Raw genomic sequence first — 112,798 nt, 5'->3', positions numbered from 1 at the left:
AAGCTCTTTTACACCGTTCTTAACGATCGGCAAACATTTTGATGAATACCAGCGGACTCATTTAAGCATGAAGAAATCTCAGAGAATAGAGAACACACAACAGGCTCTCCTATCTGTCGGCCTCGCAGCCGAGCTTTCGACCCGTTACCCCTTCCAGTTGAGCGGTGGACAGCTCCAGCGTGCGGCGATTGCGCTCGCTTTGCTGATGAAGCCTGATTTGGTGATTGCCGATGAGCCGACCACGGCTTTGGACAGCATTTCCTCTTTTCGCATACTGCAATTGCTGGCAAAGTTAAAAGAAGAATCAGGCTGTGCCATTCTGTACATAACACACGATCTTCGTCATGCTGCCAACTATGCGGACAACATTCTGGTGATGAAAGAAGGACACATTGTTGAACAAGGAGAACAAGCGCAAATTTTGGCATGCCCTGAACACACGTATACCCGATCGCTGATTGAAGCGGTTCCGATTCTTAAGCAAACGTCAAACTTATAGTATGGGAGATAAATAATGGAATTAATGAAAATCAGCCATGTAGATAAAACCTATTCAAATGGTTTAAAGGTACTCGATAATGTGTCGTTTTCTCTCGAAAAAGGTGAATGTCTTGGCATTATTGGTGAAAGTGGCTGCGGAAAAAGCACGCTGGCCAGATGTTTGCTTCAATTGGAACCTATAGATGCCGGGGAAATTTCAATTAATGGTGAACCGGTTCAAAATTTAACGAAAAAAAACTTCAAACCTTTCAGGAAGCAGATGCAAGCCGTTTTCCAGAATCCATCTGCTTCTTTGAATCCTAAACTGAAAATACGGGATTCTTTGATGGATCCTTATTTGCAGTTTGGCGGCCAAAAAGAGCTGCAGCATTTCAGTTACACGAGCAAAGAAAACTATGTTGGGCAGCTGTTGGAAGCAGTTGAACTTCCAGCTTGCCTAGGAGATCGGTATCCGCATGAACTGAGCGGGGGGCAGCAGCAGCGAGTCACCATCAGCCGTGCCATTAGCATCGAACCCGAAATCATGATACTGGATGAACCCACTTCGAGCCTCGACGTGCTATCCCAAGCTTCGATTTTAAAATTGCTGGACAATCTTCGCCAGCAATTCTCACTTTCCTACATTTTCATTTCCCACGACTTAGCGGCTGTTGCTTCACTAAGTCAACAGCTGCTTGTTATGAAGGATGGGCGCATGGTGGATGGTTTTGGCAGTGCGGAAATCTTTTCGCACGATCGCCATCCATATACAAAGGAATTGGTGTCCATGTTCTAATTATAGAAACTTTGAATGGTAAGCAGTTCATTATAAAATTAGATTAAAATCATCTATATAAGTTAAACCCATGATTTGCGCCTGCTGATATCCTGCAAATCAAATCCACTCTCAGCAAGCAGGATGTCAGGCGCACTTTGCCAGGCTTTTTGCGGGAGACCTGCCCAAAACGGACAGAGCGATGGGTAAAAACTGGATTCTTGAGTTCAAAATATAGCAAGGTTAGGAGCTTCCCGATGAATCATCGTACATACCTGGCCTTGGCCATTCCCTTGACCATTTCTACTGTAACGACTCCTTTACTGGGGGCTGTAGATACAGCAGTCGTAGGGCAATTGCCGAATCCTGCTTATATTGGCGGTGTGGCAATCGGCACGGTCATCTTTAATACACTTTACTGGCTGTTTGGCTTCCTGCGCATTGGCACGTCAGGTTTTACAGCGCAGGCTCATGGCGCAAATGACCAGTTGCTTGGGACACTTGCATTCATCCGCCCGCTGATCATCGCGCTCGCTGTGGGAATTGGTTTTTGGGTGTTGCAAAAACCGATTGAATACGCGGCGTTAAGTTTGCTTAACCCTGCCGAAGACGTCGCTGCGCTGGCTTCCGATTATTTTGGCATCCGTATTTGGGGTGTGCCGTTTACATTGGTCAACTATGTCATTATGGGCTGGCTGATCGGCATGTCCCGCATTAAAATTTCCGTGATGATCCAAGTATTGATGAACCTGCTGAATATCGGGCTGGATGTGCTTTTTGTTTTTGGATTTGGATGGGGAGTTTCTGGAGTTGCATCCGCCACGCTGATAGCTGAAGTGGCAGCCTGCCTGATCGGCTTGCTGATTGTCTGGCGCGGCACAGCTTACCGCTTCCAGCTGCCTTCACTCAAGATGGTTGCCGACGGTTCATCTGTCCGTAAAATGATGGCTGTCAATCAGGATTTGTTTATCCGCACCATCTGCCTGCTTGCTGTCTTTAATTTGTTCACCTATAAAAGTGCGGCTTTTGGAACGGAGACCTTGGCGGCGAATGCAGTACTGCTGCAAATTCACTACTTGATGGCCTATTTTTATGACGGCCTTTCCAACGCTTCCAGCATTCTTTCCGGCAAGGCGATCGGTTCAAAAAATCCCGTACTTTTCAAAAAAAATCTAAAGTTGTCTTTTCAATGGGCTTTCTTTTCGTCACTGATCCTGACTGCACTTTATTGGCTTTTCAACACTAAGATCTTTTCCTTTTTTACGGCTATTCCTGAAGTCATTGAACTGGGCGGACTCTATGGGGACTGGCTGTTGCTGTTTCCTTTAGTTTCAAGTTTCGGCATCGTTTTGTATGGCGTATTTACGGGGGCAACTGAAACGGCGCCGATCCGGAATTCAATGCTATTGGCGTTAGGTGTTTTTTTGCTTGCGCTTTGGGCGGGGGTGCCGCTTCTGCAAAACCACGGAGTTTGGCTGGCGTTCATCCTGTTCAGTTTGGGCAGGTCTGTTTTTCTGATTTTATATATACCGAGGCTGAAAAGGCTTATAAAAAAAACGGAGACTGGATTTTGACAAAGCAGCCATGCTATTAAAGTAACTTTGGGCTTTGACATCCTTTGTAAAATAAAGTACATTATCATATGGACGAACAATTAATAAGATATATAGATATATCATTCGTGTATAGGGGTGTAATTTATGGAAAATGTATTTGATTACGAAGATATTCAGTTGGTTCCTGCAAAAGCGGTGGTAGACAGCCGTTCAGAATGTGATACGTCGATTGAGTTTGGCGGACGGAAATTTCAATTGCCAGTTGTACCTGCAAATATGCAGACCATCGTAGATGAGAAAATTGCCAAATTTCTGGCTGAAAATAATTATTTTTATATTATGCATCGCTTCGAACCCCAAAAACGATTGGCGTTTGCAAAAGACATGCAGCAGCGGGGCCTTTATGCGTCCATCAGCGTCGGCGTAAAACCGGAAGAATACGAATTTGTCCAGCTATTGGCTGATGAAAAAATCACGCCGGAATACATCACGATCGATGTGGCTCATGGCCATTCCAATGCGGTGATCAACATGATACAGCATATCAAGAAATTGCTTCCGAACAGTTTCCTGATTGCCGGAAATGTCGGTACGCCCGAAGCAGTACGGGAATTGGAGCACGCTGGAGCGGATGCCACAAAAGTAGGCATTGGACCAGGGAAAGTGTGCATCACCAAAATAAAGACCGGCTTTGGCACAGGAGGCTGGCAATTGGCGGCACTGCGCTGGTGTGCAAAAGCGGCAAGCAAGCCGATCATTGCAGACGGCGGCATTCGCACACATGGCGATATTGCCAAGTCGGTTCGTTTCGGGGCATCAATGGTCATGATAGGTTCTCTTTTTGCTGGACACGAAGAATCACCGGGCCAAACCATCAATCAGGATGGCAAATTGCTGAAAGAATATTTTGGTTCAGCATCGGAATTCCAAAAAGGCGAGAAGAAAAACGTTGAAGGCAAGAAAATGTTCGTGGAATACAAAGGGTCGTTAAAAGACACTTTGGGGGAAATGGAACAAGATCTTCAATCCGCGATTTCCTATGCTGGAGGAGACAAGCTGCTTGCAATCCGCAACGTGGATTACGTTATCGTTAAAAATTCGATCTTTAATGGCGACAAAGTTTATTGAAAAACGCAAAACCCCTCAATCTGTCGATGGAGGGGTTTTGTGCTGTTTGGAATTCTTTAGGCGATCCAATTGCCAAATGGCTATGGAAACAATAAAAACGGCAGCAAATAGAAGATATTGGACGTTTGTCGGGACCACTTGCGTAATTCCATAAACGGCAGCGAGCTCTAAAATCACTGCAGGAACTTTGCCGATTGTGCTGGCGAGCCAGAACAGTTTGGCGTTTATCTTTGTGAGTGCCGCACCTGCCGTAACAAAACCGGATGGCATAAAGGGAAGCAGCCGAAAAAGGATTACCAGGCTGAACACGCGTTTATTCGATTGATGCTGGAACTTTTGCCAAAACGGGTGGCGCAGCCATTTCGGATTGGCTTTGGAAAATCCAAAGCGATACAAATAAAATCCCAGTAAGGCGCCAAAAATTTCACCGGTAAATGTTAATACTGCACCGCCTTGGAGGCCAAACGACTGGATATTGACTGCGGTCACCAAGACACTCGGAATAAAGCCGGCAGCTCCAACTGCTAAGTTGACGATAAGAAGAACGATAAATTCCATCCAAACAGGTAAATATTCGATAACAACTGCCCCCTTTAAATGGTTGGATATTACAAATGGGCTAATGCATGGATCAACCGGCATTTCTGACAGAATGAGTGTTCAGTTATATTTTATCACGGATGCAAAATGGTGTTTAAGAAAAATCGGATGTCTGACGTTTTTATTGCTGCTGGAGAGAAACCACAAAATCCGGGAATTTAATGTTCGTTGATTTTTAAAAAGCAGACGTTTTATTTTTTAATGAAATGGATAAGGAATAGTAAAAGAAAAGAAGAAAGGAGGTTCAGTAGAGGGGAACTGACAAATCTCTCCAGTCAATGGAAGGAACCATTTGGTGAGCAAAAGCTGAAAATATCCAGAGGAGGAACGATTCATGAAAATTACAGACATCATGACTACCGATGTAACGACCTGTAAGCCGGATATCACTATTCGGGAGCTGGCATCCAAGATGATGGAACTTGATGTTGGATCCATTCCAATCAGCGACGGCGAGCGGTTGCTTGGAATTGTTACAGACCGCGACATCGTCATCCGGGGAATCGCTGCTCAAGTTTCATTGGATCGACCTGTGTCTCAGATTCTAACGTCACACTTAGTTACCGGAACAACTGATATGTCCATTAAAGACGCTGCTGAGATAATGTCCAAACATCAAATTCGGCGACTTCCGATTGTGCAAAATGATCAGTTGATTGGCATCGTTTCGTTGGGTGATATTGCCGTAAGAGACCGTACAGACGACAATGCCAGCATGATCTTAGAGGAAGTATCCGAATCTGATAACACGAGACTGCAATAACGAGAAAGGTTATGTATGGGCTGTCTCCTTCAGTAAACTAAGTCAAACCATTTTTAAAGACCGCTAATTCTTTCATGAGTTAACGGTCTTTAAAAATGGAGGAATTAAAAAGTGTGACGGCATTTTTTCAGCGTTTGGATAGAACTTTTTATGCCCACCAGACCCTAACTGAAGATTATTAATCGAAACTTACGCGGGATTAAAACGTAAAGAACTAAACATGCCCGGGAGTATCCTTAGCGCCAATGCGTCCAAAGCAGCCGAAGCGGTTAGTAAAATGATATTTCAAAAATTCAATGTATATAGTATAAATGAAAGGAGAGTTTTGATGGCATCCTGCACGAATTGCCATTCTAAATGGTCAACCAAGGATGTATGGAAACTGGGGTTTTCTAAATATGGAAAACAATGTGCCAACTGCCATACAAAACAATATGTTTCTTTTAAAAATGGAGGATTTTTAATGGCTTTAGGCTATGTGAGCGGGATTATTGGCTTGTTGCTTATTATTTTCTTCCCGTTTTATATTACATTGAGTGATCGGGATGAAGCAGTGATGTAGAACAACCAAATTCTGTGCTCCGTTCTATTTGAGCGTAACCGCAGGGCTGGATAAGATGATTCGAACTCTGCAGGGGTTCACTGTCAGCGAGTTTTTTGCATTCTGTTTACATAACTATAAAAAAAGAGGTGAGAGTTTGCACAATCAAAAACGAATTCGGGATTATGGCGTGAAAGTTGGCAGCATAGAGCCGGGATCCTTAAACGCCATAACAGATGTAGCAGGCGTTACGGTAGGCCATGTTACATTGAGTGATGGCCATATGCAGACTGGGGTGACAGCCATTTTGCCGCATCAGGGGGATGTCTTTCACGACAAACTGATTGCTTCGAGCCACGTCATCAACGGTTTTGGGAAAACGATGGGAACCATACAATTGGCGGAACTTGGTACGCTGGAAACCCCGATAGTTCTAACAAACACATTGAACGTCGGAACCGCTGCCAATGCCGTCATTGACTATATGCTGGAGAAAAATTCCGATATCGGCAACACGACCGGCACAGTAAACCCGATCGTCGGTGAATGCAACGACATGTTTCTGAACGATGTTCGCCGCCGCTTTGTTAAAGAAGAACATGTACGCCATGCGCTGGACCATACCAGTGTGGAGTTTGAAGAAGGTGCAGTTGGAGCGGGAACGGGAATGCTGTGCTATTCGCTAAAAGGCGGAATCGGCTCTGCTTCTCGCCTTGTGGAGCTCGGGCACGGCACATATACAGTCGGTGTGCTGGTGCTGTCGAATTTCGGAATGCTCAGCGATTTAATGGTCAGCGGCAATCCAATCGGCAAAGTGTTGAAAAAACACATTCAGCAATCTCATAAGGAAGAAGACAAAGGTTCTGTCATGGTCATTTTAGCCACGGATCTTCCGTTGTCCGAGCGGCAATTGCACCGTATATTGAAACGGGCAGTCACAGGTCTTTCCCGGACTGGCTCTATAATCACCAATGGCAGCGGTGAAATTGTTCTCGGTTTTACAACGGCCAATAAAATCCCGCATGCCAAACCGCCAAAATGCCTGACAATTGAAACCATCCACGAAGAAGATATGGACGAGGCTTTCCGTGCTGCAGGGGAAGCTGTGGAAGAAGCCGTGTTAAATTCATTGATCACTGCAAAATCCATAGTCGGACGTGTTGGAAATGAACGCCCGGCATTTAAAGACTTGCTTGAAAAGCTCAACATATCGCTTAAGAATCCGTAAAGGGTTCTTTTTTTTTGAAAGAAAAGATTAACAAAAAATAACGGCAACATGGCCGGGACTTATTGTTTTATGTGAATAATTATATATTTAGAGATCGGCTGCTTAATCGCCAATTTTGTTATCTGTATAAACATTCTTTAAAAATATACTTTTAACAAAAGGTATATAAAGATAGAAGAAAGTTGCGAAAACACATATATTTTGACTCGAACAAACATTTAAAATGCAAAAAATTTAATAAATAAATATATATCTATTTACAAGTTGTATAATAAAAGGTAGTCTTATAGTGTTACTTAAAGTGCGTAATTTCAATTTAAAAGTAATAAAAATAGGTTTTAAGACTTTTTATTCACTAAAAACAATCATTTTAGAATTTTCAGGTATGATAATATTTTGTTTTTTTGTCTGATAAGGATTTTTGAAGGGATGAAGAAAATGATTATAGCAGATCCGATAAAAGAGACGGCAGCGATTCTGGAAAAAGCGCTGGAGGCAGAAGTAAAAGCAACTGGAAATCTCTTGTTGGTAAAAAAGCTTCGAAAGCTGACCATCCAAACCGATGAAACCAAATTTATGTTCAAGATGGATTGCGATATCACATTCCAAGCAATGCAACAGCCAGGTCTAATGATTAACAAAGCAGAAATTTTGCTGTTGCCGTCTGAGCTGCCTGTCTTTTTATCTACTTTGCTCAATCACCCCCAAGCGTTGCCCACCAATTATATGCAGCGTCTTGTGATGGATCCCAATGTCTATTGTTTATACTTGGAAACCCGTGAACTTCCTGGAGCCTTTGCCAACCGCATTGCAGCAGCTTTAAAGGCGGTTGATTGTTAGAGTTGCAGCATTATTGGACTGCCTTTCTGTTTGAATGTCACCGATTGCGCCAAAGAACAGGATAAGGTGGTGTACTTATGTATAAGAAATGTTTTGCATGCATCTCGGCAGGGCTCCTGCTGTTGACCATGCTGCCGTTGACTTTGGCAGCCATTCATTGGTTCCACACACCACTCGAGCTGTTATTGAGTTTTCATCTTCACTTTCCCTGTTTTCTGAGCGGAGCAGGAATTGTGGCCGCATTGATTGGCGCAAAAGGTGATCTGAAGTTTAACCTTGTGCTGTTCAACGTGCTGACATTGAGCTTATACTTGATATTTTCCACTAATCTACACTCTCTGTAAGTCCGCTAAAGCAAATAAAAAGATGGGGAGCTGCACATGGTGCAGCTCCCCATCTTTTTTATATTAGCCGCCAATGATTGGGCGAATCCATAACTTCGAAAAGTCGACATAGCCAAAATGGCTAATGGAGATATTCATCAAATCCACGGAAAAAGGAATTTGCCGTTTTTCATAATACAGCGGAATCATAAGAGACGACTCAATAAGCTGCCGTTCAATTTTCAAATTTAGTGCTGTCCACTGTTCAAAAGGCATATCTGAATACTGCTGCATGTAATTGCTGAACATGGCCTGGGATTTCATGATGGGGGCTAGTGGCGAATAGCCATTTGAAAGAAAGTAAAAAAATGAAAAGTTCTGGTTCATTTCAAACACTTCACCGTGAACAAAAAGGTCGGCTGTCTGATCATCTTTTGTGTCGAGCATTTTGTCCCGAAAAGATAGCCAGACGATCTCGACAGGAATTCCTTCACTTTCGAGAGCTTTTTTCAGCCAACGGGTTGAACCATTTGTGTAATTTGCCGCTTTGATAATCAAAGGCTTTTTGAGAACAGGTTTTTTGGTAAATGGCAGTGAGTATGCCTGTTCCTGACCGATCAGGCAGCTTTGGTGGTTGGGCATTGCCCGCGGATGAAACTGGCCGATTGTATGGCGATGTTTGGCAATCGCGTAATGGACATAATCACGTACTTCTTTTTGGTTTATGGGAGAGTCGCGAAATGCATTCATAATAACTACGCCAAAACCGGAATCGCTTTCGACTTGAAAGGTATCTTCGCTCCTATCATTTGCCGAAGTTCGATATGCAAAGTCAAAGTCTTCAGGCACTTGGATAAACTGCACGGAGTCAAGCAATGGCCGCTCCTGAAAATAATCCTCAAAAGCCATTAATGTGGTTTTCAATTCGTGGTTTTCCTCGACAAAAAAACTGCCGGAACCAATAGGATCTAAAGCAGTTCCCTTGTAGATGCTGGCATTGATCATGCCAAGCATTTGCAGGCAATAGCTGCAGCCGCCGGGAAAAGAGATTTCAAGGGCATACGGGGAAATGGCTTTAATGGCGGTGATTGGCTTCCATAAATCCACATATGAAGCATCCGTCCGCAGCCGTTCCAGACAGTCCACCACATCTTCCACAGCCAGAAATGATCCATCGTGAAAATGAACTCTTTTCCGAAGATAGAGGCGAAGGCAGGTGGGAGTCAAATCCCAACTATGCGCCAATTCAGGAGAAACGTGGCCGCGTTCATCGACCGACACTAACCGGTTATAAACTGTTGCAACCATATTGGCGCTATGGACATCTGCTGCATGGAGCGGATGAAGGGTCAATAACGGATACTTTCTGGGAATAATCAATTTGTCGCCGTCACTTGTGCCGTTTTGGATATAGCCGAAATTAGACCTGAATTTATGCATCAAACGCTGCTTAATTTCGGGCGACCAGTCGAACAAAAGATATTTTCCGGCGGTTTCAATCGACTGTTCTTCAATCAGTTGAGAGAGCTGCTGTTCGTATGCCTCTTCCACATTTTTAAGCCAATTTAGATGAGAAGGATTACCTCTGCCGCGGCCCGACGTGAAAGTGAACCAGCCTTCGTTAGCCCATTTGCGCAAAAGGCGTGTCGTCTGCTTGCTGCTCAGATCAAGCAGATCTGCCAGTTGAGTTTGTTTGACATAGCCGGATGGCACAGCTTGCCACAAGGCCAAAAGAGTATTTTCCATGCAGTCTCCTCCTAAAAGTGGACAAGAATATATAAAATGTCTATTTTTAGCATCTTTCGTCTAGTTTAATATACATAAGACAAGGGGGGCTGACAAGATGAAATGGAAAGACTATCCACAGAATATTAAAGTGCGTTTAATCACTTCTTTCTTTAACCGAGCTGTTACTTCAGCTGTCATGCCGTTCATGGCTCTGTTTTTTGCACAGGAAATGAGTAAAGTATGGGCAGGGTCCTTTTTGATCATTACGGTCTTTATCGGTTTTTTTGTCAACTTGATTGGCGGGTATATTTCCGATCGCTTCCCGCGTAAAAAGGTGCTGGTTTTGACTTCGTCACTCAGCGCAGTCATGTTCCTCTTGATGGCGCTCAGCTTGCTGCCGGATGACAAATGGATCGGCCTCTTTGCAGCTGCTTATGTCATCTTTATCGTTACCAGCAGCCTTGGCCGGCCTGCGATGCATGCCATCATCATCGATTCAACGACACCTGAAAACCGCAAAGCGATATACGCCATCGATTACTGGATGATCAATTTGTCGATGGCAATCGGTGCAGCGCTGGGTGGATTACTGTATCTTAATCATCAGATCGAGCTGTTTGTGCTTTTGACTGCAACATCTGCCAGTCTGCCGATTGCCTACCAGATCTGGCTCAAGGATGAACGCGTCCAAAGCTTGAAAAAACAGCATAACAACGTGTTGATTGATTTGCTGCAAAATTATAAAGTTGCTTTCCAGGATCGCCCATTTGTTAAAGTGGTGATCGGCTCCATGTTCATCTTTTCAGCTGAATTTTCATTAAACAGCTATATCGGAGTCAGGCTGGCCGAAAGCTTTGAAACTTTCACGATCGCTGATTTCGACGTTGCAGGAGTTCGGATGTTGAGCTTGTTGAATATCCAAAACATGCTGCTGGTCGTTTGTTTGACATTTGTGGTCAACAAATTTACGGACCGCTTTTCCAAGCAGCACGTTCTGCTGACTGGATTGTTGCTTTATAGTGTAGGCTATATTACCATTACGTCAGCGAACAGCTGGTACGTATTGATCTTGTTTAATTTTATCGGTACCATCGGTGAATTAGTTTATTCACCGGTCCGTAATGCAGAAATGGCAAATATGATTCCGGAAGATAAACGCGGCTCGTATTCCGCGTTCTCCAACTTTTCATTTAGCGGAGCGGATCTGCTGGCGCGTTCGACCATTATTATTGGCGCCTTTCTAATACCTACAATGATGTCCGTTTATATCGGCGTGCTACTGATGATAGGGACGCTTATGGTCTACACGGGATTGTTTGTCAGAAAATCCGGGAAAGAGGGAACAGCCAGACCGGAAATTGTCTAATAAATATAAAGAACTCAGGAGGATGGCCATGATCATCAGAAAAGCAGTTCCAGCGGATGCCGAACAATTGGCTGAGCTTATGAAACATGTGGAAGAATCGAACTATATGCTGTTTGAGCCAGGCGAACGAAAAACTACGTCCGAGCAGCTGCAAAAACGGCTTGTTGCGATGGATCAAAAATCAATTGTTATAGTCGCGGAAGAAGAGATGGAGTTAAAAGGCTATCTGTTCGCGATAAATGAAGAAATCAATCGGAAACAGCATTCCGTCTATGTCGCTGTGGGCATCCGGCAGGGAGTACGCGGAAAAGGAATAGGAACCAAGCTTTTTATGGCTTTAGAAAAATGGGCAACAGAGAAGAAACTTCACCGCATTGAATTGACTGTACTGGAGCACAATGAAGCCGCGATTGCCCTTTATATAAAAATGGGATTTGAAGTGGAGGGAATAAAGCGGGATTCCCTATTGATAGACGGTAAGTATGTCAACGAGTTGTATATGTCGAAATTGATGTGAAGGATGAAAAAATAAAGAAAATATTCGAGGCGAACGGAAGTGGTGGCTGGTTCAAGTGTTTTATTAAAGTATTAAATACTAAAAAATGGTTAATACTGTAGTTTATCTGTATTTTTAGTCATGAAAAATGTAAACTAAGAAAGGAAGTTTTTTTTAGGAGATGTATCAATGAATTCATTACTTTTTTTCTTTCTTGAAAACATGGCTTTGATCATTGCTTTATTGTATTTAGCTTTAAAGACAAAAGAAGTGCTGTTTCCTGATCTGGCTGAATCAAAGCTGTTGTTGGGGTTAAGTATATTGTTTATCAGTTTTTTGACCTTTTCCGTTATGTATAATCCTTATTTCTATCAAGGAATGAGGCTGGATCTCCGTGAAGTTCCATTGTATTTCATTTCCTATATTGGAGGGTGGCGTGTAGGGATCTTGTCTGCGATTTTTCCTTCGTTTTACCGCTTTTCTTTCGGCGGGCCAACCGTTATTGAGGGAATACTGCAGTCAGTGGTGTTGCCGGTCATTATCGGCAGTTTGTTCCGGGATAAAAAAACAGTCAATAAGTTTTTCGCCATCTTAAATATTAGAAGAATGATGGTGGGCTTGCTGGTTTTTGAACTATTGAAGTCTATCTGGATGTGGGCTACTACCCCTGCAACGTTTGTAATCATCTTCTCCATGATGGTCTTTGCAGGAATTGCCGTTTTGGCAATGGGGTTGATCGCTAATGGCGAAAATCATCACATATTGGTTCGAAAAGAATTGGAATTTTTCTCGAATCAGGATCATTTGACGCAACTGCCCAATATGCGCTATTTCAGAAGCAAGGTCCAGACTTTGGTTGCGCAGCAAGTACCCGTGGCCATCGTCATGCTCGATGTGGATTATTTTAAATCCTATAACGATACCCACGGACATCAAAAAGGAGATGCAGTTCTTCGGTCAATCGGCCAATTGCTGCGTGACAATACCCGCAATAAAGATTACGTGGCGCGTTATGGCGGTGAGGAGTTTATTTTCTGTATTACGGATCCTTTTGATGATCATGAAGCGCTGGCGATTGCTGAAAAAGTGCGCATTGGAATCGAGCAGCACCATTTTGATGGGGAGCAACTTCAGCCTGGCGGTAAACTGACCGTATCAATGGGAATCAGCTTGGACTCGTACCACAAACCACTCGAGCAGCTGATTGGCGAAGCGGACCAGTCTTTATACCATTCCAAACGAAACGGAAAAAATCGAGTTTCGGCTTTTGGAATTGCAGGTGCACGCGAATCCATTGAAGCATGATTTTAAAAAAATTACTACAGTAAGACATCCGCTTTTCATTAAAGTGGATGTTTTTTTTTGAAATTTAAAGTTATACATGGCATTTAGCTTAATTGGGTACAGAATAAGAAAAGGGTGGGCAGTGAAGACGGCGGATTCAGAGAAAGGGGGAAATTCAAATGGAGCATTATTTGCAATCAGAAATAGCAAGCCTGGAGGCAGTTGCTGTCATTTCACTTTTTCTTGCCTTTCTTTTATATCCGCTGGCTGCAGCATTAACGAGCCTGCGGTTTAAAGCATGGCCGCTGCATCGTCTCTTTTTATGGAGCCTCGGTCTATTCACTATCGCAATAAGCGTCACAGGGCCATTGGCCGATTTCGCCCGGACAAGCTTCGTCGGCCATATGTGGACGCATTTGCTATTGGGCATGCTGACACCGTTGCTCCTGCTGTTCGCGATGCCTATGACGTTGCTGTTGAGATCGCTGCCAGTTTCAGCAGCGAGAAAAATTTCATCCCTGTTAAAGAGCCGGACCATCCGAATTTTAAGCAATCCAGTGGCTGCATTTATTCTCAACATCGGTGGGATGTACATGCTGTATCTGACCAATTTGTTTGAATGGATGCATCAGTCATTGATCGTTTACGGCATCGTCCATATCCATATATTTTTAGCGGGCTATCTGTTTACCGCATCAATTATTTATGTTGATATTACTGCTCACCGCCTGAGCTATCTCTTTCGTTCGATTGTTCTCGTTCTGTCTGTATCAGCGCATAAAATCCTCTCAAAAATCATCTATGCCAATCCGCCTGCAGGTGTTTCCCGCAAAGAGGCGGAAACAGGAGGCATGGTCATGTATTATGGAGGCGATCTGATTGAGTTAAGTGTCATCATTATCCTTTGTTATCACTGGTATAAGGCAACAGCGCCGAGAAAAGCAGAGCGGCTTGAGGAGGTATGATGCTGCCGCCGCTTTTCTTTATGTCTAGACTCACTCCAGCGCCCAGCTCTTTGGATCATAAGCCAACCCAGCTGTGCGGCTGAAAACACGCCACTTCGCTAGTCTGTCTTATGCCCGTCAGAGCTACACGGGCGCTTGCGCTTTTCTTTTTCCCCGGCAAAAGTTTTTGCTTTGGGTTAAACTAAGGATAAACGTTTAAATTCGAATAATCTGCTCTACTACATAAGATCGAATGGATTTGAGCATCACCATTACTAGGAGGCAAGTCATGAATAGTTTTATTGTTATGCAAGGAGAGACCTATCAGGAAGAACGAAATGCCGGGGTTCTTTGGACGCCACAAATCGACAAGTCAGGCATGGTGCCGCATTCGTGGAACCGGATGCAGGAACTGAAAAAAGGCGACATTGTATTTCATTACGTTAAAGGGTATGTTGTAGCCATTAGCCGAGTGCGGAAAGATTGCACCAAAGGAACGAAACCAAAAAGTGCAGATGAGCAGTCTCAAGAAAGCGAGGATGCCTATATTGCGCGCACTGAATACCGGGAGCTTGAAAATCCGTTGTCAGTCAAAGAGTATTTTAATGATATCCAGCCGCTTTTGCCGGTAAAGTACGCAGCCTTCCAGGAAGATGCCAGCGGCAATTCAGGATATTTGTATCCATGTAACGAAGAACTGGCGATGAAAATTTTGGAACTCATCAGCTCGCTGAATATTTTCACCTTGGAAATGGAACAGCTCGAGCTGGCAATGGAAGTTATCAAAAAAACCGAACACAATCCGCTGCTTGGATTGATTGCCGAAGCTGAATTGGAAATCAAAACAAAAATACGCAGAGGTAAAGAGCAATTTCGCGAAAGTTTAATGCCTTTGTGGAACAATGAGTGTCCGCTTTGTGGAATTGCGATCAGCGACGTATTAAAAGCAAGCTACGCCAAACCGTGGAAAGACAGTTCAGATACCGAAAGGCTGGATCCTTTTAACGGAGTTTTGCTTTGTGCCAATCACGCAGCGCTTTATTCAGCAGGATTGATCGCCTTTACGGGCGGCGGGCGGCTGCATATTTCCAGCCGGATCATGGAAGAAGACTATCCGGAATACAGACTGCGGAAAAATATGAAAGTGCCGGTATCGCCAGAGCACGCGCCTTATCTGAGATGGCATAAACGAATCGTTTTTGCCGAACCAAGAAAAGTGAAGCTGTTGACAAATCAGGAATAGGCCAACACAGCTTTTTTATAAAAGGAAAATTCTACGCTAATAGTTTAGGTTGCGTATGTCTTTTGTCGCTGGGAATATGCTACACTGAAAATAAGTGAATAATCATGCAGAAAAAAGGTGCTGATCGATCAGCATAACAGGGAACCCGGTTAAATTCCGGGGCTGTTTCCGCAACTGTAAGTGCGTATGAAATAAGAAAATGCCACTGTCGAGATGATCTTAATGATCTGGACGGGAAGGTTCTTAGAGTAAAGCGATGCACAAGCCAGGAGACCTACCTTTTTTTTGAACGTATTTTTACTCTTCGGAAGATAAGGGGATCATACGGCACAATGTCTATTTTTGACTGCTGGAGTATGTCTCTGAATAGCTATGGCGCCGCCCTTTTTTGAGGGCGGCTTTTTGCTGTTTTGCGGGAGCGTTCAATGCAGCGGTGTTCACCAAACAGAAGTGAGGTGAAAAGATGAAAAAAGACATGCGTTTTCTGTGTTATCCATTCATGCGTGAATCAGCTTCAACAGTGGATTTTGAAATCAGGACCGATTCTTTGACGACCCGTATTGGAGAGGCGCTGTCATTGACTACAGATGTAAAAGCAGTCCAGCGGGATTTGCAGATTCTCCAGCCTATGGCCTACCACTTGAATGGATCGGTACGCGGCAAGCTTGCCATCAGAGAAGAAGATTTACTCGTATTAAGTGACATGTATGATTATTATGTAAATTTTACCAAAGACAAGATTGGCAATTTTGTCTTGCCGCAAGGTACACAAGCCGCCTGTGTGCTGCATGTATGCCGGAGCGAAGCGAAAAAATCCGTGCGCGCCTTGCACAAAGTCAGCCTGGAGCGGGAAGTGCCCGAGCTTCTTTTTGACTATGCCAACCTTTTAGCGAATGTGCTGTTCACAATGGCGGTATATGTCAACCAGTATCACGGCGTGGAAGAAATCCCTTTTGTCAGCAAGTCCTATCCAACAAGACCTAAACAGAAAGAAGTGGCCAACAACGAATGAAAACTAACCTATTTAAGTTCCTATCCATCGGTACAATGGCTTTAGCTCTAGGAGCCTGCCAGTCCGACACAGCCGAAACACCCGAATCTGAAACGGCAGCAGAGCCTAAGGAACAAACAGAATATACAGTAACCGATGACTTGGATAAAGAACTGACTTTCGAAGAAGTACCGGAAACGATCGTGTCTTTGATTCCGAGCAATACCGAGATTTTGTATGAAATTGGGGCAGGAGATAAACTGGTCGGTGTTACGGACTACGATAATTACCCGGCTGAAGCAGCGGACGTAGAGCGTGTCTCCGATTCTGTGGCGTTTAATGCAGAACGCATTATCGAATTGGATCCGGATGTTGTTATCGGCTATTCGACTGGAGGGCCAACCGGTTTTGAAGATCTTGAAGCGGCAGGAATCCAAGTGTTTGTTATTGAGTCAGCCGAATCATTTGAAGATGTCTATGGCGATATTGAGCAAATCTCTACGGTAATGGGCCTTGAAGATAAAGGCGATGAGCTGATCCGTTCGATTCAGCAGCAAATTGAAGAAGTGCAGGAAAAAGTGGCATCGGTTGAAGAGAAAAAAGAGCTGTACTTTGAAATTAGCCCTTCCCCGGAAATCTATACCACTGGCAAGAATACTTTCCAGCAGGAAATCCTGGATCATGCCCAAGTTGAAAACCTTTTCGGCGATCTTGAAGGATGGCCGCAGATTTCTGAGGAAGAAGTCATCGAGCGGAATCCGAAAATCATTGCCACAACCGTTTCCTATGTTGAAGATCCAATTGATGAAATTAAGGCTCGTGAAGGCTGGAATGATATTGATGCTATCCAGAACGATCAGATCTTTTTCCTGGATTCGGATATTACTTCACGGCCGGGACCGAGAATCGGAGATGCTGTTGAATTAGTGGCTGAAACTGTTTATCCGGAAGCTTTCGAATAAAATTAATTAAGCCCCCTCGTTTTTCGAAAGCGAGGGGGCTTAGTAATGACTGGATTTCAAGTTAGTGCATCTGTTCTTCGAGTGCATCTTGATCGATGCCAAATTCATCTTTCAGTACTTGTTTCTTTTCTTCCGCAGACAGTTCCGTTTTTTCTTTGTGGCCATTTTCCGAGCGCGTCAGCTGGCTGCCGGAAAGGGTAATGCGGCCTTGTGCCGTTGCCCGTGTCACCAAATCATCATGAGTAAAAGGAGAGTCTTTTGATACCTGGTTAAAAATGCAGCCTTCATGGAAATCGGCGAGCTGCTTTTCTTCAGTTGAAAACCGGTACAGCACTTTCTCTGTTTCATCATTTTCTCTGATCAAGTCATAATAAACGTCGTCGACTTGTTGAACGCGGTAAGTGCCGCTGTGGTCTGTATGGCGTTCGCCTCCAACTGGTATCGGGCTGATGGTAGAATCGCCAAACCCCGCATCGACGAGATAAAGGGTATCCAGCTCTACTAGGATTGCGGCGTGGGTATCGGATTTGGACCAGGTGCCGTCCGGTTTTTGAACCGTGGCAGAAATCAGTTTTGCTTCAAATCCCAGCTCGTCCAACAGCCAGTGGAACAAGCCATTCAATTCATAGCAATAACCGCCGCGTTGCTGATTAACGATTTTTTCGTAGATACTTTCAAGGTTCAAATAAATTGGTGTTTTGCGAATAACATCCAGGTTCTCGAAGGGGATATTCTGCATATGCAAAGACTGGAGTTCGGCTAAATTTTGCAGATAATTTTCCTGAATTGTACTCGCTTTAAATCTTTGAAGATACGATTCTTTATTCATGAATAATATTCACTCCTTCTATTTTTCAACAATCGCTATTCAATATTAAAATATATTTTTTATTATCGTGTTTTAATGTGTAGATAAGAGGCGGTCGTGGTATAGTGAATAAGTGAATGAATTTAAAATGAATTATCAATATGAATGGTTCCCGGAAGGTGAACAAACTACTATGAGAGCAGGGTGATGGATATGGTTTCAACAACTGACGTAGCAAAGCATGCAGGTGTTTCACAGACGACCGTTTCTCGCGTTCTGAATAAGCCTGACCAGGTAAAGAAAGATACGTACGACAAAGTGATGGCCGCAGTCAATGAATTAAACTATTCAGCAACGACTCCTGAAGATGCGGTTCGAGAAGCCAGAACCACAAACACAATCAGTTTGATTGCAGGACCTTTAGACGATCCAATCTTCATTGGCTCTGCTCCATCGATCATCAGTATGGCGAAAGAACAGGGGTATCAAGTCAATGTCCATTTTGTAACGAAGGAAAACGAACTTGAAACATATGACACGGTGATTGCTAGTAAAGCGGATGGGTTGATTTTGACTTCCATTGGGCTAGATGAAGCGGCTTACAAAAAGTTAAGTCAGTCAAAAATTCCATTCATTTTGTTGAATTCCAATTATCCAGACAGCCAGCATTCAATTGGTCTGAATAATGTGGAAGCGGGTTATCTGGCGGCAAGCCACTTATTGGGCAGCAAGCACCAAGAGATCGCCTGGATTGGCGGACCCTTGAATAACCCAACTTATAAAGAGCGTTTCCAGGGATTTATTTATGCACTCCAGGAAGCGAAAAGCAAAATCCGCAAAAAGCGTTTAGTGATTGCAGATAGAGATAAAGCGTCTCTATATAATGCATTTGAAGATTTACAAGCTTTGAAGAAAAAGCCGACAGCCATTGTAGCGGCCACCGATGAAATCGCCATTCAGCTTTTGGATTTCTATCGGGAAGCCGGCTACCAGATTCCCGGAGAGCTTAGCATTATCGGCATCGGCAACTCGGAAATTGGCCAGCATTCAGCACTCGGATTAACATCCGTCGGAACAGCTGACAGCCTTGCAAATCTTGGCCAGGAAGCCATAAACAGATTACTTGATATGTTAACTCTTGAACAGAATGAGGCATTTACTGTAAGTAGGGAAGTGCAATTGTACGAGCGGGGAACAACCGCTCCATTATCAAAAAAATAAATAGCCGTCAGATTTATTAGAACTGTGATCGCCATTATAGCCTTACCCATGCTTAGCGTATCTGTAAACCCAAAAGAGCCGTACCGGATGAAATTTCGGTACGGCTCTTTTCCAGTTTATTATTTCATTTCTTTATGGTTAAAAGGACATTTCCCCGTGATCGGTTCACTGTCGTCTCCGATGAAAAATTGTTTCCACTCATTATGTTCCGGATCACCGAAGTGGCTGATGTCAGGATGTGTCGGCAGGTGGTCCCATGCTTCTACTCGCTGGCGGACTTTGTCGCGCGACATAACGCCGCCTTTCTCCGTCCCTTTCAAACCTTCAAAAATTCGGCGCGGCTGAAAGCCGAGAACCATGGCATTGCCAAGATCACGCGTTTTCCGCTGTTTGTAGGCAGGCGTGTTGCCAAAAATGAAAATCGGCTCACCTTGGAAAGTAAAGTCCCATAAATAGTGGTCCGGATCACGCGGAGCGTCTTTTGGCCACTCCATTTCATCTTCATCGTGCAGGTATTGAAGAATGTCCCAGAATTGCTGGCGGTAAGCTTCCAAAGAGCCTTCTTCTTTGAAAGGTTCTACAAAGACGAACAGCCCATGTCGCTTGTGCTTCGGATCATCGAACAAGGTCAGGAACGATTCGACGGCTGCCGGCAAATTGGTCCAGTCATCCTGTGTGATATAAGCATAGCGCAATTCTCCTTTTAACTCGCCGCTCATGCCGAAATAGCAAGGGAAGGTTTTATCTGTTACGGTATCATGAAAAGTCTTGTATTCCGACAGCAGCCATTCGGGCAGGTCAGTTCGTACTGAAAAATCTTCTTTCGTCAATAAAGGTGCGTTTGTTGTAATCATTAATATTTCCTCCATATACAAAAAATAACATCTTCCTTATTCTTCCCTAAGAAGCAGCAGATAAAACAAAAACGGCTGAGAAGAATCTCAGCCGTTACTAATGTATTGATTAAAAAGCGCCCGATCCGCCACCGCCGCCTCCAACACCTCCGCCGGAAGAAACAGAGCCTGTTCCACTGGCCGAAGCGGTGGTACTGGAATTGGCAGCAACGAAAATGCCTGTCAGCAGGACTGGGTTATAAAAAACGCCGAAGTCTGCAAATGCAGATTCACTGTAGGCATTGGTAAAGCTTTGGGTACTGTGGTTTTTGGATTTTTCATCTGCACCTAAAACATAGGCGAAAGCACGCATTTTTTCGTCCTGCGTCAACCGGTTCCATTCCGCTTCGTCCAAATTTTCCATCGCAGCGCGCAGCTGTTTCCATTCTGCGCGGATCACGTGGCCGTCGTAAGTGGTCGGCGAGTAGAAGCAAAATGCAACAAAGCAGATGCCAAGCAGCATCGAGAAGAACATCAATGGAAGCAAGTCCATGATTCCGAAAAAGACAGCTGAGGCAAATAACGCCAGTCCGATAAATCCGACTGTCCAGCGAAGCAGGGGATGCCTGCCATACAACTCATGCTGCTTCACTTCTGCCGCAACATCCTGCTGCCATGCGGTTATGGATTCGTTATAGGACGCATGGTTCAATTCATTTTTCGTATAATTTTCAAGATCTTTTGTTTCAAAAAATTCACCGTCACCAGCTTTGTCGAAAAGCAGTTCGATCAAAGCAGCTTCATGATCAAATTCAGTTTTGCGGTCAATCAGCCGGAATTTCTCTTCTGACAGCTGTTCGATCCTCTTTTTGCGCACCAGTTCCATCAAAGCGGCTGCCGTAACAGCTGGAGTCAGGATGGAAGACTTGGTGAAATACAAGGTAGCTGGAATGCTCATCTTCTGTTTAGGGACGAAGAAGGCACCGTCAGCCGGTTTTGCCTGTTGCTTGGTCTTTCGTGCGCGGTTCCATGCCCAAGCAGTCATGGCAAGCAGGAGGGCCCCAGCCGCTGGAATGAGTCCGTTGCCGATGGAACTGCCTGTATCCTGTCTTGCTGCGAAAGCGATCGCTTCATTATCCAGCCGGTCCTTTTCGCCAGCCAGCTCTTCCCGGATAGTTCCGTCTTGTTGAGTTAGGGCAGGGAAAAGGTCTGCGTCAAAAACGACGCGGATATCTCCGTTTGTGCCTTCAGGTACTAAGCCCATTTCGAACAGGACCGTACCATCGTTTTGAACAGTGCCTGTTTTATAAGCTTCATCATAGCCGACAAAGTCCGTCTCCTCGGATAGAGCGGGAGGACTCACGGATATTGTCATGTCTTCATACTCACTTTCATTGCGGTCATCAAAGAATGGCCAATAAAACTCGGCCCCGTCTTCGAACTTTTCGACGGCATCCAGGATTTCATAGCGCAATTCGATCGTGATGGTTTCATCGTCGCCTCCACGGAAAATCTGGTACAAGTCGCCATCACGCTCGACTTCCAGTTCTGAATCATTTTCAAAGCCTGTGAAATTTTGGATCGATGTGCCTTCTTTTGGAACGATTTCCCGTGTGATTCCGTTAAAATCATCTTCAAATTCGTAGGTGTGATTTTCTCTGACTTCCACGGTTCCATCTGCATTTACCTGAGCATCGATCGTCACTTCGGAAATCGAATAGTCAACGGCCAAAGCATGGACAGGAAACAAAATGAACACCAGCATCATCATTCCTATTATAGAAAATCTTTTCTTGTGCATTTCCATCACCTCTTTCTTTATGTACGGAAATTGCATGCAAAAGTTTCATAAATATTGTTTATCGGATCACCGCATGCGGCAAAATTGCATGGACGCCTTTGACATCATTGACCACTTGCGTGACATGCAGATCGACTGCAACACTCGATAAAGCCGTTGCTTCTGTCCGGGAGATGCCATACAGCTGCTCCATGAATGACACCATCTCAGAGAGCGCGACAGCTGCTGCCTCGTTAAGGTCCCGATCAAATCCGAACGTGATCCATCCTGCTGGGGTATTGGCCCGCGGCATGGATAGTTTCATGTCTTCATGGAGAATCAAAGTGATGTCGGCCAAGTCCATCGGGCATTCAATTGCAGTACCCGAACTTTCCCCGTCTCCCTGAAGAGCATGGCCATCGCCCAGTGAAAATAGTGCACCATCTACAGAAATAGGCAAGAACAAGCTGCTGCCGGGCACCAATTCCTTGCAGTCGATGTTGCCGCCGAAATAACCAGGAGGCTTTGTAGGAAAACTTCCAGCTTCCGCTGGCGCCACGGCCATTAAGCCAAGAAAAGGGGATAGACCTACGTTGAATTGCTGGCCGCCAAGTTCACAGCTGCCAGTCATTTTATTGGCATCCAATTTCCATTCCACTTGCAGCCGTTCACTGTCAGTAATGCCGAGCTTGCCATTTTGCCAAGCTGGCAGCCCGCCCGCCCAATTGCGTCCATACCAGCCGGGAATCAGCTTATTGGTGCGCACTTCCAGCACCATGCCGGGCTTGGCTCCTTGGACTGCAATCGGACCGATTATCGGGTGCGCGAGCTTTTCTTCGTTTTCGCGGGACGTAAAGATTTCCCGTTCTTCGGCTTCGGATGCGGAGTAGCCCCATTGGATGTCGAGTGTTTTCAATTGAATGGTGTCTCCCGAAGCAACGGTCAGAATAGGTGAGTAGTCCCGATTAAAAGAAGAGTGAAGCTGATTTGAATTGAGTGGAATGGAATGGATCACAAAAATTCCCCTTTCGACTGATTAGATTTTCTTATTCTTCTGATTATACCAATTAAGCTTGCTGAACGGATAAAATGATTTTCAGCAACGGCCGAGAAACGTCGTTTATAATGAAAGTAAGTCTTTTTAATTCGTATTCCAAATAGACGTTAGAAAGGGGCTGTAGCAAATGGAAATTGAAAAGTTGCTTGGCAGTCAGACAAGGCAGGAGTTCAGAGAGTGGCTTGAAATATATTCAACTACTGAAAAGTTTTGTTGGCTATTGGTCAGTGTGAAAGAAAAACCGCATGTTATTCAGTATCTCGATGCCGTTGAGGAAGCCCTATGTTTCGGATGGATCGACGGCATCATGAAGAAAAAATCCGATACGGAACTGGCCCAAAGGTTTTCGCCCAGAAAGAAAAAGAGCAATTGGACAGAGTTGAACAAAGAACGCGTAAGAAGGTTGGAAAAACTGGGGATGATGAAAGCGGAAGGTTTGAAAATTCTCCCCGATATGCGCCCAGAATCTTTTATGGTAGATCCGGAAATTGAGAAACGAATGAAAGCAGACGAACAAGTATACGAAAATTTTTTGAACTTTCCTGAACTGTATCGGAGAATCCGTATTGATAACATACAAGCTTATAAAAATGACCCTGAAATCTTCAACAAAAGATTAGACAAGTTTATTGAAAATACGAGATTGAACAAGATGTATGGCCAGTGGAATGATAATGGCCGGCTGATCGATTATTAAAAAAATGCCCGGTGTTTAAGAATGTTTGCGACTTAACGCCAAAATTAAAACACCAGCAAAATGCTGATGTCTTTTGCCCTTGTTTAAAAACAATGCCATTCTTTTAAAACGTCGCCGATTTGCCGGTTGTTGATGACCAAATCGGCAAAGCCGTCGAACGGTGTTGCTTCCTGGTTAACGATGACCAGTTTTGCGCCATGCTCTTTTGCAATGAGCGGGAACTGGTTGGCAGGCGTTACAGACAGCGAAGAACCGAGAACAATGAACAAGTCGGCGCGGCTTGCTTCGTCTAATGCCATCTCGAAAGGCTGTTTCGGCAGCATTTCCCCGAACAGTACGACGGAGGGGCGGAAGATGCCGCCGCATTCGCAGCGGTACGATCCCTCGAGAAAAGCTTGGCTGTTATGGGAAGTTCCGCACAGCTGGCAATGGATCTTTTGCAAACTGCCATGCAGTTCGGCGACTTTTTGGCTTCCCGCCAATTGGTGGAAGCCGTCGACGTTTTGGGTGATGATGGATTTGAGTCGTCCGACGTTTTCCCATTCTGCTAAAATGCGATGGCCATTATGCGGTTCAAACTCCTTTACACCCAAAACGCGTTTTCGGTAAAAATCGATAAATTCATCAACGTTTGTATTCAGCGCTTCGACGCTGGCTACCTGGCTGGGGTCCTTTTGTTGCCACAGACCCTTGTTCGTCGAGCGGAAGTCGGGCAACCCGCTTTCAGTAGACATCCCGGCACCAGTAAATACAACTGCATGTTTGGCATTCACTAACCAGTCTTTAATCATCCAGCTCACTCCTTTGTGGTGTATCTTTCTAAACGTCCGCTTCACAACGATGCATCACTTTTGAAGAATGGCATACCGAAAGCAAACTTCTCCTATAATAATAAGCGGTTCGGCCAGTAATGTATAAGGTGATGACGTCCGAAAAGAGCGTTTCGCACTGGAAATAAGCTGAAATATGATAAAATAACAGAGAAAAACAGCAAGAAGGGACGTGCAGCAGATTGATCAATATCCGATCCGGTGCCCTTTTTGGAAGAGCACCTTTTCTCGCTACCAAAAAAAATGAAACAGCGCTTCATATAGAGAATATCGTCATTTTAGGCGACTCAGTAGCTTATGGCTACGGAACCAAAGGTGGCATCGCCAATTACTTGAAAGAAACCTTCCCGGCAAGCCGCATCACCAATCTAGGCATTAATGGATTGACCAGCAGCGGGCTTGTCCAGAAAATGCGGACTGATTCCTGGCATGCACCGCTGCAAAAAGCGGATCTTGTTCTGTTGAACATCGGGGGCAATGATTTGCTTCACGGATTCCGAAATGGCGGGGCTAAGGGACTGATTCGGCAATTTGCCATTTTAAAACGCACCTATCGCCAAAACCTGCTTGAGATCTATTCCATGATTCGGCGAGCCAATCATGGCGTCATCATCGTTCAGAATAACCTGTACAATTCCATGAAAAAGGAAGAGCAATATTTCGGTTTTACGAACCTGCTGTTTCGCCTATGGAACTCAGCCATCGGCGAAAAAGGCGTCATTGTATCGAAAACAGGTGCGATGAGTAAAAATCCATCTATTTGGTTGGATTCTATTCACCCCAACGACGAAGGCTATAAGCTGATGCATGAATTATTGATCCATACTTTATCTACGACTGGCTTCACTATCCATCCAACAAAAAAATAACAAGTTTTATTGGTTAATAATAGGCGGAAAAGTACAGGGGAGTGTTCCTGTGCTTTTTTCATTGGAGAAAATAATTGATGAATAGTTTAGGATTTTAGATAATTATGAGAACTATATATGTTGAACTAAAGAATCTAGCGTTTATCCAACGCTTCGGACGCTTTGGGCATAGCTCCCGCAAGAAGCCAGGCAAAGAGCGCCAGCCTTTGCCCGATAGACAAAGTGCTGATGGAGCATGTACCGCTCACCGAAAGTCCGATGAAAGGGTATTTGTCATTTTTAAGCTGATTGTTTTACGCCTTTCGCAGCTGGAAGGCTTTTTTTGCATGTATTGGAATATTCCATTTAAAAAAGGGTCTCGTATAACTTTCTTGTATTTTCCAAAAAAAGATTGACTATATAAAATTAAAATAATACGATAACTTATGTTTCAGATTTTTAAATGAAAATTTCACTTTAATATACTGTAGAGCAGTACATATAAGGGAAAGGAGAATAAAACGAGCAACAGAAATTCCATTTTTAAAAGTAGCAAGTTTTTTCACTATAGTAAGAAAGCGTTTTCATCAAAAGAACAGGGGTGTCCAATGTTTACTTTTCTAATTTCCATCGTTATTTTAGTGGTGGCATACTTTACATACGGAAAATTTATCGAAAAATTATTTGATCCGGTGGAAGCGAGAAAAACACCGGCTTATGCAAATGCGGACGGCGTGGATTTTGTGCCGATGAACAAACACAAAAATGCACTGATCCAGTTGTTGAATATTGCCGGAACCGGACCGATTTTCGGTCCAATCATGGGAGCGCTTTATGGGCCTGTCGCTTTTTTATGGATCGTTATCGGCTCGATATTTGCAGGAGCGGTTCATGATTATTTGACCGGAATGATTTCCATCCGCAACAAAGGTGCTCACATTCCGGAACTTGCCGGCAAGTTTTTGGGGGCGGCATCGCGGCATATCGTCAATTTGTTCGCTTTGTTGCTGCTGTTATTGGTCGGGACCGTATTTGTCACAACGCCGGCATCGTTGCTATCAATCTTAATGGATGGCAAAGTTGCCGTGGGCATCATAATTGTCTTTATTTTCATTTATTATTTCCTATCGACCATTTTGCCGATTGACAAAATCATAGGGCGGCTTTATCCGTACTTTGGAGCTGTGCTATTGGTCGGTACCCTTGGCGTTGGATTTGCGCTATTGTTTTCCGATTACAAAATACCGGAATTGAACTTTACAAACATGCATCCAGCCGACTTGCCAATTTTCCCAATCTTGTTCTTTACCATTACTTGCGGAGCGCTGTCCGGTTTTCATGCCACACAGTCGCCAATCATTTCGCGGACGGTTGAAAAAGAATCCCAGGGCCGCTATATCTTTTATGGCATGATGATTGCTGAAGCTATTATCGCCATGATCTGGGCTGCTGCAGCCATGAGCATTTTTGACGGCCAGACATTGAGCGGCCTGATCAACTCAGGGACGCCTTCAGCGGTTGTCAATGAAGTATCCATGACCTTGCTTGGCGCGGTAGGCGGTACAATCGCCGTTCTTGGTGCCATCGTCTTGCCGATCACTTCGGGCGATACAGCATTCCGTGCTGCACGCTCCATCATTGCCGATTACATCAAAGTAGATCAAACCAAGCTGGTAAAACGGCTGGCTATCGCTGTTCCCCTGTTTATCATCTCAGCGGTGTTGACGCAGATTGACTTTAATCTGCTGTGGCGCTACTTTTCGTGGGCCAATCAGGCGACTGCGGCAATTGCTTTGTGGATCGCCACGATGTATCTCTATATCCAGGGTAAAAATTACCTGGTATCGCTTGCGCCGGCCATCTTTATTACGTATATGGTTTTTGTCTATATACTCAACCAGAAAATCGGCTTTAATTTGGATCTGAATGTTTCATTTGTTATCGGTCTCATTCTGACGGGCATCGTTATTGTCCTGTTTTATGGCAAGGCCCGAAAGAACCGAAAAGAAGACGTGCAGACTGTTGCTGCGGTCGAATAAAAAAGAGCAGGCTTACACAGCCTGCTCTTTTTCTATGCATTTAAAGGGGACGGAATTTTGTTGTCAGTGATAGTAAAATAAAAACTCTTTATTTTTCCTGTTTTTTTGATACAATAAGAAGCTGAGATGATTAGAAGCTTTCGCAGATGGAGCCGGTCGCTCGTAAAAAGGGGGAAAAGTCAATTTCTAATAATTGGTTATGGTTGCCGATATTGATTTTTTCGATGAATTGCATCCGCTATGCAGAAATTATGATGCACCGCGGCCTGGTTTCATACCAGGTTATTTTGTTTTCATTGAGCATCATCGGCATACTTTATTTGCTGTGGGTCATTTACAAAGGAAAACTAGTTCGCAATAAACCAACCGGTAAACAGCATTTCAAGATTTGAATACCGGTATAAAAACGGCTTATCCCATTTAAATGGGATAAGCCGTTTGTGTGGTTTCGATTTTTACAGCGGGTAGTGTTCGTCTTTCAATAGATTTCTTAATGCCTGTATTTCCAGCTGGATTTCATTTGGTGTGCGAACGCCTTTGCGGCGGATCAAAGACAGCGGCGGGCACCATCCTTGCAGCGTGTACTGAAGCATAAAGGCACTGGCGGTTCCGCTTAACAGCGCCCATTTCTGATTTGTTGTCAGCGCCAGGAGGGAGGAAGACAGCGCAATGCCAGCCAACGCGGCTTTTAGAACTTTCCCGGTATCCCATTCGCGTTCCAGTTCGTCGATGCGTGCGTGGATCGCTTGGGAATTTTGGCGTTTAAAATGATTGATGCGGGCTTCGGTATCCCGTTCTATTTGTTGATTAATGTGGTCGGGGCCTGCTTCGGCAACTTTTGTCTGTGTGGCAGGCAATGCCTGAATTTGTGTGTCCATGATTGATTCCTCGCTTTCACTGTATGTTGTTAGTATTCCGCATTAAGCACCCGTTAAACCCTTTTGCGTTGATAAATTAAAAAGCCTGCAATGCCCGAAAATAGCGGCTGGTGCTATAATAATCAGATAAAGTATGCAAAGAACGCACATTAAAAATTGGAAAGGAGGGCAATTCATGATCCGTGTCTTGTTTGTTTGCCTTGGGAATATTTGCCGTTCACCGATGGCGGAAGCTGTATTGCGGGAGCAATTGGATAAAGCAGGCTTGTCCAAAAAAGTGGAAGTGGACTCGGCGGGAACAGGAAGCTGGCATGTCGGCAAAGACCCGCATCCCGGAACATTGAAAATATTGAATGATTACAGCATCACGGCCCATGGTTTAAAAGGGCGCCAGCTGCAAAAGGGGGATTTCGATAAATTCGATTTTATTATCGGCATGGACCAGTCAAATATTGATGATATCCGCTGGATGCTGGGCCAGCCAGACCACCCGAAAATCCTTCGGTTCCTGGATTTGACTGATCATTCAAAGGACGTTCCCGATCCGTACTTTACTGGCAATTTTGAGGAAACCTACCAACTGGTTGTTGACGGCTGTAAAGCTCTGTTATTGAAAATAAAAGAGGATGGCAATTTCGAATAAAAGAAATAGTGAAAACCGGCGGTGAATAGTACCGGCCGGTTTTCAACTGGATTTATTTTTCAAATCGCGCCCAGACTTCTGGAAGCAATCCGGTCAATTCATGGGCCAGCAGCGTGTGGGGAGAGTGCTGCTTTACCCACTCATCTGCGCAGGCTCCGTGAAGGTGAACTGCATTCAACACCGCGTGCTTCCAATTATCATGGCAGCACAGCATGCCAAGCATCATCCCGGTCAAAGTATCGCCTGTTCCGCCTTTGGCGAGTGCGCTGTTGCCGGATGGATTTGCCCAAATTTCCCCATCCGGAAATGCCGTGATGGTTTTTTGGCCTTTCAATACTATAGTTACACCTAATCTTTTCGCCCAGTCAGCGGCATAATGAGCCCGGTTTTCCTGAAGGGCATCGACAGCTACTCCGCAAATGCGGGAAAACTCGGCAGGGTGCGGCGTCAGGATGATGGGAGCTTGCCGTTCACTATATGTCCGGCGGCTTAACGCGCCGGCGTCCAGAATAACCGGCATTGCGCTTCCGAGCAGAACGTGCACGGCATCTTCCGTCAAACCGGAGGGATTGGTTCCGGGACCGATGGCTGCTGCACGGTAAGAATCGACCGAGGCCTGGTGCTGTGCAATTTGCTGCAGTCCATCCTGCAGATATGTAGCTTCCGGCAGCTGTGGAACAATCATGCCCACTGCACCGGCTTCTGTCGCAATGACCAGCTTGCCAACTCCGCTTCTCATGGCACCAAGCCCTGCCAGCAAAGCAGCGCCAGGCATTTCTTTCGTGCCTGCAATCAGCAAAGCGGTTCCGTAGCTTCCTTTGTGGCTTTCTTGCTCTCTGTGTGGCAGTGTTGCTTTCACTTGTGCTTCTGTCCATAGGCGTGGCGTTTCCATTGATGGGTTCATTTTTCATTCCTCCTATTCACTCAGTTGTTAAAGAAGCAAAGTCGCAATGCTCCATGAAGGGCATCCAATCAACTAGACTGCTTCCAAAAACTATTTTTTTATTTTTGTCGGCTATTGCCTTAAAGGTACTTAACTTTTGTACCGATTGCAAAAAAAACACCAAAGACCCTGTTAATTCTGATAATATAAATTTATGTCGCTTCTATCAAAACAGGGGCAATAAATGAATTGATGGATGAGGGAGATGGAAGATGAAGACGATTAATGTACTGGTAACCGGAATAGGTGGGCCGACAGCACAAGGTCTGCTGCGCGGTTTTCAGGGAAAAGACGACGTACATACCATCGGCGCAGACCGCCGCACGCTGACGTCGGGCAATCAATTTTGCGACAAAACCTATCAAATCCCTCGGTATACCGATGAAAAATTATATAAGCAGGCAATTTTAAAGATTGTGGAAGAGGAAAAAATCGATGTAATATTCCCTTCCCTACACGAAGAAATTGCCTTATACCATGAGTTCCGAAGTGAGTTGGATGTTCTTGTGGCATTGCCTGAGAGCAGGAACTTTGAGGTGCTGAATGATAAAGAAAAAACGTATGAGTTTCTCTTGGAACATGGCTTGTCCCAATACATACCTAAATACGTCGGTTTTACAGGAACACAACACATACATAGGATACTGAAAGAATCATTCCCAGGGGAACCATACGTCGTAGTAAAAGAAGTGACAGGCTACGGGTCCATGGGATTCTCTATTGTCACCAACCGGGAAAATTATTTATCGGCTTTGCGGGCTGGCAAAAATAAATTCGTCAATGCAGACGATTATTGTGACCTGGATCCCAGCAACCGGCGAATTGCAATGGAGTATCTTTCCGGCAAGGAGTACAGCGTTGACGTGCTGATCCATGACGGGAAAGTGGTGACTGCTGTTCCACGGGAGCGGACAGGTGTTTCAAGCGGAATTGTGCTGGACGGAAAAGTGGTTTATAACGAAGCCTTGATCCGTGCAGCCACTCTAATAACAGAGGAGCTGGCGGACAAAGGGTTTTTGAATCTGCAATTCTTCAAAACCGATGATGGCTATAAATTGACGGACGTCAATGCTCGATTTTGCGGCAGCCAAGTGATGAGCCTTGGAGCGGATGTCAACTTTCCGTACCTGTATCTTCAGTACAATTTGCTGAACGAACGTGCAGAAGTCCAGCCACGGTGGAATACACGCATGATCCGTTTCCGGGATCACTTCTTTATCCACGAAGATTAACTGGCAGCTTTCGGATAACAAAGCTGCCAACTAAACTATAGACGTTCGAATTGGGGTTCCTATGAAAAAAGCAGTCATACTCATCATGGTGTTAACGATTTTCTCTAAGTTCATCGGTTTTTTCAGGGACATCACACTGTCGTATTTTTATGGCGCCTCCGGGGTCAGTGATGCCTACTTAATTTCATTGACGATTCCGACCGTCATCTTTGGCTTTGTCGCTACCGGGATATCAACCGGCTATATTCCGATGTACAGCCGAATAGAAGAGAAAGACGGCAAGCGCGCCAGCAAAGACTATACGAACAATCTGCTGAATATCCTCTTCGCCTTGGCGACTGTTGTTGTCATTGCCGGGTTGGTTTTCACAGAAACATTGGTTAAGCTTTTCGCCAGCGGCTTTACGGGCGATATTCTCGAATTGGCAACTACGTTCACGCGCATCAGCATCGTGGGAATTTACTTCACGATGGCCATCCGCATTTTGAGCGCCTATCTTAATATGAAGAAGTATTACGTGGTGCCGACACTGATCGGGTTGCCGCTCAATATTGTCCTCATTGCATCGATAGTCCTCAGCGACCGGTATGACTTTATCCTGCTGTTGGCGATCGGCAATGTAGTCGCCATTATCGTCCAGTTTGTGATTTTGCTTTATTTTGCCTACCGGAAAGGGTTCCGTTATCAATTCATTTTCAATTTAAAGGATCAGCACATCAAAAACATGCTGTTTCTTGCGATACCGGTCATTATCGGTTCTTCGGTCAACCAAATCAATAAACTGATCGACCGCACCCTGGCATCGCAAATATCCGTTGGGGGCATTTCTGCATTGAATTACGCCAATACGCTTAATTTATTTGTTCAGGGAGTGTTTGTCGTTTCCATTTCGACGGTCATGTATCCGTTGATCTCAAAAATGGCTTCCAAAGGCAATTTGGATGGCTTGAAAAAAGCGCTGGCACAAGCGATCACAGGCATCAATCTATTGGTCATTCCCGCGACAGTGGGCTCTTTGTTCTTTGCAGAACCGATTGTCACTTTGCTGTTTGGCCGGGGTGCCTTTGACGAGCAGGCTATTGCCATGACTTCTGCTGCCTTTTTCTTTTATTCGATCGGCATGATCGGCTATGGCTTGCGGGAAGTGCTGTCACGGGCGTTCTACTCCATGCAGGATACACGGACCCCCATGATCAATGCGGCGATAGCTATGCTGCTGAACATTGTGCTGAATTTTATCTTATCCAAATACTTGGGAATCGGCGGACTGGCGTTAGCCACCAGCATCGCGGCCATTTTCGGAACCTTCCTGCTGTATATCAGCCTAAGGAAAAAAATCGGTCCGCTGGATATGAAGAATATCTCCATGCCTTTTGTGAAAATTTCATTGGCTTCACTGGCAATGGGCGGATCCGCGAAACTTCTCTATGAATTTCTATTGCCGGCAGCCGGACTGAACTTGTCGCTTATCACAGCAATCCTGTTTGCTGGTGCGATTTACTTTGTGCTTGTCTCTCTGATGAAAATAGAGGATGTCGACGATTTGATGGCCGGATTGCGCAGAAAGATTTTGAAACGGTAAAATTGAGTTTTTTGTAAACATTTAAAGCCTCCTTTCTGAAAAGAAAAGAGGCTTTTTTCACATGCAATTAAACCGACTCTCTCTGTAGAAGCCCGAATCCTTATTCGTATTGCGAAAACGCCCATCCAAGCGCATACTTAATAACGGAATAACTGATTAGGAGATTGATGATATGCTGCATAATTTATAGTCTGAAAAGCCTGTAACCCGGAACTGGATTTTACAAAAAAAACGTCTAACTTGTAAATCTGGGGGTAAACTACTCCAATCTGGCCAATGGGCTCAGCACTGTCTTTGGCTGGTCAAAATGCAAAGGGGATGAAAAGAATGGAAGACAAACAACCGATTCGCTTGACTGAACGCCTGCACGTAATTGACGGGTTTGATTTGGGGCTGCCCGAACGGACCGGCACCTATGTTATTGCTGAAGAAAAACTGACACTTGTTGACACTGGCGCGAGTCCTTCCGTGCCGCATGTCAAAAAAGGTTTGGCTGCTTTGGGGTACGCGCTTGAAGACGTCAAATACATAATCGTCACACATGTCCATTTGGACCATTCCGGTGGGGCTGGCCTGTTGCTTCTGGATTGTCCGAACGCTATCGTAGTGGCCCATCCAAAAGGCGCCCGCCACCTGTCCGATCCGAGCCGGCTGGCAGCAGGAGCGCGGCAAGTTTACGGCGATCAGTTTGATGAATTGTTTGACCCCATCGTCGCCATTCCGGACGAACGTTTATTGATAAAAGCAGAGGGGGACCAGCTCCAAATCGGACCTGACTGCACGCTGGAATTTTGGGATACCCCAGGGCACGCAAACCACCATTTCAGCATTTACGATCCAGTCAGCAATGGCATGTTCGCCGGGGATACGGTTGGCATACGCTATGACCAATTGGCAAGAGAAGGCATTGAACTGTATTTGCCGTCAACGTCGCCTAACCAATTCAATCCTGAAGCCATGAAACAAGCCATGGAACGCATGGCAGCGGCTCAATTTGATGCCATCTACTTTGGACATTTCGGCAAAACCGATCAGCCTGAGCGGGCACTGCACCAGTCAGCGGAGTGGCTGGACGTGTTCGTGGAAGAAGGAAAAAAGGCATTCGCAGCCGAGCTGGATCCTCAACAATTGGCAGACCGCTTGTTTGAGCGGGTCCAGGCTCATTTGAGAACCAAGGGTATACCGGATGGGCACGAAGTTTATCCGTATATCCGTCTGGATATGCAAGTCAGTTCCATGGGCATATTGGATAGGCTGTCAAAGCAAAAATGAAGAGCTGTCTCATAGCTACACAATATAAAACCGGCAAAGAAAAGCAATCCTTTTCTTTGCCGGTTTTTAAACGGGCTGACGGGAATGGAAGCGGTGCAAGCCCACGGAAAGCGTCCGCTGTAATGTACGCCAGCCCCTCCATTTTTGTGCAACCGAAAGTATTGTGATGGGGATTAAAGAAAATCACAGCGGGTATTCTATGGTTAACGACAAGTTAAGGAGTGGACAAAAATTATGAATAACGATAAAAAGAACGATGCGAAAGAAGAAGAGCACGAAGAATTTACGGGCAGTCCTGAGCAGCAGTTTCCGGATTTTGAAGCTGAAGGCCAACGGGATCAGCAAAAAGAACAGAATGAAAAAGAAAAACTTATCGAAAAACAAAAACCTTCCGATGTATGAATAATTTAAATTTATGCATTCGTATAATGAATGTTTGAATATTTTATTATTCATCAAAAGAATGGATTGTATGATGAGTGATTTAAGTTGAAGCTGTTTATCTATCCACCCCTTAAGGGTAAAGAAAAAACGTACAGTTGAATAAAACTGCATTTTTCACCCACATCTGAAATTTGCGGGCGTTTAATGAATGGAAGTTATCAGTGAGAGGTGGAATTTTTAATTATGCAATTATTAACGGAAAAGACTGCATTTATAACAGGTGCAGGAAAAGGCATCGGAAGGGCTACGGCGATAGCTTTGGTGAACGAAGGCGTCAACGTCGGGCTGATCGCACGGACAGAAGCAGATTTAATAAAACTTGCAAATGAAATTAAATCGCTGCGTGGCCGCGTAGCATATGCAGTAGCGGATGTTTCCGACTTAGAGCAAGTAGAAGCGGCTGTTGAAAAATTAACCGCTGAACTTGGAACCGCTGATATTTTAATCAACAATGCGGGAATCGGCAAGTACGGTCCATTTTTGGAGTTGGAGCCGGAAGACTGGAAGCGGGTCATTGATGTCAACTTAATGGGCATGTATTATGTGACCCGTACTGTGCTGCCGCAAATGATCAAGAAAAACGGGGGAGACATCATCAACATTTCCTCGAGTTCCGGTCTGCGAGGGTCAGAAGGTTCGAGTGCTTACAGTGCATCGAAGTTCGGGGTGCTGGGCATGACAGAATCGCTGTCGCAGGAAGTCCGCAAAAACAACATCCGGGTCTTTGCCTTGACGCCAAGCCGGGTTGTTACAGACTTAACGTTCAAAGAAGGCGAAACCGAGAAAGAAAAAGAAAAGTTCATGCAGCCGGAAGATATAGCGGAATACATGGTGGCTCAGTTGAAGCTGCATCCACGAATCTTTATTCCGACTTCCAGCCAGTGGGCGACCAATCCATTTTAAATCATAGAAAAAACGAGCCGAGGAAAAATTTCCCCGGCTCGTTTTTTTTATTTAATTGAAAGCTTCGTTACGTAGTCTTCAACTTCCTGTGAATTGCTCAGTGCCAGAATGCGGTCTGTATGCTGAGCCATTTCAGCTTTGGACAGTTTGCTGATCTGCGAACGGGCTTTAAGAATTGACGAGGCACTCATCGAGAACTCATCCAGGCCAAGGCCGAGAAGGATCGGGATCGCAATTTCGTCTCCCGCCATTTCTCCGCACATGCCAGTCCATTTGCCTTCACGGTGCGAGGCATCGATGACCATCTTCACCAGGCGCAAGATGGCCGGGTTGAATGGCTGATACAAATACGACACGCTTTCATTCATGCGGTCTGCGGCCATCGTGTACTGGATCAGGTCATTTGTACCAATTGAGAAGAAATCAACTTCTTTGGCAAAGGTATCTGCCATGACAGCCGTCGATGGAATTTCGACCATGATGCCGACTTCGATCGAATCACTGACTTCTACGCCTTCTGTCTGCAGCTTCGCTTTTTCTTCCAACAGAAGGGCTTTGGCCTCGCGGAATTCATCAAGTGTCGCAATCATCGGGAACATGATTTTCAAGTTGCCGTGTACGCTGGCACGCAGCAATGCACGCAGCTGCGTCCGGAACATATCCGGCATCTCCAGGCATAGGCGAATTGCGCGCAAGCCGAGGAATGGATTCAGTTCTTTCGGCAGATCCAGGTAGGACAGCTCTTTGTCGCCGCCAATGTCCAGTGTGCGGACAACGGTCGGTTTGCCTTGCATGCCTTTTAAGACAGATGCGTAGGCTTCGACTTGCTCGTCTTCGGTCGGGAATTGGTCACGCCCCATGTAAAGGAACTCCGTGCGGTACAAGCCGATTGCTTCGCCGCCGTTATCGACAACACCTGCAATGTCTTTTGGTGTACCGATGTTAGCGCCGATTTCAACGGCCTGGCCGTCAGCGGAAACGGTTGCTTCGTTTTTCAAGACGGCCCATTCCGCTTTTTGCTCGTCATAGGCTGCTTGTTTGTTTTTGTATTCTTCAATGACACTGTCTTCAGGCGCGATTATAATCGTACCATCCAAACCGTCCACGATGACAATCGTGCCATTTTGGATGTCCGCCATTGCTGTTTTAGCGCCGACCACGGCCGGAATTTCCAGTGTGCGCGCGAGAATTGCTGAGTGGGAAGTGCGCCCGCCGATATCGGTGATAAAGCCTTTTACAAATTGGGCATTTAACTGAACCGTATCAGATGGCGTCAAATCTTCTGCAATAATAATAACTTCATCCGAAATCATGCTTGGGCTTTGGATAGTGACACCGAGCAGATGGGCCAATACACGTTTTCTGACGTCGCGGATATCTGCGGCGCGTTCTTTCATGTATTCATTGTCCATTGCTTCAAACATGGAGATGAACATATCTGTCGTTTCCTGCAGCGCAAATTCTGCATTGACTTTGTCTGTCGTGATTCGTTCCGTAATCGGACCGACCAGTTCAGGGTCGCTCAGGACCAGCAGGTGAGCGCCAAAAATCGCTGCTTCCTTATCGCTGATCGTCTCGGCTGTTTTCTTTTGGATCACTTCAAGTTCAGCAATTGATTTTTCCAAAGACGACGTCAATCGCTCCAACTCACCGTCGACATCCGAAATTGTCCGCTTATCCACATTCAATTCCGGATTCTCTAAGCGAAAAGCTTTAGCGATGGCTATTCCATTCGATGCGGCTATTCCGGACATTGTTTGTGTCATTGGTTTGAAATCCCTTCAGTCTTCATAACTTCCGCTGCTCTTTCGACAGCTTCGTTTTCGTCTTCGCCATCAGCTGCAATTGTTACTACTGAACCGCTAGGAATGCCCAAAGACATGACACCTAAAATGGATTTCAAGTTTACTTTTTTGCCGTTGTGTTCAATTGTAATGTCTGACTTGAATTTTGATACTGCTCCAACTAATGCTGATGCCGGACGTGCGTGCATACCTGCTTCGTCTGTGATTGTAAATTGTTTTTCTACCATGATTAATTTCCTCCTTTAGTGGGTGCAATCATTTTTGTTCATCCGCTGACCGAATATGACGGCTTTTGAGTGAATGAAAATAAAAAATGACGTTTTTTGATTGCTTATGAACGATTATGATTGATTGTGGAAGCGATTTCAAGTATTATCTATTTAACAGAACTTTTACTCTATTAAAGAGAAGGTGATAACTTGCTGACCAACGAACGGCATGCCTATATTTTGGGGCTGCTGGAAGAAAAGCAGACAGTCAAAATACAGGAACTGGTGGAATCGACAGGTGCATCGGAATCCACGATCCGAAGGGATTTGACCGATCTCGAGCAATCGCAAAAACTCGAGCGTGTTTTCGGCGGCGCTATCCTGCCAGGAAGAAATCTGATGGAACCCAGCATTTCGGATAAATCCACCCGGTTTCTGAAAGAAAAAATCAGGATAGCGGAATATGCCTCCTCGCTCGTTCAACAAGGAGACAGTGTCTTCCTGGATGCCGGCACCACGACCTTTCAACTGATTCCGTTTCTAAAAGACAAGGATCTGGTGGTCGTGACCAACGGGCTGACACTCGTTGAAGCTCTTAACGAGCAAGGCATCACCACCTATTTGACCGGTGGATTGATGAAGCCGCGAACGGGCGCATTTGTCGGTTCCCATACGATCCAGGCTTTGCAGAATTATCGGTTTGACGTCTGCTTCCTAGGCATCAACGGTTTTCATCCGGACTATGGCTACACGACGCCGGACCCCGAAGAAGCAGCGGTCAAACAGCTGGCCAGTCTCTTAGCGCGCAAGACCTATGCGCTCGCTGATCATTCCAAAGCCAATAAAATCAGTTTCGCCAAGATTATGGATTTGGACCGCGCCACTTTAATTGTAGATGAAATTACCAAAGAAGCCAATGCTGGGCTCCAAAAAAAGACAATAGTAAAGGTCGTGACACCATGATATACACCTGCACAATTACGCCTTCCATCGATTACACAGTATATGTACCCGAATTTGAAAGCGGGAAACTGAACCGTTCTGAAGAGGTTTACTACTACCCCGGAGGAAAAGGCATCAATGTATCCCGCGTCCTGAAGCGGCTGGGCATCTCCAACAAAGCGCTTGGCTATGCCGGCGGCTTTACCGGCAACTATATAGAAGAATTTCTAAAAAATGAAGGGGTCGCTGCGGATTTTATCCAGACAGCCCAAATTACCCGCATCAATGTCAAAATAAAATCGGATAAGGAAACCGAGCTGAATGGCCCGGGCCCAGAACTGGACGCGGCGCAACTGGCGGCATTGACCCAAAAAGTACAGGCAATGAACGAGAATGACTGGTTCGTTTTGGCCGGCAGTCTGCCAGGCTCTATCCCTGCCGATTACTTTGTAGAGCTGGCGACCATCTGCCAGGCGAACGGAGTCCGGTTTGTGCTTGATACGTCCGGCCCGGCACTGGAAAGCCTGGTGGCTACACCGGTTTTCCTGATAAAGCCGAACCAGCAGGAACTGGGTGAGTTGTTTGGCGTGGAGATCACGAGCCTCCGGGATGCCTACTTTTATGCCAGCAAGCTAGTGGCACAGGGAACTGAACATGTTGTCGTTTCCATGGGCGGAGACGGGGCGCTGCTCGTAACCAAAGACACAGCCCTGATGGCGAAAGCGCCGCAAGGGACTGTCGTCAACACCGTCGGTTCCGGCGATTCGCTGGTATCCGGCTTTATCGCTTCCTATGCGACAGACCAAGATCCTGCGCTGGCATTCCGCTATGGTGTTGCAAGCGGCAGTGCAACCGCTTTCCGATCGGATTTATGCCGCAAGGAAGACGTTGAAAAATTGCTCGCGGAAGTAGAGATTTACCCATATGAAGAAAAGGATGTGACGAAATGAAAATCACTCAGCTTTTAACTGAAGAAACCATTGTCCTGAACCTTTCCGCCACCACAAAACAAGAGGTGCTGGAAGAACTGGCGTCTCAATTGGACCGCGCCGGCAAATTATCGGACAAACGTGCATTCACGGCCGCTATTTTGGAACGCGAAAGCCAAAGCACCACCGGCATTGGGGACGGCATCGCCATTCCGCACGCCAAGTCATCTGCGGTAAAATCGCCAGCCATCGCATTTGGTCGTGCAACTGATGGACTTGATTTTAAGTCGCTGGATGGCCAGCCGGCTAACCTGTTCTTTATGATCGCTGCAAGCGAAGGCGCAAATGATGATCATTTGGAGGCGCTGTCACGCCTCGCTACGTTCCTGATGGATGACAAATTCCGCACGAACATCCTGGCAGCCCAGTCAAAGCAGGAAGTGCTCGATGTAGTCTCTGCTAAAGAGGCATCGGTTGATCAACCTGAAACAGCAGCGGAAAATATTCCGGCTGACAGCACCCAACAGAAAATTTTAGCGGTTACCGCTTGTCCGACCGGTATTGCGCATACGTATATGGCGGCTGAGAAACTGAATGAACGCGCCAAAGAACTGGGCATCGCGTTGAAAGTGGAAACCAACGGCTCGAGCGGCGTGAAAAACCGGTTGACCGCTGAAGACATTGCCGGAGCGGATGCCATTATTGTAGCGGCAGACACGAAAGTCGAAATGAGCCGTTTTGACGGCAAACCGGTAATCCAAACGGGCGTCGGCAAAGCGATCTACGAAACGGACAATTTGTTGAACCGTGCCGTAACAGGTGATGCACCGACCTACAAGCACGACAAATCAAAAGACGAAGCCGATACGGGTGAAACCAAAGGCGGATTTTATAAGCACTTGATGAACGGCGTATCCAATATGCTGCCGTTTGTGGTCGGTGGCGGTATCCTCATTGCCATCTCATTTTTCTGGGGCATCAACGCTTCAAATCCTGACAGCCCTGAATACAATGAATTTGCTGCTATGCTCAATACCATCGGCGGCGGCAATGCCTTCTTCTTAATGGTTCCAGTACTTGCCGGCTTTATCGCCATGAGTATTGCTGATCGTCCCGGATTTGCACCAGGTATGATCGGTGGTTTGATTGCCATTACGGTTACCGGTGTTGAAGAAGCAAACGGTGGTTCCGGATTCCTTGGCGGATTGATCGCTGGTTTCCTTGCCGGTTATGTGACGCTGTTGGTCAAAAAAGTGTTTTCCGGTTTGCCGAATTCCTTGGAAGGCCTGAAACCGGTCTTATTCTATCCAGTCTTTGCAATCGCCATTACCGGTATCGTCATGATGCTTGTGAATCCACAGCTGACGAAAGTCTACACTGCTATTTCTTCTTTCCTTGAAAGCTTAGGCGGCACGAACTTGGTGCTTGTCGGATTGCTGCTTGGCGGCATGATGGCGATCGATATGGGTGGTCCCATCAACAAAGCAGCTTACACATTCGGCATTGCGATGCTGGATGCGCAAAACTTCAACTTTATGGCAACGGTCATGGCGGCCGGAATGGTTCCTCCGCTTGGTTTGGCACTTGCTACGACGCTATTCAAAAATAAATTCACGAAACCGGAACGTGAAGCCGGCAAAACGGCATACGTGCTCGGTGCCTGCTTTATCACAGAAGGCGTGATTCCGTTTGCCGCAGCCGATCCGGCTCGTGTCATCCCAGCTACAGTAGCGGGAGCATCCGTCACTGGAGCATTGGTGATGCTGTTTGATATCGGGCTGCGCGCTCCTCATGGCGGCGTCTTTGTTGTCGGTCTGGTTGACGGCGGCGTTGGCAGCATCTTGATGTATGCTGTAGCCATTATAGCCGGTGCGGTCGTAACTGCACTTGTTGCTGGTACATTGAAAAAACGTGTGGCAGTAGCCGCATAATCTCCAACCGTTTCAGGACTGACATCCTGAAGCGGTTTTTTGTTGTAGAAAATGCAAAAAAATCTCTCGGAAAAGGGGAATCACGACTGATTTTAATAGAATTTGGGTATTGAATAAATACAGTTGGAGCCGCAGATGGAGCCGTTTAAGGATAAATGAGGGGGAAGAGGTGAAAAGTTCGATTACAGTGTTTTTAGGGGATCTCGTGGGAGCAGTTGGTATTTGATCGTCCTTAAACTTGACCATTATAAGAGTGCAATGAATTTACAAACAGCAGGCAATGCTGGGTATCGGTTACACAAGAGAAAGGAATAACACGACCGGAAGGAGCGGCTGGCAATGACAGCAGTAAAAAACACTGATTTTTTCTGCCATTTCAATAGTGCTTTCTTTCACGGAGACCGGCAATTTATTGAAGATCATATTTCGGAGGATGTTGTGTGGACCATTATCGGTTCAGAGCCAATCATTGGGAAACCGGCATTTTTGGATGCAGCATTTGGATTAGAGGACGGCTATCAAGACGTGGATTTTGTTATTGACTTTTCTGTCGCTTCAAATGGGGAAGCTGCCGTAAAAGGCACCATGAAAAAGAAAGGGAATGCCGGCCAACCGAAAATTTATGCCTACTGCGATTTCTACGTCATGGACGGCAAAAAAGTTAAAGAACTGACGACTTTTGTCATCGAAATAAAAGAATGAATAGTTGGAAGTTGTTCCCCTATGAAGGTGTAGGGGTTTTTTACTGCATAAATTTGGTTTTGAAAGATGGGTAATGGGTTTTCGGTTATAAATGTAGTTACTTACATAAGGGTTTATAAAATCAATTCAAATACAGCCACTAAGTAAAAAAATAGGGTATACAAGACCCAAATCTAAAATTCTAAAAAGGGGTGTCTGCATGAACATCAGTCGATTGGATCATTTGGTTTTGACCGTTGCATCCATTGAGAAAAGTTGTGCATTTTATGAAGAAGTACTGGGTATGGGGATTGTCCGTTTCGGGGAAGGGAGGACTGCGCTAACGTTCGGCCAACAGAAAATCAATCTTCACGAAGCAGGCAATGAATTTATACCCAAAGCGGCTCGACCGACAGCGGGAAGCGGTGATCTGTGTTTTATCACTGAGACAGCGCTGCCTGCTGTGATGGATCATTTAGAGGCGTCGGGTATATCGGTTGAAGAAGGGCCGGTTAAACGGACAGGCGCACAGGGAGAAATTAACTCTCTTTATATACGGGATCCCGATGGCAACCTGATTGAATTGTCGAACTACTGATATGGATCCTTTAACCCCTCTACGCCAAGCTTTTCGGGTGAGCAGAATGCCGTTTTGTGTTACTATGGAGGAATATTAACAATTAATCGAGGGGTGACTAAATATGACCATTGTTTGCCTGATTCGCCATGGTGAAACCGACTGGAATGCCCAGGGAAAAATTCAGGGGAAAACGGATATCCCGTTGAATGCAACCGGTACACAGCAGGCCGTGCAATGCGGGGCGTATTTAGCTGCCTCTGACTGGGACCTCATCATCACAAGTCCGCTCCAGCGCGCACGGCGCACCGCTGAAATTATCAATAAAACCCTGGAATTGCCGCTTGTCGAAATGGAAGAGTTTGCAGAAAAGCATTTTGGCGACGCGGAAGGTTTAACCTTTGAAGAGCGCGCCCTTACTTTTCCTGACCGGCTTTATCCGAACCAGGAAGATAATAGTTTGTTTAGTGAGCGTTTAGCTACGGGCTTGAAAATTATCAATGACCGTTATCCGGACAAGCGGGTTTTGCTCGTTTCCCACGGCGGCGTCATCAATGCCTTGCTTGGCAAATTGTCTGATGGCGAAATCGGATCTGGCAAAACACGCCTGTTGAATGCCTGCCTGAGCCATATTCATTTTGACCAGAACAATTGGGTGATCCAAAACTACAACCAGGTTAGCCATTTGGAGCCTTCCATGAGCGAGCGGTAAGTTTTAACTTTTAACAAGCAGCATCAAAGAACCACCCCCGCACCCGGCATTAAACCTGGTACGTGGGTGGTTCTTTATTTTAAAGAGTCATTTGGTTTTTAATTGGAAAAAGGTTACACTGAAAATGACGGAACATTCGGGCTTCTTAAACCTGTTGGGGGGGGTAGATATGAATTGGATCATTATATTTTTCATCACAATTGGGATAACAGGACTTTTAATGCTGTTTAATGGCGTTAAGAATAGGTCACTGGGTTTATTGCTTTTTGGTGGTGGTGCATTGGTGGCTCCGTTCCTTTTCTTTGGCAATTTAAGCTTCCTGCTGCCGATGATCCCGCCGACTGTGATGGGAATTCTCTACCTGACCCAGAAAACACAGGATAAGGCGTAACTTTAACTTATCAAGGATTCAACTTTTAGATGAAAGGAATGAACGTGATGCCATCCTGCCAAAACTGCAACTGCCAATGGAGTTGGATTGAGACGCTTAAACTGAGTTTTAAGGGCAACAAGCTATGTTCGAATTGCAGCAAAAGACAATATGTTTCAGTAAAATCGAGAACAGGACCTTATTTCTTTTATATGATTCCTGTAGTTATCCTGGTGGCATCAGGTTCATTATTCGATTGGGTTCAGGTTTTTTATATTTTGTCAGGAATTTTGCTGGTTCTGTTCTTGCTGGTTATTCTTCCCTTTACGATCAAACTGTCAAACAAGCAGGAACCGCTTTGGTAGAAATCGAGCCAACACCCCGAGTCGAGAGAAACTCTGGCATTCCAGGGCGCTTCCCAAATCGGGGTGTTGGCTTTTGTCATTTTTTCTCTGCCGCTCTTTTGTCTTTGTCCATGCGCGAAACGTATACAGCCAGCGCTCCCATGAATAGGGCTGAATTGAACCAAAATACCAAGTCAGCCAGCATGCCGTTAAAAACCAGTGTGTTCACTGCAGTAATGGCATGCATCACAATAATGAGCAGGATCAGGATGGTTGCCGTCTTCATTCGATCACTCCGTTCCTGTTTTCATTATAGACATGCTGGTGATAAATTCAAGCTGTTGTTTCCAAACAGACTGTCGTGAACAGCGATCACACGAGCCAATCTCTATAACAAGAAGACGACGCGTGAATATCGGCCCTGCTCATGGGATAATGTCTGAGAGACAGTCAAAACTGGAGGAGATATAAATATGGTGAAATGGAAAGAAGAAATGACTATTGATGCTTCGATTGAAAATGTCTGGAGCTTGTTCCAAGATGAAAATATCCAAAAACTCATGCCGAAAGTGGAAGAGCATATCCTGCTGGAAAACAGCCCTGATCAGCTTGGGGCCAAACATGCCCAAAGCTACCACGAAGGCAATCAACTGCAGACCTATATTGTTGAAACGGTGGGCTACGAAGACCTGCCGGAAAAGAAGCTCAAGCAAACCCAATTTGACATGGGACAAAGCTTTCAAGTGTTTTATTCATTTACGCTTTTGAAAGAAGGGGAAAACAAGACAAGGTTCATTTACGAGGGGACCAATAAGGGCAAAGGGCTGATGGGCAAGGCCATGCTGCTGTCCGGCAGCAAGAAGACCCGCCAGCAGACCGTAACGGCATTTATGGAGCGCGTGCGGGACGAAGCTTTGAAATTGTAGACAGGGGGGATCTGGATGGTCCAGTGGAGTGAACAACGTATAATCGATGCGCCCATAGACAAAGTATGGGATTTGTTTTCAGATGAACAGCTGCAGCTGATTATGCCGCAGCTGGAAAAGCATCAATTGGTTGAAGGGCCGCCCAATCAAGTCGGTTCCAAATACGCACAGCAAAACCGGATGGGCCAACGTGTGGTGAGCTATGTCATGGAAATCACCGCATACGAGGACTCCCCGCAGCAAAAGCGAAAAGACATCGGTTTTGTCGCGGCTGGATTATTCCAAATTTCTCTAAGTTTTGCGCTGTCCCGAATAGACGAAGAAAAGACCCTTTTTGTGTACAGTGGATCGAATACAGGGGCCAACCTGGTCGGACGGACCTTGCTGAAGCTTGACAAGCAAAACAGCAGCCAGCAGGAAGTGGAAGAACTGATGGTGCGGGTGGCAGAGGCGGCGGAATCATGAAAATTTACATCATCGGTTCTGTAGGGAGCGGAAAAACCACGTTGGCTCGTCAATTATCATGCCAATTGAATATTCCACATTTTGAAACAGACAATTTTGTTTGGCAGCGGCAGGAAGGGGGAGACATCCGCAACTCCGAATCTGTGAGAGATCTGGAGTTTATTTTTGCAGTTGAACAGGCTGACTGGATCATTGAAGGGGTCCATATCGGCTGGACAGAAAGGGCTCTCCAGGAGGCTGACGCCGTCGTTTTTCTGGATATACCATATCACACGAGAACGTTTCGTTTCATTAGCCGGTATCTGAAGCAGAAGGCCGGGAAAGAGCAGTCCAATTACAGACCAAGTCTAGCCATGCTCAGAAAAATGTATGGATGGAACCGTTATTTTGAAAAGGTCATGAAACCGGAATTCATGCAGCAGCTGAAATTCTTCCCTGAAAAAACGGCAGTTCTGACAAACCAACAGGAAATTGTAGAGTTCAAGGAAAAATTTGGTCGCAACTAATTTAATTGCTTTTTCTCGTTACCCATGTAGCAATCTACATAAGGAATATATACTAAAATCAAAAACGGTAACAACAAAAAAATAACATCATCAACTTACATAAAAATCACAATAAAAGAGACCAATAAAATCACGGTCAAAACTGCACTATTTTGAAAAGCTATAGATGACAATAGTCTGTAAAATTTTGTATCATGAAGAAAAAGTGCAGGGATATATAAATTCAAGCATAGGGGGGAACATAGCATGATTAAAGTATATGAAAAAGATCAGGTGCTGTGCGTGGAAGGAATTCTTGATAAAACCCGCAGCAAAGTATTTGTCTATTTGGTTGATGGCATGCTGATTGATACGGGTGCTGAAAAGCTGCAGGAAGAGTTGAAGGATTTTTTCAAGAATTATTCATTTGATCAAGTGGTGTTGACGCATCATCACGAAGACCATACCGGTAATGCAGCGTGGCTGCAGGAGAATAGAGGCATTCCGCTCTTTATCCATCCGCTCGGTATAGAGAGGTTGGAAGTGGACGGAGAATACCCGAACTACCGCAAGATTACGTGGGGCAATCGCAAAGCGTTTCGAGCACAGCCACTTGGCAACCAAATCCGCTCCCGTACACTCGAGTGGCAAGTCATCCATACACCGGGTCACGCAGACGACCACGTTGCTTTGTTTCACGAAGCAACCGGACGCCTGTTCACCGGGGACTTGTTTGTGTCTCCGAAAACACGGGTCATGATGAAAAGCGAGTCGGTCCCGCTCATATTGGCATCACTCCGGACGTTATTGGCGTTGCCATTCCAATCTGTGTTCTGCAGCCATGCGGGATTTTTGGAAAATGGCCGCGCTTTGCTCGAACAAAAATTGAAGCATCTGGAAACTCTCCAGCAAACCATCACCGGGCTCTATGCAGAAGGCATGCACCCAAGCGACATCGATCGCCAGCTTTTTCAGAAAACGTATCCGATTGTCGAGTTTTCAAATAGGGAATGGGACACCTGCCATATCGTTTCATCTGTCGTCGCAGATTATGATATTAAAAAGAACCGGCATTTGCGTCCGCGTGCAAACACGTTGGGAATTTTGAAAAGAGGGGATAAAATCCTTTTGGAACAGCAATTTGTGGCTCATTCAGGCAGGGACGGCCCTTTTTACCGGCCGCTGGGTGGCACGATCGAACTTGGTGAACCTTCCGCTGATGCGTTGAAGAGAGAATTTCAGGAAGAAATCGGTGCCGACGTCCGTATTGTACGCTATATGGATGTCCTGGAAAACATATATACGCTGAAACAACAGGTTTTTCATGAAATCACGCTTGTTTATGAAGTCGAATTTGAAAATGACCACCTATGGGATTTTGAATCTTTTGCGGTTACTGAAGGGAGCAAACAGACGACTGCGAAATGGGTCAGTTTGGAAGAGCTGTCTCTTGATGAGACAACCCTTTATCCGGTCGGCTTGCTGGACCTGATCCAGAAGTTGCCGGAGCCTGTTCAGCCAAAACCGTGATGGAAAAGAATATTTGGCAAAGTTTTGGTATACTGAAGAAATTAAACCGGCCTGTTGCTGGTGAGGATTGGTGTTGAGATAGAAATGCCCTCCATGAACTTTTTCATTATGTTACTGGAACTGCTGGCAGTGGCTCTATTCATTTATTACGTAAGCGGCCGTTTGATGGGTTCAAAGGTCAATTTCACGAAACGAATCCTTTCGGTCCTGTTGGGGGTCAGTTTAACAACCTTTGTGTATTGGTACTCTTATTTGCGCTATACGGATTTTTTAAGCGAAAACATTGTTTTTGCCGTTATGGACGCCAGCTCCATCATTTGGATCGGCAGCATGCTGCTGATTTCGATGCTGTTTTACCTTTTCTTTGAGCTTTTCGATCCCATCGAACTCGGGGAACGGGGAGAACGCATCACCGGCCAGAAATTCATCTACCACCGGCTGCGGCACCGCTGGATGCGCCAGAAACGCCTCAGCCAGGTGCTCGAAATTGCTGTCAGAAACGGCTTTTCCCGGACGATCCGCTATGCGCGCCACCGGGAAAGCAACCGGGATTTTGCCATTGCTTTCCGCGATACGCTGGAACAAAGCGGCGGAATCTTCATCAAGTTCGGGCAAGTGCTGTCTACACGCACTGAGCTGTTTTCTCCGGTCTTTATCGAAGAACTGGAGACACTGCAGCAGGATGTCAAACCGCTGACCAGTGAGCAAGTGACAATGATTTTAAAGAACTCTTTATCGGCAAGTGTCGAAGATGTTTTTTCGGAGTTTGACATGGAGCCACTGGCTGCCGGTTCAATTGGCCAGGTGCACCGGGCTGTCTTGAGGCAGACGCAGGAAAATGTGGTTATCAAATTGCTGCGCCCTGAAGTAAAAGGCATTATGCGCAACGATTTGGACATTTTGGTTGAATTTGCTGATTGGGTGGCCAGCAAATCAAAATGGGCCGAGAATATCGGCTTCCGGGAACTGGCTGTTGGTTTTGCAAACGGGCTGCGGGAAGAAATCAATTTTGAAATTGAAACCCGCAACACCATCCAAGTCGCCAATGCCTTGAAGAAAAGCGATTACCCGGTTAAAATTCCTCATGTTTACCGGGAGTTCAGCAACGACAACCTGATTGTCATGCAGTATTTTAATGGAAAAAGCATTTCCAGAGGGGAAGCCGTATTCGATCAGTTTGATGTGGACCAAAAAGAATTCGGCCGCACCGTGTTGTTTTCCTTTTTCGAACAAATGCTGTTTTCCGGAATTTTTCACGCCGATCCGCATCCCGGCAACATTTTCATCGATCAACAAGACGGCAAGCCCATCCTATTGGATTTTGGTGCTGTCGGACGGCTGGCCGCTCCACAGCAGGACGGGCTGAATTTATTCATCATCGGGGTCCAGCAAAATGATGCAGAAGTCATTTGTGACGCCATCAACGTGTTAGTGGAAGACAATAGCCAGATTGACCGCCAAAAACTGGAACAGTCGGTTGGCCAACTGCTGCTGAAAATCGCTTACGTCGATAAAATTCAGACGGAAGAACTAATTCATGCCATGTTCGATATTGTACGCGAGTTCGGTTTGGCATTTTATCCCTCTGTGGGAATGGCACTCCGGTCTTTGATTAGCTTAGACAGCACGCTGCACACTATTGACCCGAAATTCGATATGTTTACAGAAGCAAAAGTGTTTGCGAAAAAATACAAAACTGCAGTTTTGAAAAAGCCGTTTACTGAACCGCGTGAAACGAAACAACGTCTTGAAGAGGAACTGGCATTGCTGATTCCGGAAATGATGAAATTGCCCAAGCGCGCTGATCAGTTGATTCAACGCATCGAAGGCGGGAAAATCATCCTGCATCACGACGTCTTTTCTGACAAACACAATGCCAATTTCGTCCTGCAACTTTTCTCCCGGTTTGTGCTTTTGATGTCAGGCATCACGTTCGGACTGGTTTCAGCGGCCTTATTGGCCATAGCACAGTTTATCAATACGGAGTATGCTGTCTATCTAAACACCGCCGCATATACGGGACTGTTCCTGTGTGTGATCCTGCTGGTCAGGTTGTCCATTCAGGCGATACGCGATATGAAACGAAGCACTACATGAAAAAGCTGCATCCTAAATTAGGGTGCAGCTTTTTCTATTGGCTGTTTGCATTAAGATTCATTTACGATTACCACACTTAAATTACAAGAATGCTAAAAAAATGAGGGTGAGTACAAAACTAATGACGAGTGATGCCAGCCATTGAAACTCACCATCTGTGCCTAACAGTTTATTAACGATTATGCTAATCAGAAATATGGCTAAAAACACAACTGCAAAAGCCAGTAAAAAATAAATCAGCAAAGCGTTCCCAACCTTTCATGGTGACTTATGCAAAAAGACTATACAGTGACCACTGCTCAAAGGGAGGCAGCAGCTGATATAGATATAACGATGAAAACAATCAGATATAGATAACCGATTTTCTTCATGCCATATCGGATTTTTTCTACACCAAAAGATAAGAAAGCTATCGCAATTAATGCAAACATCAGGGGTGGAGAAATGGCAAGGCGATCACTGAAGAGTCCGAGCAATGCTGCCAACAGAACCAGAAATGCCAAGCCTAGATTGAATTTCCCTAGCACAATCGTTCACATTCTTTCTCATACGCTTTCATATTTTTACCTTATCATACTTTTAAAGCCAATTGCATCGGTATCTTCTATATTAACTTTTTCTAGCAGTGGGTAAGGAAAGAGGATTTTGATTTGAAGCTTAGTTTATTGACATATCGAACCATCTCGATATACAATCCGGGTATGGATAATTTAAATGAGTTGGATGTATTTAAAGCTTTGTCGAATAAGACCCGTCTGGATATACTGAAATGGTTAAGAGAGCCTGAAAAGAACTTTCCGAAACAGCAAGCGCATTTGCCGAAGGAGGTAAGCATCGAAGGTGGCGTCTGTGTCGGAGATATTCAGGACAAGGTAAATTTGTCCCAATCGACGGTTTCCCATTACTTGTCCATCATGCAAAAGGCAGGATTGCTGGAAGCCGTACGTTACGGGCAGTGGACGTATTACAGACGGAACGAAGAGACCTTGGCTAAAATTGCAGAATTCGTGAAACAGGAGATTTGATTCCTTTTGGAAAGCAAATCTCTGTGTACTTTTCATATCGATTATTCTAGATATATCTATATTTATAGTTTGCAGCCTTTTTGAAAAGGGCAGGGAACACGAACCACAAATAAACTACGAAGTTGGAGTGACCGTTTTATGGCAGCACGTGCAAAAGAAGATTTATTAAACACCAAGCAAAAAGTATTGGCTTTTACATTAACCTTATTGACCTTTGTCATGGGGACAAGTGAATTTGTCATTGTGGGACTGTTGACAGAGGTTTCAAGTGATTTGAATATCACATTGGCTACCGCCGGAACATTGATTTCAGGATTTGCGATAGCCTATGCAATCGGCACACCATTATTGACCGCCTATGTCAGCCGATTTCCTAAATACCCGTTAATGCTTTTATTCATTTCCATTTTTATCGTCGGCAACGTTATCAGTGCATTGTCAGGATCTTATGAACTGTTGATTGTTTCACGAGTGGTTACGGCTGTAGTCAGCGGTGTGCTGATTGCGATATCGATGAGCATTGCGAGCGACACGATGCCCGAAGCCAAGAAAGCATCGGTTATAGCCCTGGTTTTTGCCGGATTTACCATCGCCAATGTTCTCGGTGTGCCTTTAGGGACATTTATTGGGCAGCTCGGCAACTGGCAATTGACGTTTTGGTTTACCGCACTGTTGGGTGTCGTCAGTCTAGCCATCAGCATCTTTGTTATTCCAAAACATTTGCCGGTTGAAAAAGCATCTGCTAAAGAGCAATTGAAATTATTGACGAATCCAAGAATGGTGCTGGCATTCTTTATTCCAACATTCGCCATTGCAGGTACTTACACGGTTTATACGTATATTACGCCGATTTTAGAAGAAGGGCTGGGAATCCCGACAAGTTACATCAGTGTCATTTTGTTGGCTTATGGTGCATTTTCTATCCTCAGCAATGTATTGGCAGGGAAAATTGCCAGCCATAACGGCATCAGCAAGCTGCGGTTTGTGTTTATCGCTCAAGCCATTATCCTGGGATCGCTGTTCTTTACCATGCAATCGACCATTGCTGGACTCATCAGCATCATGTTGATGGCGGTGATGATCTACGTGATGAACGCCACGATTCAGCTGTATTTGATGAATTTGGCAGCTGTGTATTTTCCAGCCGCAAAAGACTTTGCATCATCATTGACCCCAGTAGCCGTTAACATCGGCATAGCGCTTGGAGCGACACTTGGAGGCTATGTAGTAGCCAACGCCAGCTTGATTCACTTGTCGTGGGTCGGCGGACTGTGTGCGCTAATCGCATCCGGACTGGCATTCATCAGCTACCGGTTGGATCAAAAAGAACAAACAGTAAGCAAACCTGCATACCAAGGTTCAGGATTATAAGGAAAATTGACACTCAGCATGGGGCTGGGTGTTTTTTTGTGTTATTAAACCAGTAAGTAAAGTTGATTGAGACAAGAAAGAATATGTATACATAAATAATGGTGATGATCTGAAGTGGTTTGGCGGAAATTTTGCTGCTGATGTCGACGAGCATGCTTAGCAGTGGAATAAATAGCAAAATGTGAGACAAACTTGGATTTTGCAGTTAGCACCAGCGGTACAAAGAAGCAGCAATTGAATCAAGAAAGTAAATCAAAATAGAAATGGCAACTAGATTAGAAATTGTTAAGTAAGAACATGAATAAGCTTAATTGATTTTTACTTTGGTTGGGATGCTCATTATGGATCATATGGAAAAAAAGTTCCTGCGAATGATAGATGATGCGTGATAAATTTAAAACTGAATTTACAGGTGGATGAATGAAGAACAGGATTAAGCGCAGTATATATTCAGGCTGGTTGTTAAACGAGTTTAGAAGATTAGGTAAGAGGAGAGTTGATGGAACTTAGCCAATTTCTTTGAATTTCAATTTAAGTTTACATAATATAAATTATCGGAAGTAACGTTTCATTCAATAAGTATACTCATGACAGTGAGACGAAACCGTTTTTCCGGCCATTTCGGGCCATTTTTACGAATTTCCCGTTATACGCTGTTTGCTGTGTATTTCTATATACTGTTACAAATTTTATAGCTGGATCCAGTAGCTGAGAAATTTAAATGTCACCGGAAAATCCCTCAGCAACTTATAGCTGTCAGATCCAGTTTTAAAAAACATTTGCAGTGTTGAGCTTATTCATAAATGATAATTCACTTTATGCACATTAACTTTCAATTGCTTCATAATCTACATCACCAGCAAATTCCATCGGTGTCCGTCCAAATCTGCAAATCCTGCGCCATACAATCCGTCTCGTTCTGTCGGCTCGCCAAATACGAATCCGCCTGCTTGTTTGACGTTTCCAATAATCTCCTCAAGTTCTTCTTTTGTGTCGACTGAAATCGAAAATAACGCCTCTGTTGACTGATCGGTATCCGTCAGCGCGTTGTGCGTAAAGCTTTTGAATCGCTCATCTTGCACTAGCATGACATGCACCTGATGAGTGCCGACGACCATTCCGACCATTTGAGTGTTGCCTTCGCCTCCATCCATGATTTCCATGCCGATATCGCTGAAAAACGTTCGTGATTTGCTTAAATCCTTTACCGGTAGATTGATCCACAATTCTTTCACGATTTTTCACCTCCTTATTCGTTTCTTCCATTCGATTTTATGCCAATTATCAGAATATTCATAGTGGAAATACACTTTTAACGCATAATATTCGCCATGATTACCGGCTCTTTTATAATATTCTTATTAATTCTTGCACATCCATCTGTTTTTAATTTAAAAATATGCCGATATTATACAGAATTTCTTATTGATTCTTGTTAGAATATAAGAAAAACAGAAATGAGCGATCACTTTGCCCCTTGTCTCGGACGTCTCACCCCAACCTTTCATTTTTCATTCCATCCATTCCTTTACCATACCAAAAGGACACTCACAGCGCCAAGCCCTTCACCGTCATCCAGAAACGGTGGAAATGCTGCTGGTATTAGAAGGGCAAATCGAATGCCAGCTTGACCATAAACCCTATGCAGTGCCAACTGGCGCAGCTTTGCTCATCTGTCCAGATACCTGGCACGAATTGGAGTTTGCCGCTTCAGAACAGCAAAGCGGGTACTCCCTTTCCTTTATTCGAAACCGTTCGTCTTCACAGGTTCCTGAGACCGACTTGCCGCCCGTTGTCCCGGTCAGCGATCTGAACGGATTAAGAACGCTATTGGCCCAACTGCAAATGGAATCCGCTCAACCCCAATTAAATTCCGGACAAATGGCCTGTCACCTAATTGAGTTGATCTTGCTGCTACTTAGCCGCTCTGTAAATCCCAATAATGCCATCTCTTTGTCAAATCTCGCCATCATTCAGGAAATCCGGCATTTCATGGAAGAAAACCATTGCCGCTCCCTGTCGCTTGATGGACTTGGCCATCGGTTTGGCCTAACCAAATACCAGCTGGCTCGCCTCTTTAAACAGCAGACTGGCATGAGCCCCCTTCAGTACATCATTTCATGCCGCATAGACACCGCTAAACAGCTGTTAATTTCCACGAAGAGTCCTATAGCAGTCATTGCCCGCGACACTGGCTATAAAAGTACAACCCAGTTCCAAGCCGCGTTTAAGAAAGCGGTCGGCATGACGCCCAGACACTACCGCTTGGAATCATCCGCTAAAGGTTGATTTACAAGAATGCTGGCTATTTTGTTAAATTAAAATATAAATGGCATTAGTTTGAAAAATACTTTATCATTCATATAAAGAAAGCATATTGTTGCAACGAACAACAGGTATTTGCAAGACTTCAATTTTAACTGCTTCAGTTTAGATTAACAGGAGGCCACACTAATGAAAAACGACAAAAACAACTTAAAAACCTCCGTAATTAATAGCTTATCCGTGTCGCAAGACCATCTATACGAGGAGTTATTTGATGGGATGATCCATCAGGCACCCGTCAGCATGTATATTGTCACAGGACGGACCTACTCTTATGTGAATAAACATTTCTGTGAGTTAGTGGGCTACAGTGAAGAAGATTTGTTGAGCGGCCGCATTAATCCGGAAAATTTAATTCATCCCGAAGATTTGGCGGTCATTCAAACACGTATGCTGGCCGATTATGAGGCTCAGGATGCATATGCACGCTATCGTGTCAGAGCATACAGGAGTGACGGGCAGGTACGCCATGTCGAAATCCATTCGACGAAAAAGAAATGGCAAGGCAAAAATGTCCTGTTTGGAACCGCTATTGATATTACGGCAGAAGTGACGGCCAATCTGCAGTTAATAGAAAATAAAGAACGGCTGAATTCCCTTTTTGCCTACAATCCGGATGCTATCTTCACGTTCGACATCGAAGGGAAGTTTAAAACAGCTAATCCAGGATGTGAGACGCTGTCCGGCTACTCCATCGAAGAAATTCTTCAACTTACTTTTGCGCCTTTGCTTGTTTCAGAAGATCTCCCTATCGCCCTTCTTCATTTCAACGATGCCCTGAACGGCATTACCAGTACGTATGACGTTACCATTATCCGGAAAGATGGGGAGAAGCGGAATCTGCTGATAACCAACTTTCCGATGAAAGCAGGCGGAAACATCATCGGCGCCTACGGCATTGCCAAAGATATCACCAATGAAATCAACTACAAAAAACTGATGGAAGGATTAGTATTCTTCGATCCGCTGACTCGTCTGCCGAACCGCAAATTATTTGAAGACCGGCTAAAGACAGCGATCAAAACGACCGGTCGCGAAAAACCTCAACCCGCCGTGCTGTCGCTGAATTTGGATCGATTTAAATTCATCAATGATTCATTCGGCCATGAGTTTGGCGATGCGTTCTTAAAGGATATTGCACAACGGCTGCTGGACAGTGTAAGCGAGAGCGATACGGTGGGACGCTTTGCGGGAGATGAATTTGCGGTGCTGTTGCCGAACCTCGAACAGGAACAGGTTTTCCGCTTAGCGGAACAGCTTCACGAAGCCTTGACGAAACCGTTTGAAGCGCTCGGCCACTCCTTTTCCATCTCAGCAAGCGTTGGCATCGCCTTCAGCATAGGACCGGAAGAAACCGTGGATGCCCTGATCAAAAAAGCGGATGCCGCCATGTACTACACGAAAAAATACAAGACCAATCAATACACAGTGTATTCCGAAGAACTGGATCAACAATCGGCAGATCGACTGGTAATTGAAAGAGAATTAAAATCGGCCATTACGAAACAGGAAATGGTGCTCTATTACCAGCCCATCACCGATTTGAAAAGTGGACAGCTGAGTGCCATGGAAGCTTTGATTCGCTGGAACCACCCGGAACTGGGTTTGGTGCCGCCCGACCGCTTTATTCCAGTGTCTGAGGAAACCGGGCAAATTGTTTCCATTGGCCGCTGGGTCCTGCATACCGCCTGTACACAAAATAAAGCCTGGCAGGACCAAGGCTACCCGCCAATTAAAATCTGTGTTAACATCTCGACCATTCAGCTGCAGCAACTCAATTTTGTCCAGACCGTCAAGGCCATCCTGGAAGAAACCGGACTGAACGCCAAGTGGCTGGAATTGGAAGTGACCGAAAGCATTTTGTTGGTGGACACGGATTTGCTGAAATGCAGTTTGCAAAGCTTGAAAGAATTGGGTGTCTCGATGTCAATTGACGATTTTGGCACCGGCTACACGTCCCTCAGCTATTTGCGGCAATTCTCGTTTGACCGCGTCAAAATCGACCGCAGTTTTGTCGAAGACATCAGCACAGATTTGAACGGCAAAGCCATCACGGCCAGCATCATTTCACTGGCGCATCAACTCAACATGACGGTCGTGGCAGAAGGCATTGAAGATATTGCCCAATTGACGTTCCTGCAATGCCAACAATGCGACGAAGGCCAAGGCTATTATTTTGGCCGTCCCCTGCCTGCTGAACTGCATGACCTAAACACGCGATTTAAGAAATGACCCACATAAAAAAGTCGACCGAATTTTTCCGGTCGACTTTTTTCATTTTTTATTAAGAAGGTGGTGCACTGTCTTCCACATAAGCATCAATGACCACCGGTTTCCGGCTGACTTTGGCTTTTGCCAGCACGTCTCTCAGCTCGCTGCGGGTTTTCGCAGTATAGCCTTCTCCGCCGCAGGCATGCGCAAACGCTGCAAAGTCAATATTGGCCAGCTCGGTTTCGGTTGCTTTGTGGCCCATTTCCTCCTGCTCGTGTTCAATGAGCTGGATTTTTTGGTTATTGAACACCACCAGGATCATCGGCAAGTCGTATTTGACGGCCGTGACATAATCCTGCATACCCATGGAAAAGCCGCCGTCGCCGAGCAGCGACACAACCTGTTTGTCCGGATATGCCAGTTTCCCGGCAATGGCACCTGGCAAACCGCAGCCCATCGTGCCAAGCCATGCCGACACGACAAGCTGCTGCTGAGTCAGCTGCAGGTAACGCGCCGCCCACAAGGTCACACTGCCGACATCGAGTGACACGACCGCATCACGCTCCAAAATGGTCTGCACTTCGGCGATGACGTGCTGCGGCTGCAGACGTTCGGTTTCTTTGGTCATGTCACTTTGCAGCGTGTCGTGCCACTCTTTGCGCTTCTCCTGATACTTCAACAGGAAAGTATCTTCCTTGTCGCCTAAATTGGCGGTCAGCCATGCTGCAGCTGGCGCCAGTTCACCGACCAGGCCGACCAAGACCGGGTAATACTTGCCGATTGCTTTCGGGTCGACATCAATTTGAATAGCCGGCACGTCGTCAGGCAAATAGTCGCGGTAGGGAAATGCCGTCCCTGCCAAGATCAACAGATCCGTTTCTTTCATCGCTTGTTCTGCAGGATCGGTGCCGAGCTGGCCCAATTGTCCGAGGTTGTGCGGGTGGTCATCGGGAATCAGTCCTTTCGCCGGGAAGGAAGCGATCAGCGGCGCTTTCAGTTTTTCGGCAAATGCCAGCACTTGTGCCGTTCCGCCAGCCGCCCCTTTGCCGGCTAAAATCACCGGTTTTTTCGCAGCCTGCAGCAGTTTTAACGCCGACTGCAAGTCATCTTCTCCTGCCCGGATGTTCGGTTTGGCGTAAGCAGGTGAAGTCAATGCTTTGTCCCGCTTAATTTTGGTCCCGAATAGATCATCGGAGACAATTAGTACCGCTGGACCGGATTCGGCATACGCTGTCCGAATTGCCTGATTGAGCATGTCCGGCAGCTGTTCCGCCTTTTGGACCCGCCGGTTGTAGACCGTCGCTTCCTCAAACAGCGACTCCATTTTCAGTTCCTGGAAACTGTCGGTGCCGACCAAATCGCTGCTGACCTGGCCGATAATGGCGAGCATCGGTGTTTTGTCTTTTTTGGCGTCATACAAGCCGTTCTGCAGATGAACCGCTCCGGGACCTGCAATAGACAAGCAAACCCCAATCTTGCCGGTCAGTTTGGAATAGGCAGACGCCGCTAGTGCTCCTATTTCTTCATGGCGAATTTGGATAAACCGGATCTGCTCTTCTTTTCGCAGCTCTTCCATTAATTCGTTAATGGAGTCTCCCGGCATTCCGTAAATATGATCAACGTTCCACGCTTTCAGCAATTCGACGACATGGCTTCCTGCTGTCTGTTCAAACATCTGGACATCCCCCGCTTTCTAAGGTTTCGTACAAGCCTTATCTCTAGCTCATACCTCCCGCTCGCCGGAGTTAAACGTACAGCCATGAAAAAAAGAGCTCCGGTTTGTTAACGGAGCTCTTTTTTTACTTGGGGCGGTTTCTATAGTCGCGGTAAGACGCCTCTTCCCGCTTTCGTTCTATCCAACTCCAGATGGCATACATAGCAGCTGCTGCTGCTGCTAAAAGTGTAGCGTAAAATACAAAGTCAAAATCCATTTCACAGACCATGACTTCGTCCTCTCCGGCCACGTTAAACTGACTGTAAAGGATGCTGTCGTAGCCGATCCACCAATATGCCAGCAGCAGCCCGATGATAAACCCGCCAAGCAAGGAACCAAAGAACTTTTTCATGTGCATCCCTCCCCATTTGCAATAGGTCAGCATTCTTTACGTGATCTTTTCCGGCAGGTAGTCCGTGTTTGCGTAAATGTGTTTAAACTTCCCGCTCTTTGGATGGGCTTGTGGCATCTTGTCAGATAGGAAAATATCGACCTGCAGGCTGTGGTCACGGAAAAACGACTGCAGCATCCCTTCTGCGGCTGTAAAGGCAGCTTCCCGGTCTTGTGCCTCCAGGCGCAGCTCCAGTTTATTTTCGCTATGCTGAATCAGCTGGAACCGTTCAATCGGGGCACTTTCGGCAATCATGGACTGGAATGACAGCGGAGAAACTTTAACGTTGTCCGCAAAATGCAGGATGTCATCCGTCCGTCCTTCCAGTTCGATCCACCGCGTCGTTCTGCCGCACGGGCACGGATCGGCATAGATCGTCGCACGGTCCGTCACCACATAGCGGATAAACGGCTGTGTGTAATTGAACAAATTGGTGATCAGCAGCTGTTCTGCAGCCAACCCGTCTGCGATTGGCTGGAATTCAAAGTCGACGGCTTCAACGATGAGCCAGTCTTCGTTGAGGTGATAGCGCCCTTCCCCGCATTCACAGGCAATGATTCCGGCTTCAGTGCAGGCATATGTCGATTGCACAGTGCAGCCGAACGTTTCCTGAAGCCGCATGCGCAGTTCTGCACCCAAATGTTCTCCGCCGGCCATGATCAGCACCGGTGCAATCTGCAGCTTGCCGCTCTGTTGTTCCGGCAGCAGCAGTTCCAATGCGGTTGGGTAGCCGCCAAGCAGCGCTGGCTGAAAATCGTTCAATTTTTGGACGATGGCGGAGGTGCCCTGCCGCACATCGACAATGATCTGATTTTTTCTCCACGGCATGCGCAGCTGATTCCAGCGCACCGTACCATTGCTGAGGTAAAAGCCGCCATCCACAAACAAGCCGGCCGTGCGTTTGCCGTTTTTCAAGAAAGCCAGCAAATCTTGGCGTCTGGCTACACCCCGCAATGTGGCAATGGCCGATACGACATTCATGGTGGTCTTGTCATACAGCACAATCGCCGGATGCCCCGTAGAGCCCGAAGTCGTGTTGACCAGGTAGCGGCCATTCAACTTCCGCCCGATGTTGTCGGTGTTTTCCATAAACTGCTCAATGTCTCGCTTTGTGACGGACTGATCGGTAACCCAGTCATCAAAATGGTTCATCAGCTCATGCTTTTGAGTGACCGGCAAGTCTTCTAAGTGCACCGGTCCATTCAGCTGCCCTAACCGCTTTTCAAAATAAGGACTGTGTTTTTGGGCATGCTGGACTAACTGTGCGAGGCGCTCTTGCTGCAGTACCTGTACTTGCTGCCGGGTCATGGTCCGTGAACGATGGGTCGTGCGCAATGCGCGAAAAATTCCCATGCCTTTCATACGATTTGCCCCTTTCCAAACATTGGATGGTGTTGCCATCAGTTTATCACGCAGGAGCTAGAGCGGGACAACACCTTTGCGCTAGCCGTCCCTCTCATTTTGCTTCACGCTCATTAAGGCACCTGCAGCGACAATGCCAATCATCACTGACCAAAAGAACACCGTCCACAGCAACGAATGCGGAAAGTCATGCGGCAGCACGGCAATTTTTTCGTGGGACAAAGTCAAGACGGCTAACTTCACCCCGACCCAGCCCACGACAATAAATGCCGCGGTTTCAAGCTGCGGATAGCGTTCCAGCAAACGGACAAACTTATGGGCCGCAAAGCGCATCAAGACAACCCCGATCAATCCGCCGGCAATCATCACGGAAAATTGCCCGCCGTTGATGCCGCCGATGGTAAACGTTCCCCAGTGTGGCAGCGTCAGTGCCAATGCCACGGCTGCGAGCATAGAATCCACCGCAAAAGCGATATCGGCCACTTCAATTTTTAATACAGTCATCCAGAATCCCGAATGCCCACGGTGTTTGTCGAGCGGGTGGTTTTGATGCTTTTTCTGGTCAAACAGATGCTTGGCCGCGATAAACAACAGATATGCTGCACCAAGGGCTTGGATTTGCCAAATGTTGACCAGCAGCGTAATCGCAAATAGAGCCAAAAACCGGAACAGGAACGCTACCGACAATCCGTAAAACAACGCCTTTTTCTGCTGCGGCTTCGGCAAGTGCTTGACCATGACGGCCATCACCACGGCATTATCCGCTGCAAGCAGGCCTTCCAGGCCGATCAGCACCAACAAAATCCATGCATATTGCAGAACCAGAACTTCCATTGCCTGTCTCCTCCTTTTCGCATCAACCAAAAAAGACCCATGCCTAACTACTAGGCAAAGGTCTCGCTGAGCATGTTCCATGCCATCACAACCGATGATGACGCATCATCATGTCCTGACGATTGTGAAAAAGGTAATCCTCCAGCTACTCCCCCTTGGCTGAGGGGCAATCCATTCAGTTTGCGCAGTTCCAGACAGCTGCATCTTACATCACGGGCTGAAAAATTTTCTTTATCCAAAGGTATCTTTAGTAGTTTATACCACCATTCCGATTCCAATTAAACAGGAAAAGGTATTTATTTTCAAAATGAAAAAATCAAAAAACAGAAGCGAAAGATTGCTCTTTCTGCTCCTGTTTCTGAAAAATTCCATACTGTAATCTTCTGAATAACTCCATTCATTTAGTCATCGTGATTTTTTGCTTGTGTCCGGTTAACCCGAAAAAGGCTAACATGCCGAGGACGGATGTGCCGAACAGGATGGCTCCCATTGGAACTGCCGACGTTTCGTTAATGCCGACTAGCGGTGACACCAGTGCACCAATGACCAGTGGCAGCATGCCGACTACCGCACTGGCACTGCCTGCGCGGTGGCCCTGGCCGCGCATCGCCAGCGTAAAGGAACTGGTGAAAATCATGCCAATGGCGATCATATAGATGAAAATCGATGTGACGAGAGATGCCAGCGGCCCTTGGATGATTGTCAGAACCAACAACACGGATGTCGCACTGGCGGCTACAATTACCGCTCCCTGAAGCAGGCGGTGTTCGGAAACAATGCCGCCGAACTTGCCGATGATAAAGCTGCCGAGAATCATTGCCAGGCCGTTGATGCCAAACAGCACGCTGAAAGTTTGCGGCGACACGCCGTAAATTTCCTGGTAGACAAAAGGTGTGCCGGCGACATAGGCAAAACTGCCGCCATGGATCAGCCCAACTACAAGCGCGTAGCCGATAAAGGGACGTGCCTTAAACAAGCTTCCCATCGTTCGGAGGGAATGTCCGATGGAGCTTGGTACACGGTTTTCCGGCGGCAAAGTTTCCGGCAGCCGGAACATGACGACCACCACCATAATCAATCCAAGTAAGCCGAGAAAATAAAATATCGTTTCCCAGCCCGCAAACGGTAAAGCCAGGATGCCGCCGCCTGCAATCGGAGCGGCCATTGGAGCCACTGCGTTGATGACCATCAGCAAGGCAAAGAATTTAGTCATTTCACGTCCCGTAAAAACATCACTGACGATTGCTCTGGAAATCACGACACCGCCTGATGCGGTAAAGCCCTGAAGAAACCGGGCGGCAATCAGCGTTTCGATATTCGGGGCAACGGCACAAAGGACCGAAGCCAGCGCAAACAAAATGACGGAGACAATCAACGGTTTGCGCCGACCGACGGCATCACTGAAAGACCCTACCACAATTTGGCCGGCAGCGAGGCCGATCAGGCAAGCCGTCAAGCTCAGCTGGACGAGCGACACATGCGCATCCAACTCGTCTGCGATTGCTGGAAAAGCCGGCAAATACATATCGATGTTCAGCGGCGCCAACACCCCCAGCATGCTGAGGATCAAGGCCAAACCGAGCCGTTTTTTTCCTTTGGGGTTCTGCAACATAATAAGAAAACACCTTTCACTTCTAAATAAATCCTTACTAACTATACAATATTTCAGTGAAAGGTGTAACGCTATCGGGAAAAATGGTCGATTTCATTTCTGAAACAAACCATTTTTTAGTCATATGAATTTTAATTCGACTGGTTTAAGTGGAGCATCAGCAATGCACCCTCTTCCGTACTGGCCAAATACAGCTTGCCGTCCGAATCGGCAACACCAGTCACGCCGTGGTAGCCAATCGCCGAATGCTGCAGATCCCACAGGCAGTTTCCTTGTTCATCAAACTGCATCGCCCAGGCTGTTTCAAATCCTTTCGGTTGCCAGCGCTCGGGAATTCGCCACAGCCCTTTGCGGAGCAGGCCTGGCATGGAGCCGAGCCGGTCGAGCATCGAATTGCGGTTTGTCACCATCGCCACCCAGAACTTGCCGTTTTGCATGCGGGATAGGTTATCCGGAAACCCCGGCAAGTTTTTCACCAAGACCTCAAGGGTTCCGGCTCGGGGTCCATCGATCCAAAACCGCGAAATCCGGTAGCCGTCCGTTTCAGAGAAAATAACAGCCTGTTCATCGTTTGAAAGTGTCAGTCCGTTAGCAAAATGCAGTCCTGTAAGAACCACTTCCACTTGTCCGTCTCGGCTTCGTTTAAATAGGCGCCCGGACGACCGGTGTTCGAGCATAGCACCCGTATACTGTTCAAAGTCGTAGCGGTTGGTAGACTCAGTAAACCAGATGGTTCCATCTTTGGCTGCAGCGGCATTCGAACAAAAACGGAGCGGGACCCCGTCCACGTACTGTACGAGCGCCTCCACGACTCCTGTCTCGGTGTTCAATTGAAGCAGTCCTTTATGAGCGTCGCATACCAATAACTGCCCATTCGGCAAAAATTCAAGACCTAACGGGCGGCCACCGGTATGGCAGATGGTTTCTTCCACACGCCGCTCCGGATCAATGCGCAAAATGCGTCCGTCCGCTACACCGCACAGCAATCGGCCCCGATTATCCGCAACCACATCTTCAGGTCCGTACCCACTGAGCGGGATTCGCTGTGCTGACGGGAATGGCGATTGGCCGAATTTTCGTCTGGCGCGTGGCGGTGCAGGCGGCAATTTACGGCGGACTGGATCCAAACGCGGCTTGCGTTCCGGTTTAATTTGCGGCAACGTGGGCCTGCCATTCTTTGTGAAAAGATAACTAGCTGCAACGGGATAGGTGTGTATTGCTTCGCAATGGACTTGCTGTGCAGATGCTGTTATCCAAAAATCCTCTGCAGCCAGTGCCTGTTTCAACGCAAGAGCATCCGCGGCCCCGAGTATCAGCATGGCCTGGTAACTTGACTGGTTTTTGCGACGCTGTGCAGACTCTAATAGATGATAGTGTACATCTGAAATGCCCGGAGCTTTGGCAAGTGCCGGAAACAGGATCCGTGAAATAAAAGCATGGAAGTCTTGAGGGCGGATAAAAGGCTTCCGTCGAATCAACACAATTTCCTGGTAGTTTCTTTTTGGACTTGGCGATGAATGATTCAGACTTCTGCGATTTTTTAAATCCGTCACGTGTAGCTCGATTTTCTTGAATGCTCCCGCTGATTCGATCAGCTTTCGTTGCTGCTTAACGGCACCTGTCTCCAAAACAACTTCTTCTACGCCATCCATTCGCTGGTGGGGACGAATAACGGTATCGATTCCGGCAATTGGCGGCCATTGTCCAGGATGGTCTAATTCAAAATGATGCTGGCGGTATTCCGCAACTCCTCTAGTTCTCGCTGCTTTTTGCAAAGGAACTACGCCAATAAGCCAGTTCCTGTTCTCGCGGAATGTCACCGCGAAACCAGATAAACGCTGAAATCGCTGACTTTTTCCGCATGCTGCATCACATCCATTCTTTTGGAGAAACTGGCATTCGAGTGAATAGTATTATTCGCGATTGATGAATCTAAAAGGTAGCCAGCTTTTTTTGCTGCAAGATTTTATACCAAACTTCCACTTGTTTGTCGGTTTCAAACACCCTGCTTTTTTCCAAGTGAATTTCATGTTCTTCCAGGTGCTCAAAAAAACGGACCCCTTCACCAAGCAATACAGGTGCAAAAGCAATCTGCAATTCATCTGCCAAATTAGCCCGAAGCAATTGCTGACAGACATTCGCGCCCAACACCAAAACATCTTTGCCATTGGCCACAATTCTCGCCTGGCGGATAGCCTCTTCGATGCCCTCCGTTATAAAGGTAATGGTTAATTTGTCGTTTTCTTTCGGATGTTTGACCGGCGGATTATGCGTCAACACAAACAGCGGCACTTGAAATTCATAGTGGTCGGCATAGCCATCCGTATCTTCAGCCATCTCAAAACTGTTGCGTCCCATGACGACGGCTCCCGTATTTTCATCAGCTTCCTGAGTCGTGGCGTGCGGTTTGTAGCTTTCGTACAAAGTTCCGATTTTACCATCGCGATCGTTGACAAATCCATCAAGTGAAACAATCATGCCAAAATAGACTTTCGCCATGTCGATCTCTCCTCTTCGGTTTCTTGGATAAAATTCTGTACAGCATTCATGTCTTCTCTAGTCTTGGAAATCACGACACATTCATCATCATCGACAGTCAGTAAATAGCGAGCATTGTAAAAGGCGATAAAAGAAGATTTTTTTCCGCGCACAATTGATTTAGTATAGGCAAGAACATCGCGTACGGCGAGATCTTGTATCGTTACGTAACTCAATCGGACAATATCGTCCTGCTTTAATACAACATCCTCACGCCAGTTTTGAATGCGGATGGTTTGGTGCAAGGATTGTTTTTCAAAGCTATGGAAATGCTTGCTTGTCCCAGTGGCATAGGACTTTAAAAAAGTAAGATCGATTTGTGAATCTCCGCCAAACAAAAATTCCGTAAAAGCTCTCTGGAAACATGTCTTTCCTTTTAACTGATGGAAAGGAAAAGCCACTCGCAGCGCTGGATCTACTTGAAAATACGGGCTTTGTTCATCCGAAAACAACACAAAAAATTGCGTTTCAATTCTTTCCATCTATCGCCCTCCTGTTTTTGGGATTTAGTTAAACGGCATTTGCAGCGAAAATCCCAGCAAGCATCATCAAAATAACAATTGCTGCAAGAAGAGCAAGACTTATATGTCTTTTTTTCTCATTCTTTTGCACTTCCCTGTGTATTCCATTAATAATATTCGTTAGGTAGTTGTGGTGTTCCTCTTTTATATAGTGATCAAGTTGCCAGTTTTGATTTTTTGTTGTTAACGTTTTTGATTTTTAATGATAAATCCTTAAGTAGATAACTACATTTATAGTGAAAACAATCTTTTCTAATCAGCTATGCTTTATGAACGACCTTGAATCGCTCACAGACAAGGAGCAGATTCTCAGAATAGCTCAGTCCGTGCATGGCCAACTCCTGTGTGAAAAATTGCTTGTGTGCATCCCACCAATATCCATAATCGCCTTCGCCTTCTGCCAGCGCAAATTCTTCCGGTACTTTGTTCATGGGTACCAAAGCCACGCTCGTGACTTGAATGATGGCAACCGGCAAATCCTTGGCATCGAGCACTACGCTATATTGGCCAATTTGCGGTACAGCTTCGCCTTCCAATTCATAAAGAGTATGCGCTGAACACGTGGCGGTTTTCATCCCTGTTGCGACTAATTCGGCTAAACGATCGGCATCCGCACCAAATTGGAAGGCGTCATATTCACCAAGCGGTTTTTGCCTTTGTTGCACCCAATAGTCATTCCAAAAACTTTCTGTGCGTTCATTCATAAAAACACCCCCCTAGTCATTTTTTATTCAATCATTTAACAGAAAAAGATGAACCTATTTCTTTTCTATCGTAGTTTAAAATCCATTCATTATATTCATTATATAAAAAGCGAATGTCCTCCTTGTCTGCTGCTAAAATATCACAATCCCGATCATCGTAAAGATGAAAAGCGGATGTTGGTTGTTCGAAGAAAACAAATTTCACAATAGCATTCCTTATAATAACTATTACCTGTGGTTTCATGTAATGGAAGATGAAATTAACCATCGAGGACAGATTAGAATGATTCAAAGACTTTTCCAAAATAAAAAATAGAGCAGTAAAAGACCAGCTCTATTTGATTACGCTTTACACAAGTTTTTTTAAAAAGAGCATGTTACAAATCAAAATAGTCTTTGATCCAACAAGCGACAGTTTCTGCATCCTGGTGCGTATTGTCAATTCGTATATAGTTTTTTTCTTGCATTTCTTCTGGCAATGAATTTAGACGATGCTTGTCCATAGTTTTGATTAATTCTAATTCGGATTCTACCACGTTACGCTTGGTTGGTTTGTGTTCAAGTCGATGCGATGATTTGTTTCGCTGCAGCCGCTCTCCTACATCCGCTTCCAGCTCAACAAAATACACTTCTCCACCTGCAGTTTCAAATATGGACTGCGTCTTTTTCACAAAATCCCAATCTTCTGCCATATCAAATGCCCAAACATAAGTAAAAATCATCCCTTCTAGGTTACTGTTTGCAACCGATTTGAATATTTCTTCACGAAAAATAGTAGAAAGTCGCCATGTTTCAGTACCAAAACCGAATAACGGATGCAGCATATCGATTGTCATATGATTATGTAACAGTTTTAAAGAAGTGATTTTTTCGAGTTCGTGTCCGATGGTCATTTTTCCTACAGCCTGAGGACCAAATAGTAGTATAAGTTTCATATTACCTCCTATTGAATTGAATTTTCAGTGTGTTCCCTACTAAAATATACCATATTTTCAATTAGAAATATTAACCTTTCTAGACATTCATTAACACAACTAATATCTGATTGCTGGTGTACAATCTGCACCAACATAAAAATCCCGTCTTAAACATGTCTCACAGCATGTTTAAGACGGGATTGCAATATACTAACTTAAAAACTTCAATTCACTTTCTTAGGTCCGTTCCAATACATTTCACGCAAACGGAACTTTTGTAGCTTGCCAGTAGCCGTCTTCGGCAGGGCCTCGACAAACTCGATCGATTTCGGTGCTTTAAAATGCGCCATATTGTCGCGGGTATAGCTGATGATTTCCTGTTCGGTCACGGTTGCTCCCGCTTGCAGGACGATAATGGCTTTTGGCACTTCTCCCCATTTCTCGTCCGGTACGGCGATGACCGCCACTTCCATAATATCAGGATGCTTGTATAAGACCCCTTCAATTTCCGTAGAAGAAATGTTTTCGCCGCCGGAGATGATCATGTCCTTGATCCGGTCCTGGATTTCAATATAGCCGTCCGGATAAGTAACGGCGAGGTCGCCAGTATAGAACCAGCCATCCTTGATCGCTTCTGCGGTTTTTTCGGGATCTTTGTAATAGCCGCTCATCACGACGTTGCCTCGGGTAATGATTTCGCCCAATTCTTTGCCATTCCACTCGACTTCTTTGCCATCTTCCTGGTTGACGACTTTGGTTTCGCCATTAAACGCCAGTTCGATGCCTTGCCGCGCTTTGATGGTTGCTTGTTCGTCCGGTGTCTTGTCGTCAAACTCTTTTTTCCACTCGTTGTACAAAATGAATGGCGACGTTTCAGTCAATCCGTACACATGCATCATATTCAAACCGAGCAGGTCTTGCGCTTTGCCAATCAATGCAGCAGCAGGCGGAGCGCCGGCAGTCCCCATACGCGGGTTGGTGGTGATGGTGATGGTTTTCGCTTTTGGTTCATTAACCAGCATGTTGACTACCGTCGGTGCACCGCACAGCACGGAAATTTTGTGCGTCTCAAACAGTTCAAGTATTAGTGGTGGATCGACTTTTCGGAGGCAGACATGGGTGCCGCCCGCAGCAGTAATTGCCCATACGCCGCCCCAGCCATTGGCATGGAACATCGGCAATGTATGCAGATAGACATCATCGTGCACCACTTTCAAGTGATAGAGAAAGTTGGCGGCATTCAAGTAATTGCTGCGGTGTGACAGCATAACCCCTTTGGGATTGGAGGTCGTGCCGCTCGTGTAATTCAGTGTCAGCATTTGATTTTCATCGATTCTGACTTCTGGAAGGAAAAAGCCACTATCTACAAGGATAAAATCCTCGTAAGATATGCCTTTGATTTTTGAATCATGGCCATCGACATCCACTACAATGAATTTCTCAATTGGCAGCTTATCCTGAATGTCTTCAATCAATTTGCCGAACTCCGCGTCAACGATTAAGGTTTTCGCATCACTGTGGTTAATGATGTATTCCAGGTCTTTTGCGGCCAGCCGGTAATTGAGCGGCACCATGACCGCGCCGATCTGGCTGATGCCATAAAAGCATTCCAGCATATAATGTGTATTCGGCAGCATGACTGCGACATGTTCACCTTCCTGAATGCCTGAATGGTGCAAAGCGAACGCCAATCGATCAGACCGATCGCCGAATTCCTTGTATGTAAAGGTTTTTTCTTCATCGATGATGGCCACTTTTTCCGGATAGTATTTGATGGCCCTGCGTTTCCAATCGATGGGTGTTAGTGGTGCAATCATAATTTGGCCCCTCTCGTCTTTAAATTCAGCAACTGTTATAGATCAAGTATAGGTAGCTGTGGAATCTGTGTCAATACAGTTTTCGGAATGGATTGACAATTCAGGCAGATAAAGAAAAAACCGGCAGCTCTTTTTGTGAGCTGCCGGTTTTGCTGTACCTATCGATTCTGCAATTAGCAATTGCTTTCAGGAAGGCCTTCCAGTACCAATCCGCCATTTTTAAAATCAAGCGATACTTCGTTTACCATCGTGCTGACGCGTTCATCAAGCGCCACACGGATGCCGTTGACTTCTTTAATGACATCGCCTTGTTCCGGTGCATCCATCGACAAGCCGAATTGCGGTCCGCAACAGCCTTGCCCCGCGAAATAAAAGCGGATGCCTTCTGCAGTGTTTTCTTTCATGGATTCCAAAAGCATTTCTTTAGCTGGTTGTGTGATGTTCATCGAAAATCCCCCTTTTATTTAGTAACGAGTTGTTTCATTTTATCATAGCCGATGCTGTCTTGTGCCTGCCATGGAATCAATGCCGTCCGTTCAGCCAGTTCGCTGCTGACTTTTTGGATCCACGGCCATTCACTATACGCTTTTGCCTGTAAGAGCGCTTCAGCCGTTCCTGTGCCGGCTAGGCTTTGATTGATGACCCAGTTTTGTGCCTGAATCCCTGCCCGCTTCAAATCTTCCTGCAGACGCGCCGCTTCAAAAACCGGAGTCGCTTCCGACAAGGTCACAAGCAAGACATCCGTTTCCTTCGGATTGCGCAGGCGCGGCAGCAAGTTTTGGACGCTTTCCGGAATTTCACCGGTCGAGCGCTCCAACTCTTTATGATAGGTTTGCGTTGCATCCAGCAGCAACAAGGTATGGCCAGTCGGCGCTGTATCAATGATGACAATCTCTTTGTCCGCTTTGGCTACCACTTCCGCAAATGCACGGAACACCGCAATTTCCTCCGTACATGGTGAACGCAAGTCTTCTTCCAAATAGGCACGTGCCTCGTCGTCTAACGGCCCGGCAGCTTCCATAACTTGTGCTTTGTACGATTCCACTTGCAGCTCAGGGTCGATTTGCGAAACGGTCAAGTTGTCCCCGCCCGTTCCTTCAAAGCGGTCCGCCAAGTGAGCAGCAGGATCTGTCGTCGTCAAATGCACGTGGTGGCCTTTTTCCGCCAACCCGACAGCGAGCAAGGATGCAACAGTCGTTTTGCCGACGCCGCCTTTGCCCATCGTTAAAATGACGCGCGTATTCTGCGTTGAATAATGCTCCACCATATCCTTTAAACTATCCATTTCAGCTAGTTGATGATCGGCGTTTTCGCTAGCCTCGGGACGCCATTTTGGCTCGTTGAACAAGCGCCGTAAATTGGCAATGCCGGTCAACGAAAACGCCACGAATGGCAAGGTGTATGCCGGCAGGCTCTTCAAATGAGCTGGCATTTCGATTAACGCTAGTTCATGCTGATGTGCGAATGCAACAGATACCTTATCTTCATTTTGAACCGGTGAATAAACGCCATTCAAGATCAATACCTGATTCACAATGCCGATGGTTTGGAGCTCCTGAGACGCACGGGCCGCTTCTTTAAAAGAAGCAGTATCCGGACGTGCGACCAGTACGAGCGTTGTTTGGTTGGAATCGGATAACGCCTGTACCGTTTTGGCATATAGATCCTTTTTGGCATCAAGTCCTGCCAGTGGGCCTAGACAAGACGCACCGTGTGTTGACTCGTCCAAAAAGCCACTCCACGCAGTTGGCAGCTTCAGAAGCCGCAACGTATGGCCAGTTGGTGCCGTATCAAAGAGGATGTGATCGTAATCGTCCATGACCCGTTCATCCGCCAATAGTTTTGTAAATTCATCGAATGCGGCAATTTCAACTGTGCAAGCGCCAGACAGCTGTTCTTCCATCTGGTTGACGACTGCTTCCGGCAACTTGCCGCGGTAAGGGCCAACAACAGAATCGCGGTAAGTACGGGCAGCTTCTTCTGGATCCAGGTTGCACGCGAACAAATTCTGGATCCCTTCAACGGCTTGCGGTTCGTTTGTTAATTCCATGCCGAAGACGTCCTGCAGGTTTGATGCGGGGTCTGTGCTTACCAGCAGCACCCGCTTGCCGGTGTCTGCTAAAGCTACAGCTGTTGCTGATGCGGTTGACGTCTTGCCGACGCCGCCTTTTCCTGTAAAAAACAGAAACGGCGTCCGGCTTACATGGGCCGGTTGGAAAGTCTGTGTCATCATTTTGCACCAGGTGATGCGATTGTGACATTCAGCGGGTTGCTTGGCTGTTTAACCGTCTGCAATTCCGAAGCACCTACTCCAAACCACTCAGCGAATTCCCCGACTGTCGGGTACTCTCCTGTTTTAACGACTTCGCCGTCGACCAATATCACCGGCAACGACTCGATGCCTTTTTCAAACAACAGTGCGTTGACTTTCTTATTTTCTACAAAAGCAGCCGGATCGTTGCTTAAATTGAAACGTTTGATGCTAAAGCCTTTTTTCTCAAGCGAAAAAACGGCGGCTGCCACAGCAGTCAGTTTCGGGTCCACTACAGGCCCGCAAACACCGGTATCGCAGCACATGGCCGGATCGTATATCGTCACTTTTGTCATCAGTCATTCTCCTTTAACGTTCAGTTTCCAGTTTTAGCGAAGGTTTCGATGCGCGTGCCGATTGCATCACGGACGGTTTGGAACACGGTCCATTTTTCGTCATCGGTTCCTTGCGCTTTGGCAGGATCTTCAAAGCCCCAATGCTCGCGTCTGATGTGAGGCGGTGTCATTGGGCATTTATCGGCCGCATCGCCGCAAAGCGTAACCACGAAATCTGCATTGTTCAGCAAGTCCATATCAATAATGTCCGAAGACTGGTTCGAAATATCAATGTCCACTTCGTTCATCGCTTTTACTGCATTCGGGTTTAAACCGTGGGCTTCGATTCCCGCACTATAGACATCCCACTCTCCTGCCAAATGCTGCTTTGCCCAGCCTTCAGCCATTTGGCTGCGGCAGGAATTTCCGGTACATAAAAAATAGATGGTTTTTTTCGTCATAATCGTGAGTTCTCCTTTTGAGCAGCGTGTAAACAGCTTTTATCGCTCTATATTTTAGTCAGTTTCTTTATTAACAGCAATCCACGGGCATTTCTTTGTCACGCAATGCCAGCAACTGTGGATCGGTATCTTCAATATGGCTTAAAATATTTTGCAGCAGCGGTGCATGAACAGATTCCTGATTCATGGAATAAAACCGCCATTGCCCTCTTCTGTTTTCTTTTACGAGTCCCGCAGATTTTAGCTTGCGCAGATGCTGGCTGATGGCCGGTTGGCTCATGTCAAACATCTCGACAAATTGGCAGACACACAATTCATTTGTCTCCACCAGCTTCATCATCAATAGACGGGTTGGATCGCTGACTGCTTTTAAGCACACGGTAACGTCAGATGCAGATTGTCTTATTAAAGTCTCCATTCGGATCCACTCCTTCGCGCTTAGTATATAACGATTCAGTTATATAAGTCAATCGTTATAGAAGACTTTCACTATAAATCAAAAAAAATTGATTTATAACTTGCAATGGTATAAAAATGAGATTACACTTGGTTCATCAAATAAAATTGATTTAAAGAAAGCGGGGATTAGAATGGCTCAACAACTGGAACACACAGCAGCGATCCATACAACTTACGAAGTTTATGCTCAAAAATTCAAAGCCCTTGCCGATCCAAAGCGGCTGGAACTACTGAAGCTAATTGGTCAAAAAGGTTCGGTTTGTGTTTGTGATTTGGTTGACGAAATGGCTATGCCCCAATCAAAATTGTCGTATCATCTGAAAATCTTGTTGAATGCCAGCCTTGTAACGAAGGAAACAAAAGGAACATGGAGTTATTATGCTCTGGAGAATACTGAACTGGAGCGGCTTTTGCCTGAAGAGCTTGTCCATACAATCAGATCCTGATATTTAAATACCCCATAACCGCACACCAAATTAGTGTGAATATGTGTAACAGCGTCATAAAAAAGAAAACTTATACTATAGAAGGAGTGTTTAATAATGACCACCACTTTACCCGTAGCAATCATCGGCGGTGGACCTGCAGGACTGGCAGCAGCTGCCCACCTGGTCCAGTACCAGCAACCGTTTGTGTTATTTGAAGCAGGTCCCGCACTCGGCACCCATTTTCTCCAGTATGGCCATGTCCGGTTGTTCTCGACGTGGCGCTACAATATCGATGCGGGGTCTAAAAAACTATTCGAAAAGCATGGATTGGCATTGCCGGATTCCAACGGGCTTCCTACTGGAGAAGAAGTTGCCAGACTTTATTTGCAGCCGCTTGGCCAGTTGCCGGAACTCGAGCCCTCTATTCACTTAAGCAGCCGCGTCATTCACATCCAACGGCAGGGACTGGATAAAATGAAGTCAGCAAACCGTGAGGAAAAACCTTTTGAACTGGTTGTTGAAAATGGATCAGGTATTCGAGAAAAGATACTCGCGCGGGCAGTGATCGACGCGACCGGTACTTGGCAAAACCCCAATCCGGTAGTGTCCGGCGGTGCACCTGGAGCTATAGCAGGAGTGGATACCGGCATTCCGGACATTCTTGGAGTTGACCAAAAACGCTTTAAGAATAAGCATGTGGCTGTTGTTGGGAGCGGCCATTCCGCTTTAAATTCCCTGTTGGAGCTTGTAGCACTCAAGGAGAACTTTCCAGAAACGCAAATCACCTGGATTGTCCGAAAAACATCCGTTCAACAAGCATTGGGCGGCGGTGAGGCTGATAAGTTGCCAGAACGAGGTGCTCTCGGACAACGCGTCAAAGCTTTACTGGATAATGGACAAATTGATGTACAAACTTCATGCTTTATCCAATCTATGGACTTGGATCAGGAGCATTTCGTATTGCGTGCCGAACAAAACGGCCACAACATTAAGCTTGGCCCCTTTGACCGGGTCATCGCCAATACAGGTGCCCATCCGAATTTTGAGCTTTTGCGTGAGATTCGCTATGCCTTTGATCCCGCACTTGAAAGCGTTCCAGCGCTGGCACCGCTCATCGATCCTAACGTTCATAGCTGCGGCACAGTGCGGCCACACGGTGAGCAGGAACTGCGTCAGCCAGAGAAAGACTTCTATATCATCGGAGCCAAAAGCTACGGGCGTGCCCCTACTTTTCTGATGGCAACCGGCTTTGAGCAAGCGCGTTCTGTAGTCGCCCATCTTGCAGGTGACGTGGAAGCTGCACAACGTGTGGAACTGGATCTCCCGGAAACCGGGGTCTGCAGCAGCCGGCCGCTTGCATTTACGATTGCTGGTCCCTATGCTGGGAACAGCTGTTGTTAAACCTTGAATTATTCATCATTCAAAACTCCGCTTCAATAATGAATGAATAATTTATTTAAAATAACTTACGAATAAAAATATATGAATAAAAAGACTTGTGACCTTTTGGGTCGCAAGTCTTTTTAAATTCACTCATTCAAAAATCGCAAATCTCCATTATTCATCATTAAGTCTATCGTCTGTCCGACTTTCATGTTTTCAGCCTCTTGGCTGGTGAAGCTGCAAGTCAGTAAATACTCACCTGCTTGCACTTTTACTGAATAGAAACCATGATTGAATATTTTTTGTTGAATAACTCCTCTGAAATAAAGGCATTGCAGATTTTTTACAATATTATCTGGAACTAACCGAATCGTCTCGGGACGAATAATCATTACACTTGGACCTGTTTTAATAGAAGTCTGGACAGGAACTTCAAAGCTTTGATCATTGGAAACAAACCGGTTGTTTATAACCCTTCCTTCAATGATGTTTTTTAGTCCCAAAAATGAAGCGACTTTCACATTTGCAGGCTGTTCGTAAATTTCCTTCGGCTTACCGATTTGCAGCAGCTTTCCTTCACTCATCACACCAATTCGATCCGACAAATAAAATGCTTCTTCTCGGTCATGGGTAACAAACAAGACGGTAACATGGAACTCTTTTTGGACGCCGCGGAGCAGCTCCCTCATCTCTTCGCGAAGACTTGGGTCCAGCGCACTAAACGGTTCATCCATCAGCAACACGCGAGGTTTTGCAACCAAAGCCCGTGCTAATGCTACGCGCTGTTGCTGTCCACCGCTCAATTCGTCTGGAAAGCGGCTGCCGTATCCACTAAGCCCAACATGCTCCAGCATGCTTTGGGCATCAGCCAGCCGCTCCCTTTTGCCGATTTTTTGCATTTTTAAACCAAATGCCACGTTGTCTTCAACTGTCATGTGCGGAAACAGCAGGGATTGCTGAAACACCATAGCAAATCTTCGGGCTTCCGGAGCAACAGCCGTTAAGTGATCATCGCCAACCCAAATTTCACCCTTGTCTGCAGGCATCAGTCCCGCGACTAATTTCAATAGAGTCGTCTTGCCGCAGCCGGAAGGGCCAAGCAAGGAAAAAAACTCGCCTTCTTTGATAGTAAGTGCAACTGGCTGCAGAGAAAAGGCAGGATCTTTTTGTTGTTTGGTTTGCGGGTATTGCTTTTCAATGTTGATAATGCGCAAGTCACTCATATTTTCACTCCTTACCCCTTCCCTGTAGCGGCTTTCTTATTTTGGTAGTATTTCTTCAACGCCAGATCCATCCCCACCAGCGTTAACACAGCAATTCCGGCATACAGCAAGGAATAAGCCGAGGCAACCGCAGGATCTCCTCCGCTGATAAACGGAAACAGCAAGATCGGCAACGTAACAACCTGGCCAGAGCCAATGATGAACGTGATCAAGTACTGACTTAAGGAAATCAGGATGCTCAAACTTGCTCCTGCGGCAATGCCCGGCAACAAATGAGGCAATACGACATGGACAAAGCGGGAAATCGGTCCAGCACCGAGCATGCGTGCCTGGTTCTCCCAGTCGACCGACAAAGTATTGTAACTGATCATGATCGCGCGCACCATATAAGGCAAAGTTGGTGAAATATGTGCCAAAACGACGCCTAAAATGGTCTCAGTCAAACCGAGGCGCAAAAAGGTCAAATGGATGCCCATCACTGCGACAAATGGCGGAATGACAATTGGCGCAAAAATGATCGCTTCCATCAGCCATTTGCCACGGAAAGAATTTCGCACCAGTGCATTGGCAGCGGGTACAGCGAGCAGCAGATTCACTGCTGTGACGATAAAAGCGACCAGTAAGCTGGTTCCTACTACCGACCAGGTACCCGAACTGTCAGCGAGCACATACTCCCAGGCGCGAAAGCTGAATGAATCAGGCAGTACATTTGGCCATGGCCATCCAAAAGACACGCTCGACAGGATTAAAGGGACAAATGGTAATCCGATGACAAAGAATAACAGGAGGAATAAAATCGAATTCAATAAACGGCGCGGGCTTTTCATCAATCCCACCCCTTTAACACATTCCAGCGCTTGCTGAAGTAATAAACGACGAGCCCCAGCAATATGGTCAAGGCTGCCAGTATGATGTTGACGGCCAGCGCTTCTGGCCGGTCAGCCAAGGTCCCACTCGTATACAGCTGATAAGAGTAAACCGGCAGCATGCTCGGGTACGTGACCCCAAGCAAAAATGGCACTTCAAAAGCTGAAAAAGTGAAGACAAACACAATAAACGTCGCAATTGTCCAGGCAGGCAGCATCACCGGCAGGACAATTTCCCGGATGAAATTCCAACTGCCTGCTCCATAAACTCGCGCAACATCCCGCCACGAACGATGTATGCGAGACAGTACAGGATAGATCATCAGCGACACAAAAGGTGCTTCTTTCCAGGCATAGGTTAAAATAATTCCCCAGCCAAACGGATCGTTTACCAGCACCGGGAAATCAGTGATTTCATCAATTAAGCCGGCAGAAGCAAGAATTTTTGACAAAAATCCGCTTTGCATAAAGAGCAGGACAATGATATAGCCCCCGACCAAATGCGGAATGGTCAAAGGCAGCTGAAACAGCCGGTGCCAAACTTGGCTTGCTCCCGATTTCGAAGATTCCTTTAGCATAAACAGCGAAACCGTAATTGCTGCTCCTAACACTGCGGCAAATACCGACGACAGGGCCGCTACTCTAAATGTCAAAATGAGCGATTCCCAAAACTCGGATGACTGGAACAGGTTCGTGTAGGCAGTCATTTCAAAGCGCGTTTCGCCTAATGCCGGAAAATATCCCAGACTTTTCAAAAGCCCATCAAAAAGTCCTCCAAAAAACAGGAGGACGATGGTGCCGATGGCTGGCAGCAGCAAAAGATATGGCCTAGTCTTTTGCCACATGTTCCATCCATCCTTTTTCGATAATTTCGATGTAATCCGCTGACAGTTCAGGCAACTGATGGTTTTCCAGCTCGTCCAGCGGCAGTGTAGCTTCACCCAAATCCACATCATTCATAGCTTGTTGCTGCTCTGGCGACAATTTCTCCAAATCCAATGCCGATAAATCGCCCCAGTTTTCCGGAGACAGTTTGGCGATTTGGGCTTCAGGGGACATCATTTCGTTGATGGCCACCATTGCACCCGCTTTGGCGGAAGAATTGAATGGAATCGACAGGAAATGTGTATTGGAAAGCGTCCCCCCGTCAAGCACAAACGTGCGGGTCGATTCAGGGAATCGGCCTTTCAACACTTCACTGGCGGCAAGAGCCGGATCGTAGCTCATCGTCATGCCAATCTCCCCGCTCGCATACAATTGGTCCTGTTTGGCCAAGCTTTCCGGATACGTTTCCCCTTCACGCCATAAGTATGGTTCAATGCTGTTCAAGTATTGCCACATCGGCTCCAATCGGTCTTCCAAATCGTCGATGTCAGCAGCGGGCTGCTGGTATTGCTCGTACCCGCCAGTTGTTTCATAAAGCACGTGGCGGATAAAGGCACTGCCTGTAAAGTCAGGCAACGCCGGGTATGTGAACTGCCCGGGATTGTCCTGAACCCAGCCTGCCAGCTCGTCCATCGATTTCGGAGGCGTTGCTGATTTATTTTCATCGTGGACAAATACAAATTGCGCTTTGCCCCACGGCGCTTCCAGGCCATCCACAGGTTCCCCGAAATCAGCTGCAATCTCAGGAGCTTCCTGATCAATATAGTCGTTAAAATTCGGCAACTGGCTGGTAAAATCCCCCCACAGCAGTTCATTGTCTTTGGCGGCTTTGAAATTTTCGCCGTTGATCCAAATGATGTCCATGCTGCCATCGGTTTTGCCAACTGATTTTTCATCAACCAACTGATTGATGATGTCCTGTGAATCGTTCATCGGCACACGGTTCAGCTCAACGCCATGGTCTTCTTTCAGGCGGGGAGCCACCCATTCGTCGAGGTAGCGGTTAATGTTGTCATTGCCGCCCCACATGTACATATTGACTTCCTGGCTTGCGGCAGCATCAGAAATTTCCTGCCAGTCACTTGTCAACAAGCCGTCACTGCTTTCTGCACTGCTTTCGGATTCTTCAGAACATCCTGCGAGCGAAAGTGCCAACAAGCCAGGCACTATTAATAAAGACTTTTTCATTTCTTCCACTTCCTAAATCTATTGATAAAATTCTTTAATTATCGAGCGGCTGTTTTTTCATCCAGCGATTTCGAATGACAATCGGGACCACTGTTAAAATGACAAAAATCACTACAGCCAAAACGATGATCTGTGGGTTTCCGCTGACAAAACTGCTTCCCAAGAAATTATAGGCAAACGTACCGGGAATAATGCCGATTAAAGTTGCAAGCGCAAAGGAGGAAAATCGAACTTTCGCGAGGGCTGCCGTGTAACTGATCAAATCAAAATTAATGACCGGAATCAGCCTGAACAGCAGTACGTATAAAAAGCCATTTTGCTCCATCTGAGATTGAATTTTTGCGGCATTGCCGGTCCATTTTTTGCGTACAAGGCTTTTGCCTAAGGTTTTGGCCACGTAAAACGACAGCAATGCTCCCAGTGTTGCACCAATGATGGTGTAAAGCGTACCCAGCCAAGCACCGAAAGCCAAACCTCCGGCAATCGACAGGACGGATGCTGGAAAGAAGATTAATGGTCTGACCGTGTAAATCAGGATGTAGATTACCGGAGACCATGGGCCGAATGACAAAATCCAGCTGCGGAGGTCGTTGGCATCGATGTCGAAAACCGATCGGCTCAGCCAAATGACCAGACCGACTGCTGCCGCAACCAGCAGCCATTTTCCTATTTGAAGCATTTTTGGGTTCATGAGTTGCGGGTATGTCGTGAAATGTTGTCGTAACGGTTTTTCATTTCCTCATAGCGTTTGCGGTTGACGCCGGCATCTGAATAGCCGACCCGTGAAGCCGAGCGGAACTCAATCCACTGAGCAGCATCGTTAAAATAGAACTCAATATCATCCTTGAATTTCATCTTTTTGGAAGTGGCGACGGCGTAAACGTAGCTTTCGTCATTTTGAATGATTTCAACCCCCTCATAGCCTTTCAGCATGCCGATCAAGTTCTTTTTGGCGTCGCTTTTGCTGCCGTTATACGGCAATGCCGGTACGTATTTGTCTCTTGGTATAGATTGGGAAGATACAGCATTCGGTGTTGAAGGCATTTTTTTCAGACGGCCGTTTTCTACGCCCAGTTTGGGTTTCACGTTATTTTTGATGGCCATATTGGCAATGCCGATTCCAGCTGCAGCAGCTACTCCATAACCAGCCATTTTACCTGCCGGCAATTCTCCCGCTTTTGCTTTGTTGAAGGTTTTGACAACTGGCTGATTGAGCAGGTTGTCGACATAGACTTTCTTGCCAATCTTCACGAGCACTTCGCTGTAAGTCGGATACGGATGAATCACGCCCGATAATTTGCCCATGTTGATGTGCAATGATTTAATGGTCTGGATTTGGCTGATGATTTCACCTGCTCGGTCACCCAAAATACTAGCCCCTAAAATATAGCCTTTTTTATCCAGAATGATTTTCACTTTGCCGATGCTGTCTTTTTTGGTGTTGGCCCGGTCAATATCTGCGTAGTCGTGTTCGTAAATCCGAATCGAATCGCCGTATTTTTCGCGCGCTTCTTCTTCGGACATACCGGATCTGCCGAGTTCTGGATCCGTGTATGTACACCAGGTAACATGCTCGTAGTACATTTTTCGGTTGATGGGCAAAATGGCGTTTTGCGTTGCCGTGATTCCTTGGGCATTTGCCATATGCGACAATTGATAAGGGCCGACAACGTCGCCAATCGCATAAATGCCTTTGGCAGTGGTTTCTAAATGATCGTCCACTTGAATGCTTTTCGAATCAAATTCAATGCCTACGCCTTCAAGGTTATAGCCTTTTACATTTGCTTGGCGGCCGAGTGCCACTAAAAGCCCTTCGCTCGAAACGGTCATTTGCTTGCCGTCTTTCTCAATTTTCAAGTTGATCTGTCCGCCATTTTGTTCAGCTTTGATGGCAGTAGCACCTGTATGGATGGTTACGCCTTCTTCGATCAGGCGCTGCTGAATCATTAAGACCAATTCTTCCTCATCTTTTGGCAAGATCCGCTCGAATTTTTCGACAAGCGTCACTTTGACGCCGATGCGGTTCAGCGCCTGGCTCAATTCAACACCAATTGCGCCTCCGCCAAGAATGGTCATCGTTTTTGGAAAAGATTTCTGGGTGAAAATGGTCTCATTCGTTAAATACGATACGCTATCTAAGCCGTCGATAGGCGGAACCATGGGAGAAGACCCTGTAGAAAGGATGATTTTTTTCGCTTCAATGCGTTCGCCATCCACTTCTACTGCATGTGGTCCGACAAATTTGGCGTAGCCGTTAATGAAATCGATGCCGGATTTCTTAAGCACATCCGGAGATTCACCAGCGTATACTTTTTGGATCACGTCCTGGATATCTTTTAGAACAACCGATGTATCAACTTCCAAATGGGGCGTATATTTTTTGGCGTGATGGACTTCTTTAGCGATGTTGATCAACGACTTGCTTGGGATACAGCCTGACCACGTACATTCTCCGCCTGGCAGATTTTTATCGATCAGCACGACGCTTTTTGAAAACCCCGCTCCTGTAAAAGCGGCTGTCAGACCAGCTGCACCGGCTCCAATTATGGCGATATCATATTTTTTGACCATCTTTACCATTTCCTTTCTTTTCCTGAATTAAGTTCATCTTAACAAAAAACACAATTGACTTACTCTTAATTACCCTCGAAACTTCTTGATTCTCCTGCATTATTCTCAATTTTATGGCTCGAGTGGGATTACGGGTCAGCAACGGTATCGTATTATATACTGAAATTATCTTAAACATGAAAAGGTGAATTTGATGTTGGATACACATGCACGAAAGCACGTTCAACCGGTCGTTGAAAAAACAGCGGATGCATTGCTGAAAATGGGCTTTACCGCTGATGGCGTGACAAAAATCGCCTTTGTCATCGGGATGTCATCCGGTCTCTTTATATATTTGGATCAGCCGTTCTGGGCCGTCGTCGTTCTCTGGCTATCCGGCTATTTGGATGTTGTCGACGGAACCATGGCACGAAAAACCAAACCGTCTTCGTGGGGAACTTTGCTTGATATCAGCTTTGACCGTCTTGTGGAAATCAGCGTCATTTTGGGACTGGCTTTCCGCTTTCCCGATTCAATGTGGGCATTGCTGTTATTGAGCGTTTCCATCATTGTCGCGATGACCGTATTCTTAACGGTAGGTGCATTGTCCGATAAAGAAGGCATGAAGTCATTTTACTATCAAGCCGGACTGGCTGAGCGAACAGAAGGCTTTATACTGTTTACCCTAATGATTGTTTTTTCAACGTATTTAACCGCCATTACGCTGGTCTTTTGCGCGGTGCAGCTTGTGACGATTTGCCAGCGCATGGCCGAAGCCCGACGGATTTTGAAATAGATGGGAGTGAAGTGGAATGAAGACCCTTGTGCTGGTTGGAGGCGGGCATGCCCATTTGCATTGCCTGGAGCAGTTGAAAGATGGCCTCTCGGAAGACTGGCGCGTTCTGCTGATCTCCCCTTCTCCATATCAATACTATTCCGGGATGTTCTCGGGCTTTACGGAAGGTGCGTACAGCCTCGATGACATTCGGATTGATTTGAAAAAGCTTTGCCGCAAAGTGGGCGCAATCTTCATAGAAGATTCGATCGCTGCAGTCAATGCCCAGAACAGAGAACTGGCAGGAGCAGAAGGCCAAATATACCGGTATGACTTAGCATCTTTTGACATCGGATCCCAAAGCGATGTTCCGGAAACGGCAAGAAATTATGTGCGCTCCATCAAACCCAATTACCATTTTCCGGAACAGTTAATGCAGACGCGCGAATCCGCTCATCCTGTAGTTGTTGGAGGCGGCGCTTCAGGGGTGGAATTGGCCTTTTCAATTCTGGCTTGGAGAAAACAACAAGGCTTGCCTCCTAACTTGGCGTTATTCAGTTCGACTTCCCTACTTGCCGGACAAGGAAGATCTGCTTCGAAAAAAATCGAAGACATAGCAGCACGAAAAAACTTGACCTTCTTCCGTGACGTTTCCATCCAAGAAATTGATGAAGTCAGCGTAACGACCAGTGCAGGCAAATCGTATCCACAATCGGATGTGTTGTGGCTGACGGGACCGAAAAGTGCCGAGTTGTTCAGCGCTTCAAGTTTGCCAACAGATAGGGATGGATTCTTGCTGGTCAACGACACCCTGCAAAGCGTTCAATGGCCGGAGATTTTTGGGGCTGGCGATTGCATTACCATAGACCGCTATCCGGAACTCGCCAAAAACGGAGTATACGCAGTGCGGCAAGGACCTGTCTTATGGAAAAATTTAAAAAACAGCTTATCCAATGATAAACTGCAGTCGTTTGCACCGCAAAAACGGTATGTCTCCATTTTGTCTACAGGCGGAGGCGAAGCTTTTCTGTCTTATGGCGCTAAGCATTTTCACGGCGCGATTGCCTGGAAAATCAAGCAACGCATCGACCGGAAATTTATGAAACGCTATAAAGATCTTTACGAGTAAATAAAAAGCTGCCCGCGGGCAGCTTTTTTGCATAACTGTAAATAGGTTTTATGGTAAGGACACCTTTTATATCCCACTCTCATCAACAAATTTTGAAATGCTGTCGAAAGCAGTATATTCACCGTTTATGTAGACGTCTATTGCTTCATGGGAATCATCCAATGTCATCTTATAAACATGTTCTTGCTTTTCGCCATTTTCTATACTCGTTATATCCAGATTGATTTTAATGCCTTTTTCTTGTTCTTCGACCCCTGTCGCAATTTCCCCCTCTGCCTGATAAACCAGATAGACCGTATTATCGCTTTCCTCGATCAGCTGCAGCGTTTCACTTGAATCTATAACGGCACTTAAACCTTCAGGCACAGTTTCAATCTTACTGAAACTAAGCGTCGAAACATCCGAATTGCAAGCTGCTAACAACAGGAATGCCAACCCAACTCCAATTATTTTTTTCACTGATTGTTCCTCATTTCTTTCATCTAGAGAAGTAAAGATCCAATTCAGACATTCCCTAAAATTTTTCAGTACGCAAAGGCAGTGTTGTTAGTTTTTTGTACCCAACCAGCAAAAGTCCGCAAACTATAGCCGCTGCCAAAAATGTGCCGCCGTACCATAGAGGCGAAGTCACAGAGCCGAATGCCACTGCATTCGGCAAGTTTTCTGCATGTTCCCAGGCCGCAGAGAAATTTGGTTTATAAGTGATGGTTTTGACATATCCGACAGACATCGCTGCCGCAAAATACAGGATATGGATAACTGCAGCTCCAAGCAATGACTGCCAAACGATTTTCATTTCCATCTCTCCTCTTTTATTCCATATTTTAGTATATCAACTTTCATTCTCTATGTATATAAATTAGCGAATATTCTTTCAACTGCAACAAAAAAGACTGCGATTCAGCACATACTTATCAAAAGCAAGTGCTGGAATGCAGTCTGAATATAGGTTCACTGGTGGTATGGAGAGTCTTTAGTTATTTATTTTTTGTTCCTTCATCTGCAAAGGAATAAAATAAGAGGCACACCCTTCCCACCCCAGTTCTTCTATTAAGAGAGTAAAGCTGGAATGGAAAAACTCTTGGATTGTGTCACTCAAACTGGCAGAACCGGCTATGCTTTCCAAATCCAAAAAATACTCACCTTTGGTAGGATCAAAATAAGCTTGCGGTGGTTTTAGCGCATCACTATTTAAATCCTTGTATAAAAAAGGGTAAGGCAAAACAAAGAATGTTGGCACATCGACTTGCTCATCACCCAGCCAAAATCCGTATTCGATCATCTGCTCATCAAAAGCGGCCTTTTCAATGACTTTGTCTTCCGGAAATGGCTCCATGATGCCATGAAGGATAAGTAGTGACACATCAAAGGTACCCCAAAAAAGCGCCGGCTTCATTTTTCGGCAGCGCAGCGGACCTACAAATTTGGATTGTTCCCGAAGCGCAAACTGGAAAAGCTGCAATCCCCTCATTGCCTGGTGCTGATCGAATGTTAAAGGGGCAGTGTCCTCATCCAGTTTGTTCTTATAGGCCATTTCCTGTGGCTTCGGATTGATCGTTAGGTTTATGCCGCGCTCGCTCAGCGTTCCAAATATCTCTTCAAAATAATCTTTTATGGACTTGGATGTTTTTAGCTCAATCGACTGAACGTCCCCTTCTACATTTACAAGAATTCGGCTGTTTCGGATGTCTACATCGATTTGGAAAGAAGTATTTTGAACAAATAGCAAACCTGTCGAAAATCCGTCGGTCGTAACCGTCAGCGCAACATGTGCCCATTGGGGTTCCTGCTGTGCCGTTTCCAGTTTGATCTTCCCCAAGATCTGCGAAATCAAATGCAAAGTAAATTTGGTCTCTGCCCACTCGGAATGTCGGATAATATCAAGTGTCATGTAATCGCCTCCCTGAATTATCTGGTGATGATAACCATGGCCGCTGACAGAAAAGTTAGGTGCTATTCGAAAATTGTGGAATAGACTCGCTCTTTGTTATTAAATTCGATATTGTTTTCCTTATCCCTACTAAGGATTTGTTAAAATCCTTGTCTCGAACAATATTATTAGCTGCTTGTGTTTTTAAACTTTTTTATTTAATAAACTCAAAACCGATAAATCCGGCAAATTTTTTCTTGTACATATTCTATATCCTTAATAATAACTGAATTTATTGAATTGGGAAAATCAGGTGAATTGCGATAGAATATTTAATTATACCGGAAGTGAAATTAAGTGTTAATAGTCGGGGTTAAACAATTTCAAGGGGGTTAAAAAATGAGTTTACAATGGCTGGAATGGGCACAACGGATCCAAGCACTTTCTCAATCTGGACTGACTTACGCTACCGATGTATTCGATTTGGAACGATATGAGGAACTGCGGAGCATCAGCGTGGAAATAGTGACGGAGCACACCGGACTAGAAATGCAGCATGTAAAGGATTTGTTTGCTGTAGAAAAAGGATATCAGACACCTAAAATGGACGTACGAGGAGCTGTTTTTAAGCATGGGAAAATCTTAATGGTAAAAGAAAAAAGTGATGGCAGATGGGCATTGCCTGGAGGATATTGTGATGTAGGCTTATCGCCTGCAGAGAACATTACAAAAGAAATCGAAGAAGAGTCAGGCTATCTCGTGGTTCCAACGAAGATGCTGGCTTTGCTGGATATGACTAAGCACCCTCATCCGCCACAGCCATTTCACTACTATAAAATCTTTATCCGCTGCGAAATAGTAGGTGGGGAAGCTAAAAATGGCGTCGAGACGCAAGGCGTGGATTTCTTTGCTGAAGATGGCTTACCCGAACTTTCTTTAAATCGAAATATCGAATCCCAACTAAAGCTGCTTTTTGATTTTGAAAAAAATCCGGCCAAGGCAACAGTTTTTGAGTAATTAGATAAACATCATAATTAGGTTTCTAAAAGGTTAAAACAAAATTGAAAAAGCGATTTATATTAAAATTAATGAGAATACTTCTTAGTTTTTTATTGACATATCACTTACTCGACAATCACTTCTGAAGGAAGAATATATGAAAAGTCTTTTGGTAAATCAAAGGGTACAACCCGGATTTGATCGCTTTCTTTCAATTCATCGAATAAATACTTTGCCGTCGGTGAGATGCATTTCAAGAGTTGTTTCTTCTGGAACCTCTGAAGAAACTTCCATATGTTTGACCAGGCTCACTATCATAAAAATTGCTCCTTTTTATCATGCTTAATTCTGTATAAATTCCATACAAATATCAATTGCCTTTTCAGTTGCTGCATCTATGTAGTCCAATATTTCCTCTACAGCATACACTTCTAACTCACTAACTAACTCTTCTTTTGAAAACTTAAAGTCTCCAATTGTTTCTTCTTTAAATTGCTCGAGATTTTCTGTGTCAATCTCACTTATATTAGTTGAAAGAAGAAAGGTATCCATCAGCTCATTTCTCAAATTTTCACAGCCGAAATGGGTAATCAATTTCCCGTTCAATATTCTGAAGTCACTATGCCACCTTTCGAGCAATTGAGGATCCGCATCTGTACGGCTTTTAAGGTCATTTCTAAAGTAAACCTGTTTAAGCCAGACATCATCGGATATTAGATGGATTAAGTAGCCAAGCCCAAACTCGCTTTGGATATCTAGAGGGTATTTTTCGATAAACCGATTATAGTTTACATGCCTCGTCCCATCGTCCAATCTTCCTTCATAAAAATGCGATTGTGATTTTTTCGCAATTGTATAAGCTGCGTCCGGCGCAATTCCTCCCAAAAGAAACAATTGCTTATCCGTTATCTCCAACTGCTTTGACACATGATCATCGATGATCATGTGCATTACTCTCGAACCCATTACTATGCCTCCTTTCTTTGGAAATAGTTTGCCTCATAAACTTTATCCAGTCCTACTAATTGATATCCCCCAAGTAAACCACCTCACTTTTATCCTCCGCAAAACTTTGAATCAGATTCCGAATGCCTTTCGGATAAATTCGATAATCCAATAATCGAGAGACAAGCAACCATTCAATCCCCACTTGATGAGAGTCAGGATTGGTAGGCATAAAAGTAGAAACTTGTTCCTCTAATAATTGGCAAACAAAATAATATTCAATCTGATGTACATCCCCATCAAAATGGGCATGCTCATGGTTTTTGCCTATGTATTCTCGAATATGAAGAAGATTTTTCACTTTAACGTTTTCACCGATTTCTTCATTGCATTCTCTCTTCACAGTTTCCGTCAGAACTTCTCCATGTTCTTGCCCGCCGCCTGGAAATAAATAAAAGTATCCCTCACTATCTATATTTTTAGTCAGCAAAATTTTAGAATCTTGAATAATAATGGCCTTTGCGGAATTTCTAATTTTCACTTGGTCCACCTTTTTCTTTTTTATAAAGTATATTTAATTTAAGATTAACAAATTTAACCATTATTTCCTACTAAAAAAAGAATATTAAGATAAATAGAAGTAAAGATTTACATTTTATTTAATCCTATACTTGAGGCATCTTTCATATACCTAATAAAAAAATCCGAAAAGAGGACACTTTTCAGGTTCCTTCCATTTCGGATTTATTTTCAGCTAATAATACCTTAGTTTATTTCGAAATTACGATGACCCCGCCGCAATGTGAAACTGGATAAAACTCACACGAACAAGATTCTGCGAGTGACACTTGAAATTCTTCAAACACAAAATAAAATTCGTCTGGATCCCAATAAGGGCTGCTGGCTTTTTTGCATAACTCCAACCCTTCACGTGTTTGAAAAGCGATATCGCCGATAACGATTTTGCCTTGCTTAGAAAGAACGGATAACAGATTTTTTATTAGTTCAACCTTGTCTTCGTCTGTTAAGTGGTGCAATGTGTACGTGCTTACGACAAAGTCATATTCCTTCTCTTTCACATGGTCCGGCAATCCCTTTGATATATCCCATTCCATCAAAATGGCCTTTGGCATTTTCTCTTGAGCAATCGCAATCATGTTAGGCGAAAAATCCAAGCCGTCTATGTGATTGCCGTTTTCGTATAGCTTGTTGGTTAATACACCTGTGCCAAACCCAATATCCAATACGCGCGACTGTTCTTTTTCCATGACTTCGTTAAAAATCATATTCAATATATCTTTGTATCCGGCAAATGGATACAAGTTATTGTCCTCACTTACTTGAACTGTCCTGTCGTACTCGTCTGCCCATAAATCAAATCCCCGATTGTCCAGCATGAATGATCCCCCTTGAATGCTCATCTATTTAGTCAAATTATTTTTGTATAAGTTTTGGTCATTTTCTCTTTTATTACATAGTCAATATGCAGGAAGTGAAGGCCAAACAAAGTCATATCGTGCGTAGCCAGCAAGTGATCATCCACCTCTCTGATGACAAAACTTTCATGCAGCGGAAGTTGAAAGAGATATCGGCCGACTGCCAAATAAGTTCCAGTGTCCCCTTCTCCATCGCTTGTTAAGTAGAGTCTTTCATTCTCAACCGCAGCTTGCAGAATCCCATGCATTGAAGAGAAAGGCAATGGCAATGCGACATTCATGTATGTCCTTCCGATCGACTGATGTTGTGAATAAATTGCAGTAAAGACCGTTTCTTCGCCGATTTTTCTTATCCACACTCTCGGTTTGCGTCTCCCATCAAGCTGTTCATTCACTAATTGCACTTCCCCAGTCATTTCCATTTGAACCGAGGAAAAAGGTAAGTTTAGTTGACCCGTCTTCCGGCTGATAAACTGATAGATAAATGCAAAGGCTTAAACCACACAGACCAGCTTACAGATGCGAACAACTGGTATCGGTCTGTGTTTTCATAAAAATCAATCGTCCTAAAGGGAAGCTTTCCATCAACTGTATAGTCTGCCATTTGATCCACTAGACCGGGATAATGTGCTCCTGGATTTTTCAACTTCCCGCGTATTTTGCTCGCAGGAAAATTGAATGGTTTTTGTTTAGTGACCGGCACCTGCAATGCCCAGCCAATTACAGTGAAGGTTCCGAACAATAGGCAATTCAAAAAGCCGTGGAAAGCCAGCATGTTTGGAATCGTCACGATCGTATTGCCGGAGAAGTTGCCATACGCGTAAAGTAATGATCCTAAGATTGTAATGCATAACGTCACCAAAGGAATTCGAACGGCAATCGCTTGCACTAAAGTGGGAAACTTCAACCGGAATATGCAATATGTAAGTGCATAAATTGCTCCTACATAAAAGGACACCGCAATGATTTCGATAGTGGTTGAAACCGTGATGCCGATCGCTACAGTCATCGGTCCTGTCGCTATAATAAGTGCACATACTTTATAGAGCCTTGTCATTTGTACCCGGCCAATCAGACCCACCGAAATACAAAGCATAAATGCAGAATAATGAAAGTGAATCGCTGTTAACCAGGTGGTAATTTCACTAAAACCGGTATCAAACTTTCCAATATAGGCAAAAAACCACATCCCGCCGATTGCTATGTAGACGAGTCCTAGATCAATCATTAATTCAGCCGTATTGGTAAACCCTCGCTTTAAAAACCGGTCAATGCCTATCCCAGCAATCCAAAAGGTGGCGAAAAGATATACAACCGCACCAAATACCTCAACTGGATAAGGCATATTAAAACCCAGCAGCGCAATGGCCGTCATCCCGGTAGCTAAAATCAGTTTATCTAATTTCCTAAGTTGAACAACTATTTGCAGCAGAGATGGGACAAAGAACAACTGAGCTATGGTTAAATAGTAAAGATAACCAACTTGATCACTAAATAAAAAACAGATAAGAAATAAAGTAGTTCCATATAAAACCAGCGGGTTAACGACCGCTTTCCGTAAATTCACCAGCATACGTCATAATCCTTCCTATCAAGCTATTGTAAATGGATACATGGATGGTGTAGACATCTTTCGCCTCGTCGTACCCTTCCAGGACAACGACTCGTCCCCGAAATATGTTTGGGATCTTCAATACTTTATTTCCAACCACCACTTTTTGCGTGCCGGAAGTGATCATTAGAAATCCTTCCTTCGTCACCTTAAAAAGTAAGTCTGAGTAGAACAAAGGCACATCGCCCAGGTAGTCTTTCACCAACTGTTTTTCCAAATCGATTGTCATTTTGGCATTGAACTTGCGCACAGACTCTGGAAAGAAAAACGATCGCTCCCAAGAGACTTCTGCCTCATCGTTTTGATTGATGCGGCAACAGTTGGCAACTGTAAAAGGAATATTCTCGCCGCTTTCTGGAAATAAAAAATTGAGCTTTGAAGCAAAGAGATAGAGAGGAAGCAGCAGCTTGCTGCCGGTTTGTATTTGCTGCATATGTCCTTCTGCATAAAAAGTTTGGTCTATAGGCAGTGTATAGCGATGCTGCAGTTTCGGGTGCAGTTTTTCAAAGTTTCCCCCTAATAAAGTCGAATAGATAGTCAAACGGCTTTCCCTCTCTTTCTTTGGCAGCTGTTCGCAGACGGCAGCTGTTCATGAAGCAGCAGTCCGATGATCGATAAAATCCACAGAGTGGCATTTAGCGTGATGACATTAAACGGCGCAATGGCAACAGTTGGAGCGGCAATAATTGCGCTCAATGTAAGAAAAGGGAAAATGACGATTTGCAGCTTTAGTAAAAACTTCTGCAGCTTCGAAACCAGCCACAAACAGGCAAAAAGCATCTCCGCTCCTCCAATCCATATAATTGCCGTAGAGCCTTGTGCCGCAGTCAACGGAGACAGCTGCGTTAACATGCTAATTTCCAAAGGGTGTTGTGTTAAGAATTTTGGAACCAATCCCTGATAAAGCCAGACAAACGCAAACAAAAAACAAATGGCATAAAAAGCAAAAAATCGGCGATATTGGGTCTTCGGACTTTCTCCCATTTCAATCCATCGTTTTAACACATCAAAACTTAAAGCTGTTCCCCATCCCATCAGCGGTCGGAAAAACCGGTCCACTACTTTACCAAAAACACCAAAGCGAACCTTGTAATCATATTGTGTTAAAAATGTGGTGCCTTTTTCATGGGGAATGTATTTCCAGTAACCCTTGCCTTCAGCGATAGGCGACAGCAACTGCTCTGTACCAAAATGCAAAGCAGAAGTTTTTTCTCCGCTCGCTTTTTCGTGTGTTCCTTTGCTTTCGCCCCATCCAACAATTTCTATGCCAGGCATCACTTTGGTGGAGTAGGTAAAAGTCTGCACATCCTCTTCTGGCAGCTTTTCATTATACGTAATCGATGAAAAGCGCAAATCCCATTGTTCGTGAAGCTTGGGCTGCTGTGTATATGCCCAAATTTTTTCTACATCTGATTCCATTTCAATTTCCACATAAATCGGCTTCATACAATCTACCAGATCCCTTATTCAGATTTTCACTTTCAATCATTAATTTTTCACACATATAGACTTATATTACCATTTTAAAAAGCAACGGATTAGAAAAATATTGCTTTGTTTGAATTTTTGGTATTTTATTTTAAAATTAGTGTCCCAAAGAGTATCATGAAAAGCTACTGAAGGCATGGGAAGAAAAACAAAAAACGCTTGCTTAGTAGCCTGCCTACATAACTAAAAAAGGAGGCATAAGACAGTGGAAAAATTACGCCAAAACTCTTCAAAATAAAAATTTTGAGGAGGAAAAACAATGACGATTATGTTGAAGGAAAATAAGCAAATCGACCAAAAGGATTTGGCAGCGCTGTATGAAGATGTAGAGTGGTATGCGTATACAAAAGATTTAGAGAAATTAGAGCAGGCATTATCTAATTCCTTATATGTCTTATCTGCGTGGGATGCGAACCGCTTAGTCGGCTTGATCAGAATTGTCGGTGACGGTCTTACAATCATTTATATACAAGACATTTTGGTGTTGAACAGCTATCAAAACCAAGGAATTGCGACTCGTTTAATGGACCAGGTTCTAGAAGAATTTAAAGAAGTACGACAAAAAGTGCTGCTTACAGAAGAAGCGCCGAATGTTCGGCATTTTTATGAGAAGAATGGCTTCAATTCTTGTGATAAAGGTTCATTAGTTGCTTTTGCAAAAATGGATTAGCTGACACGACCATATTGTTTTCAATAAAGTAAGCGTATTCGAATATAATCGAATACGCTTACTTTATATTGTATTTGATGAATGATTCCCAAAGCACCTATTCTTGTGAAAAATTCATTTCTTTGATCTCTTGAAAGCTTTAGAGATTTAATTATTTATAGAAAGCAATTCCTTGGTATTGCCCACTGAAGTTGCTCTATACCTAATAAATGCAATTTGCTTCTGAAGAAATATTTAGTCTTGCAATATTGCACAAGCCTTAGACTTTTAACTTGCTGTAACTAACAGTTAAACTTACTTGTTTTCCGCTATTTTCTTTAGTTGAAAAGCTCGATTCATAATAAACTTTTTCATATATTCTTCCAGAAATAACTTATCAGCTATATTTCCTAAAAAACCTAAAGGAGCCTTATAAACAAACTTATCTCTCATAATTGTGCCATTGCCACTTTCTATAAATTCGTGTATGTGGGTAAATGAATGAAAAGCGCCTTTCACCATTTCATCAGTAAACTGATAAGGCTTTTCCATTTCAATTATTTTAGCTATCAGCTTTTGCTTTACTCCAAGGTGGGTAGCTTCCCACGTTACCCAGTCGCCTTTTTCCATTAATCCCGTGGTCACTCCTGCTATAGCACGTTCCTTCGTTTTTGCAGTAGTTTCAGTATGCACATCGACATCTCTGGCAAGGTCAAAACACTTGGAAATAGGTGCATTGATATACACCTCATGGTTGATAATGGGCACAATCGAACCTCCTCTAATACTTTCTTTTGATTTTTATATCTAGATGTATTTTTAAAATTAGTCATGATAACCTTTCGCTATTCATTGTACTCTTTCTTAACTTATGTTATTTTAGAGTGACCGTTATATCTATAATTTAAAAGGAGGATTATATGAGTTCTAAAAAAGAAGATTTACTCGTTACCGCCGAACGGCTTTTTTACAGCCATGGGTTTCACGCAATTGGTTTGAAAGCGATTGTCCAAGAAGCCGGCGTTGCTCTTATGACACTGTATAATCACTTTAATTCTAAAGAAGAGCTTATCTTAGAGATTCTAAACAGAAGAGAACAGGCTTACTTCGATTTATTAGAGCAAGCAAAGCAAAATAAAACAGGATCAATCGAGAATCGTCTTGCTGCTGGCCACTTGATTTGGTTAAAAAATAGTTCATCTAACGGTTGTATGTTTTTGCGGGCAAAAGAGGAGTTCGGCAATGCGCCAGATCAGTTGATTGTTCAGAAGGTTTATTCGCATAAAGAAAAAATGCTTCAGTTTTTCCAGTCGAACGGGCTATCCCCTTCAGTTGCTCTGCAACTATCGTTGTTGTTTGAAGGAGCCACTTCCCTATCGGAAACAATGGATATAGAAAAAATTGAGAATTCACTTATACCTCTAGTGCAACAATTATAAGTAGGCAACTGCTTACTTTTTTTGGAACAAAAATAGAGTTATCGTTCTATCTATAAAAGGAGATGAAAAGATGTGGAAAATTATCATGCCTGGCATCGCCATGGTCGCCGTAACTTACGCTTTTGCCAGGTATAGTTTCGGTTTGTTCCTACCTGATATCAGTTCGACTTTAAATTTATCTGCCAGCCAATCAGGGTATGTGAGTTCAGCTGCCTATATCGCTTATACACTTGCCTTGCTGACAGCTTCTATCTTTATCCATAAATTTAGCGCACGTCACGTGATTCTATTATCGGGCAGTACTGCCTGCCTTGGAATGCTTGGAATGGCGGCCTCTCAAGGATTTTACATGCTGACCTTTAGCGCATTTGTAGCAGGTTTGGGAAGCGGATGGGTTTCTCCTGCTTTTAGCCAAGTGGTGTCTTATACAATGAAATCGAATCTTCAAGATAAAGGCAATACATGGATTAATACGGGTACGAGCTTTGGGATTTTTTTAACAGGTCCTGTAGCCCTGATGTTTACAGAACAGTGGAGATGGAGTTATGTACTTTTCGCTGTTATGGCCACTATGGTTTTCTGGTGGAATGCTTCTGTGATCAAAGAAGAAGAACAGCCTTTCTCAATAAATCAATCAAGTGGATTTAATTTCAGACTATTAATAAAGGCACGTTTCTTAATCCTCGCATCTGTCGGAATCGGTTTCAGTTCTTCTATTTATTGGACCTTCTCAAGAAGTTACTTAACCGCTATACACGGTTTTTCAGCAAATGAAAGTGTTGTATTTTGGATCATCATGGGAGGCGCCGGGATTATTGGGGGTATCGCTGGCGCTATCATCCAAACGATAGGACTAAATCGATCATACCGATTGGGAGTTGTTGTTGTATCCGCCTCAATTTTAACGTTAACCATTCCTAATCATGCAGCCATCTATCTATCGGCACTGCTCTTCGGAATTTCCTTTATATTCATGACCGGCCTGTTTATTGTCTGGGGTACGCGCGACTTTCCTGATGCTCCTTCTACTGGCGTCAGCATCTCATTTTTCTCATTGGGCATTGGCCAATCCCTAGGATCGATGGTTGCAGGCATATTGATAGTAGAAATCTCATATTCTCTTGCCTTTATTGTGTTTGCGGGCGTCGGTTTTTTGTTTCTTTTTTGCAAAACAACGGTATCTTCGGATGGTTAAGTATTAATGAAACTTTGTTGAAATTTAATCGGGATATTAAAGGAAAAAAAACAGTTGGAATTATTAAGGAGCACACATTAGTAATTAAAAGTTCTTTCATTGTCTTATAGCTCATTAAAGATTTATTCATATATCAATATCTCTGGATAATTAAAGTTACTGAAAAAAGAATGGGAAATTACTCTTGTTCATTTGGCCAACCATAGAAAATAGCTGAAACACCTTCTTTCAAGGCATGATCGAAGCACTCTAAAGAATCTATAAGTTCGGGAGAGCCTTCGTATAAGTTACGATTCGCAATAAACTGTTCTTCAATCTTTTTTACACTCCATCCTTCTTCATGTATATATGCTTTTGCTTTGGTTAATGCTGTTTCAATATCTGTTGAGTGAACCCAACAATTTATAAATGCGCTTTCAAACGTCTCCTTTTCCGGGTTATCAGAATACGGGGTTGCTTCTATCATGTAATAGTAAACTTCCATAATATTCTCCTTTTCACTTTTATTATTTTACTGAATGGAAACACCAGTTTAACCGGTGAAATTAAAATCTCGCTTCAATATGGAATACATATATAGATCATCATACTTTCCAGCCGTAAATTCATAACTTCTTAGAAGACCTTCTTTCTGGAACCCCTGTTTTTCGACCAGTTTCTGCGAGGATATGTTGGCTGGTTCTATTAAGGCTTCGATCCGCTGCAAGTTCATGTTTTCAAACCCATATGCTATAACTGCTTGGAATGCTTCACTTGCAATCCCTTTACCCCAGTATTCTTCACTCAATTCAAACCCAATTTCCGAACGGTGATGCTGAGCCTTTAAATTCAAAAATCCACAACTGCCAATAACTTTATCTTGGCCTTTTAAAGTAATGCCCCATCTGATTCCTGTATCTTTTTCAAAAATCGTTCTGTACCAAGAAATTTCATCGATCGCATCTTGCCGTGATTCGAAGGGTTCAATTCCCATATGCCTGGTAACTTTTTCATTGGATAAATACGCTAATACATTTTCTGCATCTTCTTCAGTTGCTTGCCTTAATATTAATCTCTCGGATCTAAGTGTGGGAAATGCATTTGTTTTGTCCATTTTTTCCTCCTGACTATCGATAGATTATTCAACCACCAGTTGAATCCATTCTGTTTCACCAAGAAAATCTTCTCTCGTGAGTTTTTGATTTGAAATCTTTTGGCGGTATGATGTAATGGTCCCATCATGTGTAACGATATAAACTTTGCGGGATTTAAAACTTTGGCAAAAACCAATAAAATCTTCAGCCAACTGGTCAAATCCATCTTCAGGCAGCGTGTTAATGCCTTCTGGCCACAAGCAGGAAGACGAGTCTGGCGCAAAAATGAAATTTTGAAAGTCACTTTGAAGCCTCTTTAAATCAAGCAGCCTGTCACAGGGCAAAGTTGCAGCATTCGACCGAGCAGGAAATATTCGTGGACCTGCCAATGGATGGATGAATTTTTGGCATGCTATACCCGCGCTCCAGATCGATGCCGTTTGAAGGGTTCTTAAAGTCGGGCTAACGATTAACATATCTTTAGCGTTTAATGGAAGTGAAGTTCTTAGTTTCCCAGCTTGGCTGATTCCTTTGAAAGTCAATGAAGGATTGGTCAAATGAAGGCTGTCGGGCAAATTCACTGTATGCTCGCCTTGGCCATGGCGAATAAAAATCATTTCCAAATTTCCATCTCCTGTCTATGAGTTTAGTTCATCCAATACTTCTTGCAGGGTAGATTGGCCGGCAATCGTGAACTCTCTCCTCAATGCCGCTTTAAGAGCTCTTTTGATCCCATTTTCATTCTCTTGGTCAGCTAAAGTGACGACTGAGTTTGCAACAGCACATCTTACTACATAAGATGGATCGCTCAATAGGTTCAAGAGTGATTGCAAATGCATTTGAGAACCCAACAGATACAAACCGGTATAGATCCCTACTTTGGCTAAACTGCTCTTTTCCTGCTGGAGCTGTTTTTGAAGTACAGGAATGGCAGTTGCGGCTCCAATTTTGCCAAGTCCTGCTGCAGCATCTCTCCGGACAATTTCTTCCTCATCACTTAAGGATCTAACAAGATATTGTTCCGCTCTAGCATCCCTCAGCTCACCTAAGCCCTCTACCGCTGACATTCGCACCAGTTCGTCTGAGTCTTTCAGCCGCCTGATATGTGCATTGAAAACATCTTCTCCCCTATACTCCCATAATGATTCAAGAGCCAAATAACGGACTTCTTCGTCCGGATCTTCAGTCAATAGCAGGAGTACGGATTTAATCATCGGATTGACAGGAAGTTCTCCCAATGCTGCGATAGCTGTTATTCGGACCTCTCGGTTATCTTCTTTTAAATATTCCGCTATTCCATGAAAGGCGTCCGGTCCGCCGTGTTCCAACAATTGTTGGATTGCCAATAATTTTTGCTCGAGTATCATGATTGAAATGATCAACTCCTTTTTAAGTTGCTGTATAGAACACCATAAACAGGCTGAACAAAGCAATAAAACACAACATGATAAAAACTATTTTTCTTCCTGGTTCATTTTTAAAGTATAGATTCAACATCAGAAAATAAAGCGCACTGCTTATGAGAATAAAAAGCAGAAATCCGCTGACATCTTTTATTTCATGGACATAGATAGAAATCAGCAATCCCACAAACAAAAGGACACCGTACCAATTCATGACTCTTCTTAAGCTGATCTGTTTGCTTAGATCTGCTTTCGCATGTGAACGAGATTCCATTTCCCACCTCTTTATCCATTTCAGTTAGCTATTTATACGAAAAGCAGAATAGGATAGTTTCAATTTTTGTAAATTGTTCCAGGTGCTTTTCTTCAGAGTATCACTTTTATCCTTGTCCAAATTAAAAAAAGAAGAAACTTCATTAAGAAGTTCTTCCTTTTGCCACTTAGAACATAGAGCTCTAGTATGCTTTTGCCCAATAAACCAATTCTTTCGCAGCTCTTCCGCAATACACACAAGTATCAGAAACGCCTTTTTCCTCAAATGGAATGCAGCGTGAAGTCGCCTGCGTTTGTTCTTTTATTTGGTCTTCACATGCTTGATCGCCGCACCACATCGCTTTGATAAACCCGCCAACCTGGAGCAAATTGTCTTTAAACTCATCCATATTCACAGCAACGCTTGTTTTAGTCAACCGATGTTCCAATGCTTTTTCGTATAACGAGCTTTGAATCTCCTGGAGCAGCCGTTCAATTGCTGTTTCGATCTCATGATTCTTTACATCAATTTTCTCTCCGGTATCTCTTCGGACCAAAACTACTTTTCCGTTTTCAATATCTTTCGGACCAATTTCCAAGCGGATTGGAATTCCTTTCATTTCGGATTCATTGAATTTCCACCCTGGTTTTTTATCGCTCGCATCTATGCTAACCCGCAAAGAAGTTTGGAGCGAATGGTGAATTTCGTAGGCTGCATCAAGTACCCCTTCCTTATGCTGTGCGATTGGAACAATCTGTACTTGGGTTGGAGCTATAGCTGGCGGCAGCACCAATCCTTTGTCGTCGCCATGGACCATAATCATCGCTCCAATGATTCTAGTGGTGAACCCCCATGAAGTTTGATGAACTGGCTGCAGCTTTCCTTCCCTGTTTAGAAACTCGATTCCAAAAGTCTCCGCAAATCCGGTGCCGAAGTTGTGGGAAGTTCCGGATTGAAGCGCTTTTCCGTCATGCATCAAACTTTCAATCGTGTAGGTAGACTTTGCTCCTGCAAATTTTTCCTTTTCAGTTTTGCGCCCCTTTATCACTGGGATCGCCAATACCCGCTCACAAATATCAGCATATACGTCGAGCATCTTGAGCGTTTCTTTCTGAGCCTCGTCTTCTGTTTCATGGCAAGTATGTCCTTCCTGCCACAAAAATTCGAGCGTGCGTAAAAAAGGCCTTGTCGTTTTTTCCCAGCGGACGACATTTGACCACTGGTTATACAGCTTCGGCAAATCGCGATATGAATGGATGATGTTTTTGTAATGTTCGGCAAACAAAACTTCTGATGTTGGCCGAATGCACAAGCGTTCTGCCAGCTTCTCGTCTCCGCCATGTGTAACCCACGCCACTTCAGGCGCAAATCCTTTGATGTGATCCTTTTCCTTTTGGAGCAGGCTTTCTGGTATGAGCAGTGGCATGTAGACATTTTCATGTCCCGTGTCTTTGATTTCCTGGTCAAGCGACGCTTTGATGTTTTCCCAGATCGCATAGCCATAAGGGCGGATGATCATGGAGCCTCGAACGCTTGAGTAGTCAATCAGTTCTGCTTTGGTGACAACATCTGTGTACCATTGTGCAAAGTCTTTATCCATGTTGGTAATTTGTTCAACTAATTGTTTGGCCATGACCATTCTCCTTTTAAAAAATATTTTGGAACACAAAAAAACTCCACTTTAAACTAAGGGACCTCTGGAGGCGGTACCACCCTTATTTAAAGCAAAGCTTTACTCTCGAAATGGCTAACGGCATCAACCGCTGTATTTTTCAATACAGAATATGAAAGGCAGGTTCAACAAATGTACTTTGGATATCTCGCAGCTTTTGATATCCTCTCTGAAAAAATACAGCTTGTTTACTATTCCTTAAACGTGCGAATGGATTGCTATTTGTATTTTATACAGATTAATCTAAATAATAGAATAAGTCAATGTTGATAAGTACAGGTTATGTCTAGATTTATCTAGCCTTACTTCTCCCAAACTTTTGAGTAATGAAGCATCTCTTCTTGGTTCATGCCCATTTGTTCATATAGCTTTTGCGCTTGGACATTATCTGTTGCTGTTTCAAGTGCCACAAATCGAGCATCCTTCTCTTCGCAGTATTCAAAACTTTTCTCCATTAATTGTTTGCCTGCACCTTGCTTGCGAAACCGTGGATCAACATATAAATCATTCAGGATATAAGCTCTCTTCAAAGAGACCGACGAAAATATCGGATACAACTGAACAAAACCAGCTGCCTCGCCTTCCACAAAAGCGATAAAAATAATCGATTCCTCTTTTAAAATTCGTTCTTCCAAAAAATGATGTGCCGCTTGCTTATCCTCTTGTTGGCCATAAAACTGTCTATATCCATCAAATAAAGGAACAACTCGCTCCACCGTGTCCAGTGTGACTCTTTCTATATGCATGCTTTTACCTCTTTTCTTTTATTAGTACTTCTGTAACATATAGTAAAATAAAGTACTTTATTTAGAAAGAGCAAAATTTGGATTCAACGGTTTCTTTATTCCCAACCAAAATACCCCCAATGGACTTGTTGAGTCCATTGGGGGTATTCATCAACTTAAAATTAAGCAGTCGTTAATGCATTTACTGCCAAAATAGCATCTGCTACTTGTTCAGGTGTTAGTTCCGGGTTCATGTTGTGTGTGGTTTCGCCTTCCACAGTTGCCAATTTGCCGATTTCCAACAAATCTTCGTAAGCGACATCTTCCAAATGCAGATCTTTTAACGTGGTCGGCAGTTCGATTGATTTAAAGAAATCAACATAGCGCATAATCTCTTTTTCGGAATAGCCTTCGAGTACCAACTGAGTCAAGACTCCATAAGCCACTTTCTGGCCGTGGGTCAATTTGTGAATATCCCCTTTTAATGCGGTGAATCCGTTATGAATCGCATGGGCGGCAGCGAGTCCACCATTTTCAAAGCCTATGCCTGACAATAAGGTATTTGCTTCAATAATCGCTTCCACTTGTGGAGTCACAATTTTTTGCTTGGCTGCTTTGTATGCCGCGATCCCTTGGTCAAACAGGATTTCTTCTGCTTTTTCCGCAATCGCAATTGCTGCAAGCGTTGCTTTCCCGCCAGCCATTGTATTGGAATTGCGTTTTTGTGAAGCTTTCACTTCAACCAGTGTCGCCATGGCATCTCCCATGCCGGAAGCAAGCAAGAAGATTGGTGCGCCTACAACCACTTTGGAATCAATCAAAACCAATTCCGGATTTTTGTTATAGAATTTGTAGCCTTCAAATACACCTTCATCCGAGTAGATTACAGAAAGTGCGCTCGTTGGTGCATCTGTGGATGCAGTTGTTGGAGCTACAACCACCGGAATGCCCAGTGCATCGCCCACGGCTTTTGCCGTATCGATAGTCTTGCCGCCGCCTAAGCCAATGACTACGTCCGCTTTTTTATCCTTGCCGACTTCAGTCAGACGAGTGATTTCTGTATTTGACGCTTCGCCAGTAAACTCTTCGTAGATGTAAGTGGTATTTGCAGCTTCAAAACTTTCTTTAACAGTGTCGCCAGTAATGTCCCAAACAATGCTATCCGATAACACGAGCGGAGCTTTCCCGATTTTCGCTACTTCTTCGCCAATTTCGCTAAGAACCCCAGCACCTTGGATATATTTTTTGGGTGAAATAAATACTTTCTTTTGCATAATTAATTGCTCCTTTCAAATCTTGTATTACAGTCCATTAAAATAATAGCACTAAGTACTATGCTTCCCTGGAAGTTAGCTAGGTAAACAAAGTGTGTTTTCAAAAAAAGCTCTTAGTGCAACTTGCCTGCAATAGCATATATTCAAAATATCAATTAAATGAAACTTTATAAGAGGCCAAACGATATACTTACTACACATTATTCTGTGCGGGGGAGGGTTTATCCCTATGGCAATGGAAATGCTTGTTCCACTTGGGTTAATGATCTTGTTTCTTATTTTAAGCATTATTTTATTGCAGGGAAAAGGTGCTTTTCTGATTGCTGGTTACAACACGATGCCGGCTGAAGAAAAAGCGAAGTATGATGAAATGGCTTTGTGTAAAGCTACGGGGAAAGTATTGCTCAGCATTGCATTTTCCATGGCAATTATTTTCGTTGGAGAATATCTTCAACTAAGTTGGTTACTAATCATTGGGAATAGTTTGATGGTTGCCACCATCGTAGTTGCTTTGGTTTATATGAACACAGGAGATTGTTATAAATTAAACGATGGTTCGTGACCTCTAAATTTAAAAATGAGGGCATTCGATGATTTATTCGAATGCCCTCATTTATTTTCATATAGATTAATCTATGGTTTGACATGTTTTCTGACATGAATTCTCCTTAGTTTATCTACCCTCTAAGAAAGCCGCCTTCTGAATTAATAATTTGTCCGGTAATCCATTCTGCTTCTTCGCTGGCCAGAAAGGCGATAATGTTCGCCGCATCCTCTGGTTGCCCAATCCTTCCAGCTGGAAACTGGGGAAGCAAATGCTGTCGAATGCCATCCGTCATCCAAGTCGTATCGGTCGGCCCAGGATTAACTGCATTGACTGTAATGCCCAATCTGGCAAGATCTGAAGACAGCGAAACCGAAAAGGCTGAGATGGCTCCCTTAGTTGCCACATAGGCTAATTCTTTGGGCATTGGTCCCAAGCCTTGTCCAGATACTAAGTTGACAATTCTGCCGTTCTTGCTTTCGCTTTTTTGGAACTGCCGGGCAAACTCTGTACAAAGAAGGCAAGTCGTTCTGACGTTCACGTAATAATGGTCATCCAATATTTTTTCCGTAAGTGCCATGTAATCTGAATCTGTTGAATGGGCTGCGTTGTTAATCAAGATGTTAGGCTTTCCAATTTTTTTAATCACTGCTGACAACACGACTTTGTAAGCCTCTCTTTCAGACAAATCTACTTCTATAAATTCACACTGCACACCCATATCAACTAGTTCTGTTTGAAACTTTGAAGGGAAATCAAAATTTGATTCCCAGTGAGTGAAGAATATATCTACACCTTGCGAAGCCAGCTTTCGACAGACTGCGGCCCCAATGCCTTTTGGATGGCCTACACCTGTTACAACTGCTATGCGCTTTTGTTGTTCAGCCACTATAGAGTTCCCCCTTTGAGTATAGAATGCTTTAATCCGCGGTAATTTTCTTGTAGATTTTTATTTTACCAATCATAACTTTTCAAACGCTCTGCTTCCTTGTCGCACCCAATCTTCTTGAGTTCTTTAACGAGAAAAGCTTTGAGTTCTAAGTCCTCGAAAATTACTCCCGTGAACTGAGCATCGCGTATGAATGCCAGTTTACGATCGTCAGAAGCCTGTTCAAAATACGTGCATATTTCTTCAAGAGTTATTTTTTCTGTTATTTCAAAAGAATTCGTATCTGGTGCTCCGCCTGTCTTACCAAAATTCGCTACTCCAACCCCATCTAAAGTGGGCAATACAATCTGCGCATTCCGTTCAGCAGAAACTGTAGTCTTTACATAGTCATAAACATCAACAATTTCTTTAGAGTCCATGAAATTTTTTAGTTTTAATTCCAATTCATTTCGCTTAGAGTTTGCTTCGAACTCCTCTTCTGCCTCCTGCAGAAAGAGCTGATATCGATCCTTCGACTCAATTATCGGTGCATTGTATAACATCAGCAAGTGCTTATCGCTGTTAAGGTAGTTGATAAATTCTTTCGGATTGCGTGCCAGCAGTTGTACAGCATTTTCTGGATCCTCCATTGGAAATATACAAACAACAAACGCTTGCTCCAAATCGGTGACTGTACCAAAGTCTGTTAACAAGCCAATATGAATACCATCTACACCCGGAGACATGAATGGCAGTACATCAAGCGGTGTCTGATGGTAGGCCATTCTGCTGTCAGTCCATTCCAAACCAAAGTATTCGTCAAATGATACCCCTTCTTTATCCAATAATTCGCTGAACTTTTTCAGTTGCTTCAATGTTGGCGGGAGAAAACTCAAATCAAGTTTTACTTCCTCTTGTTCTTTTGACCAATCCATTGCTTGACCCCCAATTTTTTCCCCATATCTTCTTAGTAATATACTCAGATCAAACCAATTCCTTAACAAAATGGCTGCACTTGCCATCATTTAAATATATGCTGTACCCTCTGTTCTTATAAAAACCAATCGCGCTTTGCCAGTCATTGTTTGTTTCCAAAACTAATTGTTGATATCCGTTTTCTTTCGACCACGACTCCAAGCTATGGATCATCCCTTTGGCGACACCGGTTCTTCTGTATTCTTTCAAGACTGACATCCGTTCGACTCTTCCAACGCTTAAGGATTCCATAGATACAGCGCCGGTGCAAATCACCCGATCTTTGTAGATGCCAACCAAAAACACAGCCCTTTGTCCGCTATAGCTCAAGACAATGCTTTTTAAATCTGGATTATACTTGGGATCGATAAAGCCAAAGCGCTCTTCTAACCCTTTTAAAACCACCGCTCTAGCCTGCTCTTCAAAAGGCTCTGTAATCCTGTGTATTTGCATTCTCTCTAAAACTTCGTTTGGATTCATTTTTCACCTATCCTATGCAAGATTTCATCCACTGACAGTTTGCTCAAGCTCACTAATTTGATCAGCAGCCAGGGATTTAAGTTCTTCAGAAAGCCAGACGAGCCGCTCTTTTATCGCTGCTGCATTGCCATACCGGATCCTCTTCTCTTCAGATATCTCTTCTGACAACAAGCAAAAATGACTGTGTGCGGTCTCCAGCAATTGCAGCAGCTGTTCGCCCCTCACTTCCCTTTCAACTTGCAGATCGCCCGCGCTGTACCCTTCGAGAAACCCTATTGCCATCGCTTTCAGCTGGTCGGCACACTTTGAAAATTGATGGCTGCGGTAGCGTTCTGTATCCGCCAAACCGATAAAGTAGGTTTCGTAAAGGTTCATAAAATTGCCGGCCATCCCTCGCGAATAATAAATGCTTGGATATGGATCGATTAAACGGACACGGCCATCATTCAGTAAAATGTTTTCCGGTGATACGTCCTGATTTGCCAGAAGCGGCTTTTTAAATTGCCGATTTCTAAGCTCTACAGCTACTTGGATTGCTCGACTGACGACAGGGTCTTCAAACTCTGAACGGGCTGTGCATAAGACGCTGTAATCAGCTAAATGCTCTTTGCTTTCTTCTTTTAAAAACTCTCTTGCATTGCCATCAAAAGCACCATGCAGCCCTTTATCCTGCGTCCATGCAAGATATCCATAACCGTCAAGTTCGTGTGGAATTTCTTCTGTTTGCCAATGGATTTTTCCGACTTCCAGTCCTGTTTGAAACGCCATTTCTTCTGTCACTGTATGCAAGTCGATTGGATTGCCGGCGAAGGTTTCCAATGTGTAGGTCAGTCTCGGTGATACATGAAAATCATAAAACTCCGGTGCTGCACCTTCATTTGCTTTGTTGACAGACTGATAGTACAGTTTTGTTCCACCATATTCTGCTCTTAATGCAGCCTCGTTAAACGCCACCGATTTCCCATAAGCGTTTCTTTGGGAATTCGCAGTACAAAGTCACCGCCGGCTTTCTGTACTTTCCATGCACAATGCCAAGCCCCTTCTCCAAGAAATATCGGATCTCGAACGCTGGCATGCGCCAGTGCTGCTTCCAGTTTTGTTCGATTCATGCTCCTACCTACTCTCTATTCAAAGATACGTCTACCTATATTGATTTTATACATTTTTGAAAATTAAATTAGAATCGCGTTACAAATATTTGAATTTTATTGAAGAAGATATTTAAAATTCAGGGCAAGATGAATCTATTAAATTATCTACAAGTGTATGGCTACATCTCCAATATTTTTACATTCGAAAAAAGAGAGAAAATGGACTTTTGCGACGCTTTTCTCTCTGCTTTTCAAATATTATTGGATTTAAAAGTTATGTAACTGCTATAGCTTTAGTTTTAATCCTTCATGTGATGCTGCAAAACCAAGTTGTTCGTAAAAGCGCAATGCATCCTGGCGCTTTTTATCTGTGGTAAGTTGAACCAAATGGCAGCCACGATCTTTCGCCCGGGAAATTGCCCATTGAATGAGCTGAGTCCCTATGCCTTTTCCTCGATGTAAAGAAGACGTTCTCACGCCTTCAATCGTGGCTCTCCATCCGCCTTGATACGTTAAATAAGGAGTGAACGTAATCTGTTGGACACCAATGATCTCATAGCCCATACAAGCCACTATCAATTCATTATTGGGATCATTTGTTATAGCATGAAATGCTTGTAGGTAGCTATCTGGAAGTGGTTGCTCATAACGTTCTCTTTGGCTGCCGAGAAGATCGTCGTTCAGCATTTCTACAATGCTATCCAAATCTCCAAGAGTCGCCAGTCTAAAATCAATATTTTGAGTCATATGTAATATCCCCTTTATTTTTCCAGCATTTTTATAATAGAAGACTTTGGAACAGTGAAACTGTAAGTATTGTTGTAAACAAAGTGCCTGCCGTCATTAAAGTGGCTATTTTCCGCCCGTTTTTTGTCTCTGAAGACTTTGCCAGTTCGTTGGTCAGAAGCACCCAAATTACACTGGTAACTATAGCAAGTAGGCCGATAGCTTCTGTAGACATATGGAGTCCCCCTTCTATTTTACATATTCTGTGAATCTTACTTTTCTTATATACGAAACGGCAAAGTTGAGGTTTCATCTTTTATGCGAGAAAGGCTATATTCGCTCCTTTTTTTACTTCCCTTACACTTTAAGGTTCTTTTAAGCTTTGCGGTCAATAATTGTAGTAACAAAGAACGAATAAAATGATTTGGAGATGTATAGTATGAAGTTTTTAACTCAAGTTTTAAAAGATGGATTGGCTAAAGCTGGTGCTGCAATTCTTTCAAGCGTCATATTTATTGAGTTGTGTACGGTGTTGTTCATTCATCACCTACATATACGATTTGATCCATTAAAATAAACATTGCTCTTTACCGCCATTCCAGACGAATCAAGAATCATGGATCTTCGTTTTTCCTTTGCTATCGTCATGGAATAATAAAATAAAGATTTCAACTGTAAAAGAAAGGATTTTCACAAGCCTTGAAGAATTTAGTGTAAGAAAAGAATAAAAAATCTGAGGAGGGATTAGCATGGCAATGGAGTACAAGCACATCTTAACGGCAGTTGATGGATCACGTGAAGCAGAATGGGCGCTAAAAAAGTCGGTGCAAATAGCAAAACGAGATAATGCCGTATTGAATTTAATTTATGTAGTGGATACCCGTTCCTTTACGGCGATGACCAAACGTGTGCCGGATATGAATGATGAAGTTTTTGAATATGGCAAACAGCTGCTTAATAAATATAAAGAAGAAGCTGCTGCAGCCGGAGTTTCAGAAGTGAATGTGTTTGTAGTCCCAGGCTCTCCTAATAAGGTCATTTCGCGCGATTACGCAAAACAGGTAGATGCCGACCTTATTGTATGCGGAGCTCAGGGCTTAAATGCAGTTGAACATTATTTAATGGGCAGTGTGTCTCAGCACATTGTCAGCAGCAGTCCTTGTGATGTATTAGTTGTTCGAAGAGAAAAAGCTGAGGATTAAAAGGACAAATTTTAACAATGCCCGGTTAACTTGCCTACCGAGCTAACCGGACTTTTCTGATTTTGCATCAGGCTCAAATTTATCAGCTAGTCCAGTTAAATCGCCAGAAGAATCGAGAATCCGAAATATACAACCAATCCAGATATAAAAATTAAAATGTACTTAGCTTTTCTTTTCATTGGCAGTTCCTCCTAACTAACACTGACTGATAACTAACTAGTTTTTTGCTTTCTTCTATCGAATTTTATGCTCTGCGCACATGTCTCGATATAGGGTGATAAAATGCCTTAGACTCATCGATAACTTCAGTTTATTGCCAAGTTATTTAGTCGCTGTTTATAAAGTCAATTATTTTCGTTTAACAATCCATCTAATTAACAAAATTACAAAAATGATAATAGCACCAAATATCAGGTATGTTGCCAATACATCTACCCAATTAATGTAAGACTCTTCGACCAATGAGTTTTCCTCCTTTACTTGTTCTATTTTTTCAAAAATTAGCAAGCTGATAAGTACCAGTCTGGATGATGCCTTTTTACAACTACTCAGCAAAAAGTAAAGTGAGACAAACAGAAGAATATACGGACCTTAATAATCGTAGCAAAGTATTAAATGATCACTGCATAATCAAACATAAGTTTACTTCATCCAACGAAAAGGACAAAATAGCCAATAGTTTTGGAATCTGATACTCCCCTTTTGTTATTATAAAAGCTTGTGAGTGCGACTAAGACAGAGTCCATTTTTTACTTTTTTATAAATACAATTAAAATACTTTTATCTGCAAAGGAGCTTATAAATGAATAGAGAAAAATGTCCGTGCTGCGGCTATCCTACTTTAAATAGAAGATCTTACGATGAAATCTGCATATTGTGCGATTGGCAGGATTCGGGTTACAGTGAGCAGACTCCTGAAACAATGGATGGAGGTCCAAATGGCGATTACTCATTAGAAGAAGCCAGGCGGAATTTTGCTGTCCACTTTACGATGTATCGAGAAAAACCCCGGAGCATACCTTCTGCATTCTTAGTGAAAAAAAGAATTTTGATAGATGCCTATCAACTATTGGATGAGGACAACGAAGAAAACGAGTTGATCAAATGGAACGAAATTTTCATGCTTGAAAAAGAACTGCTTTTATATGGATAGGATTTGCGTATAAAAGAGATGTATTATTCTACAGTTAGCGGGAAAAAATAATGGCCAGTTCCTTGTTCCCAAGTTGCTGCCACTTCATAAATTGTTCTTCCGCTTTGCCCCTCTAGTGCAACTACGTTTGAAGAAGCTTCTCTAGTATTCTTAGCATCCCAAATATTAACTTGATAAAAAAGCGGTTCTTCTTCAAATCTAAACTGAATGGATGTTTCTGAATTTACCGCAGGTGCCTCCCGATTACCGACTAAATCAAAAGGTGAGATCGATTCTGTTTGAACAGTAGCCATCATATTTTCCTCTTGATCAAAGTAGTTCCACTCATAACCACTTAAACCGGCAGAATAGTCCTCTTCATTTATTCTAACTTTCAGATGCGGTGGTTTTTGTGATACATAGTCAGTATTTTCTATAGAATTACTATTATCATTTCCGATCACTTGATTCTCTTGAACACAACCAGCCAACAACAAAGTAATAATACTGCTTAAATACAAAGTTTTAGACTTCAATACTTTCCCCTCCCAGCACAAATTTAGACGTGCACTAAATTTATTAGTTACCTTAAATCAATTTTGCTATCAAAGTTGTGGGCAACTGTTGGAAAGTCAGGGCAGCGAGAATACTTTTGAAAAGTTCGAGTACCTACAAATTTGAAATTCAGTAAGTTTCACTCTCCATGAGGTGAAAAGTTTACTCCCTGAGTTCAATCTCCTGCAGCAAATACTTTTTTATTTTCCTCTAATGCGAATAAGCAAAGCGTTTTAAGATTTTCAGCGAGTATATTTATTCTCCACGTGAAGTTATCTGTTTTCCATCGTTTCTTTGTTTTCAAGCTATATTCATTTAAAAGCCTTTCACAAATAAGAATTAACTCACTTATTTCGTTAGGTGAAAAGAATCGATCATTATATTGATCCAGGTTTATTAAGAGACTATATCTTTTCGCTGGATAACCTTCCCGGGTCAATAAATAGTGGTAAAGGTCTTCATCAAACTTCACGTGTTTTTCAGAAATAGCTGCTTCTTTACTTGTATTAGCAATATAAAAATCGATTCCATTTGTCATTGTGTGCCTCATCTCAATTGGTGATTGTATTAAGCGCAATCCGGCTAAGAATACAGCTATCAAGAGTGCTTAAATAAAAAGTTCTACTTATATATATGATAAAATAGAGGCGAATATTTCAACAGTTTTCCCTTCAGATAGAATTGCCTTTCACGGGATATCCTTTAATCATAGTATAGGGGGATTGGAAATATGCTTAATTTTGTAGAAACTGAATCTAAAGGAAATCAATCCATCCTCTTTATTCATGGAATTGGTGCGAGTAGTTGGATGTGGTGGCAGCAGGAACCAGCCTTTTCGGATTATCAACTTGTTCTGGTGGATTTGCCTGGACACGGAAAAAGCAGATCAACTCCATGGACTGGTTTAGCGGATGCGACCGATTTGATTGCACATCAGGTGATCGGAAATCGATCGGTTCATGTTGTGGGAATTTCGTTGGGTGGGCACGTTGCTTTAGAATTAGCTAAACGATACCCTGAAAAAATTATTAGTGCGTTCATAAGCGGCATTACCGTAAAACCCATGCGATTTCAATTTTTGTTAAAAGTGCAATCCCGTATAGTTCAGCGAGGAATACAAGATGAACGATATCTCAAAAAGTTAGCACGTGAACATTACCATTTGCCTCAAGACAAAATACCGGTTTTTATAACGAACTACCAGCTTCTGACTCGGGAAACTTATGAAACGATTTGGCAGGAAATCATGCAATTTCGTCTTGATGAGTCGTATGCTAACATTGACTGTCCCTGTCTAATAGTCGCTGGCGATCAAGAATCTCGCGGCATTCTCGAATCTGTTGAAACAGCTCCGCAGTTCCTACCAAGCGCAGTTGGAAGATTAATCCCTAAAGCTCAACATGCCTGGCCTGTCCAAAATGCACAGCTTTTTAATCGTACTTTAAGAGACTGGCTAAATCCCCATAGTTAAAAATTCTCCCCATTAGCATATTCATTTTCGTGTATAAATGTGATAAACGGTACTATATCCACTAGCTCCACCGTATCCACCACCAAAATTCAATCCCTTTGTTTTGTAATCAATACCGTTGCTTCTAAGTTTTTCTAACATGGCGAAATGTTGATCTAAACTCGTAGTGGTATGGACCAATTCCCACCTCTCTAAAAAAACTCTTTTTAAGAATTTGAGCATTGTTGTCCCTCCATTGTACTTTTTTGAAAAACAACTTTTATCTCTATACTTAAATTTCTATTAGCCTTTTATTAAGAGAACTTGATGATATTTATTTGTCCTTTTCTTCCTGCCTACTATATATCTCATAAGCAATATACCCGAGTAACAAACCTATTCCTGCACCCAGGCTTATTGCAGTCCCTACAGTAATTTGAAAAAGGTTGCTGAAAACCAAACCGATAGCAGAACCAAAAAGCATTCCGAGTGGTATTAAGCTATCCAATAAACTTTGAGCATCTTTAGATTTTTTCTTACCCAGTGTGCCTCTTTCCTGTTTATTTTTGAGCCTTTTAATCACAAATAATGCAATTCCTCCTACTATTGCTATAGGAAGCACAATTAGTAAAATTTCAATTGCTGTCTCCATGTAAAAACCCCTTATCTATTAGGTAGACTTCACTATTTGTTAAATAACTTATATACTCGGTAAACAAAATTGAAAACATCGACCTTATACTAAGCTTCATAAATACCATATTCTCCTATTAACCATAACAAAATTATCCATTTATCGCCATGGAAAACAAAATTTTCAGACATTATTGTTGGTTGAAGGCAACGAATCTTAAGAAAGATGATTTGATTTCAAAAATTGAACTGTCTTTTCTTCGGCTTTATTCGCAGAATTTCCAAGCCAAATTAAATGTCCCCATGACTCTATTAGACAAAGTTCGGAAGAAGGAATGTGTTGATGTGCATAATAGGGGTGTTCGAGAGACACCGCAGCATCATGTTTACTATGGATAATTAGAGTAGGGCACGTTACTGTTTGTAAATCTGTAATTGTTAACTCTTTTATATGGGTCAGGTCTACCATAAAGCCAGAACCTGATCGTTGGTGATTGTTCATTTTTTGAAGAGCCTCAATATCGCTGTCGGCTATTTTGTCTTTTGCTTCACTGTAAATCAGATTGCTAAACGATGAAAACATTGATCGAAAAACAAATCGCGGGAATCTATTGCTTATGGCAGAAATGAAAGTCCAGGTGACCTTTTCACTAAAGGGTTGAAATAAGATTTTGGCTGCCATGTATTCTTTATCTTTTGGCTGAATCCACCTTTTTGTCACTGCGGATTGTAAAGTTAAAGTTTTGACGAGCTTTGGATAATGTGCAGCTAAATAAATCCCACTGGGTCCACCGGCAGAAATTGCGAGCAGATGGACTTTCTCAATGTTTAAATGTCCCATTAAACCGCGGTAACATTCGCAAGCGGTTGAAAGGCTTTTCCCTACTTCTTTTGAAGTCCCTCCATACCCTGCTCTTGAAGGAGTAATTATTGAAAAGCCGTTGTCCACTAACCCCTTATAGCCCATTTCTTCATGGCAATTTGAATGTCCACCGTGCATGACAAGTATCGGTTCTCCTTTTCCTACTACCGAATATTCAATGGACATGCCTTCCCACGAAAATGTCTCGATCTTTCGCTCCATATGCATTCACCTCTTATTGTAGATGTTGAACTAACAAATTTTTATTGCTGACAACTTCCAATACAATAAAAAACAGACGTAAATATAGAGGAGCATTTAGGATTTTTCCTAAATGCTCCTCTTTTTTACGCTTCGCTCTTATTTAAATCGTTGCTTTCTGACATAGCAATGACTTCCCATAAATGGCCATCGAGATCCTGAAAACTCCAAGCATACATGTACTCATCATCCATCACATCATTCGATGCTTTACCGCCAGCTTCTAATGCTTTGTTGACAATGTCGTCAACGCTTTGACGGCTGTCAGCCGAAAGTGCCACAATTACTTCTGTATTTTTCGTCGAATCTGCAAGCTCTTTTTTGGTAAAAGTTTTAAAGAAGGGTTCAATCAACAGCATAACGAAAATATTTTCACCGACAATCATACACGTTGCATTTTCATCCATCATTTCTGGGTGAAACTCAAATCCAAGATTTGTAAAAAATTCCACTGATTTGTCCAAATCTTTTACAGGTAAATTGACGTAAATCTCTTTTGCTTTTAATGTCATTGATATTCCTCCAATCTGTATTAGGATTACAATCTACCTAATTCGTTGGATTTAAAAAAATTCCTGCAAAATTTAATACTATACTCTTGTTTTTCAAAAAAGAGTATTTACTTGCGATAGTTTAAGTGTTTGGATAAAGATACTTCCGCTAATTAAAGAACAATAAAGGATACACCGATATTTGTTAATTGCTTTAAAAAATCCTCATTTATACCTTTTTCAAGAAGTACTTTACCCGTAATATATATGTTTTTCTGAGTAACCTAGATTCCAAAATGATTAAACAAGTAACAAGGCATCTAAATCTAAAATAAGTATAGTTCGCCGATTTTCTTGCTTAATCCAGCCCTGCTCTTCAAATTTCGTAAGCTTGCGGCTTATGGTTTCTGGCGCTGTTCCAAGAAAAGATGCGAGGTCTTTTCGTGACATTGGAAGACGAATCACTGCAGTTTCACTTTCTTCAGCCAATTCAACTAAATATAAGGCAATACGTTTATCCACATCTTCGGTGGCAAAACTAGTCAACTGATGTTCTGCAGAATCAAGTCGTTTTGAAAATTCCGCTAAAATTTTCAATGAAATATTGGGATGCTTCTGCAGCAATTCTTGTAAATCAGAATTTTTTATGCTGCAAATCTCTGTTTTCTCCATAGCTTCTCCATAGACTTCATGAATGGATTCCGTAAAGACAGCAAGTTCACCTGTAAACTCACCTGGCGCTAAAATTCTAATCAACTGTTCCTTGCCATTCTCCGATAAACGATACACCTTTATTTTTCCTTCATGAACAATATACAAAGAGTTTGAAGTGTCGCCAGCTCTGTATAATGTTTCACCTTTCTTCAAAGAAACTGGACGTGTGGCTTTCGCTATCATCTCCATTTCTTCTGGTGGGAGATGGTTAAAAATCGGAACAATAGAAACACACAACTCGTGCT

Annotated in this window: 124 protein-coding genes, 1 riboswitch and 1 other annotated feature (2 of these 126 only partly in view); of the genes, 55 read left to right on the top strand and 69 right to left on the bottom strand. The window is 44.2% G+C overall.

Annotation, left to right across the window (positions count from 1 at the left end):
- The 4 genes from QOZ98_RS00910 to guaC all read left to right on the top strand — a co-directional run.
- Positions 1–499 carry the 3' portion of an ABC transporter ATP-binding protein gene (locus tag QOZ98_RS00910; protein WP_308785678.1) on the top strand. It extends 281 nt beyond the left edge of the window, so only the last 499 of its 780 coding nucleotides appear in the window; its start codon lies beyond the left edge, outside the window; its stop codon occupies positions 497–499.
- A 15-nt stretch (positions 500–514) separates the two neighbouring features.
- The gene (locus QOZ98_RS00905; protein ID WP_308785677.1) at positions 515–1,276 is read left to right on the top strand and encodes an ABC transporter ATP-binding protein; all 762 of its coding nucleotides are present in this window, start codon (positions 515–517) and stop codon (positions 1,274–1,276) included.
- Positions 1,277–1,512: 236 nt separating this feature from the next.
- Positions 1,513–2,829: an MATE family efflux transporter gene (locus QOZ98_RS00900; protein WP_308785676.1), complete on the top strand. Its 1,317-nt coding sequence runs from the start codon at positions 1,513–1,515 to the stop codon at positions 2,827–2,829.
- 126 nt (positions 2,830–2,955) lie between these two features.
- A complete protein-coding gene (gene guaC / locus QOZ98_RS00895; protein WP_308785675.1) occupies positions 2,956–3,939 on the top strand; it encodes a GMP reductase in 984 nt (327 codons plus the stop codon).
- A 15-nt stretch (positions 3,940–3,954) separates the two neighbouring features.
- Here guaC and QOZ98_RS00890 read toward each other — a convergent pair whose 3' ends face one another.
- On the bottom strand, positions 3,955–4,497 hold the full coding sequence (locus QOZ98_RS00890; RefSeq protein WP_308785674.1) for a TVP38/TMEM64 family protein: 543 nt from the start codon (positions 4,495–4,497) through the stop codon (positions 3,955–3,957).
- A 376-nt stretch (positions 4,498–4,873) separates the two neighbouring features.
- Between QOZ98_RS00890 and QOZ98_RS00885 the strand changes: the two genes are divergently transcribed.
- The 4 genes from QOZ98_RS00885 (at position 4,874) to QOZ98_RS00865 (ending at position 8,255) form a co-directional block, all read left to right on the top strand.
- Complete coding sequence (locus QOZ98_RS00885; RefSeq protein ID WP_308785673.1) at positions 4,874–5,302, top strand: CBS domain-containing protein; 429 nt, start codon at positions 4,874–4,876, stop codon at positions 5,300–5,302.
- A 698-nt stretch (positions 5,303–6,000) separates the two neighbouring features.
- The gene (locus QOZ98_RS00875; RefSeq protein WP_308785672.1) at positions 6,001–7,071 is read left to right on the top strand and encodes a DmpA family aminopeptidase; all 1,071 of its coding nucleotides are present in this window, start codon (positions 6,001–6,003) and stop codon (positions 7,069–7,071) included.
- A gap of 429 nt (positions 7,072–7,500) precedes the next feature.
- Positions 7,501–7,911, top strand: a complete 411-nt coding sequence (locus QOZ98_RS00870) for a hypothetical protein (protein ID WP_308785671.1) — start codon at positions 7,501–7,503, stop codon at positions 7,909–7,911.
- A gap of 77 nt (positions 7,912–7,988) precedes the next feature.
- Positions 7,989–8,255: a hypothetical protein gene (locus tag QOZ98_RS00865; RefSeq protein WP_308785670.1), complete on the top strand. Its 267-nt coding sequence runs from the start codon at positions 7,989–7,991 to the stop codon at positions 8,253–8,255.
- 63 nt (positions 8,256–8,318) lie between these two features.
- On the opposite strand, the gene QOZ98_RS00860 is transcribed toward QOZ98_RS00865, so the two are convergent.
- Positions 8,319–9,980 (bottom strand): ABC transporter substrate-binding protein, encoded by a 1,662-nt coding sequence (locus tag QOZ98_RS00860; protein ID WP_308785669.1) that lies wholly within the window; start codon positions 9,978–9,980, stop codon positions 8,319–8,321.
- A 97-nt stretch (positions 9,981–10,077) separates the two neighbouring features.
- Between QOZ98_RS00860 and QOZ98_RS00855 the strand changes: the two genes are divergently transcribed.
- The 7 genes from QOZ98_RS00855 (at position 10,078) to QOZ98_RS00825 (ending at position 17,248) form a co-directional block, all read left to right on the top strand.
- Entirely contained in the window at positions 10,078–11,328 is a 1,251-nt protein-coding gene (locus QOZ98_RS00855) for an MDR family MFS transporter (RefSeq protein ID WP_308785668.1), read from the top strand.
- A 28-nt stretch (positions 11,329–11,356) separates the two neighbouring features.
- A complete protein-coding gene (locus QOZ98_RS00850) occupies positions 11,357–11,845 on the top strand; it encodes a GNAT family N-acetyltransferase (protein ID WP_308785667.1) in 489 nt (162 codons plus the stop codon).
- A 168-nt stretch (positions 11,846–12,013) separates the two neighbouring features.
- The gene (locus tag QOZ98_RS00845; RefSeq protein WP_308785666.1) at positions 12,014–13,129 is read left to right on the top strand and encodes a GGDEF domain-containing protein; all 1,116 of its coding nucleotides are present in this window, start codon (positions 12,014–12,016) and stop codon (positions 13,127–13,129) included.
- 158 nt (positions 13,130–13,287) lie between these two features.
- Positions 13,288–14,073 carry a cytochrome c oxidase assembly protein gene (locus QOZ98_RS00840; protein WP_308785665.1) on the top strand — a complete coding sequence of 262 codons (786 nt, stop codon included), beginning with the start codon at positions 13,288–13,290 and terminating at the stop codon, positions 14,071–14,073.
- A gap of 268 nt (positions 14,074–14,341) precedes the next feature.
- The gene (locus QOZ98_RS00835; protein WP_308785664.1) at positions 14,342–15,295 is read left to right on the top strand and encodes an HNH endonuclease; all 954 of its coding nucleotides are present in this window, start codon (positions 14,342–14,344) and stop codon (positions 15,293–15,295) included.
- Between the two features lie 98 nt (positions 15,296–15,393).
- Positions 15,394–15,591, top strand: a riboswitch (cobalamin riboswitch).
- Positions 15,592–15,758: 167 nt separating this feature from the next.
- On the top strand, positions 15,759–16,307 hold the full coding sequence (locus tag QOZ98_RS00830; protein ID WP_308785663.1) for a hypothetical protein: 549 nt from the start codon (positions 15,759–15,761) through the stop codon (positions 16,305–16,307).
- On the top strand, positions 16,304–17,248 hold the full coding sequence (locus QOZ98_RS00825) for an ABC transporter substrate-binding protein (RefSeq protein ID WP_308785662.1): 945 nt from the start codon (positions 16,304–16,306) through the stop codon (positions 17,246–17,248). Before QOZ98_RS00830 ends, QOZ98_RS00825 begins: the two co-directional genes overlap by 4 nt.
- A gap of 61 nt (positions 17,249–17,309) precedes the next feature.
- Here QOZ98_RS00825 and QOZ98_RS00820 read toward each other — a convergent pair whose 3' ends face one another.
- Positions 17,310–18,077, bottom strand: coding sequence for an arylamine N-acetyltransferase family protein (locus QOZ98_RS00820; RefSeq protein ID WP_308785661.1), 768 nt, complete (start codon positions 18,075–18,077; stop codon positions 17,310–17,312).
- Between the two features lie 192 nt (positions 18,078–18,269).
- Here QOZ98_RS00820 and QOZ98_RS00815 point away from each other — a divergent pair, with 192 nt between their 5' ends.
- On the top strand, positions 18,270–19,277 hold the full coding sequence (locus tag QOZ98_RS00815) for a LacI family DNA-binding transcriptional regulator (protein WP_308785660.1): 1,008 nt from the start codon (positions 18,270–18,272) through the stop codon (positions 19,275–19,277).
- A 119-nt stretch (positions 19,278–19,396) separates the two neighbouring features.
- Here the strand turns inward: QOZ98_RS00815 and QOZ98_RS00810 are convergent, their stop codons facing one another.
- From QOZ98_RS00810 to QOZ98_RS00800, 3 genes are all read right to left on the bottom strand, one after another.
- Positions 19,397–20,131 (bottom strand): YqcI/YcgG family protein, encoded by a 735-nt coding sequence (locus tag QOZ98_RS00810; RefSeq protein ID WP_308785659.1) that lies wholly within the window; start codon positions 20,129–20,131, stop codon positions 19,397–19,399.
- Positions 20,132–20,240: 109 nt separating this feature from the next.
- Positions 20,241–21,911 (bottom strand): DUF2207 domain-containing protein, encoded by a 1,671-nt coding sequence (locus QOZ98_RS00805; protein ID WP_308785658.1) that lies wholly within the window; start codon positions 21,909–21,911, stop codon positions 20,241–20,243.
- 58 nt (positions 21,912–21,969) lie between these two features.
- The gene (locus QOZ98_RS00800) at positions 21,970–22,905 is read right to left on the bottom strand and encodes an acetamidase/formamidase family protein (protein ID WP_308785657.1); all 936 of its coding nucleotides are present in this window, start codon (positions 22,903–22,905) and stop codon (positions 21,970–21,972) included.
- Between the two features lie 169 nt (positions 22,906–23,074).
- Between QOZ98_RS00800 and QOZ98_RS00795 the strand changes: the two genes are divergently transcribed.
- On the top strand, positions 23,075–23,644 hold the full coding sequence (locus tag QOZ98_RS00795) for a YdeI/OmpD-associated family protein (protein ID WP_308785656.1): 570 nt from the start codon (positions 23,075–23,077) through the stop codon (positions 23,642–23,644).
- A gap of 83 nt (positions 23,645–23,727) precedes the next feature.
- Here QOZ98_RS00795 and QOZ98_RS00790 read toward each other — a convergent pair whose 3' ends face one another.
- Complete coding sequence (locus QOZ98_RS00790; protein WP_308785655.1) at positions 23,728–24,435, bottom strand: NAD-dependent deacylase; 708 nt, start codon at positions 24,433–24,435, stop codon at positions 23,728–23,730.
- Between the two features lie 221 nt (positions 24,436–24,656).
- On the opposite strand from QOZ98_RS00790, the gene QOZ98_RS00785 reads away from it, so the two are divergent.
- The 3 genes from QOZ98_RS00785 to QOZ98_RS00775 all read left to right on the top strand — a co-directional run bounded on the left by QOZ98_RS00785 (position 24,657) and on the right by QOZ98_RS00775 (position 27,753).
- On the top strand, positions 24,657–25,343 hold the full coding sequence (locus tag QOZ98_RS00785) for a GDSL-type esterase/lipase family protein (RefSeq protein ID WP_308785654.1): 687 nt from the start codon (positions 24,657–24,659) through the stop codon (positions 25,341–25,343).
- Positions 25,344–25,930: 587 nt separating this feature from the next.
- Positions 25,931–27,361, top strand: coding sequence for a carbon starvation CstA family protein (locus QOZ98_RS00780; protein ID WP_142830000.1), 1,431 nt, complete (start codon positions 25,931–25,933; stop codon positions 27,359–27,361).
- Between the two features lie 146 nt (positions 27,362–27,507).
- On the top strand, positions 27,508–27,753 hold the full coding sequence (locus QOZ98_RS00775; protein WP_308785653.1) for a hypothetical protein: 246 nt from the start codon (positions 27,508–27,510) through the stop codon (positions 27,751–27,753).
- A gap of 63 nt (positions 27,754–27,816) precedes the next feature.
- Here the strand turns inward: QOZ98_RS00775 and QOZ98_RS00770 are convergent, their stop codons facing one another.
- Positions 27,817–28,239 (bottom strand): DUF2892 domain-containing protein, encoded by a 423-nt coding sequence (locus QOZ98_RS00770; protein ID WP_308785652.1) that lies wholly within the window; start codon positions 28,237–28,239, stop codon positions 27,817–27,819.
- Positions 28,240–28,414: 175 nt separating this feature from the next.
- Between QOZ98_RS00770 and QOZ98_RS00765 the strand changes: the two genes are divergently transcribed.
- A complete protein-coding gene (locus QOZ98_RS00765; protein WP_308785651.1) occupies positions 28,415–28,882 on the top strand; it encodes a low molecular weight protein-tyrosine-phosphatase in 468 nt (155 codons plus the stop codon).
- Positions 28,883–28,934: 52 nt separating this feature from the next.
- Here QOZ98_RS00765 and QOZ98_RS00760 read toward each other — a convergent pair whose 3' ends face one another.
- Complete coding sequence (locus tag QOZ98_RS00760) at positions 28,935–29,786, bottom strand: NAD(P)H-hydrate dehydratase (protein WP_308785650.1); 852 nt, start codon at positions 29,784–29,786, stop codon at positions 28,935–28,937.
- 251 nt (positions 29,787–30,037) lie between these two features.
- On the opposite strand from QOZ98_RS00760, the gene QOZ98_RS00755 reads away from it, so the two are divergent.
- From QOZ98_RS00755 to QOZ98_RS00735, 5 genes are all read left to right on the top strand, one after another.
- Positions 30,038–31,057, top strand: a complete 1,020-nt coding sequence (locus QOZ98_RS00755) for an ATP-grasp domain-containing protein (RefSeq protein WP_308785649.1) — start codon at positions 30,038–30,040, stop codon at positions 31,055–31,057.
- Between the two features lie 61 nt (positions 31,058–31,118).
- Positions 31,119–32,639: a murein biosynthesis integral membrane protein MurJ gene (gene murJ, locus QOZ98_RS00750; protein WP_142830012.1), complete on the top strand. Its 1,521-nt coding sequence runs from the start codon at positions 31,119–31,121 to the stop codon at positions 32,637–32,639.
- Positions 32,640–32,966: 327 nt separating this feature from the next.
- Positions 32,967–33,911 (top strand): MBL fold metallo-hydrolase, encoded by a 945-nt coding sequence (locus tag QOZ98_RS00745; protein WP_308785648.1) that lies wholly within the window; start codon positions 32,967–32,969, stop codon positions 33,909–33,911.
- 234 nt (positions 33,912–34,145) lie between these two features.
- A complete protein-coding gene (locus QOZ98_RS00740; RefSeq protein WP_308785647.1) occupies positions 34,146–34,313 on the top strand; it encodes a hypothetical protein in 168 nt (55 codons plus the stop codon).
- Positions 34,314–34,538: 225 nt separating this feature from the next.
- The gene (locus QOZ98_RS00735; protein WP_308785646.1) at positions 34,539–35,258 is read left to right on the top strand and encodes a 3-ketoacyl-ACP reductase; all 720 of its coding nucleotides are present in this window, start codon (positions 34,539–34,541) and stop codon (positions 35,256–35,258) included.
- A gap of 47 nt (positions 35,259–35,305) precedes the next feature.
- Here QOZ98_RS00735 and ptsP read toward each other — a convergent pair whose 3' ends face one another.
- Entirely contained in the window at positions 35,306–37,024 is a 1,719-nt protein-coding gene (gene ptsP / locus QOZ98_RS00730; RefSeq protein ID WP_308785645.1) for a phosphoenolpyruvate--protein phosphotransferase, read from the bottom strand.
- Positions 37,021–37,290: a phosphocarrier protein HPr gene (locus QOZ98_RS00725; RefSeq protein ID WP_308785644.1), complete on the bottom strand. Its 270-nt coding sequence runs from the start codon at positions 37,288–37,290 to the stop codon at positions 37,021–37,023. The genes ptsP and QOZ98_RS00725 overlap by 4 nt, the downstream gene beginning before the upstream one ends.
- 192 nt (positions 37,291–37,482) lie before the next feature.
- Here QOZ98_RS00725 and QOZ98_RS00720 point away from each other — a divergent pair, with 192 nt between their 5' ends.
- The 8 genes from QOZ98_RS00720 (at position 37,483) to QOZ98_RS00685 (ending at position 43,779) form a co-directional block, all read left to right on the top strand.
- A complete protein-coding gene (locus QOZ98_RS00720) occupies positions 37,483–38,235 on the top strand; it encodes a DeoR/GlpR family DNA-binding transcription regulator (RefSeq protein WP_142830026.1) in 753 nt (250 codons plus the stop codon).
- Positions 38,232–39,164: a 1-phosphofructokinase gene (gene pfkB, locus QOZ98_RS00715; RefSeq protein WP_308785643.1), complete on the top strand. Its 933-nt coding sequence runs from the start codon at positions 38,232–38,234 to the stop codon at positions 39,162–39,164. Before QOZ98_RS00720 ends, pfkB begins: the two co-directional genes overlap by 4 nt.
- Positions 39,161–41,074, top strand: coding sequence for a PTS fructose transporter subunit IIABC (locus QOZ98_RS00710; protein ID WP_308785642.1), 1,914 nt, complete (start codon positions 39,161–39,163; stop codon positions 41,072–41,074). The genes pfkB and QOZ98_RS00710 overlap by 4 nt, the downstream gene beginning before the upstream one ends.
- Before the next feature lie 339 nt (positions 41,075–41,413).
- Positions 41,414–41,776 (top strand): nuclear transport factor 2 family protein, encoded by a 363-nt coding sequence (locus QOZ98_RS00705; RefSeq protein ID WP_308785641.1) that lies wholly within the window; start codon positions 41,414–41,416, stop codon positions 41,774–41,776.
- Between the two features lie 199 nt (positions 41,777–41,975).
- Positions 41,976–42,353 carry a VOC family protein gene (locus QOZ98_RS00700; RefSeq protein WP_308785640.1) on the top strand — a complete coding sequence of 126 codons (378 nt, stop codon included), beginning with the start codon at positions 41,976–41,978 and terminating at the stop codon, positions 42,351–42,353.
- Between the two features lie 103 nt (positions 42,354–42,456).
- Positions 42,457–43,044: a histidine phosphatase family protein gene (locus QOZ98_RS00695; protein ID WP_308785639.1), complete on the top strand. Its 588-nt coding sequence runs from the start codon at positions 42,457–42,459 to the stop codon at positions 43,042–43,044.
- A gap of 169 nt (positions 43,045–43,213) precedes the next feature.
- Entirely contained in the window at positions 43,214–43,435 is a 222-nt protein-coding gene (locus QOZ98_RS00690; RefSeq protein ID WP_308785638.1) for a hypothetical protein, read from the top strand.
- Between the two features lie 29 nt (positions 43,436–43,464).
- Positions 43,465–43,779, top strand: a complete 315-nt coding sequence (locus QOZ98_RS00685; RefSeq protein ID WP_308785637.1) for a TIGR04104 family putative zinc finger protein — start codon at positions 43,465–43,467, stop codon at positions 43,777–43,779.
- A gap of 76 nt (positions 43,780–43,855) precedes the next feature.
- Here QOZ98_RS00685 and QOZ98_RS00680 read toward each other — a convergent pair whose 3' ends face one another.
- Entirely contained in the window at positions 43,856–44,044 is a 189-nt protein-coding gene (locus QOZ98_RS00680; protein ID WP_142830044.1) for a hypothetical protein, read from the bottom strand.
- A 187-nt stretch (positions 44,045–44,231) separates the two neighbouring features.
- Between QOZ98_RS00680 and QOZ98_RS00675 the strand changes: the two genes are divergently transcribed.
- From QOZ98_RS00675 to QOZ98_RS00645, 7 genes are all read left to right on the top strand, one after another.
- A complete protein-coding gene (locus QOZ98_RS00675; protein ID WP_308785636.1) occupies positions 44,232–44,684 on the top strand; it encodes an SRPBCC family protein in 453 nt (150 codons plus the stop codon).
- A 15-nt stretch (positions 44,685–44,699) separates the two neighbouring features.
- On the top strand, positions 44,700–45,149 hold the full coding sequence (locus QOZ98_RS00670; RefSeq protein ID WP_308785635.1) for an SRPBCC family protein: 450 nt from the start codon (positions 44,700–44,702) through the stop codon (positions 45,147–45,149).
- The gene (locus QOZ98_RS00665; RefSeq protein WP_308785634.1) at positions 45,146–45,655 is read left to right on the top strand and encodes a P-loop NTPase family protein; all 510 of its coding nucleotides are present in this window, start codon (positions 45,146–45,148) and stop codon (positions 45,653–45,655) included. Before QOZ98_RS00670 ends, QOZ98_RS00665 begins: the two co-directional genes overlap by 4 nt.
- A 246-nt stretch (positions 45,656–45,901) precedes the next feature.
- A complete protein-coding gene (locus QOZ98_RS00660; protein WP_308785633.1) occupies positions 45,902–47,164 on the top strand; it encodes an MBL fold metallo-hydrolase in 1,263 nt (420 codons plus the stop codon).
- Positions 47,165–47,257: 93 nt separating this feature from the next.
- On the top strand, positions 47,258–49,261 hold the full coding sequence (locus tag QOZ98_RS00655) for an ABC1 kinase family protein (protein WP_308785632.1): 2,004 nt from the start codon (positions 47,258–47,260) through the stop codon (positions 49,259–49,261).
- A gap of 701 nt (positions 49,262–49,962) precedes the next feature.
- Complete coding sequence (locus QOZ98_RS00650) at positions 49,963–50,286, top strand: ArsR/SmtB family transcription factor (RefSeq protein ID WP_142830091.1); 324 nt, start codon at positions 49,963–49,965, stop codon at positions 50,284–50,286.
- A 138-nt stretch (positions 50,287–50,424) separates the two neighbouring features.
- Positions 50,425–51,657 carry an MFS transporter gene (locus tag QOZ98_RS00645; RefSeq protein WP_308785631.1) on the top strand — a complete coding sequence of 411 codons (1,233 nt, stop codon included), beginning with the start codon at positions 50,425–50,427 and terminating at the stop codon, positions 51,655–51,657.
- Between the two features lie 848 nt (positions 51,658–52,505).
- On the opposite strand, the gene QOZ98_RS00640 is transcribed toward QOZ98_RS00645, so the two are convergent.
- A complete protein-coding gene (locus QOZ98_RS00640; RefSeq protein WP_308785630.1) occupies positions 52,506–52,892 on the bottom strand; it encodes a VOC family protein in 387 nt (128 codons plus the stop codon).
- A gap of 235 nt (positions 52,893–53,127) precedes the next feature.
- Here QOZ98_RS00640 and QOZ98_RS00635 point away from each other — a divergent pair, with 235 nt between their 5' ends.
- A complete protein-coding gene (locus QOZ98_RS00635) occupies positions 53,128–53,946 on the top strand; it encodes an AraC family transcriptional regulator (protein WP_308785629.1) in 819 nt (272 codons plus the stop codon).
- A 165-nt stretch (positions 53,947–54,111) separates the two neighbouring features.
- Positions 54,112–56,214 carry a putative bifunctional diguanylate cyclase/phosphodiesterase gene (locus QOZ98_RS00630; RefSeq protein WP_308785628.1) on the top strand — a complete coding sequence of 701 codons (2,103 nt, stop codon included), beginning with the start codon at positions 54,112–54,114 and terminating at the stop codon, positions 56,212–56,214.
- Positions 56,215–56,266: 52 nt separating this feature from the next.
- Here QOZ98_RS00630 and QOZ98_RS00625 read toward each other — a convergent pair whose 3' ends face one another.
- The 17 genes from QOZ98_RS00625 to QOZ98_RS00545 form a co-directional block, all read right to left on the bottom strand.
- The gene (locus QOZ98_RS00625; protein WP_308785627.1) at positions 56,267–57,868 is read right to left on the bottom strand and encodes a pyruvate oxidase; all 1,602 of its coding nucleotides are present in this window, start codon (positions 57,866–57,868) and stop codon (positions 56,267–56,269) included.
- 124 nt (positions 57,869–57,992) lie between these two features.
- Entirely contained in the window at positions 57,993–58,259 is a 267-nt protein-coding gene (locus QOZ98_RS00620) for a hypothetical protein (RefSeq protein WP_308785626.1), read from the bottom strand.
- Between the two features lie 36 nt (positions 58,260–58,295).
- Positions 58,296–59,660 (bottom strand): phenylacetate--CoA ligase family protein, encoded by a 1,365-nt coding sequence (locus QOZ98_RS00615; RefSeq protein WP_308785625.1) that lies wholly within the window; start codon positions 59,658–59,660, stop codon positions 58,296–58,298.
- Between the two features lie 81 nt (positions 59,661–59,741).
- Complete coding sequence (locus QOZ98_RS00610; RefSeq protein WP_142829554.1) at positions 59,742–60,494, bottom strand: TerC family protein; 753 nt, start codon at positions 60,492–60,494, stop codon at positions 59,742–59,744.
- Positions 60,495–60,891: 397 nt separating this feature from the next.
- A complete protein-coding gene (locus QOZ98_RS00605) occupies positions 60,892–62,106 on the bottom strand; it encodes a Bcr/CflA family efflux MFS transporter (protein WP_308785624.1) in 1,215 nt (404 codons plus the stop codon).
- 131 nt (positions 62,107–62,237) lie between these two features.
- The gene (locus QOZ98_RS00600; protein WP_308785623.1) at positions 62,238–63,881 is read right to left on the bottom strand and encodes an SMP-30/gluconolactonase/LRE family protein; all 1,644 of its coding nucleotides are present in this window, start codon (positions 63,879–63,881) and stop codon (positions 62,238–62,240) included.
- 157 nt (positions 63,882–64,038) lie between these two features.
- A complete protein-coding gene (locus QOZ98_RS00595; RefSeq protein WP_308785622.1) occupies positions 64,039–64,605 on the bottom strand; it encodes a dihydrofolate reductase family protein in 567 nt (188 codons plus the stop codon).
- The gene (locus tag QOZ98_RS00590) at positions 64,581–65,126 is read right to left on the bottom strand and encodes a hypothetical protein (protein ID WP_308785621.1); all 546 of its coding nucleotides are present in this window, start codon (positions 65,124–65,126) and stop codon (positions 64,581–64,583) included. Before QOZ98_RS00590 ends, QOZ98_RS00595 begins: the two co-directional genes overlap by 25 nt.
- A 299-nt stretch (positions 65,127–65,425) precedes the next feature.
- A complete protein-coding gene (locus QOZ98_RS00585) occupies positions 65,426–65,869 on the bottom strand; it encodes an ASCH domain-containing protein (protein WP_308785620.1) in 444 nt (147 codons plus the stop codon).
- 31 nt (positions 65,870–65,900) lie between these two features.
- The gene (locus QOZ98_RS00580) at positions 65,901–66,074 is read right to left on the bottom strand and encodes a DUF3885 domain-containing protein (RefSeq protein WP_407676688.1); all 174 of its coding nucleotides are present in this window, start codon (positions 66,072–66,074) and stop codon (positions 65,901–65,903) included.
- A gap of 172 nt (positions 66,075–66,246) precedes the next feature.
- Complete coding sequence (locus QOZ98_RS00575; protein ID WP_308785618.1) at positions 66,247–66,804, bottom strand: DEAD/DEAH box helicase family protein; 558 nt, start codon at positions 66,802–66,804, stop codon at positions 66,247–66,249.
- A 206-nt stretch (positions 66,805–67,010) separates the two neighbouring features.
- Positions 67,011–68,603 (bottom strand): long-chain-fatty-acid--CoA ligase, encoded by a 1,593-nt coding sequence (locus QOZ98_RS00570; RefSeq protein ID WP_308785617.1) that lies wholly within the window; start codon positions 68,601–68,603, stop codon positions 67,011–67,013.
- A gap of 173 nt (positions 68,604–68,776) precedes the next feature.
- Positions 68,777–69,049 (bottom strand): iron-sulfur cluster assembly accessory protein, encoded by a 273-nt coding sequence (locus QOZ98_RS00565; protein ID WP_142829575.1) that lies wholly within the window; start codon positions 69,047–69,049, stop codon positions 68,777–68,779.
- A gap of 14 nt (positions 69,050–69,063) precedes the next feature.
- Entirely contained in the window at positions 69,064–70,833 is a 1,770-nt protein-coding gene (gene arsA, locus QOZ98_RS00560) for an arsenical pump-driving ATPase (RefSeq protein WP_308785616.1), read from the bottom strand.
- A complete protein-coding gene (gene arsD / locus QOZ98_RS00555; protein ID WP_308785615.1) occupies positions 70,833–71,210 on the bottom strand; it encodes an arsenite efflux transporter metallochaperone ArsD in 378 nt (125 codons plus the stop codon). Before arsD ends, arsA begins: the two co-directional genes overlap by 1 nt.
- Before the next feature lie 20 nt (positions 71,211–71,230).
- Complete coding sequence (arsC, locus tag QOZ98_RS00550; RefSeq protein WP_308785614.1) at positions 71,231–71,650, bottom strand: arsenate reductase (thioredoxin); 420 nt, start codon at positions 71,648–71,650, stop codon at positions 71,231–71,233.
- Positions 71,651–71,720: 70 nt separating this feature from the next.
- On the bottom strand, positions 71,721–72,068 hold the full coding sequence (locus tag QOZ98_RS00545; protein ID WP_308785613.1) for an ArsR/SmtB family transcription factor: 348 nt from the start codon (positions 72,066–72,068) through the stop codon (positions 71,721–71,723).
- Between the two features lie 172 nt (positions 72,069–72,240).
- Here QOZ98_RS00545 and QOZ98_RS00540 point away from each other — a divergent pair, with 172 nt between their 5' ends.
- Both QOZ98_RS00540 and QOZ98_RS00535 read left to right on the top strand, forming a co-directional pair.
- A complete protein-coding gene (locus tag QOZ98_RS00540; protein ID WP_142829586.1) occupies positions 72,241–72,555 on the top strand; it encodes an ArsR/SmtB family transcription factor in 315 nt (104 codons plus the stop codon).
- A 96-nt stretch (positions 72,556–72,651) separates the two neighbouring features.
- Positions 72,652–73,938: an NAD(P)-binding domain-containing protein gene (locus tag QOZ98_RS00535; RefSeq protein ID WP_308785612.1), complete on the top strand. Its 1,287-nt coding sequence runs from the start codon at positions 72,652–72,654 to the stop codon at positions 73,936–73,938.
- Positions 73,939–74,066: 128 nt separating this feature from the next.
- Here the strand turns inward: QOZ98_RS00535 and QOZ98_RS00530 are convergent, their stop codons facing one another.
- Genes QOZ98_RS00530 through QOZ98_RS00505 form a run of 6 tightly spaced genes read right to left on the bottom strand, consistent with a single transcriptional unit; the run spans position 74,067 to position 80,653 of the window.
- A complete protein-coding gene (locus QOZ98_RS00530) occupies positions 74,067–75,143 on the bottom strand; it encodes an ABC transporter ATP-binding protein (RefSeq protein WP_308785611.1) in 1,077 nt (358 codons plus the stop codon).
- A gap of 11 nt (positions 75,144–75,154) precedes the next feature.
- The gene (locus tag QOZ98_RS00525; protein ID WP_308785610.1) at positions 75,155–75,970 is read right to left on the bottom strand and encodes an ABC transporter permease; all 816 of its coding nucleotides are present in this window, start codon (positions 75,968–75,970) and stop codon (positions 75,155–75,157) included.
- Complete coding sequence (locus QOZ98_RS00520) at positions 75,970–76,854, bottom strand: ABC transporter permease (protein WP_308785609.1); 885 nt, start codon at positions 76,852–76,854, stop codon at positions 75,970–75,972. The genes QOZ98_RS00525 and QOZ98_RS00520 overlap by 1 nt, the downstream gene beginning before the upstream one ends.
- A complete protein-coding gene (locus QOZ98_RS00515; RefSeq protein ID WP_308785608.1) occupies positions 76,838–78,082 on the bottom strand; it encodes an ABC transporter substrate-binding protein in 1,245 nt (414 codons plus the stop codon). The genes QOZ98_RS00520 and QOZ98_RS00515 overlap by 17 nt, the downstream gene beginning before the upstream one ends.
- A gap of 34 nt (positions 78,083–78,116) precedes the next feature.
- Positions 78,117–78,761, bottom strand: coding sequence for a TVP38/TMEM64 family protein (locus QOZ98_RS00510; protein WP_308785607.1), 645 nt, complete (start codon positions 78,759–78,761; stop codon positions 78,117–78,119).
- An 8-nt stretch (positions 78,762–78,769) separates the two neighbouring features.
- The gene (locus tag QOZ98_RS00505) at positions 78,770–80,653 is read right to left on the bottom strand and encodes an FAD-dependent oxidoreductase (protein WP_308785606.1); all 1,884 of its coding nucleotides are present in this window, start codon (positions 80,651–80,653) and stop codon (positions 78,770–78,772) included.
- 193 nt (positions 80,654–80,846) lie between these two features.
- On the opposite strand from QOZ98_RS00505, the gene QOZ98_RS00500 reads away from it, so the two are divergent.
- Positions 80,847–81,428 (top strand): CDP-alcohol phosphatidyltransferase family protein, encoded by a 582-nt coding sequence (locus QOZ98_RS00500; RefSeq protein ID WP_308785605.1) that lies wholly within the window; start codon positions 80,847–80,849, stop codon positions 81,426–81,428.
- 16 nt (positions 81,429–81,444) lie between these two features.
- Positions 81,445–82,536 carry an FAD-dependent oxidoreductase gene (locus QOZ98_RS00495; RefSeq protein WP_308785604.1) on the top strand — a complete coding sequence of 364 codons (1,092 nt, stop codon included), beginning with the start codon at positions 81,445–81,447 and terminating at the stop codon, positions 82,534–82,536.
- 66 nt (positions 82,537–82,602) lie between these two features.
- Here the strand turns inward: QOZ98_RS00495 and QOZ98_RS00490 are convergent, their stop codons facing one another.
- The 3 genes from QOZ98_RS00490 to QOZ98_RS00480 form a co-directional block, all read right to left on the bottom strand.
- A complete protein-coding gene (locus QOZ98_RS00490; RefSeq protein WP_308785603.1) occupies positions 82,603–82,995 on the bottom strand; it encodes a hypothetical protein in 393 nt (130 codons plus the stop codon).
- Positions 82,996–83,050: 55 nt separating this feature from the next.
- Positions 83,051–83,332: a hypothetical protein gene (locus QOZ98_RS00485; RefSeq protein WP_308785602.1), complete on the bottom strand. Its 282-nt coding sequence runs from the start codon at positions 83,330–83,332 to the stop codon at positions 83,051–83,053.
- A gap of 177 nt (positions 83,333–83,509) precedes the next feature.
- Positions 83,510–84,427, bottom strand: a complete 918-nt coding sequence (locus tag QOZ98_RS00480; RefSeq protein ID WP_308785601.1) for a DUF5996 family protein — start codon at positions 84,425–84,427, stop codon at positions 83,510–83,512.
- Between the two features lie 378 nt (positions 84,428–84,805).
- Between QOZ98_RS00480 and QOZ98_RS00475 the strand changes: the two genes are divergently transcribed.
- Positions 84,806–85,423 (top strand): NUDIX hydrolase, encoded by a 618-nt coding sequence (locus QOZ98_RS00475; protein ID WP_308785600.1) that lies wholly within the window; start codon positions 84,806–84,808, stop codon positions 85,421–85,423.
- A gap of 324 nt (positions 85,424–85,747) precedes the next feature.
- Here QOZ98_RS00475 and QOZ98_RS00470 read toward each other — a convergent pair whose 3' ends face one another.
- From QOZ98_RS00470 to QOZ98_RS00440, 7 genes are all read right to left on the bottom strand, one after another.
- Positions 85,748–86,371 (bottom strand): zinc dependent phospholipase C family protein, encoded by a 624-nt coding sequence (locus QOZ98_RS00470; protein WP_308785599.1) that lies wholly within the window; start codon positions 86,369–86,371, stop codon positions 85,748–85,750.
- Positions 86,372–86,426: 55 nt separating this feature from the next.
- Entirely contained in the window at positions 86,427–86,891 is a 465-nt protein-coding gene (locus QOZ98_RS00465; protein ID WP_308785598.1) for an NUDIX domain-containing protein, read from the bottom strand.
- Between the two features lie 229 nt (positions 86,892–87,120).
- Positions 87,121–87,747 carry a class I SAM-dependent methyltransferase gene (locus tag QOZ98_RS00460; RefSeq protein ID WP_308785597.1) on the bottom strand — a complete coding sequence of 209 codons (627 nt, stop codon included), beginning with the start codon at positions 87,745–87,747 and terminating at the stop codon, positions 87,121–87,123.
- 32 nt (positions 87,748–87,779) lie between these two features.
- A complete protein-coding gene (locus tag QOZ98_RS00455; protein WP_308785596.1) occupies positions 87,780–88,181 on the bottom strand; it encodes a hypothetical protein in 402 nt (133 codons plus the stop codon).
- 50 nt (positions 88,182–88,231) lie between these two features.
- Complete coding sequence (locus tag QOZ98_RS00450) at positions 88,232–89,359, bottom strand: YndJ family protein (RefSeq protein ID WP_308785595.1); 1,128 nt, start codon at positions 89,357–89,359, stop codon at positions 88,232–88,234.
- Positions 89,328–89,939 (bottom strand): DUF4166 domain-containing protein, encoded by a 612-nt coding sequence (locus QOZ98_RS00445; protein ID WP_308785594.1) that lies wholly within the window; start codon positions 89,937–89,939, stop codon positions 89,328–89,330. The genes QOZ98_RS00450 and QOZ98_RS00445 overlap by 32 nt, the downstream gene beginning before the upstream one ends.
- Entirely contained in the window at positions 89,936–90,844 is a 909-nt protein-coding gene (locus QOZ98_RS00440) for a DoxX-like family protein (RefSeq protein WP_308785593.1), read from the bottom strand. The genes QOZ98_RS00445 and QOZ98_RS00440 overlap by 4 nt, the downstream gene beginning before the upstream one ends.
- A gap of 301 nt (positions 90,845–91,145) precedes the next feature.
- On the opposite strand from QOZ98_RS00440, the gene QOZ98_RS00435 reads away from it, so the two are divergent.
- Positions 91,146–91,556: a GNAT family N-acetyltransferase gene (locus tag QOZ98_RS00435; protein ID WP_308785592.1), complete on the top strand. Its 411-nt coding sequence runs from the start codon at positions 91,146–91,148 to the stop codon at positions 91,554–91,556.
- A gap of 294 nt (positions 91,557–91,850) precedes the next feature.
- Here QOZ98_RS00435 and QOZ98_RS00430 read toward each other — a convergent pair whose 3' ends face one another.
- Complete coding sequence (locus QOZ98_RS00430; RefSeq protein ID WP_308785591.1) at positions 91,851–92,303, bottom strand: SRPBCC family protein; 453 nt, start codon at positions 92,301–92,303, stop codon at positions 91,851–91,853.
- A 152-nt stretch (positions 92,304–92,455) separates the two neighbouring features.
- On the opposite strand from QOZ98_RS00430, the gene QOZ98_RS00425 reads away from it, so the two are divergent.
- Positions 92,456–92,974, top strand: a complete 519-nt coding sequence (locus QOZ98_RS00425) for a TetR/AcrR family transcriptional regulator (RefSeq protein WP_308785590.1) — start codon at positions 92,456–92,458, stop codon at positions 92,972–92,974.
- Between the two features lie 70 nt (positions 92,975–93,044).
- Positions 93,045–94,169 carry an MFS transporter gene (locus tag QOZ98_RS00420; RefSeq protein ID WP_308785589.1) on the top strand — a complete coding sequence of 375 codons (1,125 nt, stop codon included), beginning with the start codon at positions 93,045–93,047 and terminating at the stop codon, positions 94,167–94,169.
- A gap of 178 nt (positions 94,170–94,347) precedes the next feature.
- Here the strand turns inward: QOZ98_RS00420 and QOZ98_RS00415 are convergent, their stop codons facing one another.
- The 8 genes from QOZ98_RS00415 to QOZ98_RS00380 form a co-directional block, all read right to left on the bottom strand.
- Positions 94,348–94,653, bottom strand: coding sequence for a hypothetical protein (locus QOZ98_RS00415; protein WP_308785588.1), 306 nt, complete (start codon positions 94,651–94,653; stop codon positions 94,348–94,350).
- A gap of 48 nt (positions 94,654–94,701) precedes the next feature.
- Positions 94,702–95,262: a GNAT family N-acetyltransferase gene (locus tag QOZ98_RS00410; protein WP_308785587.1), complete on the bottom strand. Its 561-nt coding sequence runs from the start codon at positions 95,260–95,262 to the stop codon at positions 94,702–94,704.
- Positions 95,263–95,286: 24 nt separating this feature from the next.
- Complete coding sequence (locus QOZ98_RS00405; RefSeq protein WP_308785586.1) at positions 95,287–95,865, bottom strand: histidine phosphatase family protein; 579 nt, start codon at positions 95,863–95,865, stop codon at positions 95,287–95,289.
- A gap of 15 nt (positions 95,866–95,880) precedes the next feature.
- On the bottom strand, positions 95,881–96,609 hold the full coding sequence (locus tag QOZ98_RS00400) for a HEAT repeat domain-containing protein (protein WP_308785585.1): 729 nt from the start codon (positions 96,607–96,609) through the stop codon (positions 95,881–95,883).
- 22 nt (positions 96,610–96,631) lie between these two features.
- The gene (locus tag QOZ98_RS00395; protein WP_308785584.1) at positions 96,632–96,919 is read right to left on the bottom strand and encodes a hypothetical protein; all 288 of its coding nucleotides are present in this window, start codon (positions 96,917–96,919) and stop codon (positions 96,632–96,634) included.
- Positions 96,920–97,100: 181 nt separating this feature from the next.
- A complete protein-coding gene (proS, locus tag QOZ98_RS00390; RefSeq protein WP_308785583.1) occupies positions 97,101–98,531 on the bottom strand; it encodes a proline--tRNA ligase in 1,431 nt (476 codons plus the stop codon).
- A gap of 53 nt (positions 98,532–98,584) precedes the next feature.
- Positions 98,585–98,778, bottom strand: a binding site (T-box leader).
- Positions 98,779–98,872: 94 nt separating this feature from the next.
- On the bottom strand, positions 98,873–99,316 hold the full coding sequence (locus QOZ98_RS00385; protein ID WP_308785582.1) for a GNAT family N-acetyltransferase: 444 nt from the start codon (positions 99,314–99,316) through the stop codon (positions 98,873–98,875).
- A 161-nt stretch (positions 99,317–99,477) separates the two neighbouring features.
- Positions 99,478–100,569, bottom strand: a complete 1,092-nt coding sequence (locus QOZ98_RS00380; RefSeq protein ID WP_308785581.1) for a glycerol dehydrogenase — start codon at positions 100,567–100,569, stop codon at positions 99,478–99,480.
- Between the two features lie 229 nt (positions 100,570–100,798).
- On the opposite strand from QOZ98_RS00380, the gene QOZ98_RS00375 reads away from it, so the two are divergent.
- Positions 100,799–101,131 carry a DUF3784 domain-containing protein gene (locus QOZ98_RS00375; protein ID WP_308785580.1) on the top strand — a complete coding sequence of 111 codons (333 nt, stop codon included), beginning with the start codon at positions 100,799–100,801 and terminating at the stop codon, positions 101,129–101,131.
- A 115-nt stretch (positions 101,132–101,246) separates the two neighbouring features.
- On the opposite strand, the gene QOZ98_RS00370 is transcribed toward QOZ98_RS00375, so the two are convergent.
- The 7 genes from QOZ98_RS00370 to QOZ98_RS00340 all read right to left on the bottom strand — a co-directional run bounded on the left by QOZ98_RS00370 (position 101,247) and on the right by QOZ98_RS00340 (position 105,488).
- A complete protein-coding gene (locus QOZ98_RS00370) occupies positions 101,247–102,002 on the bottom strand; it encodes an SDR family oxidoreductase (RefSeq protein WP_308785579.1) in 756 nt (251 codons plus the stop codon).
- A gap of 65 nt (positions 102,003–102,067) precedes the next feature.
- On the bottom strand, positions 102,068–102,916 hold the full coding sequence (locus tag QOZ98_RS00365; protein ID WP_308785578.1) for a hypothetical protein: 849 nt from the start codon (positions 102,914–102,916) through the stop codon (positions 102,068–102,070).
- A gap of 49 nt (positions 102,917–102,965) precedes the next feature.
- On the bottom strand, positions 102,966–103,436 hold the full coding sequence (locus QOZ98_RS00360) for a GNAT family N-acetyltransferase (RefSeq protein ID WP_308785577.1): 471 nt from the start codon (positions 103,434–103,436) through the stop codon (positions 102,966–102,968).
- Between the two features lie 24 nt (positions 103,437–103,460).
- Complete coding sequence (locus QOZ98_RS00355) at positions 103,461–104,390, bottom strand: hypothetical protein (protein ID WP_308785576.1); 930 nt, start codon at positions 104,388–104,390, stop codon at positions 103,461–103,463.
- Positions 104,366–104,545 (bottom strand): hypothetical protein, encoded by a 180-nt coding sequence (locus QOZ98_RS00350; RefSeq protein WP_308785575.1) that lies wholly within the window; start codon positions 104,543–104,545, stop codon positions 104,366–104,368. Before QOZ98_RS00350 ends, QOZ98_RS00355 begins: the two co-directional genes overlap by 25 nt.
- Before the next feature lie 267 nt (positions 104,546–104,812).
- Positions 104,813–105,274 (bottom strand): GNAT family N-acetyltransferase, encoded by a 462-nt coding sequence (locus tag QOZ98_RS00345; protein ID WP_308785574.1) that lies wholly within the window; start codon positions 105,272–105,274, stop codon positions 104,813–104,815.
- A gap of 31 nt (positions 105,275–105,305) precedes the next feature.
- Positions 105,306–105,488, bottom strand: coding sequence for a hypothetical protein (locus QOZ98_RS00340; RefSeq protein WP_308785573.1), 183 nt, complete (start codon positions 105,486–105,488; stop codon positions 105,306–105,308).
- Positions 105,489–106,002: 514 nt separating this feature from the next.
- Between QOZ98_RS00340 and QOZ98_RS00335 the strand changes: the two genes are divergently transcribed.
- Both QOZ98_RS00335 and QOZ98_RS00330 read left to right on the top strand, forming a co-directional pair.
- The gene (locus QOZ98_RS00335) at positions 106,003–106,455 is read left to right on the top strand and encodes a universal stress protein (protein WP_308785572.1); all 453 of its coding nucleotides are present in this window, start codon (positions 106,003–106,005) and stop codon (positions 106,453–106,455) included.
- An 802-nt stretch (positions 106,456–107,257) separates the two neighbouring features.
- Positions 107,258–107,608, top strand: a complete 351-nt coding sequence (locus QOZ98_RS00330; RefSeq protein WP_308785571.1) for a CPCC family cysteine-rich protein — start codon at positions 107,258–107,260, stop codon at positions 107,606–107,608.
- A gap of 23 nt (positions 107,609–107,631) precedes the next feature.
- Here QOZ98_RS00330 and QOZ98_RS00325 read toward each other — a convergent pair whose 3' ends face one another.
- Both QOZ98_RS00325 and QOZ98_RS00320 read right to left on the bottom strand, forming a co-directional pair.
- The gene (locus tag QOZ98_RS00325; RefSeq protein ID WP_308785570.1) at positions 107,632–108,123 is read right to left on the bottom strand and encodes a hypothetical protein; all 492 of its coding nucleotides are present in this window, start codon (positions 108,121–108,123) and stop codon (positions 107,632–107,634) included.
- Between the two features lie 194 nt (positions 108,124–108,317).
- On the bottom strand, positions 108,318–108,680 hold the full coding sequence (locus tag QOZ98_RS00320; RefSeq protein ID WP_308785569.1) for a hypothetical protein: 363 nt from the start codon (positions 108,678–108,680) through the stop codon (positions 108,318–108,320).
- Between the two features lie 192 nt (positions 108,681–108,872).
- On the opposite strand from QOZ98_RS00320, the gene QOZ98_RS00315 reads away from it, so the two are divergent.
- On the top strand, positions 108,873–109,613 hold the full coding sequence (locus tag QOZ98_RS00315) for an alpha/beta fold hydrolase (RefSeq protein ID WP_308785568.1): 741 nt from the start codon (positions 108,873–108,875) through the stop codon (positions 109,611–109,613).
- A 21-nt stretch (positions 109,614–109,634) separates the two neighbouring features.
- On the opposite strand, the gene QOZ98_RS00310 is transcribed toward QOZ98_RS00315, so the two are convergent.
- The 5 genes from QOZ98_RS00310 to QOZ98_RS00290 form a co-directional block, all read right to left on the bottom strand.
- On the bottom strand, positions 109,635–109,835 hold the full coding sequence (locus tag QOZ98_RS00310; protein WP_308785567.1) for a hypothetical protein: 201 nt from the start codon (positions 109,833–109,835) through the stop codon (positions 109,635–109,637).
- Positions 109,836–109,926: 91 nt separating this feature from the next.
- Positions 109,927–110,244 carry a hypothetical protein gene (locus QOZ98_RS00305; protein WP_308785566.1) on the bottom strand — a complete coding sequence of 106 codons (318 nt, stop codon included), beginning with the start codon at positions 110,242–110,244 and terminating at the stop codon, positions 109,927–109,929.
- Between the two features lie 198 nt (positions 110,245–110,442).
- Positions 110,443–111,309 (bottom strand): alpha/beta fold hydrolase, encoded by an 867-nt coding sequence (locus QOZ98_RS00300; RefSeq protein WP_308785565.1) that lies wholly within the window; start codon positions 111,307–111,309, stop codon positions 110,443–110,445.
- A 125-nt stretch (positions 111,310–111,434) separates the two neighbouring features.
- The gene (locus tag QOZ98_RS00295) at positions 111,435–111,860 is read right to left on the bottom strand and encodes a VOC family protein (protein WP_308785564.1); all 426 of its coding nucleotides are present in this window, start codon (positions 111,858–111,860) and stop codon (positions 111,435–111,437) included.
- Between the two features lie 279 nt (positions 111,861–112,139).
- Positions 112,140–112,798 carry the 3' portion of a Crp/Fnr family transcriptional regulator gene (locus tag QOZ98_RS00290; RefSeq protein WP_308785563.1) on the bottom strand. Its footprint extends 49 nt past the window's final position, so the window shows 659 of its 708 coding nt (coding positions 50–708); the start codon falls outside the window, past its right edge; its stop codon occupies positions 112,140–112,142.

It is taken from the genome of Planomicrobium stackebrandtii, from assembly GCF_030814955.1.
In the GTDB taxonomy this organism is placed as follows: Bacteria; Bacillota; Bacilli; order Bacillales_A; family Planococcaceae; genus Planococcus; species Planococcus stackebrandtii.
This window is presented reverse-complemented; position numbering and strand designations above follow the sequence as displayed.

Bases quoted from the DNA above. Each gene is read 5' to 3' on its own strand.
- QOZ98_RS00905 (WP_308785677.1), top strand. From the start codon at position 515: ATGGAATTAATGAAAATCAGCCATGTAGATAAAACCTATTCAAATGGT.
- QOZ98_RS00900 (WP_308785676.1), top strand. From the start codon at position 1,513: ATGAATCATCGTACATACCTGGCCTTGGCCATTCCCTTGACCATTTCT.
- guaC (WP_308785675.1), top strand. From the start codon at position 2,956: ATGGAAAATGTATTTGATTACGAAGATATTCAGTTGGTTCCTGCAAAA.
- QOZ98_RS00890 (WP_308785674.1), bottom strand. From the start codon at position 4,497: ATGGAATTTATCGTTCTTCTTATCGTCAACTTAGCAGTTGGAGCTGCC.
- QOZ98_RS00885 (WP_308785673.1), top strand. From the start codon at position 4,874: ATGAAAATTACAGACATCATGACTACCGATGTAACGACCTGTAAGCCG.
- QOZ98_RS00870 (WP_308785671.1), top strand. From the start codon at position 7,501: ATGAAGAAAATGATTATAGCAGATCCGATAAAAGAGACGGCAGCGATT.
- QOZ98_RS00865 (WP_308785670.1), top strand. From the start codon at position 7,989: ATGTATAAGAAATGTTTTGCATGCATCTCGGCAGGGCTCCTGCTGTTG.
- QOZ98_RS00860 (WP_308785669.1), bottom strand. From the start codon at position 9,980: ATGGAAAATACTCTTTTGGCCTTGTGGCAAGCTGTGCCATCCGGCTAT.
- QOZ98_RS00855 (WP_308785668.1), top strand. From the start codon at position 10,078: ATGAAATGGAAAGACTATCCACAGAATATTAAAGTGCGTTTAATCACT.
- QOZ98_RS00850 (WP_308785667.1), top strand. From the start codon at position 11,357: ATGATCATCAGAAAAGCAGTTCCAGCGGATGCCGAACAATTGGCTGAG.
- QOZ98_RS00845 (WP_308785666.1), top strand. From the start codon at position 12,014: ATGAATTCATTACTTTTTTTCTTTCTTGAAAACATGGCTTTGATCATT.
- QOZ98_RS00840 (WP_308785665.1), top strand. From the start codon at position 13,288: ATGGAGCATTATTTGCAATCAGAAATAGCAAGCCTGGAGGCAGTTGCT.
- QOZ98_RS00835 (WP_308785664.1), top strand. From the start codon at position 14,342: ATGAATAGTTTTATTGTTATGCAAGGAGAGACCTATCAGGAAGAACGA.
- QOZ98_RS00830 (WP_308785663.1), top strand. From the start codon at position 15,759: ATGAAAAAAGACATGCGTTTTCTGTGTTATCCATTCATGCGTGAATCA.
- QOZ98_RS00825 (WP_308785662.1), top strand. From the start codon at position 16,304: ATGAAAACTAACCTATTTAAGTTCCTATCCATCGGTACAATGGCTTTA.
- QOZ98_RS00820 (WP_308785661.1), bottom strand. From the start codon at position 18,077: ATGAATAAAGAATCGTATCTTCAAAGATTTAAAGCGAGTACAATTCAG.
- QOZ98_RS00815 (WP_308785660.1), top strand. From the start codon at position 18,270: ATGGTTTCAACAACTGACGTAGCAAAGCATGCAGGTGTTTCACAGACG.
- QOZ98_RS00810 (WP_308785659.1), bottom strand. From the start codon at position 20,131: ATGATTACAACAAACGCACCTTTATTGACGAAAGAAGATTTTTCAGTA.
- QOZ98_RS00805 (WP_308785658.1), bottom strand. From the start codon at position 21,911: ATGCACAAGAAAAGATTTTCTATAATAGGAATGATGATGCTGGTGTTC.
- QOZ98_RS00795 (WP_308785656.1), top strand. From the start codon at position 23,075: ATGGAAATTGAAAAGTTGCTTGGCAGTCAGACAAGGCAGGAGTTCAGA.
- QOZ98_RS00790 (WP_308785655.1), bottom strand. From the start codon at position 24,435: ATGATTAAAGACTGGTTAGTGAATGCCAAACATGCAGTTGTATTTACT.
- QOZ98_RS00780 (WP_142830000.1), top strand. From the start codon at position 25,931: ATGTTTACTTTTCTAATTTCCATCGTTATTTTAGTGGTGGCATACTTT.
- QOZ98_RS00775 (WP_308785653.1), top strand. From the start codon at position 27,508: ATGGAGCCGGTCGCTCGTAAAAAGGGGGAAAAGTCAATTTCTAATAAT.
- QOZ98_RS00770 (WP_308785652.1), bottom strand. From the start codon at position 28,239: ATGGACACACAAATTCAGGCATTGCCTGCCACACAGACAAAAGTTGCC.
- QOZ98_RS00765 (WP_308785651.1), top strand. From the start codon at position 28,415: ATGATCCGTGTCTTGTTTGTTTGCCTTGGGAATATTTGCCGTTCACCG.
- QOZ98_RS00760 (WP_308785650.1), bottom strand. From the start codon at position 29,786: ATGAACCCATCAATGGAAACGCCACGCCTATGGACAGAAGCACAAGTG.
- QOZ98_RS00755 (WP_308785649.1), top strand. From the start codon at position 30,038: ATGAAGACGATTAATGTACTGGTAACCGGAATAGGTGGGCCGACAGCA.
- murJ (WP_142830012.1), top strand. From the start codon at position 31,119: ATGAAAAAAGCAGTCATACTCATCATGGTGTTAACGATTTTCTCTAAG.
- QOZ98_RS00745 (WP_308785648.1), top strand. From the start codon at position 32,967: ATGGAAGACAAACAACCGATTCGCTTGACTGAACGCCTGCACGTAATT.
- QOZ98_RS00740 (WP_308785647.1), top strand. From the start codon at position 34,146: ATGAATAACGATAAAAAGAACGATGCGAAAGAAGAAGAGCACGAAGAA.
- QOZ98_RS00735 (WP_308785646.1), top strand. From the start codon at position 34,539: ATGCAATTATTAACGGAAAAGACTGCATTTATAACAGGTGCAGGAAAA.
- ptsP (WP_308785645.1), bottom strand. From the start codon at position 37,024: ATGACACAAACAATGTCCGGAATAGCCGCATCGAATGGAATAGCCATC.
- QOZ98_RS00725 (WP_308785644.1), bottom strand. From the start codon at position 37,290: ATGGTAGAAAAACAATTTACAATCACAGACGAAGCAGGTATGCACGCA.
- pfkB (WP_308785643.1), top strand. From the start codon at position 38,232: ATGATATACACCTGCACAATTACGCCTTCCATCGATTACACAGTATAT.
- QOZ98_RS00710 (WP_308785642.1), top strand. From the start codon at position 39,161: ATGAAAATCACTCAGCTTTTAACTGAAGAAACCATTGTCCTGAACCTT.
- QOZ98_RS00705 (WP_308785641.1), top strand. From the start codon at position 41,414: ATGACAGCAGTAAAAAACACTGATTTTTTCTGCCATTTCAATAGTGCT.
- QOZ98_RS00700 (WP_308785640.1), top strand. From the start codon at position 41,976: ATGAACATCAGTCGATTGGATCATTTGGTTTTGACCGTTGCATCCATT.
- QOZ98_RS00695 (WP_308785639.1), top strand. From the start codon at position 42,457: ATGACCATTGTTTGCCTGATTCGCCATGGTGAAACCGACTGGAATGCC.
- QOZ98_RS00690 (WP_308785638.1), top strand. From the start codon at position 43,214: ATGAATTGGATCATTATATTTTTCATCACAATTGGGATAACAGGACTT.
- QOZ98_RS00685 (WP_308785637.1), top strand. From the start codon at position 43,465: ATGAAAGGAATGAACGTGATGCCATCCTGCCAAAACTGCAACTGCCAA.
- QOZ98_RS00680 (WP_142830044.1), bottom strand. From the start codon at position 44,044: ATGAAGACGGCAACCATCCTGATCCTGCTCATTATTGTGATGCATGCC.
- QOZ98_RS00675 (WP_308785636.1), top strand. From the start codon at position 44,232: ATGGTGAAATGGAAAGAAGAAATGACTATTGATGCTTCGATTGAAAAT.
- QOZ98_RS00670 (WP_308785635.1), top strand. From the start codon at position 44,700: ATGGTCCAGTGGAGTGAACAACGTATAATCGATGCGCCCATAGACAAA.
- QOZ98_RS00665 (WP_308785634.1), top strand. From the start codon at position 45,146: ATGAAAATTTACATCATCGGTTCTGTAGGGAGCGGAAAAACCACGTTG.
- QOZ98_RS00660 (WP_308785633.1), top strand. From the start codon at position 45,902: ATGATTAAAGTATATGAAAAAGATCAGGTGCTGTGCGTGGAAGGAATT.
- QOZ98_RS00655 (WP_308785632.1), top strand. From the start codon at position 47,258: ATGAACTTTTTCATTATGTTACTGGAACTGCTGGCAGTGGCTCTATTC.
- QOZ98_RS00650 (WP_142830091.1), top strand. From the start codon at position 49,963: ATGGATAATTTAAATGAGTTGGATGTATTTAAAGCTTTGTCGAATAAG.
- QOZ98_RS00645 (WP_308785631.1), top strand. From the start codon at position 50,425: ATGGCAGCACGTGCAAAAGAAGATTTATTAAACACCAAGCAAAAAGTA.
- QOZ98_RS00630 (WP_308785628.1), top strand. From the start codon at position 54,112: ATGAAAAACGACAAAAACAACTTAAAAACCTCCGTAATTAATAGCTTA.
- QOZ98_RS00625 (WP_308785627.1), bottom strand. From the start codon at position 57,868: ATGTTTGAACAGACAGCAGGAAGCCATGTCGTCGAATTGCTGAAAGCG.
- QOZ98_RS00620 (WP_308785626.1), bottom strand. From the start codon at position 58,259: ATGAAAAAGTTCTTTGGTTCCTTGCTTGGCGGGTTTATCATCGGGCTG.
- QOZ98_RS00615 (WP_308785625.1), bottom strand. From the start codon at position 59,660: ATGAAAGGCATGGGAATTTTTCGCGCATTGCGCACGACCCATCGTTCA.
- QOZ98_RS00610 (WP_142829554.1), bottom strand. From the start codon at position 60,494: ATGGAAGTTCTGGTTCTGCAATATGCATGGATTTTGTTGGTGCTGATC.
- QOZ98_RS00605 (WP_308785624.1), bottom strand. From the start codon at position 62,106: ATGTTGCAGAACCCCAAAGGAAAAAAACGGCTCGGTTTGGCCTTGATC.
- QOZ98_RS00595 (WP_308785622.1), bottom strand. From the start codon at position 64,605: ATGGCGAAAGTCTATTTTGGCATGATTGTTTCACTTGATGGATTTGTC.
- QOZ98_RS00590 (WP_308785621.1), bottom strand. From the start codon at position 65,126: ATGGAAAGAATTGAAACGCAATTTTTTGTGTTGTTTTCGGATGAACAA.
- QOZ98_RS00585 (WP_308785620.1), bottom strand. From the start codon at position 65,869: ATGAATGAACGCACAGAAAGTTTTTGGAATGACTATTGGGTGCAACAA.
- QOZ98_RS00575 (WP_308785618.1), bottom strand. From the start codon at position 66,804: ATGAAACTTATACTACTATTTGGTCCTCAGGCTGTAGGAAAAATGACC.
- QOZ98_RS00570 (WP_308785617.1), bottom strand. From the start codon at position 68,603: ATGATTGCACCACTAACACCCATCGATTGGAAACGCAGGGCCATCAAA.
- QOZ98_RS00565 (WP_142829575.1), bottom strand. From the start codon at position 69,049: ATGAACATCACACAACCAGCTAAAGAAATGCTTTTGGAATCCATGAAA.
- arsA (WP_308785616.1), bottom strand. From the start codon at position 70,833: ATGACACAGACTTTCCAACCGGCCCATGTAAGCCGGACGCCGTTTCTG.
- arsD (WP_308785615.1), bottom strand. From the start codon at position 71,210: ATGACAAAAGTGACGATATACGATCCGGCCATGTGCTGCGATACCGGT.
- arsC (WP_308785614.1), bottom strand. From the start codon at position 71,650: ATGACGAAAAAAACCATCTATTTTTTATGTACCGGAAATTCCTGCCGC.
- QOZ98_RS00545 (WP_308785613.1), bottom strand. From the start codon at position 72,068: ATGGAGACTTTAATAAGACAATCTGCATCTGACGTTACCGTGTGCTTA.
- QOZ98_RS00540 (WP_142829586.1), top strand. From the start codon at position 72,241: ATGGCTCAACAACTGGAACACACAGCAGCGATCCATACAACTTACGAA.
- QOZ98_RS00535 (WP_308785612.1), top strand. From the start codon at position 72,652: ATGACCACCACTTTACCCGTAGCAATCATCGGCGGTGGACCTGCAGGA.
- QOZ98_RS00530 (WP_308785611.1), bottom strand. From the start codon at position 75,143: ATGAGTGACTTGCGCATTATCAACATTGAAAAGCAATACCCGCAAACC.
- QOZ98_RS00525 (WP_308785610.1), bottom strand. From the start codon at position 75,970: ATGAAAAGCCCGCGCCGTTTATTGAATTCGATTTTATTCCTCCTGTTA.
- QOZ98_RS00520 (WP_308785609.1), bottom strand. From the start codon at position 76,854: ATGTGGCAAAAGACTAGGCCATATCTTTTGCTGCTGCCAGCCATCGGC.
- QOZ98_RS00515 (WP_308785608.1), bottom strand. From the start codon at position 78,082: ATGAAAAAGTCTTTATTAATAGTGCCTGGCTTGTTGGCACTTTCGCTC.
- QOZ98_RS00510 (WP_308785607.1), bottom strand. From the start codon at position 78,761: ATGCTTCAAATAGGAAAATGGCTGCTGGTTGCGGCAGCAGTCGGTCTG.
- QOZ98_RS00505 (WP_308785606.1), bottom strand. From the start codon at position 80,653: ATGGTCAAAAAATATGATATCGCCATAATTGGAGCCGGTGCAGCTGGT.
- QOZ98_RS00500 (WP_308785605.1), top strand. From the start codon at position 80,847: ATGTTGGATACACATGCACGAAAGCACGTTCAACCGGTCGTTGAAAAA.
- QOZ98_RS00495 (WP_308785604.1), top strand. From the start codon at position 81,445: ATGAAGACCCTTGTGCTGGTTGGAGGCGGGCATGCCCATTTGCATTGC.
- QOZ98_RS00485 (WP_308785602.1), bottom strand. From the start codon at position 83,332: ATGAAAATCGTTTGGCAGTCATTGCTTGGAGCTGCAGTTATCCATATC.
- QOZ98_RS00480 (WP_308785601.1), bottom strand. From the start codon at position 84,427: ATGACACTTGATATTATCCGACATTCCGAGTGGGCAGAGACCAAATTT.
- QOZ98_RS00475 (WP_308785600.1), top strand. From the start codon at position 84,806: ATGAGTTTACAATGGCTGGAATGGGCACAACGGATCCAAGCACTTTCT.
- QOZ98_RS00470 (WP_308785599.1), bottom strand. From the start codon at position 86,371: ATGGGTTCGAGAGTAATGCACATGATCATCGATGATCATGTGTCAAAG.
- QOZ98_RS00460 (WP_308785597.1), bottom strand. From the start codon at position 87,747: ATGCTGGACAATCGGGGATTTGATTTATGGGCAGACGAGTACGACAGG.
- QOZ98_RS00450 (WP_308785595.1), bottom strand. From the start codon at position 89,359: ATGCTGGTGAATTTACGGAAAGCGGTCGTTAACCCGCTGGTTTTATAT.
- QOZ98_RS00440 (WP_308785593.1), bottom strand. From the start codon at position 90,844: ATGAAGCCGATTTATGTGGAAATTGAAATGGAATCAGATGTAGAAAAA.
- QOZ98_RS00435 (WP_308785592.1), top strand. From the start codon at position 91,146: ATGACGATTATGTTGAAGGAAAATAAGCAAATCGACCAAAAGGATTTG.
- QOZ98_RS00425 (WP_308785590.1), top strand. From the start codon at position 92,456: ATGAGTTCTAAAAAAGAAGATTTACTCGTTACCGCCGAACGGCTTTTT.
- QOZ98_RS00420 (WP_308785589.1), top strand. From the start codon at position 93,045: ATGTGGAAAATTATCATGCCTGGCATCGCCATGGTCGCCGTAACTTAC.
- QOZ98_RS00415 (WP_308785588.1), bottom strand. From the start codon at position 94,653: ATGGAAGTTTACTATTACATGATAGAAGCAACCCCGTATTCTGATAAC.
- QOZ98_RS00410 (WP_308785587.1), bottom strand. From the start codon at position 95,262: ATGGACAAAACAAATGCATTTCCCACACTTAGATCCGAGAGATTAATA.
- QOZ98_RS00400 (WP_308785585.1), bottom strand. From the start codon at position 96,609: ATGATACTCGAGCAAAAATTATTGGCAATCCAACAATTGTTGGAACAC.
- QOZ98_RS00395 (WP_308785584.1), bottom strand. From the start codon at position 96,919: ATGGAATCTCGTTCACATGCGAAAGCAGATCTAAGCAAACAGATCAGC.
- proS (WP_308785583.1), bottom strand. From the start codon at position 98,531: ATGGCCAAACAATTAGTTGAACAAATTACCAACATGGATAAAGACTTT.
- QOZ98_RS00385 (WP_308785582.1), bottom strand. From the start codon at position 99,316: ATGCATATAGAAAGAGTCACACTGGACACGGTGGAGCGAGTTGTTCCT.
- QOZ98_RS00380 (WP_308785581.1), bottom strand. From the start codon at position 100,569: ATGCAAAAGAAAGTATTTATTTCACCCAAAAAATATATCCAAGGTGCT.
- QOZ98_RS00375 (WP_308785580.1), top strand. From the start codon at position 100,799: ATGGCAATGGAAATGCTTGTTCCACTTGGGTTAATGATCTTGTTTCTT.
- QOZ98_RS00365 (WP_308785578.1), bottom strand. From the start codon at position 102,916: ATGGATTGGTCAAAAGAACAAGAGGAAGTAAAACTTGATTTGAGTTTT.
- QOZ98_RS00360 (WP_308785577.1), bottom strand. From the start codon at position 103,436: ATGAATCCAAACGAAGTTTTAGAGAGAATGCAAATACACAGGATTACA.
- QOZ98_RS00350 (WP_308785575.1), bottom strand. From the start codon at position 104,545: ATGAATCGAACAAAACTGGAAGCAGCACTGGCGCATGCCAGCGTTCGA.
- QOZ98_RS00345 (WP_308785574.1), bottom strand. From the start codon at position 105,274: ATGACTCAAAATATTGATTTTAGACTGGCGACTCTTGGAGATTTGGAT.
- QOZ98_RS00340 (WP_308785573.1), bottom strand. From the start codon at position 105,488: ATGTCTACAGAAGCTATCGGCCTACTTGCTATAGTTACCAGTGTAATT.
- QOZ98_RS00335 (WP_308785572.1), top strand. From the start codon at position 106,003: ATGGCAATGGAGTACAAGCACATCTTAACGGCAGTTGATGGATCACGT.
- QOZ98_RS00330 (WP_308785571.1), top strand. From the start codon at position 107,258: ATGAATAGAGAAAAATGTCCGTGCTGCGGCTATCCTACTTTAAATAGA.
- QOZ98_RS00320 (WP_308785569.1), bottom strand. From the start codon at position 108,680: ATGACAAATGGAATCGATTTTTATATTGCTAATACAAGTAAAGAAGCA.
- QOZ98_RS00315 (WP_308785568.1), top strand. From the start codon at position 108,873: ATGCTTAATTTTGTAGAAACTGAATCTAAAGGAAATCAATCCATCCTC.
- QOZ98_RS00310 (WP_308785567.1), bottom strand. From the start codon at position 109,835: ATGCTCAAATTCTTAAAAAGAGTTTTTTTAGAGAGGTGGGAATTGGTC.
- QOZ98_RS00305 (WP_308785566.1), bottom strand. From the start codon at position 110,244: ATGGAGACAGCAATTGAAATTTTACTAATTGTGCTTCCTATAGCAATA.
- QOZ98_RS00300 (WP_308785565.1), bottom strand. From the start codon at position 111,309: ATGGAGCGAAAGATCGAGACATTTTCGTGGGAAGGCATGTCCATTGAA.
- QOZ98_RS00295 (WP_308785564.1), bottom strand. From the start codon at position 111,860: ATGACATTAAAAGCAAAAGAGATTTACGTCAATTTACCTGTAAAAGAT.